134 protein-coding genes, 1 tRNA gene and 3 pseudogenes (1 of these 138 running past the window's edge) are annotated in these 113273 nt (G+C 38.9%); 78 read left to right on the forward strand and 60 right to left on the reverse strand.

Features of this window, described 5'->3' with window-relative positions; all coding sequences use genetic code 11:
• Positions 1–1134 precede the first annotated feature (1134 nt).
• From WIW72_RS06945 to WIW72_RS06965, 5 genes and pseudogenes are all read left to right on the forward strand, one after another.
• The gene (locus WIW72_RS06945; protein WP_337698981.1) at positions 1135–2202 is read left to right on the forward strand and encodes a glycosyltransferase family 4 protein; all 1068 of its coding nucleotides are present in this window, start codon (positions 1135–1137) and stop codon (positions 2200–2202) included.
• 676 nt (positions 2203–2878) lie between these two features.
• A pseudogene (locus WIW72_RS06950) lies at positions 2879–3565 on the forward strand (IS6 family transposase).
• A gap of 151 nt (positions 3566–3716) precedes the next feature.
• Positions 3717–3875, forward strand: coding sequence for a VapB-type antitoxin (locus WIW72_RS06955; RefSeq protein ID WP_337698983.1), 159 nt, complete (start codon positions 3717–3719; stop codon positions 3873–3875).
• Between the two features lie 7 nt (positions 3876–3882).
• Complete coding sequence (locus tag WIW72_RS06960; protein ID WP_337698985.1) at positions 3883–4173, forward strand: hypothetical protein; 291 nt, start codon at positions 3883–3885, stop codon at positions 4171–4173.
• Positions 4174–4402: 229 nt separating this feature from the next.
• Positions 4403–5608, forward strand: a complete 1206-nt coding sequence (locus tag WIW72_RS06965) for a zinc ribbon domain-containing protein (RefSeq protein ID WP_337721332.1) — start codon at positions 4403–4405, stop codon at positions 5606–5608.
• A 151-nt stretch (positions 5609–5759) separates the two neighbouring features.
• Here WIW72_RS06965 and WIW72_RS06970 read toward each other — a convergent pair whose 3' ends face one another.
• Positions 5760–5912, reverse strand: a complete 153-nt coding sequence (locus tag WIW72_RS06970) for a hypothetical protein (RefSeq protein ID WP_337721333.1) — start codon at positions 5910–5912, stop codon at positions 5760–5762.
• A gap of 244 nt (positions 5913–6156) precedes the next feature.
• Between WIW72_RS06970 and WIW72_RS06975 the strand changes: the two are divergent.
• The 8 genes and pseudogenes from WIW72_RS06975 to WIW72_RS07010 form a co-directional block, all read left to right on the forward strand.
• A pseudogene (locus tag WIW72_RS06975) lies at positions 6157–6594 on the forward strand (IS6 family transposase); the annotation flags it as partial.
• 80 nt (positions 6595–6674) lie between these two features.
• Complete coding sequence (locus tag WIW72_RS06980; RefSeq protein WP_337721334.1) at positions 6675–7784, forward strand: transposase; 1110 nt, start codon at positions 6675–6677, stop codon at positions 7782–7784.
• A gap of 89 nt (positions 7785–7873) precedes the next feature.
• A complete protein-coding gene (locus WIW72_RS06985; protein WP_337721341.1) occupies positions 7874–8041 on the forward strand; it encodes an SWIM zinc finger family protein in 168 nt (55 codons plus the stop codon).
• Between the two features lie 35 nt (positions 8042–8076).
• Positions 8077–8223, forward strand: coding sequence for a hypothetical protein (locus tag WIW72_RS06990; RefSeq protein ID WP_337700464.1), 147 nt, complete (start codon positions 8077–8079; stop codon positions 8221–8223).
• On the forward strand, positions 8213–8398 hold the full coding sequence (locus WIW72_RS06995) for a hypothetical protein (protein WP_337700462.1): 186 nt from the start codon (positions 8213–8215) through the stop codon (positions 8396–8398). Before WIW72_RS06990 ends, WIW72_RS06995 begins: the two co-directional genes overlap by 11 nt.
• Positions 8399–8711: 313 nt before the next feature.
• Complete coding sequence (locus tag WIW72_RS07000) at positions 8712–9914, forward strand: acyl-CoA dehydrogenase family protein (RefSeq protein WP_337700546.1); 1203 nt, start codon at positions 8712–8714, stop codon at positions 9912–9914.
• Positions 9907–10155: a hypothetical protein gene (locus tag WIW72_RS07005; protein WP_337700461.1), complete on the forward strand. Its 249-nt coding sequence runs from the start codon at positions 9907–9909 to the stop codon at positions 10153–10155. Before WIW72_RS07000 ends, WIW72_RS07005 begins: the two co-directional genes overlap by 8 nt.
• Positions 10139–10954 (forward strand): amidohydrolase family protein, encoded by an 816-nt coding sequence (locus WIW72_RS07010; protein WP_443294904.1) that lies wholly within the window; start codon positions 10139–10141, stop codon positions 10952–10954. Before WIW72_RS07005 ends, WIW72_RS07010 begins: the two co-directional genes overlap by 17 nt.
• A 265-nt stretch (positions 10955–11219) precedes the next feature.
• Here the strand turns inward: WIW72_RS07010 and sepP are convergent, their stop codons facing one another.
• The gene (gene sepP, locus WIW72_RS07015; RefSeq protein ID WP_337700459.1) at positions 11220–11834 is read right to left on the reverse strand and encodes an undecaprenyl-diphosphatase SepP; all 615 of its coding nucleotides are present in this window, start codon (positions 11832–11834) and stop codon (positions 11220–11222) included.
• A 326-nt stretch (positions 11835–12160) separates the two neighbouring features.
• Here sepP and WIW72_RS07020 point away from each other — a divergent pair, with 326 nt between their 5' ends.
• On the forward strand, positions 12161–12964 hold the full coding sequence (locus WIW72_RS07020; protein WP_337700457.1) for an undecaprenyl-diphosphate phosphatase: 804 nt from the start codon (positions 12161–12163) through the stop codon (positions 12962–12964).
• 51 nt (positions 12965–13015) lie between these two features.
• The gene (locus WIW72_RS07025; protein WP_337700455.1) at positions 13016–14029 is read left to right on the forward strand and encodes an arginine deiminase family protein; all 1014 of its coding nucleotides are present in this window, start codon (positions 13016–13018) and stop codon (positions 14027–14029) included.
• On the opposite strand, the gene WIW72_RS07030 is transcribed toward WIW72_RS07025, so the two are convergent.
• Complete coding sequence (locus tag WIW72_RS07030; protein WP_337700454.1) at positions 14021–14362, reverse strand: hypothetical protein; 342 nt, start codon at positions 14360–14362, stop codon at positions 14021–14023. The two genes, WIW72_RS07025 and WIW72_RS07030, sit on opposite strands and share 9 nt — an antisense overlap.
• 113 nt (positions 14363–14475) lie before the next feature.
• Here WIW72_RS07030 and WIW72_RS07035 point away from each other — a divergent pair, with 113 nt between their 5' ends.
• Positions 14476–15132, forward strand: a complete 657-nt coding sequence (locus WIW72_RS07035) for a hypothetical protein (RefSeq protein WP_337700451.1) — start codon at positions 14476–14478, stop codon at positions 15130–15132.
• Between the two features lie 14 nt (positions 15133–15146).
• Here the strand turns inward: WIW72_RS07035 and WIW72_RS07040 are convergent, their stop codons facing one another.
• Together WIW72_RS07040 and WIW72_RS07045 are read right to left on the reverse strand one after the other, a co-directional pair.
• Complete coding sequence (locus WIW72_RS07040; protein ID WP_337700449.1) at positions 15147–15344, reverse strand: hypothetical protein; 198 nt, start codon at positions 15342–15344, stop codon at positions 15147–15149.
• Positions 15345–15388: 44 nt separating this feature from the next.
• Positions 15389–15571, reverse strand: a complete 183-nt coding sequence (locus WIW72_RS07045; protein ID WP_337700447.1) for a hypothetical protein — start codon at positions 15569–15571, stop codon at positions 15389–15391.
• A 38-nt stretch (positions 15572–15609) separates the two neighbouring features.
• On the opposite strand from WIW72_RS07045, the gene WIW72_RS07050 reads away from it, so the two are divergent.
• From WIW72_RS07050 to WIW72_RS07060, 3 genes are all read left to right on the forward strand, one after another.
• Positions 15610–16899 (forward strand): APC family permease, encoded by a 1290-nt coding sequence (locus WIW72_RS07050; protein WP_337700445.1) that lies wholly within the window; start codon positions 15610–15612, stop codon positions 16897–16899.
• Entirely contained in the window at positions 16878–17135 is a 258-nt protein-coding gene (locus WIW72_RS07055; protein WP_337700443.1) for a hypothetical protein, read from the forward strand. Before WIW72_RS07050 ends, WIW72_RS07055 begins: the two co-directional genes overlap by 22 nt.
• Before the next feature lie 86 nt (positions 17136–17221).
• Positions 17222–18562, forward strand: a complete 1341-nt coding sequence (locus tag WIW72_RS07060) for an MFS transporter (RefSeq protein ID WP_337700441.1) — start codon at positions 17222–17224, stop codon at positions 18560–18562.
• Here WIW72_RS07060 and WIW72_RS07065 read toward each other — a convergent pair.
• A complete protein-coding gene (locus WIW72_RS07065) occupies positions 18534–18827 on the reverse strand; it encodes a hypothetical protein (protein ID WP_337700440.1) in 294 nt (97 codons plus the stop codon). The genes WIW72_RS07060 and WIW72_RS07065 overlap by 29 nt on opposite strands.
• Positions 18828–19117: 290 nt before the next feature.
• Here WIW72_RS07065 and WIW72_RS07070 point away from each other — a divergent pair, with 290 nt between their 5' ends.
• Entirely contained in the window at positions 19118–19282 is a 165-nt protein-coding gene (locus tag WIW72_RS07070) for a hypothetical protein (protein WP_337700438.1), read from the forward strand.
• Positions 19269–20360 carry a hypothetical protein gene (locus WIW72_RS07075; protein WP_337700542.1) on the forward strand — a complete coding sequence of 364 codons (1092 nt, stop codon included), beginning with the start codon at positions 19269–19271 and terminating at the stop codon, positions 20358–20360. Before WIW72_RS07070 ends, WIW72_RS07075 begins: the two co-directional genes overlap by 14 nt.
• 15 nt (positions 20361–20375) lie before the next feature.
• On the opposite strand, the gene WIW72_RS07080 is transcribed toward WIW72_RS07075, so the two are convergent.
• The 3 genes from WIW72_RS07080 to WIW72_RS07090 form a co-directional block, all read right to left on the reverse strand.
• Entirely contained in the window at positions 20376–21290 is a 915-nt protein-coding gene (locus WIW72_RS07080; protein ID WP_337700436.1) for a hypothetical protein, read from the reverse strand.
• A gap of 101 nt (positions 21291–21391) precedes the next feature.
• Positions 21392–22246 carry a hypothetical protein gene (locus tag WIW72_RS07085; RefSeq protein ID WP_337700434.1) on the reverse strand — a complete coding sequence of 285 codons (855 nt, stop codon included), beginning with the start codon at positions 22244–22246 and terminating at the stop codon, positions 21392–21394.
• Positions 22247–22297: 51 nt separating this feature from the next.
• Positions 22298–24598 (reverse strand): hypothetical protein, encoded by a 2301-nt coding sequence (locus WIW72_RS07090; RefSeq protein WP_337700432.1) that lies wholly within the window; start codon positions 24596–24598, stop codon positions 22298–22300.
• A gap of 59 nt (positions 24599–24657) precedes the next feature.
• On the opposite strand from WIW72_RS07090, the gene WIW72_RS07095 reads away from it, so the two are divergent.
• On the forward strand, positions 24658–25434 hold the full coding sequence (locus tag WIW72_RS07095; protein ID WP_443294907.1) for a GHMP family kinase ATP-binding protein: 777 nt from the start codon (positions 24658–24660) through the stop codon (positions 25432–25434).
• Positions 25389–26183: a 4-phosphopantoate--beta-alanine ligase gene (locus WIW72_RS07100; protein WP_337700431.1), complete on the forward strand. Its 795-nt coding sequence runs from the start codon at positions 25389–25391 to the stop codon at positions 26181–26183. The genes WIW72_RS07095 and WIW72_RS07100 overlap by 46 nt, the downstream gene beginning before the upstream one ends.
• Here WIW72_RS07100 and panB read toward each other — a convergent pair.
• Positions 26156–26965 (reverse strand): 3-methyl-2-oxobutanoate hydroxymethyltransferase, encoded by an 810-nt coding sequence (gene panB / locus WIW72_RS07105; protein WP_337700428.1) that lies wholly within the window; start codon positions 26963–26965, stop codon positions 26156–26158. The genes WIW72_RS07100 and panB overlap by 28 nt on opposite strands.
• Entirely contained in the window at positions 26862–27536 is a 675-nt protein-coding gene (locus WIW72_RS07110) for a hypothetical protein (protein ID WP_337700426.1), read from the reverse strand. The genes panB and WIW72_RS07110 overlap by 104 nt, the downstream gene beginning before the upstream one ends.
• Positions 27537–27590: 54 nt before the next feature.
• Between WIW72_RS07110 and WIW72_RS07115 the strand changes: the two genes are divergently transcribed.
• The 3 genes from WIW72_RS07115 to WIW72_RS07125 are packed head-to-tail and all read left to right on the forward strand — an operon-like array spanning position 27591 to position 29762.
• On the forward strand, positions 27591–28340 hold the full coding sequence (locus tag WIW72_RS07115; RefSeq protein ID WP_337700424.1) for an ABC transporter ATP-binding protein: 750 nt from the start codon (positions 27591–27593) through the stop codon (positions 28338–28340).
• Positions 28318–29499, forward strand: a complete 1182-nt coding sequence (locus WIW72_RS07120) for an ABC transporter permease (RefSeq protein ID WP_337700422.1) — start codon at positions 28318–28320, stop codon at positions 29497–29499. The genes WIW72_RS07115 and WIW72_RS07120 overlap by 23 nt, the downstream gene beginning before the upstream one ends.
• A 35-nt stretch (positions 29500–29534) precedes the next feature.
• Positions 29535–29762, forward strand: coding sequence for an Lrp/AsnC ligand binding domain-containing protein (locus WIW72_RS07125; RefSeq protein ID WP_156007152.1), 228 nt, complete (start codon positions 29535–29537; stop codon positions 29760–29762).
• Positions 29763–29931: 169 nt separating this feature from the next.
• Here WIW72_RS07125 and WIW72_RS07130 read toward each other — a convergent pair whose 3' ends face one another.
• Complete coding sequence (locus WIW72_RS07130) at positions 29932–30240, reverse strand: hypothetical protein (RefSeq protein WP_337700420.1); 309 nt, start codon at positions 30238–30240, stop codon at positions 29932–29934.
• A 145-nt stretch (positions 30241–30385) separates the two neighbouring features.
• Between WIW72_RS07130 and WIW72_RS07135 the strand changes: the two genes are divergently transcribed.
• On the forward strand, positions 30386–30562 hold the full coding sequence (locus WIW72_RS07135) for a ribbon-helix-helix protein, CopG family (protein WP_337700538.1): 177 nt from the start codon (positions 30386–30388) through the stop codon (positions 30560–30562).
• A 974-nt stretch (positions 30563–31536) separates the two neighbouring features.
• Here WIW72_RS07135 and WIW72_RS07140 read toward each other — a convergent pair.
• Genes WIW72_RS07140 through WIW72_RS07165 form a run of 6 tightly spaced genes read right to left on the reverse strand, consistent with a single transcriptional unit; the run spans position 31537 to position 35016 of the window.
• Positions 31537–32169: an MBL fold metallo-hydrolase gene (locus tag WIW72_RS07140; RefSeq protein ID WP_337700418.1), complete on the reverse strand. Its 633-nt coding sequence runs from the start codon at positions 32167–32169 to the stop codon at positions 31537–31539.
• Positions 32166–33326, reverse strand: coding sequence for an isopropylmalate synthase (locus WIW72_RS07145; protein ID WP_337700416.1), 1161 nt, complete (start codon positions 33324–33326; stop codon positions 32166–32168). Before WIW72_RS07145 ends, WIW72_RS07140 begins: the two co-directional genes overlap by 4 nt.
• 20 nt (positions 33327–33346) lie before the next feature.
• Positions 33347–33991 carry a 6-hydroxymethylpterin diphosphokinase MptE-like protein gene (locus WIW72_RS07150; RefSeq protein ID WP_337700414.1) on the reverse strand — a complete coding sequence of 215 codons (645 nt, stop codon included), beginning with the start codon at positions 33989–33991 and terminating at the stop codon, positions 33347–33349.
• Positions 33988–34188 (reverse strand): hypothetical protein, encoded by a 201-nt coding sequence (locus tag WIW72_RS07155; protein WP_337700412.1) that lies wholly within the window; start codon positions 34186–34188, stop codon positions 33988–33990. Before WIW72_RS07155 ends, WIW72_RS07150 begins: the two co-directional genes overlap by 4 nt.
• On the reverse strand, positions 34172–34582 hold the full coding sequence (locus WIW72_RS07160; RefSeq protein WP_337700410.1) for a hypothetical protein: 411 nt from the start codon (positions 34580–34582) through the stop codon (positions 34172–34174). The genes WIW72_RS07155 and WIW72_RS07160 overlap by 17 nt, the downstream gene beginning before the upstream one ends.
• A complete protein-coding gene (locus WIW72_RS07165) occupies positions 34579–35016 on the reverse strand; it encodes a hypothetical protein (RefSeq protein ID WP_337700407.1) in 438 nt (145 codons plus the stop codon). Before WIW72_RS07165 ends, WIW72_RS07160 begins: the two co-directional genes overlap by 4 nt.
• Before the next feature lie 31 nt (positions 35017–35047).
• Here WIW72_RS07165 and WIW72_RS07170 point away from each other — a divergent pair, with 31 nt between their 5' ends.
• Both WIW72_RS07170 and WIW72_RS07175 read left to right on the forward strand, forming a co-directional pair.
• Positions 35048–35554, forward strand: a complete 507-nt coding sequence (locus tag WIW72_RS07170) for a hypothetical protein (protein ID WP_337700405.1) — start codon at positions 35048–35050, stop codon at positions 35552–35554.
• Positions 35532–35951 carry a 6-pyruvoyl trahydropterin synthase family protein gene (locus tag WIW72_RS07175; RefSeq protein WP_337700403.1) on the forward strand — a complete coding sequence of 140 codons (420 nt, stop codon included), beginning with the start codon at positions 35532–35534 and terminating at the stop codon, positions 35949–35951. The genes WIW72_RS07170 and WIW72_RS07175 overlap by 23 nt, the downstream gene beginning before the upstream one ends.
• A gap of 4 nt (positions 35952–35955) precedes the next feature.
• On the opposite strand, the gene WIW72_RS07180 is transcribed toward WIW72_RS07175, so the two are convergent.
• Positions 35956–36360, reverse strand: coding sequence for a hypothetical protein (locus WIW72_RS07180; protein WP_337700401.1), 405 nt, complete (start codon positions 36358–36360; stop codon positions 35956–35958).
• Positions 36314–37837: a dihydropteroate synthase-like protein gene (locus tag WIW72_RS07185; RefSeq protein WP_337700399.1), complete on the reverse strand. Its 1524-nt coding sequence runs from the start codon at positions 37835–37837 to the stop codon at positions 36314–36316. The genes WIW72_RS07180 and WIW72_RS07185 overlap by 47 nt, the downstream gene beginning before the upstream one ends.
• A gap of 76 nt (positions 37838–37913) precedes the next feature.
• Here WIW72_RS07185 and trxB point away from each other — a divergent pair, with 76 nt between their 5' ends.
• Together trxB and WIW72_RS07195 are read left to right on the forward strand one after the other, a co-directional pair.
• Positions 37914–38885 (forward strand): thioredoxin-disulfide reductase, encoded by a 972-nt coding sequence (gene trxB / locus WIW72_RS07190; RefSeq protein ID WP_337700398.1) that lies wholly within the window; start codon positions 37914–37916, stop codon positions 38883–38885.
• The gene (locus WIW72_RS07195; RefSeq protein WP_337721335.1) at positions 38886–39680 is read left to right on the forward strand and encodes an inositol monophosphatase family protein; all 795 of its coding nucleotides are present in this window, start codon (positions 38886–38888) and stop codon (positions 39678–39680) included.
• Here WIW72_RS07195 and WIW72_RS07200 read toward each other — a convergent pair.
• Genes WIW72_RS07200 through WIW72_RS07210 form a run of 3 tightly spaced genes read right to left on the reverse strand, consistent with a single transcriptional unit; the run spans position 39619 to position 43177 of the window.
• Entirely contained in the window at positions 39619–41439 is a 1821-nt protein-coding gene (locus tag WIW72_RS07200; RefSeq protein ID WP_337700394.1) for an AAA family ATPase, read from the reverse strand. The genes WIW72_RS07195 and WIW72_RS07200 overlap by 62 nt on opposite strands.
• A 30-nt stretch (positions 41440–41469) precedes the next feature.
• Complete coding sequence (locus WIW72_RS07205) at positions 41470–43041, reverse strand: phytoene desaturase family protein (protein WP_337700392.1); 1572 nt, start codon at positions 43039–43041, stop codon at positions 41470–41472.
• 1 nt (position 43042) lies between these two features.
• Complete coding sequence (locus WIW72_RS07210; RefSeq protein ID WP_337700390.1) at positions 43043–43177, reverse strand: hypothetical protein; 135 nt, start codon at positions 43175–43177, stop codon at positions 43043–43045.
• Positions 43178–43217: 40 nt separating this feature from the next.
• Between WIW72_RS07210 and WIW72_RS07215 the strand changes: the two genes are divergently transcribed.
• Positions 43218–44306, forward strand: coding sequence for an alkaline phosphatase family protein (locus tag WIW72_RS07215; protein ID WP_337700389.1), 1089 nt, complete (start codon positions 43218–43220; stop codon positions 44304–44306).
• Positions 44299–44835 carry a phosphoribosyltransferase gene (locus WIW72_RS07220; protein ID WP_337700387.1) on the forward strand — a complete coding sequence of 179 codons (537 nt, stop codon included), beginning with the start codon at positions 44299–44301 and terminating at the stop codon, positions 44833–44835. The genes WIW72_RS07215 and WIW72_RS07220 overlap by 8 nt, the downstream gene beginning before the upstream one ends.
• Here WIW72_RS07220 and WIW72_RS07225 read toward each other — a convergent pair.
• Entirely contained in the window at positions 44832–46505 is a 1674-nt protein-coding gene (locus tag WIW72_RS07225) for an acyl-CoA mutase large subunit family protein (protein ID WP_337700385.1), read from the reverse strand. The genes WIW72_RS07220 and WIW72_RS07225 overlap by 4 nt on opposite strands.
• Positions 46506–46592: 87 nt before the next feature.
• Between WIW72_RS07225 and mce the strand changes: the two genes are divergently transcribed.
• Complete coding sequence (gene mce, locus WIW72_RS07230; RefSeq protein ID WP_337700383.1) at positions 46593–47015, forward strand: methylmalonyl-CoA epimerase; 423 nt, start codon at positions 46593–46595, stop codon at positions 47013–47015.
• Between the two features lie 64 nt (positions 47016–47079).
• A complete protein-coding gene (gene hsp20 / locus WIW72_RS07235) occupies positions 47080–47601 on the forward strand; it encodes an archaeal heat shock protein Hsp20 (protein WP_337700381.1) in 522 nt (173 codons plus the stop codon).
• Here hsp20 and WIW72_RS07240 read toward each other — a convergent pair.
• Positions 47588–48082, reverse strand: coding sequence for a ZPR1 zinc finger domain-containing protein (locus WIW72_RS07240; RefSeq protein WP_337700379.1), 495 nt, complete (start codon positions 48080–48082; stop codon positions 47588–47590). The two genes, hsp20 and WIW72_RS07240, sit on opposite strands and share 14 nt — an antisense overlap.
• Positions 48083–48142: 60 nt before the next feature.
• Between WIW72_RS07240 and WIW72_RS07245 the strand changes: the two genes are divergently transcribed.
• Positions 48143–49717, forward strand: a complete 1575-nt coding sequence (locus WIW72_RS07245) for a GTPBP1 family GTP-binding protein (RefSeq protein ID WP_337700376.1) — start codon at positions 48143–48145, stop codon at positions 49715–49717.
• Here the strand turns inward: WIW72_RS07245 and WIW72_RS07250 are convergent, their stop codons facing one another.
• Positions 49718–50119: an SRPBCC domain-containing protein gene (locus WIW72_RS07250; RefSeq protein WP_337700375.1), complete on the reverse strand. Its 402-nt coding sequence runs from the start codon at positions 50117–50119 to the stop codon at positions 49718–49720. It abuts the gene before it with no gap.
• Entirely contained in the window at positions 50120–50548 is a 429-nt protein-coding gene (locus WIW72_RS07255; protein ID WP_337700373.1) for a CoxG family protein, read from the reverse strand. It abuts the gene before it with no gap.
• 27 nt (positions 50549–50575) lie between these two features.
• Here WIW72_RS07255 and WIW72_RS07260 point away from each other — a divergent pair, with 27 nt between their 5' ends.
• Complete coding sequence (locus tag WIW72_RS07260; protein WP_337700371.1) at positions 50576–51133, forward strand: nucleotidyltransferase family protein; 558 nt, start codon at positions 50576–50578, stop codon at positions 51131–51133.
• Here the strand turns inward: WIW72_RS07260 and cutC are convergent.
• Complete coding sequence (gene cutC, locus WIW72_RS07265) at positions 51084–51590, reverse strand: glyceraldehyde dehydrogenase subunit gamma (RefSeq protein ID WP_337700369.1); 507 nt, start codon at positions 51588–51590, stop codon at positions 51084–51086. The two genes, WIW72_RS07260 and cutC, sit on opposite strands and share 50 nt — an antisense overlap.
• Positions 51587–52432, reverse strand: a complete 846-nt coding sequence (cutB, locus tag WIW72_RS07270; protein ID WP_337700367.1) for a glyceraldehyde dehydrogenase subunit beta — start codon at positions 52430–52432, stop codon at positions 51587–51589. The genes cutC and cutB overlap by 4 nt, the downstream gene beginning before the upstream one ends.
• A gap of 195 nt (positions 52433–52627) precedes the next feature.
• On the opposite strand from cutB, the gene WIW72_RS07275 reads away from it, so the two are divergent.
• A complete protein-coding gene (locus WIW72_RS07275; RefSeq protein ID WP_337721336.1) occupies positions 52628–53497 on the forward strand; it encodes a carbohydrate kinase family protein in 870 nt (289 codons plus the stop codon).
• Positions 53494–54546 (forward strand): DNA polymerase IV, encoded by a 1053-nt coding sequence (locus WIW72_RS07280; protein WP_337700364.1) that lies wholly within the window; start codon positions 53494–53496, stop codon positions 54544–54546. The genes WIW72_RS07275 and WIW72_RS07280 overlap by 4 nt, the downstream gene beginning before the upstream one ends.
• Here WIW72_RS07280 and WIW72_RS07285 read toward each other — a convergent pair.
• On the reverse strand, positions 54529–54969 hold the full coding sequence (locus tag WIW72_RS07285; RefSeq protein WP_337700361.1) for a hypothetical protein: 441 nt from the start codon (positions 54967–54969) through the stop codon (positions 54529–54531). The two genes, WIW72_RS07280 and WIW72_RS07285, sit on opposite strands and share 18 nt — an antisense overlap.
• Before the next feature lie 16 nt (positions 54970–54985).
• On the opposite strand from WIW72_RS07285, the gene rtcA reads away from it, so the two are divergent.
• A complete protein-coding gene (rtcA, locus tag WIW72_RS07290) occupies positions 54986–55993 on the forward strand; it encodes an RNA 3'-terminal phosphate cyclase (protein ID WP_337700359.1) in 1008 nt (335 codons plus the stop codon).
• On the opposite strand, the gene WIW72_RS07295 is transcribed toward rtcA, so the two are convergent.
• Genes WIW72_RS07295 through WIW72_RS07315 form a run of 5 tightly spaced genes read right to left on the reverse strand, consistent with a single transcriptional unit; the run spans position 55980 to position 60409 of the window.
• Positions 55980–56972, reverse strand: coding sequence for an alcohol dehydrogenase catalytic domain-containing protein (locus tag WIW72_RS07295; protein WP_337700357.1), 993 nt, complete (start codon positions 56970–56972; stop codon positions 55980–55982). The two genes, rtcA and WIW72_RS07295, sit on opposite strands and share 14 nt — an antisense overlap.
• Positions 56973–58256: a glutamine synthetase family protein gene (locus WIW72_RS07300; protein WP_337700535.1), complete on the reverse strand. Its 1284-nt coding sequence runs from the start codon at positions 58254–58256 to the stop codon at positions 56973–56975.
• A 41-nt stretch (positions 58257–58297) separates the two neighbouring features.
• Positions 58298–58528: a hypothetical protein gene (locus WIW72_RS07305; RefSeq protein WP_337700355.1), complete on the reverse strand. Its 231-nt coding sequence runs from the start codon at positions 58526–58528 to the stop codon at positions 58298–58300.
• Positions 58529–58539: 11 nt separating this feature from the next.
• Complete coding sequence (gene taw21 / locus WIW72_RS07310; RefSeq protein WP_337700353.1) at positions 58540–59310, reverse strand: tRNA 4-demethylwyosine(37)-methyltransferase Taw21; 771 nt, start codon at positions 59308–59310, stop codon at positions 58540–58542.
• Positions 59264–60409: an amidohydrolase family protein gene (locus WIW72_RS07315; RefSeq protein ID WP_337700351.1), complete on the reverse strand. Its 1146-nt coding sequence runs from the start codon at positions 60407–60409 to the stop codon at positions 59264–59266. The genes taw21 and WIW72_RS07315 overlap by 47 nt, the downstream gene beginning before the upstream one ends.
• 34 nt (positions 60410–60443) lie before the next feature.
• Between WIW72_RS07315 and WIW72_RS07320 the strand changes: the two genes are divergently transcribed.
• Genes WIW72_RS07320 through cobA form a run of 4 tightly spaced genes read left to right on the forward strand, consistent with a single transcriptional unit; the run spans position 60444 to position 62883 of the window.
• On the forward strand, positions 60444–61274 hold the full coding sequence (locus WIW72_RS07320; protein ID WP_337700350.1) for an SIS domain-containing protein: 831 nt from the start codon (positions 60444–60446) through the stop codon (positions 61272–61274).
• On the forward strand, positions 61275–61517 hold the full coding sequence (locus WIW72_RS07325) for a hypothetical protein (protein WP_337700348.1): 243 nt from the start codon (positions 61275–61277) through the stop codon (positions 61515–61517). It abuts the gene before it with no gap.
• A gap of 50 nt (positions 61518–61567) precedes the next feature.
• On the forward strand, positions 61568–62155 hold the full coding sequence (locus WIW72_RS07330) for a hypothetical protein (protein WP_337700346.1): 588 nt from the start codon (positions 61568–61570) through the stop codon (positions 62153–62155).
• Positions 62152–62883 carry a uroporphyrinogen-III C-methyltransferase gene (gene cobA, locus WIW72_RS07335; protein WP_337700344.1) on the forward strand — a complete coding sequence of 244 codons (732 nt, stop codon included), beginning with the start codon at positions 62152–62154 and terminating at the stop codon, positions 62881–62883. Before WIW72_RS07330 ends, cobA begins: the two co-directional genes overlap by 4 nt.
• A 14-nt stretch (positions 62884–62897) precedes the next feature.
• Here the strand turns inward: cobA and WIW72_RS07340 are convergent, their stop codons facing one another.
• The gene (locus tag WIW72_RS07340; RefSeq protein ID WP_337700342.1) at positions 62898–63884 is read right to left on the reverse strand and encodes a zinc ribbon domain-containing protein; all 987 of its coding nucleotides are present in this window, start codon (positions 63882–63884) and stop codon (positions 62898–62900) included.
• Positions 63885–64021: 137 nt separating this feature from the next.
• Here WIW72_RS07340 and WIW72_RS07345 point away from each other — a divergent pair, with 137 nt between their 5' ends.
• Positions 64022–64564 carry a hypothetical protein gene (locus WIW72_RS07345; RefSeq protein ID WP_337700340.1) on the forward strand — a complete coding sequence of 181 codons (543 nt, stop codon included), beginning with the start codon at positions 64022–64024 and terminating at the stop codon, positions 64562–64564.
• Positions 64565–64578: 14 nt separating this feature from the next.
• Here the strand turns inward: WIW72_RS07345 and WIW72_RS07350 are convergent, their stop codons facing one another.
• Positions 64579–65007, reverse strand: coding sequence for an NUDIX hydrolase (locus tag WIW72_RS07350; RefSeq protein WP_337700338.1), 429 nt, complete (start codon positions 65005–65007; stop codon positions 64579–64581).
• A gap of 60 nt (positions 65008–65067) precedes the next feature.
• Here WIW72_RS07350 and WIW72_RS07355 point away from each other — a divergent pair, with 60 nt between their 5' ends.
• Together WIW72_RS07355 and WIW72_RS07360 are read left to right on the forward strand one after the other, a co-directional pair.
• Positions 65068–66345, forward strand: coding sequence for a hypothetical protein (locus tag WIW72_RS07355; protein WP_337700336.1), 1278 nt, complete (start codon positions 65068–65070; stop codon positions 66343–66345).
• A 122-nt stretch (positions 66346–66467) separates the two neighbouring features.
• Positions 66468–67736, forward strand: coding sequence for a Glu/Leu/Phe/Val family dehydrogenase (locus WIW72_RS07360; protein WP_337700334.1), 1269 nt, complete (start codon positions 66468–66470; stop codon positions 67734–67736).
• Positions 67737–67772: 36 nt separating this feature from the next.
• Here the strand turns inward: WIW72_RS07360 and cysS are convergent, their stop codons facing one another.
• Genes cysS through WIW72_RS07375 form a run of 3 tightly spaced genes read right to left on the reverse strand, consistent with a single transcriptional unit; the run spans position 67773 to position 70532 of the window.
• Positions 67773–69176, reverse strand: a complete 1404-nt coding sequence (gene cysS, locus WIW72_RS07365) for a cysteine--tRNA ligase (protein ID WP_337700332.1) — start codon at positions 69174–69176, stop codon at positions 67773–67775.
• Entirely contained in the window at positions 69173–70099 is a 927-nt protein-coding gene (locus tag WIW72_RS07370; RefSeq protein WP_337700331.1) for a bifunctional phosphoglucose/phosphomannose isomerase, read from the reverse strand. The genes cysS and WIW72_RS07370 overlap by 4 nt, the downstream gene beginning before the upstream one ends.
• Positions 70092–70532, reverse strand: coding sequence for a hypothetical protein (locus tag WIW72_RS07375; RefSeq protein WP_337700329.1), 441 nt, complete (start codon positions 70530–70532; stop codon positions 70092–70094). The genes WIW72_RS07370 and WIW72_RS07375 overlap by 8 nt, the downstream gene beginning before the upstream one ends.
• 54 nt (positions 70533–70586) lie before the next feature.
• On the opposite strand from WIW72_RS07375, the gene WIW72_RS07380 reads away from it, so the two are divergent.
• The 5 genes from WIW72_RS07380 to WIW72_RS07400 all read left to right on the forward strand — a co-directional run bounded on the left by WIW72_RS07380 (position 70587) and on the right by WIW72_RS07400 (position 76186).
• A complete protein-coding gene (locus WIW72_RS07380) occupies positions 70587–71903 on the forward strand; it encodes an FAD-dependent oxidoreductase (RefSeq protein WP_337700328.1) in 1317 nt (438 codons plus the stop codon).
• Positions 71904–71968: 65 nt separating this feature from the next.
• Positions 71969–73057 carry a DNA double-strand break repair nuclease NurA gene (locus WIW72_RS07385; RefSeq protein ID WP_337700326.1) on the forward strand — a complete coding sequence of 363 codons (1089 nt, stop codon included), beginning with the start codon at positions 71969–71971 and terminating at the stop codon, positions 73055–73057.
• Positions 73050–74870: an ATP-binding protein gene (locus WIW72_RS07390; protein WP_337700323.1), complete on the forward strand. Its 1821-nt coding sequence runs from the start codon at positions 73050–73052 to the stop codon at positions 74868–74870. The genes WIW72_RS07385 and WIW72_RS07390 overlap by 8 nt, the downstream gene beginning before the upstream one ends.
• A gap of 1 nt (position 74871) precedes the next feature.
• Positions 74872–75264 carry a hypothetical protein gene (locus WIW72_RS07395; protein WP_337700321.1) on the forward strand — a complete coding sequence of 131 codons (393 nt, stop codon included), beginning with the start codon at positions 74872–74874 and terminating at the stop codon, positions 75262–75264.
• Positions 75242–76186: an acyl-CoA thioesterase gene (locus WIW72_RS07400; RefSeq protein ID WP_337700319.1), complete on the forward strand. Its 945-nt coding sequence runs from the start codon at positions 75242–75244 to the stop codon at positions 76184–76186. The genes WIW72_RS07395 and WIW72_RS07400 overlap by 23 nt, the downstream gene beginning before the upstream one ends.
• On the opposite strand, the gene WIW72_RS07405 is transcribed toward WIW72_RS07400, so the two are convergent.
• A complete protein-coding gene (locus WIW72_RS07405) occupies positions 76155–77264 on the reverse strand; it encodes an MFS transporter (RefSeq protein WP_337700317.1) in 1110 nt (369 codons plus the stop codon). The genes WIW72_RS07400 and WIW72_RS07405 overlap by 32 nt on opposite strands.
• A gap of 77 nt (positions 77265–77341) precedes the next feature.
• Here WIW72_RS07405 and WIW72_RS07410 point away from each other — a divergent pair, with 77 nt between their 5' ends.
• On the forward strand, positions 77342–78592 hold the full coding sequence (locus tag WIW72_RS07410) for an SLC13 family permease (RefSeq protein WP_337700315.1): 1251 nt from the start codon (positions 77342–77344) through the stop codon (positions 78590–78592).
• Here WIW72_RS07410 and WIW72_RS07415 read toward each other — a convergent pair.
• On the reverse strand, positions 78540–79676 hold the full coding sequence (locus tag WIW72_RS07415; RefSeq protein ID WP_337721337.1) for an acyl-CoA dehydrogenase family protein: 1137 nt from the start codon (positions 79674–79676) through the stop codon (positions 78540–78542). The genes WIW72_RS07410 and WIW72_RS07415 overlap by 53 nt on opposite strands.
• A 221-nt stretch (positions 79677–79897) precedes the next feature.
• Here WIW72_RS07415 and WIW72_RS07420 point away from each other — a divergent pair, with 221 nt between their 5' ends.
• A complete protein-coding gene (locus WIW72_RS07420) occupies positions 79898–80569 on the forward strand; it encodes an A24 family peptidase C-terminal domain-containing protein (protein ID WP_337700533.1) in 672 nt (223 codons plus the stop codon).
• A 24-nt stretch (positions 80570–80593) separates the two neighbouring features.
• Here the strand turns inward: WIW72_RS07420 and WIW72_RS07425 are convergent, their stop codons facing one another.
• Positions 80594–80878, reverse strand: a complete 285-nt coding sequence (locus tag WIW72_RS07425) for a hypothetical protein (protein ID WP_337700311.1) — start codon at positions 80876–80878, stop codon at positions 80594–80596.
• A gap of 254 nt (positions 80879–81132) precedes the next feature.
• Positions 81133–81222 (reverse strand) — tRNA-Arg (locus tag WIW72_RS07430).
• A gap of 188 nt (positions 81223–81410) precedes the next feature.
• Between WIW72_RS07430 and WIW72_RS07435 the strand changes: the two genes are divergently transcribed.
• The gene (locus tag WIW72_RS07435; RefSeq protein ID WP_337700309.1) at positions 81411–81689 is read left to right on the forward strand and encodes a hypothetical protein; all 279 of its coding nucleotides are present in this window, start codon (positions 81411–81413) and stop codon (positions 81687–81689) included.
• Between the two features lies 1 nt (position 81690).
• Here WIW72_RS07435 and WIW72_RS07440 read toward each other — a convergent pair whose 3' ends face one another.
• The 9 genes from WIW72_RS07440 to WIW72_RS07480 all read right to left on the reverse strand — a co-directional run bounded on the left by WIW72_RS07440 (position 81691) and on the right by WIW72_RS07480 (position 87745).
• Positions 81691–82026, reverse strand: coding sequence for a transcription factor S (locus tag WIW72_RS07440; protein ID WP_337700307.1), 336 nt, complete (start codon positions 82024–82026; stop codon positions 81691–81693).
• Positions 82027–82279: 253 nt separating this feature from the next.
• The gene (locus WIW72_RS07445) at positions 82280–82564 is read right to left on the reverse strand and encodes a DNA-directed RNA polymerase subunit L (protein ID WP_337700305.1); all 285 of its coding nucleotides are present in this window, start codon (positions 82562–82564) and stop codon (positions 82280–82282) included.
• Entirely contained in the window at positions 82554–83120 is a 567-nt protein-coding gene (locus WIW72_RS07450; RefSeq protein WP_337700531.1) for an exosome complex RNA-binding protein Csl4, read from the reverse strand. The genes WIW72_RS07445 and WIW72_RS07450 overlap by 11 nt, the downstream gene beginning before the upstream one ends.
• Before the next feature lie 8 nt (positions 83121–83128).
• A complete protein-coding gene (dph2, locus tag WIW72_RS07455; protein WP_337700303.1) occupies positions 83129–84130 on the reverse strand; it encodes a diphthamide biosynthesis enzyme Dph2 in 1002 nt (333 codons plus the stop codon).
• The gene (locus WIW72_RS07460) at positions 84127–84657 is read right to left on the reverse strand and encodes a 50S ribosomal protein L16 (RefSeq protein WP_337700301.1); all 531 of its coding nucleotides are present in this window, start codon (positions 84655–84657) and stop codon (positions 84127–84129) included. Before WIW72_RS07460 ends, dph2 begins: the two co-directional genes overlap by 4 nt.
• 45 nt (positions 84658–84702) lie before the next feature.
• Positions 84703–84951 (reverse strand): KEOPS complex subunit Pcc1, encoded by a 249-nt coding sequence (locus WIW72_RS07465; RefSeq protein WP_337700299.1) that lies wholly within the window; start codon positions 84949–84951, stop codon positions 84703–84705.
• The gene (locus WIW72_RS07470) at positions 84923–85963 is read right to left on the reverse strand and encodes a single-stranded DNA exonuclease (RefSeq protein ID WP_337700297.1); all 1041 of its coding nucleotides are present in this window, start codon (positions 85961–85963) and stop codon (positions 84923–84925) included. Before WIW72_RS07470 ends, WIW72_RS07465 begins: the two co-directional genes overlap by 29 nt.
• The gene (locus WIW72_RS07475) at positions 85948–86859 is read right to left on the reverse strand and encodes a lysylphosphatidylglycerol synthase domain-containing protein (RefSeq protein WP_337700295.1); all 912 of its coding nucleotides are present in this window, start codon (positions 86857–86859) and stop codon (positions 85948–85950) included. The genes WIW72_RS07470 and WIW72_RS07475 overlap by 16 nt, the downstream gene beginning before the upstream one ends.
• A gap of 7 nt (positions 86860–86866) precedes the next feature.
• Positions 86867–87745 carry a HesA/MoeB/ThiF family protein gene (locus tag WIW72_RS07480; RefSeq protein ID WP_337700293.1) on the reverse strand — a complete coding sequence of 293 codons (879 nt, stop codon included), beginning with the start codon at positions 87743–87745 and terminating at the stop codon, positions 86867–86869.
• A gap of 68 nt (positions 87746–87813) precedes the next feature.
• Between WIW72_RS07480 and WIW72_RS07485 the strand changes: the two genes are divergently transcribed.
• From WIW72_RS07485 to WIW72_RS07530, 10 genes are read left to right on the forward strand one after another with little or no spacing between them, the layout of a single operon-like run.
• A complete protein-coding gene (locus WIW72_RS07485) occupies positions 87814–88635 on the forward strand; it encodes a transketolase (protein ID WP_337700291.1) in 822 nt (273 codons plus the stop codon).
• Complete coding sequence (locus WIW72_RS07490; RefSeq protein ID WP_337700289.1) at positions 88604–89545, forward strand: transketolase family protein; 942 nt, start codon at positions 88604–88606, stop codon at positions 89543–89545. The genes WIW72_RS07485 and WIW72_RS07490 overlap by 32 nt, the downstream gene beginning before the upstream one ends.
• Positions 89546–90580 (forward strand): chorismate mutase, encoded by a 1035-nt coding sequence (locus WIW72_RS07495; protein ID WP_337700287.1) that lies wholly within the window; start codon positions 89546–89548, stop codon positions 90578–90580. It abuts the gene before it with no gap.
• 1 nt (position 90581) lies between these two features.
• Entirely contained in the window at positions 90582–91574 is a 993-nt protein-coding gene (gene aroF, locus WIW72_RS07500) for a 3-deoxy-7-phosphoheptulonate synthase (protein ID WP_337700286.1), read from the forward strand.
• A complete protein-coding gene (gene aroB / locus WIW72_RS07505) occupies positions 91571–92632 on the forward strand; it encodes a 3-dehydroquinate synthase (protein WP_337700284.1) in 1062 nt (353 codons plus the stop codon). Before aroF ends, aroB begins: the two co-directional genes overlap by 4 nt.
• Positions 92620–93411: a shikimate dehydrogenase family protein gene (locus WIW72_RS07510; RefSeq protein WP_337700281.1), complete on the forward strand. Its 792-nt coding sequence runs from the start codon at positions 92620–92622 to the stop codon at positions 93409–93411. Before aroB ends, WIW72_RS07510 begins: the two co-directional genes overlap by 13 nt.
• Positions 93389–94561 carry a chorismate synthase gene (gene aroC / locus WIW72_RS07515; RefSeq protein ID WP_337700279.1) on the forward strand — a complete coding sequence of 391 codons (1173 nt, stop codon included), beginning with the start codon at positions 93389–93391 and terminating at the stop codon, positions 94559–94561. The genes WIW72_RS07510 and aroC overlap by 23 nt, the downstream gene beginning before the upstream one ends.
• On the forward strand, positions 94534–95346 hold the full coding sequence (locus WIW72_RS07520; protein WP_337700277.1) for a shikimate kinase: 813 nt from the start codon (positions 94534–94536) through the stop codon (positions 95344–95346). The genes aroC and WIW72_RS07520 overlap by 28 nt, the downstream gene beginning before the upstream one ends.
• Positions 95319–96554 (forward strand): 3-phosphoshikimate 1-carboxyvinyltransferase, encoded by a 1236-nt coding sequence (gene aroA, locus WIW72_RS07525; protein ID WP_337700275.1) that lies wholly within the window; start codon positions 95319–95321, stop codon positions 96552–96554. The genes WIW72_RS07520 and aroA overlap by 28 nt, the downstream gene beginning before the upstream one ends.
• Positions 96551–97216, forward strand: coding sequence for a type I 3-dehydroquinate dehydratase (locus WIW72_RS07530; RefSeq protein WP_337700273.1), 666 nt, complete (start codon positions 96551–96553; stop codon positions 97214–97216). Before aroA ends, WIW72_RS07530 begins: the two co-directional genes overlap by 4 nt.
• On the opposite strand, the gene WIW72_RS07535 is transcribed toward WIW72_RS07530, so the two are convergent.
• Positions 97200–97502, reverse strand: coding sequence for a Rieske (2Fe-2S) protein (locus WIW72_RS07535; RefSeq protein WP_337700271.1), 303 nt, complete (start codon positions 97500–97502; stop codon positions 97200–97202). The two genes, WIW72_RS07530 and WIW72_RS07535, sit on opposite strands and share 17 nt — an antisense overlap.
• 158 nt (positions 97503–97660) lie before the next feature.
• On the opposite strand from WIW72_RS07535, the gene WIW72_RS07540 reads away from it, so the two are divergent.
• The 4 genes from WIW72_RS07540 to WIW72_RS07555 are packed head-to-tail and all read left to right on the forward strand — an operon-like array spanning position 97661 to position 100656.
• Positions 97661–97954 (forward strand): hypothetical protein, encoded by a 294-nt coding sequence (locus tag WIW72_RS07540; RefSeq protein WP_337700269.1) that lies wholly within the window; start codon positions 97661–97663, stop codon positions 97952–97954.
• The gene (locus tag WIW72_RS07545) at positions 97938–99611 is read left to right on the forward strand and encodes an ATP-dependent DNA helicase (RefSeq protein WP_337700267.1); all 1674 of its coding nucleotides are present in this window, start codon (positions 97938–97940) and stop codon (positions 99609–99611) included. Before WIW72_RS07540 ends, WIW72_RS07545 begins: the two co-directional genes overlap by 17 nt.
• A complete protein-coding gene (locus WIW72_RS07550; protein ID WP_337700264.1) occupies positions 99608–100405 on the forward strand; it encodes a thioredoxin family protein in 798 nt (265 codons plus the stop codon). The genes WIW72_RS07545 and WIW72_RS07550 overlap by 4 nt, the downstream gene beginning before the upstream one ends.
• Positions 100406–100428: 23 nt before the next feature.
• Positions 100429–100656, forward strand: a complete 228-nt coding sequence (locus tag WIW72_RS07555; RefSeq protein WP_337700262.1) for a sulfurtransferase TusA family protein — start codon at positions 100429–100431, stop codon at positions 100654–100656.
• A 20-nt stretch (positions 100657–100676) separates the two neighbouring features.
• On the opposite strand, the gene WIW72_RS07560 is transcribed toward WIW72_RS07555, so the two are convergent.
• Positions 100677–102518: a hypothetical protein gene (locus tag WIW72_RS07560; protein WP_337721338.1), complete on the reverse strand. Its 1842-nt coding sequence runs from the start codon at positions 102516–102518 to the stop codon at positions 100677–100679.
• Between the two features lie 229 nt (positions 102519–102747).
• Between WIW72_RS07560 and WIW72_RS07565 the strand changes: the two genes are divergently transcribed.
• Genes WIW72_RS07565 through WIW72_RS07590 form a run of 6 tightly spaced genes read left to right on the forward strand, consistent with a single transcriptional unit; the run spans position 102748 to position 108510 of the window.
• The gene (locus WIW72_RS07565) at positions 102748–103383 is read left to right on the forward strand and encodes a superoxide dismutase (protein ID WP_337700259.1); all 636 of its coding nucleotides are present in this window, start codon (positions 102748–102750) and stop codon (positions 103381–103383) included.
• A 30-nt stretch (positions 103384–103413) separates the two neighbouring features.
• A complete protein-coding gene (locus tag WIW72_RS07570) occupies positions 103414–104505 on the forward strand; it encodes an NDP-sugar synthase (RefSeq protein WP_337700258.1) in 1092 nt (363 codons plus the stop codon).
• Positions 104506–104548: 43 nt separating this feature from the next.
• Positions 104549–105211 carry a hypothetical protein gene (locus WIW72_RS07575; protein WP_337700257.1) on the forward strand — a complete coding sequence of 221 codons (663 nt, stop codon included), beginning with the start codon at positions 104549–104551 and terminating at the stop codon, positions 105209–105211.
• A gap of 32 nt (positions 105212–105243) precedes the next feature.
• The gene (locus tag WIW72_RS07580; protein WP_337700256.1) at positions 105244–107142 is read left to right on the forward strand and encodes a thioredoxin domain-containing protein; all 1899 of its coding nucleotides are present in this window, start codon (positions 105244–105246) and stop codon (positions 107140–107142) included.
• 13 nt (positions 107143–107155) lie between these two features.
• A complete protein-coding gene (locus WIW72_RS07585) occupies positions 107156–107857 on the forward strand; it encodes an SDR family NAD(P)-dependent oxidoreductase (RefSeq protein ID WP_337700255.1) in 702 nt (233 codons plus the stop codon).
• The gene (locus WIW72_RS07590; RefSeq protein ID WP_337700254.1) at positions 107854–108510 is read left to right on the forward strand and encodes a hypothetical protein; all 657 of its coding nucleotides are present in this window, start codon (positions 107854–107856) and stop codon (positions 108508–108510) included. The genes WIW72_RS07585 and WIW72_RS07590 overlap by 4 nt, the downstream gene beginning before the upstream one ends.
• 1 nt (position 108511) lies before the next feature.
• Here WIW72_RS07590 and WIW72_RS07595 read toward each other — a convergent pair.
• Positions 108512–108729 (reverse strand): annotated as a pseudogene (locus tag WIW72_RS07595) (hypothetical protein).
• A 167-nt stretch (positions 108730–108896) separates the two neighbouring features.
• On the opposite strand from WIW72_RS07595, the gene nucS reads away from it, so the two are divergent.
• From nucS to WIW72_RS07610, 3 genes are read left to right on the forward strand one after another with little or no spacing between them, the layout of a single operon-like run.
• The gene (gene nucS, locus WIW72_RS07600) at positions 108897–109682 is read left to right on the forward strand and encodes an endonuclease NucS (protein ID WP_337700252.1); all 786 of its coding nucleotides are present in this window, start codon (positions 108897–108899) and stop codon (positions 109680–109682) included.
• A complete protein-coding gene (locus WIW72_RS07605; RefSeq protein WP_337700250.1) occupies positions 109573–110610 on the forward strand; it encodes a glycosyltransferase in 1038 nt (345 codons plus the stop codon). The genes nucS and WIW72_RS07605 overlap by 110 nt, the downstream gene beginning before the upstream one ends.
• Entirely contained in the window at positions 110607–111011 is a 405-nt protein-coding gene (locus WIW72_RS07610; RefSeq protein ID WP_337700248.1) for a hypothetical protein, read from the forward strand. Before WIW72_RS07605 ends, WIW72_RS07610 begins: the two co-directional genes overlap by 4 nt.
• Before the next feature lie 47 nt (positions 111012–111058).
• On the opposite strand, the gene WIW72_RS07615 is transcribed toward WIW72_RS07610, so the two are convergent.
• From WIW72_RS07615 to WIW72_RS07630, 4 genes are all read right to left on the reverse strand, one after another.
• Positions 111059–111484 (reverse strand): hypothetical protein, encoded by a 426-nt coding sequence (locus WIW72_RS07615; RefSeq protein WP_337700246.1) that lies wholly within the window; start codon positions 111482–111484, stop codon positions 111059–111061.
• The gene (locus WIW72_RS07620) at positions 111484–112143 is read right to left on the reverse strand and encodes a ParA family protein (protein ID WP_337700244.1); all 660 of its coding nucleotides are present in this window, start codon (positions 112141–112143) and stop codon (positions 111484–111486) included. Before WIW72_RS07620 ends, WIW72_RS07615 begins: the two co-directional genes overlap by 1 nt.
• A gap of 95 nt (positions 112144–112238) precedes the next feature.
• The gene (locus WIW72_RS07625) at positions 112239–113204 is read right to left on the reverse strand and encodes a (Fe-S)-binding protein (RefSeq protein WP_337700243.1); all 966 of its coding nucleotides are present in this window, start codon (positions 113202–113204) and stop codon (positions 112239–112241) included.
• Positions 113195–113273, reverse strand: partial view of an FAD-binding oxidoreductase gene (locus tag WIW72_RS07630; protein WP_337700241.1) — the 3' end only. It continues 1298 nt past the right edge of the window; the window shows 79 of its 1377 coding nt (coding positions 1299–1377); its start codon lies off the right edge, out of view; the stop codon is at positions 113195–113197. The genes WIW72_RS07625 and WIW72_RS07630 overlap by 10 nt, the downstream gene beginning before the upstream one ends.

Genomic DNA, 113273 nt, shown 5'->3' on the forward strand with positions numbered 1-113273 from the left:
CTAACTCGATTTGTCCTTTTCCGTTTGACATCTTTTCAGTATGAAGACGTCTAAAATTAAAAACTTCTCGCTAATACCGACTTCTTGGTATTACCTCCCTAAGATTCCCATAACTGCTGATTTATAGCTGGAAATGTGCTCCAACCTCAGAGAGGAAACCCTGAACGCCAGCGGTAAGTAAACGTCTTAATTCTGGGCGGTTGTAAAATTGAAGTAAAAAACTATAGAACGAACAAGTTGTCCTTATGGGTGTAGGTTGTTGTATTCCCTCCCAAGGTTCATAGTTCCCACCATCGATTTATGATTACATTTGGTGGGCAGTCGTGTGGATCAGGGATCCGCTCTCCATTTGAAAAGGGGATTTCATGAATCACGTTTTAGCCCCTAAGAGGAAAGACATATTGTTTAGCCCAACTTGTAATTCCGTTAAACCCTCAATCGACCTGAAGACGAGCGTCGTTAGCATCACTAACAGAATCTCACAAAAGGAAGTATTTAAATACAGGGGAGTCTATCACTTTGGCGAGGCTTTCCGTCCCCTTACCCCCTGTGATAAAGAATTCGTACTACGAAAATGATTTGTTATTAGCCATTATGCATCAATAACTGATGATTTGATGTAGAATGATACTCGTCAATTATGGATAATAATGTTTTTCATTAAAAGATATCATAAATGAGCGATGATTGACTACTTGCTAAATGTATTCTATCTAAATCTAATATATTCTGCTCTTCTATGATTCCTTAAAAATTTTTCATCTCTAATGGGCTTAAATTGAATAGTTCAAATATATACCAGATCTTTACTTTCGGAAATATTAAAAATTTATAACTATAACAGTCTCAATTTTAAAAAATATTTAAGATTAATTATTAACCACTTATAAAATCTGGGAAATTTAAAGAATAGATAGGGAACAGAAATATAATATATACGCGTGAGATGTTAAAAAAAAAATAAAGACACAAGATATTAAATTTATAATCAGTGCTTACGTTCAGTATTTAGAAGTAGTATATAATAGGAAAATTATGGGTTAAGGGGGCCTAAAATCTCGCCAACTATGGCGAGGAGGATGTAGGAGCTTTTATCTTAAATGTTTTATTCACTACAAGTAAATTTATAATCGCATGAGTTTCTTCACCATTGTACTCAGGGTATTGTGGAACGGAGGAGTTGCAAGGATAGCTGTAGAGGAGAGTAGAGTAACCAAGGCTAAACTTTTGGTACTAAGAGAAAGTTTTAATGACTATAACCTAAGTGGTGTCAACATAACATATTTAAGGAGAAAGGGAGAGAAAGGCTTCTTAACTCCTCTTTTCAGGAAAATAACGAAGCTCTATGCTCCACAAAGGGGAGACGAGGCAACAGTAGATCTGGACCTTATCCTGAAATCTGCACGTTTAGTTAAGGGTAAAGCCCTATACCACGATCAATTTGCTGGAATTTCAGGCTACCTCAGAAAACTATTGTACGGTGAAGATTATGCTTTATACTTACATGAAACATCTTTACCTTTAAAGGGGTTGAAGTATTCCCTACCGAGGTCGATGGAGTGGAAGGTCTTAAGAAAGGCTAAAATTGTTATGACCAACTCCAAATGGAATGCAGAGACACTCAAAGAGTTCGGAATCGAATCTGAAGTTCTCTACCCAGGCTGTTATCCTGACGAGAATGTAAACCAAGAAAGGGAAGAGATTGTCCTTGCCGTATCAATGTGGGACGCTGGTAGAAAACCTGAACTTTACGGTGAATTAGCAAGGAAAATTAAGGGAAAAGTTGTAATGGCTGGATCTTGGACTAGAAAAGACACTATGGAAGAGTTTAAAAGAAAATACCCAGAGGTTTTAGTTACCGGTAAGATAAGTGAGAATGAACTGAACTCCCTTTACAAGAGAGCGTCACTATTTATACGCTTCGGTTTTAACGAGAGAGGACCGGGAATGGGGGTTTTAGAAGCATTGGCTCACGGGACACCAGTGATTGTAAATGATGGTTTAGGCGGGAAAGAGTTCGTGAGAAATTACGAAAACGGATTTGTTGTGAGAGATGTGGAGGAAGCCGTTGAAAGAGTAAATGAAGTTTTAAGCGACGAAATGTTAAGAAGGAAGATGATCTATTCAGCTTGGGAAACGGCAAAAGAGTATTCTTGGTATAAACATGGTGAGAGGTTATTAGAACTAATGGAGAAGGTGTAGCTAACTCCTAAAAACCCTATAAGGGCTCTCCCATCATTCTCACCATTGGTTCGGGTTTTTATTTTCAATAATGTGGTCTTACCGTAACCATTAGGAGCTGTGATACCGTAGATTAAATTTTCGTCTAAATTGAAGGTAAAGTCGTTGAAGACTTTAGTCCAGCGTAACTTTTTGAAATTTTCTCCTGATCGTTAACTTCCACTATAAGAACCTCTTATTACACTTTTAAAGTATTTTCTGTTTAACAATGTCAATTTCTATTAAAAATTCTTGTGACATTTGACATTATTTGTGATTCCTTAATATGAACGGTCTTTGCATTTAAACTTCAGAGTTAAAGGTATAGGTTACTATTTCTAATACGAAACATTTTTTCGTTTAAGAAAATTTTACGTACTATTTTCATATATTAAAGCATATATTAAAGTTCAAGGAGATAACTTGAATATTAAGCTTCTTCTTATATTAATTCCTTTTGTTCAAATAAACCAGGATCACCATAATTAACATAAGTAAGTATACTACCAGGGCGTAATAGTATTGGAGAAATAACGATAGGTTTCCTGAGTGTGGACAACAATTTTGTTAATTTAATATAATTTTATTCAACAATCTTTTCTCGTTCTGTAAGAAATAGTTTTCGCGTAATACTATTTAAGGATGAGCACGGGGTTTTATCTTGGTGAGCACATGGGAATCAAGCGGAGAGTTCTCGTGCTCACCGAAATTGTTATTTGAGTATATTAATGTTAAGCCAAGGTTTTACACTAGAGAGCAAGTAGCGCAGGCGTTGGCAGAATACTTGTGTGGTTTGTCCTCTTGGAGGGTTAGTTTACCACATTCTACACTCTTGTACTATTTTAGGAGGTTGGGTTATGTTAGGTATGTTTCTTTGAGTGGGGTTTACACTGTTGATGAGACTAAGGTTTTGAGTGTTAAGGGGGAGTATTACTTGTGTTAGGACTGTTAAGACTAGGGCTGTGCCTTTCTTCATGGTGAGGAGTGCTAGGAGTGGTGTTCACGTGCTAGTAATTTTCACTGCAATGAGGGGCATGGAGGAGTTAGCTAGTAAGCAAGAGGGTGGACGAGGTAGTATACTTGCACGATGGTGCTTCAATATACAATTTCACTTGGCTTAACGTGAATCACAAGAGGGTAACGTTCGGAAAAAGGGACTATGCGGAACAAGGTTTTAGGAGTGTCAAACATAGGCTTTCACTAATGGACAAACACTTCCAACTCTAACGCAAAGACGATCGAGAGGTGGTTCGCAACCTATTTCCTTATCTATAACATCCTTTACTGCCGGGTGTATTTGTTAGATAAGGGGGTGATAATAAATGTAAATATTTCAAATGAGTGAAAATGTAGTCCACACTCTTAACGTAATAAGTTAACAATAATATTCTCTTTTTAAGCGTTATTACTTTACCTCTTAGTGAATCATTTAAAACGCGTTAAGGTATGATTATTTTATGTAAATAAAAATACCTAAAGAACTAAAGGAGAGGATGATGAAGCTCAATGTTAACTGGGATTTTGTTGATTCGAGAGTTTATTGTAAAGATATTGGAGAGATAGAGAGGGAGGAGCACGCAAGGAGGGCTGTGGAGATTCTCAGATTTGTAAACGTCTCGACTGATGGTTTCGCTTTAAGGGAGGTGAGGAGATAAAGAGACAGTGATTGACGGGAGCATTTCATCAGTCTCAGTGCTCAAAGGTACTGGTTGGGAAAAGTTGGTTAATATAGTTCCTAATTCTTTGACCTTGGATATTGCCTACAGAGAAGCGTTGAATGTAATAACTCTTGCAGTAAAAAAGAGAGTTGTGAATGAAGAGGTTGAGCTAAAGCTTTATAAAGCGTTAAATGAACTCATAAATTCTACTAAACTCATTAATTCCTCGAGCTATATTAAGGAAGCCTTTAAGAACTCACTTAAATATAAGATTTCTTTTTATGATTCTCTTTAAATAACCATGTCCGCAGAGAAAAAAGCGAGGCTAGCAACTTAAGATCCTAAGTTAAAGAAGGTTGCGGAAAAAATTGGAATACTCACATTCCCTTAACATCTCCGTTTAAAATTTTGATATAATAGACAATAGAAGGTTATAAATACAATTAATCTTGGTAAACTGAAATTAAAGGTAGTAACAATTCAGTCAAGTTTATTAATGTCCTAAGCTACAAGTTTAGATTGAAATGACTAAGTATTGTCCAAGATGCGGTACGCCAAACCCTGATGATGCATTATTCTGTGCAAAGTGTGGATACCAGTTTCCTCAATCCACAACAACTCCTTCACCCACACCTATTCAGCCAGCACCACAATCACTACCTCCACAACCGATGCCACCAATAACTCAACAGCCAACTCCCTATTATCCTCTACCTCCTTATCCTCAAGGGCCTTCATCACTGGATAAGTTTACTAACTATAACAGAAAATATCTCTCATTAATTGCCGGGATATTCACTGGACTAGAAATACTACTATTCGCAATATTCTTTATGCTATTTTTCATATCACCATTTACTTTCCCAAGGGGAGCTGGACCCTATAGTGGGGTATTTGGAACGTTAGTGGGTGCATCGGCCATCTATTTAATAATTGCAATATTTGTACTTATTATAGGAATTAAAAGGAGCTTTTCTGGGTCTTTCTCCTTCGTTCTAGGGATTTTAGCATTCCTATATTTCCTATTAATTGCAGTGGCCTTATTTATAATACCTCATACATCCTTCGTTTCTGAAGGAGTTGAATTAATAATAGGTAGCGTATTCCTATTAATAGCCGTAATTATGGGGAGATCACAACCTCAAACTAGTACTGTGTATTATCAACCAACTCCTTACACTCCATATCCGGTACAAACCAGTACTCTACCAGTGAGCGGAATTATAGCTTACGTGTTTGGGATAGTTGCAGCAGTTCTCACTTACATAGGACTTGGCGGTGCTACCAGTATCTCTTCATTAAATGGAGTTCCACTAGCTCTAACGGGGGTCTTCTATTTCGGCACGAGTTTAGGGATTGTAGCTGGAATAATAGCACCTATAGGGTTAATGATAGGACTCTTCATGAGTAAATCAAAGTTCGGGAAAAGTATTAGAGACATTATATTGGCCGTAGCATTGTTAATTTTCGGCGTAGGCCAAATGATAGTAGGAGGAAATATATTAAGTAATGGTCTACCAAACACCTCTGGTTTACCGGGAATAATAGCCGGGGCAGTAGATACTGCATATGTTGGAGGAATTTTAGACCTAATAGCCGGGATCTTTGTATTACTAGTCTCTATATTCTTAATAGTGGAAGATACTATGGCAATAACTAGAGAAGCAAGAACAACATATTATCCACCACCTCCATCATCACCCGCTGGTGGTATGCCTCCCTCAACCTAAGTGAGATAAGATTTTTTCGTATAGTTCTTTATTCTTGATTCTTTATAACTTCCTCATTAATCCTCTTTATATTTTCTACAATCATACCCTAGTCTTTAAGTTCAGAAACTCCGAAAGGCGTTTGGACATACACAGTTCCTTTCTTTATGACCTACTTAATCTTACTTAATTGAGAACCTATAGGAACTTCATAAGAAATTTCTTCGGCAACTATTATACCTTCATCTGTGACAGTTAAATTAATCCAAGACTCTTCATAACAAAAACCAATTCCATCTTTTCTTATTTCAAATCTTTTTATCATTAAATAATATGGATTACTAAAAAATAAAAAATTATGGTAAATGAATAAAGGATCAACTTGTTGTAAGAGTTAGTAGTACTCAGAAATTTTCTGTTTTAATAGTTTTCTCACGAATAATTGAGTGTGGACAACAATTTTGTTAATCTAAAATGAATTATTTGAATTGTTTGTGCTTTATAAGGAGAACGTTGATGATAATACTTTTTTAGGGTGAGCACGGGAGGTATTACTTGGAGGTGAGCACATGGAAACTAGATGGAAGGTTCCCGTGCTCACCCAAATTATACTAATTTTAATGGAGTATATTAACCTTAGCCCTAGGTTTTACTCTAGGGAGACCGTAGCCTCTGCATTGGCTAACTACGTTTCCGGGTTATCCCCCTGGAGGACAGTTTTACCCCATTCCACTCTGCTTTACTATCATAGGAGGTTGAGTTATGTTAAGTACGCTGTGCCATTGAGTGGTGTTTACGCTATTGATGAGACTAAGGTGAGGCTAATTAATGGTCAGTACTATTACGTGTGGATTGTTAGGGATGTAAAAACTAAGGGAATACCCTTCTTCATGGTTACTAGCGTTAGGAGTGGAGTACATGTCTTGGCAGTTTTGGCAAGTATGAAGAGGGCTGAGGAAGTGGCAAGGGAAATATTTAAAGTGAGGGTGGATAAGGTAACAGCAGTTATGGGAATCTTAGGGAGGTAATACCAAGAAGTCGGTATTAGCGAGAAGTTTTTAATTTTAGACGTCTTCATACTGAAAAGATGTCAAACGGAAAAGGACAAATCGAGTTAGCTAAGGAGAAGTTGGTCAAGGCGGTCAACCAAGTTCTGGGCGTGATCAGGAGGAACGGGAGGAGCAGGAAGGTCAGGTTAGCACTCGTCTTGATGGTCCTGCTAGGTGGGAGGGCCAGCGTGAGGAATGCTGCTGAGACGTTCGGGTTGGACTACGCGAACCTGCTGGAGGCGTTGGGAGAGCTCCACGACGCGTGGAAGGACTACTTGAAGTTCCTGTCGGGACTGGTGAAGGGTGAGGTGGCAGTAATCATAGACGACACCGTGGACCACAAGGAGTACTCCAGAGGAAAGGACGTGAGCCCCCACGGGAACTACTGGATCTACTGCCACGCCCACCGGAGGTTCGAGAGGGGCGTTCAACTCCTCACGGTCGCCATAGTAGACCTCTCCACGGGCAGGACGTTCATGGTGGGAGCCTTCCCCTACGCCGTGAGGAAGATGTTGGATTTGGGGATGGTCACCGAGTTCAAGACCAAGATCGAGATGGCCAAGGAGATGTTGGACGTGCTCAAGGGGTACTTCCGCGTGTCCAAGGTAGTCTTCGACTCGTGGTACTGGTCAGAGAAGCTCGTGACGGACAACGTGGTGTCTGAGCTCAAGTCCAACCGGAGGCTCCTCAGGGTCGAGTCGGCCCGGGGGACCCTCGAGGAGGTGGAGGGACACCTCCGAGTGGGAGACCTACCCCCCGGCGTCTACTACGCCGACCTGACCCTGAGAGACCGAGTGACTACAGTAAAATTGTTAGTCCAAGAATATAAAGGTGACTCCGGGACACACGTGAAGTACCTCTACACGACCGATCTCTCGCTCAGCGAGGAGGAGATGGAGGAGGCATGGAGGATGAGGTGGGAGATCGAGAAGCTCCACAGGGACGTCAAGGCCCTTGGACTGGAGGACTCTTCGTTCTGGAGGAGAGAGAGGCTTCAGGGTTACCTCACGATCTTCACCATCATGGTCAACGTCGTCAGGGAGCTGATAGGGGAGCTGAACCTGAGGAGCGTGGAGGCGTTCCTCAGGTTCGTTGAACGTTATTTAGGTGGACCGTCGGGGCTGATGAAAATCTTTAAGTTACGTTAAAATCCCATAACTGCTGTTCCGTAGATGTTCGGTCTAGGACTAGAAGAGACGTAACCCATTATAGCTGAATTATTTTAGACCCGTTAAGCCTGAAAGTGGTCAAAGCTAATTGCAGTTGTGAAGCTGGGAGCTTCGGAAAGAAATGCTGGCATTTGAAGACTTTAGAGCAGATGATTAAGAAGGAGCTAAGGGAAAGGATAAAGAAGGCAAGGCATGAAATGATGCAAATAGAGGAAGACATTGCCTCGTGGGGTTGAGAATTATGCAAGTCCAGCTCTAAGGTGATAAGTTATTGGAGCTTTTGGAGGCTTTATACCACATCAACGAGGTTATGAAGATAGCTAAGAGTTACGACCCTAAGGCGTTTGAAATGCTCTCCGAAGCAAAAGAGTCCCTAGTGGACTGCTTGGTCAGTCAGGTGAGACAAAATGGAGAGTGAAACTTTACAGTATCAGAGAAACTTAGAATACTTAATTAAGTTGTTGAGGGTTTACTTTCAACTTGATGAGATTCTCAGTTTTGCAATGGAAGAGTTAGGAGGCGATGAAATAGTAATTGAAATATCAGCAGTTAAGGACAGAGTTAGAAAAGTGATTGAGAGAATGATAAGTTAGAATTTTTCTTATTAAACTGGGGAGTTTATTCTAATTCTCTAACAAGAGAATAAGAAAGGAGCGTTAGTGTTCCCGGAGATGCTACTAACTTGAGAAAGAAGAACGTTGAGATTAAGGAAACAAAGGCTCACGCGTTAGCTTGCAGAACCGCTGAGAACCTGAAGACAAGGTCAGTGATGACTGCAGAGAGATTCGGGCAGAAGATGGTGTAACCTAAATACTACTTTTAATTCAGTTCTCGGTATACATTACAATATAAAAATTTACATCATCTCAAATCAAAAGAGATTAATTTAACCTTGAGAAAAATAGTATTATGTTTCCTTTAAAGTCTTTAGACCAAATTCAAATAGGAATAACAGAAGACCATGAATTACTCAGACAGAGTGTAAGGGAGTTTTCTGAGAAGTTCTTGCTACCTAACGTAGATAAAGGAGAAAAAGAGAAAGATTTCCCAGAAGAAGCTAAAAAACAAGCGGCTGATATGGGACTTTTCGGACTCGACATACCATCAGAATATGGCGGACAAGGAGCTGATTATCTCTCATTACTTGTCACATCTGAGGAGATTTCAAGGATTTGGACTTCTTTCAGCACGTTATTACTAGTCCACTGGATGCTCGGTAGAGCAGTACTAAAATACGGTAGTGAGGAAGTCAAAAGGAAGTATCTGCCTGAGATAGCTAGCGGGAAGAAACTTGGAGGCTTCGCTAACACTGAGCCTGAGGCCGGTTCTGACGTAGCCGGTATAAAATCGGTAGCAAAAAAAGTGAACGACCATTACGTCTTAAACGGTAGGAAAATCTTCATAACTAATGGAGATTTAGCAGATTATCTAATTATCACTGCAAGGACGTCACCACCAGATCCTAAAGCTAGGTGGAAGGGGATTAGCATGTTCCTAGTGGAAAGAGATTGGGGAATAAAAACTATGAGTAGAATCGAAACAACGGGTCTCAGAGCATCCCATACCGCCGAAATCGTTCTTGAGGACGTCAGTGTACCTTCGGAGAACCTGTTAGGAGAAGAAGGAATGGGGTTTAAATATGCAGTAGAGTCCTTTGATTACGCTAGGACTATAGTCTCAGCTCAGGCTGTAGGGATAGCCCAGTCAGCGTTTGAAAAACTCGTCGAGTATTCCTTGCAAAGAAAAGCCTTTGAAAGACCTATAGCAGATTTTCAGATGGTTCAGCAAAAGGTTAGTGAATCGCTTTCAGACCTAATGACTTCAAGACTTCTAACATATTGGGCTGGTACCTTATACCAAAAGGAGATGATGGATGAATATATAGTTGCTGCGTCTTTAGCTAAGTTCCACTCTACAGAAGCTGCAGAGAGGGTAGTTTTAAGGGCGATGACCGCTTTTGGAGGTTACGGCGTAACGGTATCTACGGGTCTCGAAAGACTCCTTCGTGATTTACAAATTCTGAAGACGTATGAAGGGACTAACGATATACAAAGAATTAGTGCTGCCAGGCAATTGTTTTACAGATTTAAGGGTGTAAAGGTTGGTTGATCAACCTTTTTATAGAGACGCCCTAGTGAGGAACTTCATCAGATATTTAATTGAAGAAAACCCAGAACGAATTGAGATAAGTACTGAAATGATAGAAAATCTTTGTTCCATATCTGAAGAAGACTTAAAGAGACTTGTTGACGAGACTTCGGAGTTCATAGTAGCCAAAAACACAAATGAAGTTCAAAAAGATGCTGTAATCAAGAGGATAAGGGAGATGTGTATTGATCAAAGTCATTGACGTCCACGTTCACTATGCGATGTTGAAGTTAGGGACACCACATTACTGTAGAAGACTGACGGAAATGGCAAAAGGTGCGAGGTTTAATATAAGAAATGAGCGTATAGAGATAGAAAAAATAATACTAGTTCCTTCTTATCCTTGTCACACGGAAATATGCGGGGACGCTTTCTACGACGATATTAGGATTATTAAGGAAAACCCAGACCTTTTCGCAACGTGGGGAGAAGTAGACCCTAACTTTTGCGAAGACCCCATAAAGGAGTTAGGGAGACAGTATGATTTAGGTATAGTAGGGATAAAACTTCATCCTGTGCATAAATGGTTTAAGCTTAATGCTTATAGAGAAGAAGAGGGAGGCAATATAAAGTTATTAAGGATCTACGAATTTGCTGAGGATCATGATTTACCGATACTCGTCCACACCGGGACTAGTGTAGGAGAAGGGGCGAGGAACAAATATGGCGACCCGATACTATTGGATGACGTGCTGAAAGACTTTTCCAGAATTACCTTTATAATAGCACACGCGGGTAGACCTATATGGTATCAAACGGCTTTTTACCTAGCTAGAATGTTTAGCAATGCTTATCTAGAGATATCTTCAATACCACCTAAAAACCTTTTGAACGTGTTGCCTAGGTTAATGGAGATAGAAGATAAGGTAATCTACGGTAGCGATTTCCCATCTTATGTTGAACAAGACCTGGCTGAATATGCTGAAGAAGCTTATAGAGTGACAAAAAGCGAAAAAATAATGAGAGACAATGCTTTAAGGTTAATATTTAGAGAGAGATGAATGGAAGAGTAAAGAACGACTGTGTTGTATGAAAACTGATAGATTTATCTAGTTAATTTCAAGAATATTAATATAAAGTAGGGTCGCTTATTTAAAGAATTTGAAAATAATATTGTTGAAGAAACCTATATCACTTAAGGTAGGATTATCAAAATAGTTCCTAAAAAGAATTATTTTATCCGTTTTATTCAGAGTACTCGTCACGTTGTCAAGCTGAGAATTGGATACAAATTCATGAAAATTCAATGAAGCTTAAACCCCCTTATCATTCAACCTTTAGCGCCCTTTCAAAGGGCCTTAATACTCCTCTCTTCTCCATATCAATCGTGAATAGGGCTATCCATCCTCCTAATAGCCATCCTCCTAACACATCCAAGGGCCAATGGACACCTACGTAAACCCTCGAATAGGATACTAGTAAAGCTTCAATTAATAGAGGAACCCATACCCATTTAGGAGCTGTAAAAGCTAAGACTATCGCCCCATCTCCTACAATTAACGCATGGCCTGAGGGGTAGCTGAAATCGTGAGGCTTACTGACTAATAGATAATCGGGGGAAACATAATAAAATGGCCTCAGTTGTGATACTAAATATTTGCTCGCCTCACCGAGAATTATGGCGAGTATAAAGGATCCAGCTAAAGTTATTGCAATTTTTCTAGTCTTCTTGAAAACGAATAGTATTGCTGTTACAGGAATCCAAACGTATTCCCTTCCGTATTTAGATAATAAGACCATTATAGGGTTAAGAAATGAAATTTGGTGATAATTTATCAGTTTAAATACCTCGACGTTTAGAGGGATATTTTGTTCCCCGACTGCTTTTACGTACAATGTAAGGGCTATAAATAAAATAAATAGAGCCCAATATTTTTTCATACGACTATTGAAACTATATTTCCCTATAAAGTTATCCGTATCCTACTTTTTTATATATAAACTATGTACATGAACTTTATTAGATAAGTGAGACCTCTACAGCGTATGAGAAATTATTACATTGTAGTAACCTCAGTTTTACTACCAACTCTGAACTTTAACCACCCCTATTTTGTGTTATTTTTAATACCACTATTGATCTCTGAGACTAACCTAACGTTACCTAAAGTGGTAGGACCCCTATTACTATTATTATCTTTACCTTTTTTACGATATCAACATAACGACACTATCGTTAGAACTCGTTGTTCTAACTGGCGATTAAAATGATCGACGCGATCAAATCCGTAATTTTAGGTATAGTTCAAGGCATTTCCGAATGGTTACCCATAAGTAGTAAAACGCAAGAACTCCTAGCTTCTCACTTCCTCATTGGACTTGCAATAACCGTAGCTTACACCTTCGGTCTCTTCATGGAAATGGGATCTATAGGCTCTGCATCGATCTACTTCAGAAAAGACGTCATGGCTGTTTTTAGGGACAAATTCTTACTTAAATTCCTCGTAATAGTAACCCTAGTAACAGGTATTGTAGGCGTACCGCTTTATGTCATCTCCGATAAGTTATTACAGAATGCTTACAACCCGTCTATACCGATGCTTGTACTAGGGGTTATACTAATACTGGATGGCATCTACATCAAGTTTACGAGAGAGAATATAAAGCCCAGAGAGCTCAGAGAGATGTCTCTAAAACACATGGTAATTATAGGCTTTGCTCAAGGGTTAGCCGCCTTACCGGGGGTAAGCCGATCAGGAATGACGGTATCGACAATGCTTTTATTAGGGATAAAACCTGAGGAAGCGTTCAAGTACTCGTATTTAGCCTATATACCAGCTGCTTTAGGTGCTGTCTTCACCACACTCGTATTCACGAGGCATAACGTCAGTTACGCAGTTCATTACATCGGTATAGAGGGTCTGATATTAGCAGTTGTGACGGCTCTAATAACGGGTATATTGGTGATAGGGATATTAATGAAAGTAGCCAAGACTAGGAAAGTATATCTGATCAACTTCATGCTAGGAGCTATTGCGATTGTAGTAAGCTTAGTAACGTTATTTCTCTAAAATTTTTCGCGCAGTACAAAGTAATTAACCTATTTACGCAAAATAAATAGTATGAGAGCTTATGCGAGAGCCGAATGGGATCCTTTAAAAAAAGTGGCATTACATAAGCCGGGGCTGGAAGTCTTTTTCGGACTTTTAGAGCCTGAAAAGTCACTCTTCAAGAGGAGATTTGACTTCGTTAAGGCTAGAAAAGAGTACGAAGAGTTAATAGACGCGTTGAAATCTGAGGGCGTGGCTACTTTCAGAGTATTGAGAAGCATTATTAGGAGAGCGTTAAAAGACGAGAAATTTTATGAAAAGTTGAAGAGAGTAGTAGGGGTCAACGCAGATCCTTGGTTTTTAGCGAAATTGTTGGTGCTTAGGCCTAAGTTCATTTCGACTAATGGTGAGGTAAGAGTAGAGTTGGTAAACCCCTTATCTAATCTATACTTTATGAGGGATCAACAAATAACAACAAAGAACGGGGTTGTCATAGGTAGGATGGCTAAACCTCAGAGGAGTGCTGAGACGGAACTGGTGAAACTTTTCTGGGAGTCGATCTCTGTTAAGTACGGCGAAGTAAGGGAGGGATATTTAGAGGGAGGAGACTTCTACCCTATGGGGGACTTTTATTTAGTGGGAGTGGGGAACAGAAGCGATATGAACGGGGTTAAAGAACTAATAAATAGCGGTGAAGAAGTAGTAATAGTGAAAGAACCTATATCAACAGAGTTCTTCCATTTAGACACATATTTCAACGTAATATCACGTGAGTTGGTGGTCGGTGTAAAAGAACTACTGCAACATAGTACTGTTGAAGTTTATTCTGAAGGGAAATTAGTGAGGAGGGGATTAGATATGCTAACATACCTCAAGGAGAAGGAGTTTAATATACACTACGTAACTTTGGATGAGGCTAAAAAGTTCGCTACTAATTTCCTGACCCTGAATGCTGGGAAAATACTTACTCCTTATGACTTGAAAATTTCGGGTGTCGACTCCGTTGTATTTAACGTTGAAAACCTAACTGGAGGGTTCGGTGGGATACATTGCATGTCAGCAGTTATAGAAAGAGGGTTAGGGTAAGAAATGGTGTTTCTCGTCCTCAATTATCTTTCCTATCTCACCCGTGGGTTCAAAGTTCTTTAGATAAAAATCTAGTGCACCTGATTCTGCCTTATTCACAACGTAACGGATTGCCTTGTAGCCAAGCAAAGCAGCAATGACCCCTACCACGTATAAGAGGTAGAAAACCGGCTTTTCCAACATACTTCTTCTATACTTCTTGAAATACTCCCAGTGGTACATCTCATTCTCATAAGCACGTTTAAATCTCTCCTCCTTCCTGACATTATATATGCCTTTCGCGAGTCCCGTAGCACCCGCTTCTCCGAGGAGTGCAAGTAAGTATTTGTCCACGATAGTGAGATCTACTGGGAATTTTAAAATTACTGTGAGAAAAAAGAGAATTCAAATTTTTAAGCGAGCATCTACAAATTTAAGCCTTCCTAACCAAGATGTATATCGCAATTATGCCGATAAACGTAAGAATAGGAAAGATATCTAAAAACGAGGAAGAGTATTATTTCACTTATGACGGTGGAAAATGGAGGCAAGTTAAGCTCAAGGAAAAAGCATGGCACTCGCTTAAATCGCTGAAGTACGTTGAGGGGATTTTAGACGAGAAGGATGACGCGGTAATAAAAAGAGTTTACAAGAGGAGCGGGAAAGTCATATCTATAGATTATTTCGTCAAGAAAGGAGATTCGTTAGAAGACCTTAATTGCATAAAGGGTACTGAGTTCGAGGGAGAAACGATCGAAATCTGCAAAACTAATGACATGACAATTTACAGATACGCAGGGAATTATTTTGAAGATAAGACCTCTCTTGTGAAGTTCTTGACCCTACAAATCAGAAGGAGGGTAGAGGAGAGACTAGGAGGCGAGGTAATCTCACTAGATACAAAGCTCAAAGGGGAGACCGATAAAGCTTACCTTCTCGTAATTAAAGGGAAGGAAGTGTGGGTTCCCAAGAGCGTTGGTAAATATCTAGACGGTAAAGTAACTTTGCCCGTCTGGTTTGTGAAGAACAATAACCTTGCTGATGTTAAAGATTATGAAGAAAGGATTGATAACGAGGTTAAAAAGTATGAGGAAAAAATCGCCAGATTGGTATTTGAACTGTAGTAAAAATAAAAGTGTTATAGAACGAGAAAGGACAGAAGATATAACGCTATACTTAAGGATATCAAGGTCATGGATAAGTTTATAGCCCATTTTCCTTCAAATCCCGGTAAATTAAGTTTGTGGAAAACCAAGTGAATACCCCCAAACACGATTAACACCGTACCAATCGTTGTAAACACTATTCTTAAGAGGAATATCGGATCGATTATCATATATTTAATTTTACATTTTATGCTTTAAAGCTTAATTGGAATTTTCAACTTAATTCTCTTAAATCATCTCTTACATCTTCCAGCCTCTTCGATATATTGTCTAGGTCACGTTTGTCCAGATCCTCTCCGTTATAAGCTCTCTCTAATAAGTCCTCTATATCAGAAAGTATATCCTGAAGTTCTTCTTTAGCTTTCTCTAGAGTCTCAACCTCTTCTTTGTTAACCATAATTAAAAATTAATACGTCCCTTATTTAAAGCAAACGTATGGTTAATCTATCCAAGAAGTTGGAGCCTAGGGAGGAATCAGTTAGATCTTCGCTTATATACGCTCAGTCCCTCAGTTCAATCGCCCCACTTGGATCCGTTTCGGCTTACCTGACGTACGCATTACAGAGTTCCTTAGCCTCAACATTCTTAGCTGGTATAATGGGGGCATTAATCTACTTCCTTTGGGTTCTGATTGGTTACAATTACTCAAAGGTCATAGCGACTACTGGTGGTACTTACGATTTCGCTAGGAGTGGAGGAGGTGAACTCTTAGGGAGAATTGCCGGATGGCTCTATTGGTTGAGTTACGGTATATATCTCTCTTCAGCATCAACCTATCTAGCTGGGATAGTTATACCCTCAGAATTTGACGTAAGTCCGGCGATTTTTGAGATCGCGATTCCCCTGCTTTTAACACTTCTACTACTAACGGGTATAAGACCACCACTGATCTACGCACTAATAACTTCAAGCATTGAAGTAGCGTTAATTTTCATATTGGGTATAAAAGTCCTATTACTTACTGGGGTATCAACCCTTCCTCTATCACTAACCGTTCCTCCTGCTGACTTTTTCTCAGGGGCTTTAGCAGTTGGATTTACATTAGCTGGAGGAGGCGCCTCGTTCTTCTTGGGATATGAAGCTAAAGGTAGGGGAAAAACCGTAGGTAAGTCCTATATTATAGCCTACTGGGTTGCAGCTGTAACGGTGGTCTTCGCGTCTTATTTTGAAATAGCCGCCGTAGGATATAGTAACGTTGGTGTCTCTAATTTACTCCAAGTGACTCAATACCCAGGTTTTTACATAGCTCAAGAGTTTATGGGAAGTAAATTCGCATTAATATTCTTCATCCTCACGATTAATAGCTTAATAGGCTCGGTTACAGCCGCGTATGTAGCCCTTTCAAGGCTAACGTATACTTTAGTCAAAAGGGATATGGTAGTTTCAATAGCAATACTAGCTATCATGTTCACGTTAATAAACACGTATGCGGCTGTTTCACAGTCTTATGTTTCGGTGTATACTAACACTACTGAAGTCAGTTTGATAACATTATACTCGTCTCATGTTATAATCTCCTCTGTCTACCCGTTTTTCAAAAGGAAGGTAGTTAACAAGGTCACAGCGACTGATTTGCTCCTTTCAGTATTTTCTATCCTCCTTATGGGTTACGGTATTTTCAGTAATCTGATACCACTAACTTCGACCTCTTTATACGGGTTAATTTCATTAATCATAGGTGTTGTAATTGGATCTATACACTGGTGGTTCAAACGATCGACATAATTGAAAACTTACTTAGGATGGGTAAACCTCTAACTGCATTGCGTTTTCTTAAACAGTTCGTGAAAGACAACTCGAAACTCATGAGAAATAATGAAGAGTGCGAGACTGTCAAAAAAATTGTGATGGCTTTTCCCTCGCTTAATGACGAGAGCTGGAGGTATTTCGTACCCAAACCACAAAAAGAAGAAATAGAATATTTAATACAGAAAGTTAAGGAATGTTTCCCTATTTCGTGATATGCAAAGTTTTGAGGTATTTAATCAGCCTTTTATAATCATATTATAAGTAAGTTTATAACTTACTTAATTCAAATTTTTACATAATGACAACAGTAACAGAAAAAGTGGACGAGGCAAAGTGGGGTATTAATCATTGGAAGCTTTTCATCTCCCTCAGCTTAGGCTATTTAATGTGGGGACTTATTACTTCAATCGCACCTTTAACATATAGCCTAGCTAAGGGAAACCCGATATACATAGCATTACCAGCTCTATATCCGTTAATAGGAACGTTATTGCTACCTTATCTCTCAGACAAAGTACTTGGGAGAAAGAAGACGTTTTACATTACTTTAATACTCTATTTGGTTGGTGCGCTTATTGTCTCTGGTGCCGCTTATTATATATCCTCCAGTGTTGCGTTTTTACCTTTAGTGCTTGCGGGACTTCTGTTAGCAAATATAGGCGTTGAGGGAGAAGTACCTACTGGACTTTCTTACGCAGCTGAGAACTTCCCCTTAAAGTGGAGGGAAAAGCTGTTGATTCTAATACCTAATTTTGATAATATCGGAATAACTGTTGCTGCATCGTTATCATTGATAGCCTTCTCACAGATATCTTCTCCTACGTTTGTAATGGAAGTATTAGGATTTTCGGCGATACTGGTTAGTGTTGTCTTGACTTTCGTGAGATTTTCGTTACCAGAGTCCGTAAGATGGCTCGTAACTAAAGGTAAAGTGAATGAAGCCGAGAAAAATGCCGAATTGCTACTAACCAAAGGAGAGGACGCTGTAACTCCTATGACCAATAACAGAGTCTATAAAATACCTTTAAGAACAAGATATTTGTTCCTTGTTATTTTAGGAGTATCCCAGTACCTTACTTTCGGTCTGATGGCATATACAATCGCAGATTATTACTTCTCCAACAACCAATATTATCTATCCACGATAATATTTGTCGCTTCTCTAGCTACTGTATTAGCTGGTTTCTTAGCATCATATATCGTGGATAAGATAAGAACTAGATTTTATGTGATGTTATCTTATATGGGAGGTACTGTTACTATGTTACCGATACTCGCACTAGTTATGATAGCGAGTAATATTACTGGGGCTTACCTAGTAATGTTTTACATTCTATTAGCACTAAACATGTTATTCAGTGAGTTTGCATGGGGAGCAAGGACAATATTGGAACCTCTTTTATTCCCTACGGAAAATAGGGCTTTCCTGATAGGTCTTGTGAGGACTATACCAATAGTTTCTTATGCAATATCAGTTTATCTAACGAGCAGTATTCCGTTAGCTGATTACGTCTTACTTAACCTTGCACTTTGGGGAATGGGTGCCGTAGCTTCATTATGGTGGTTTTTCAGAGGCTATGACACAAATCTCGTCCCACTAGAGGAGATCACTACTGAAAACCTTTCTCAACAAGATTAAAGCTGATTTTTTCCCACATACTTTTTCTTATTGAAGCTACAATGAGGACAAAAACTGAAGTTAACAAGAACAAGACGCTAGTTAACAAGAATAGACCAGCTGTAATTGTCAGCGCTATAATTATATAATCAACCATTATAACCACTATCATACCGCTTCCAGCCTTGTAGTTGTAAACCTCACCTCTGAACTGTATCGGGTTTAGTTTACTCATAAGGATTGCTGTGACTAAGTACCCCGCCATTACGCCACCAAAAAGCGACATGCCTACTGTAAATCTCCCTAGTATAGTGTCTACAATTACAAAGGGAAGTGAGAGGAAGGGGTTGGACTTTCATTGAGGTTTCATGAATTTGTATTCAACCTCTCGTCCTCATTCCCCTTGTCCGGCTCCCCACGCCTAGGTTAGGGAGTATGGACTCCCAGCCACGACATGGGGAGCCTCATCGAACCCATCCTCCCCCTCACATTGATCCTCGGGTTCATTGTAGGGTTCTCTTCTACATGATAATGTTAACGACAAAATTTATAAACTTTGCGGTTACTTATAAGCATATGGAACAGATTGTTTTCCACGGTGTCATATCCTCAGCCGGTAGGGATAAGTACGGGGATCAGAGGTATACAATAAACGTGCCGAAAAGTGTGAGAGATAAGGTTAGTAAAATCGTTGGAAAGAAGGTGATAGTAATTGTTATCCTACCAGATGATGAAGAGTAAGCTAATTGGTTCTACGGAAGCTCTAGATAACTTCCAATTCGTCACAATAAACGGTAAAGTTGTTTTTGAAGACAAGGATAAAGTTGTTAGGATTGCTAGGGCCTACTCACAAGTTGTTAAGAGTGCTATTAAACCACTCTTTGACGGGAAGAGTGTTGACGAACTGACTAAGGAGTTTTACAACATCTTACCAAACTACGTTTACCTTGAAACCGCTTTAAAACAAGCTAAGACAATTACTGACGGTTTGTTAGAAAGGGAGGAAGAGAGGGGTGAGATAATTCATGCAAGGATAAGGAAGTTCTGGTTCGGTAGTAGGGGGAATAAAAGCGATAAAGGGAACAGAAATATTAAGTTCCACGTTTTGGAAGACCACGTGGAAGTTAGAGTTAAAGACCCTTGGGGTAAGTGGATTTATGCAAAAGCTTACTTCGGCAAGGAGTACTTGCCATTGCTTAAAGAATTAGAAGAATTATCTCGAAGGAAGGAGGAGGGTTATGGTGCTGTAGTAAGTTTCAAGCATTATCCAATGATTCACCTTCAAATCCCACTCTGGTTGTACTTAAAGCACTTCTCTTCACCAAAACCCAATGGTTACGGTTTAATTGCTGGTTTTGATTTGAATAGTGATAGACTAAACGTTGTTGTGATTAACAAGGATGGTAAAGTCGTTGCTAAAAAGACGTGGTGGTATTCTGAGGTTGTTTCCCACGGTTTTCCTAAGGAGAAAGCAAAGGCTTTACGTTTGAATGCTCTTTCAGAGTCTCTTAATTCCCTATCGAGGATTGGTGTTGATTACGTTGTTTTTGAGGACTTATTCTTAGTTAAGAAGAAGAAATTTACGAGGAGTAAGAGCGGTAATAGGAAGATGACGCGTTTTGCTAAGAAGCAGTTGTTAATTCACGGTGTTATTAAAGCGTTAAGGTTAGGTTTCGACGTTATTCTAGTTAATCCTAAGGGTACTACTAACTCAGAGGATCACGAAAGGGTAATGAGGGAAAAGGGTTTTGATAGGCATATAGCCTCAGCCTACTTAATAGCCTTAAAAGGATTAGGAATGTTGAATGATGCCAAATGATATAAATTTCACGGTTTATCGGAAACTGCTGATGACGGCAGTTTGCAGAGTCTTAATAATTATTTTTTCTGCTATTATTCTCCCCTGGTCTAAAGACGTAAAGGTTAGCCAAGGTCTCTCTTGTGAAAGTGCATAAAGACCGGTAGTAGACAGAAAGGACACGATCAGTACATTAGGTGCTATAATCCCCGTGTAAAACGGTGGACGAAAAGTTATTTCTACACACAAATATACTAAGGAGATAAGCACTGAAATCCCTATCGCCTTATAGTAAGGGATAATGTAGAAGAATATCCTTCTCCCGGAAAAAGTAGAACCATAACCCCAAACGAACTCATAATTATTCAAGATTATACGAAGAACAGATTGTTTACCGTCAATGAGACTGCTTCTTTTGGTTCTAACTTTAGACCCAGATAGTTGTAAATCAGCATACCTAACGGAGTAATAGAGTACGAGTGCAGAAAGGATTAGGGAGCTTAGAATTCCGCTTAATAAGTGTCCAAATATTAACGCTGTTGGTGTAAAGTAGAAGTGAAAATAAGGTAACCAACTTAGAAAAACTAACGCAAAGATTATATAGAACTTATTTTTTGCTAAGGTCAAAGAACTAACTGCTATTCCGAAAATTGAAAAAGAGGTGAAAGCGATATATGAGTACGGAGGGGGATAGAGCAAAATCATGTAAGTACTGAGAACTATAAAGTAAGCTCCCCCGGTAAACATGCTTCCTACTACATATAAAAGGGCTAATGTTGTAGTCTTTACTGGGGAGGTCAGTAAAAAGTCAAAGTCTGCCTTTTGGACTATTGAGGAAAATAAATTAAAGACTAAGAAGAACGTAACAAATTCTAGGGCGTTTATTTTTAGTTGGGGAAATAGATAAGTAACAAATATTATTTTTCCTATACTGAGGTAAAACAACACCATTAAACCGGAAAATACAATAGTTAATATGACAAAGCTTTTAGTAAATCTTGATAAAATGAAGAACTTAAGAATATAAAAAAGATAGGTTAAATTATCGTATTTCACAGATAGTTAAAGATTTCAGTGTAATTTATTTGTTTAGGAGAAATTATCATAGCGCCATAATCCACTCCATTAGTTCCTTTTTCAATACCTATTATGACGTATACAGACTGTCCGTTGTCTTTCTGTGCAGTCAATTCATAAACTACTGCCGTAGAGTTCTTTATTATAACATTTCCTTCAAAACTATAGTTATGGGTTTCGAATAGGAAGAAATGGAATAGATTTTCAAGCTTTGTGAAGTTTGCAGAGGTTGAATTAGCCTTTAGTATTATCATCTGGTCATTGGCAAACCCTTCAAAACTCGTGTTCTTTACATATCCTTGGAATATTAAACCGCTTATTGGGGAAGGTAGAACCTTAGGAGAGTTATACAGAGAAATTATCATATTTACGGCTTCAGACGCAGATATGTTATCGTGAGCAAAATACACGTAATGACCGTCGAAACCTATTGCAGTTTTGTTGGCGTAATAGTATATGAGGTTCTTATAAGAGCCTTGTTTGAACCCATGTTGTGTTAAAGTCGAGTTTATATAATAAAATATTAAGGAAGCTTCCGGTCCTTCCACTTGAATATAACCTAGTACTCCTCTTGTGTTGTTGTATTCAAGTACGTGAATTACTCCTTCTCCGAATATGTTAGTGAGATTACTCACATTGTAACCATAAGCCGAAACAAAGCTACTTAATGCGGAAAGGTTGTATATATAGATTGTACCTATGTAGTGTGGGTCTTCTAAAGTAGTTTGTTGTGAGCTAGACGCTAGGCTATGTGTTTCAAACATAAGGAAACCTAATACTGAGACTAAAACTACAATTGTTATTAAAACTCCTTTAAATAACGCCTTCATGATTTATGATGTAATCCGTAAAGATTAAAAACTTTTACCAAACAGCTTATTTCAAGAATATAATACGTCCTTAAATATCCTTTCTAACGTCCTAGTAGATATTGCTCTTCTAATTATCTCCCTTAAAGCCTTTTTCATCTCCTCCGACTTAGCTATATCTGCCATAGAGAACTCTAGCCTTAGTGAGGTAGCTATCTTGGACTGGGCTTCTGAAACCACATCTTCATAGTTCTGGCTCTTAAGGTAATCAACAACTAAAGTCAGCTTACTCTCTAACATTATGGGGTCGTTTATTATGGATTTTAGATACTTGACGATTAAATCCTTTTTGTCAGATGCCTTTAGGTTGCTCTTATAAGTGTCACTGAAGTGTTTTGACAATATAGGGAAGGTAATTGTTATGAAGTACTGCTCTCCTCCTAGGCTCCATAGCCCGACTTTTTCTGCAATTTCATCTACTGACTGGATTAACGCATCTTTTATCGAAACAAGTGCTAAATCTAAGATTTCTTTCTCAGCATCAGCAGCATTCTCGGCGACTTCGGTCTGCTGAATTACGTTCTCTTTATAAAGTTGACCGTATACCGATAAAGTTCCGAACTTCCACGTCGAGAAAGGACATATCGTCGCTACTTGCTTCTTGTTGTAAGGGAATGGAAAACCCTGATAAGTAGTAAAAGTCAAACCCGCACACTCATCATCATCACCTTTAATTCCTAATTTCTTAGCCCAACAACCGGTATGTATTTTTCCTTGGACTTTATCCTTAATTACCTCATAAGCTAAAATCCCCTTTTGGTTAGAAAACTTGTTGTAAACGTACAAACCCTCCGGACACATAAAGTATACGTTTATAGCCCCACTGTTGTTCTTTTCTTCAATAATTGATATAACTTTCTTCCTTGCTCCTTCGTCATCTCCTGCTAAATAATCATCGAAGCCACAGCACCTCCCAGAGATTAGTCTAACTCTAGGAGAGAATTGTGCTGGGAGCTTATCTCCATTATCTAATAAAAACTGTAAGAACCCTCTCAGACCAATAGGATCATATTTAGCAGCACACCCCACAAATAGGAAGAATAGAGGTCTATTCCTATACTTCTCATTTAACTTCTTCTCAAGTGCTCTTATGTCAGCCGTCACGTCAGATATCCCAATCGGAGGCTTAGTAGTTGGTGATACTTTGTTTACACCTTCAGTCATTAATTCACTAATAGGGATATTCACTGGACATATCTCCTCGTCTTTAGCACAACCGAAACATGTTTCGAAGCTAGTCTCTTCAAATATAAGACGACCTATTCTACCCATGGGAGAAAAGACTAAGTTACCCGTTATTTTATATGCTAAACAAACATCTAAACATAACCCACAATTTATGCACTTTAACGAGTCTACGTATAATTTGGATATTTTACTGTATTGCTTAGGTGTCTTTACTTTCTTTCCAATCTCTCTTAGAATTGCTAATTCTAATGTTGTATATTCCCTTGGGCTGGGAAAAGGTTTTACATCTTTGTTTTTCAGCAGGAATTCAGAGATCTTCTCCAGATCGTAAAATTTTGCGTTACCTATAGTTACGTAATACTTCTCAGGCGAGTTATAATTTATAATATAAGTCAAAACTTCCTCATAGTTCGGGATCGAAAAGATCTTATTTCTGGAAATCGGAGGATATAAAAGGATTAGAGGGAAATAATCCCTCTTAAAACTTCTTACTATCTGAGAACTAAAGTCACTAAGCAAAGTATAGGAATCCACGTTACCACCTCTACTTATACCCAAAAATTTAGCGTAAAATGAGGGCAAATAATACCTTTCCCTACCGTCTACAATTACGGCACTCCACGCATATTCTGTCTCCGTATCTACTTCTATGACCTCTGGATACTTAGCTGTCATTATAGTTGCTACGTTAGATCCAACAAGCTTGTGTACTTCCTTTTTACCCCTGACAAAACCGAACTTATAACTACCAAATCCTGAACCATTACTCGATATAAACCCTCCTACTGTTCCCTTCAGGTAGAAGGGTAAAAGAACGGGTACAAAGCCCGAAGGCTTTAACTCAGTTAATAATTCCTCAAATGTTAAACCAGGAGCCACATTATAGTATTTATAAACTGAAGAACCGTTCTGTTCTTTGCTCTCCTCTATCTTATTTCCATTACCTAAATGGTTAGGAGACGCGACATATTTGGCTCTAGCATATCTTATTAAGTCACCTGAGACGGACGTAGCCTTGCCCACGTAAACTACTTGCTCAGTTTTATCGAGATACTTCTCTATTTTCTTAATGTCTATTGTAGTCAAAGCTCTACTAAAGAGTGACGCGTCTGTAATTATCACCATATATTACTCTCTATAACGCTGATTAAAAGATTAAAATATATACTTGGGCCTATAAACTTTTGTACAAATTGCACTTAGAGGTATCAGTACCACTAAATGTTTCTGGAGTCTGGTACCCAGTTTATGATAACGACATCTCAAAAAGTGGTTCAATAGGTCTTTCTTTAACATTAGAACCAAAACTAGTTGTAACCGGAAAATTGAGCGACCGTGAAAAGATAACCGTCATCAGAAGTAACGGTGATAGATTGGAACTAGATAACTTCAAGAACTTACTTACATTGAAGAAGTTGGGTACGATATCCATAGATGTATACAGCGAAGTACCTTTGGGTTATGGTTACGGAATGAGTGGTGCAATAAGCTTAGGATACGCAATTATAGCTTATGAATTGGGATTAACGGATTTAAGGAAGGCATTGCTTACAGCTCACGAAAGCGAGGTCCTGTCAAAAAACGGTCTAGGCGACGTTATTTCGGAGTATTACGGAGGCGGAATAGTTTACAGAAAAAAACCTGGAGCACCTACTATAGGGGAAGTGGAAATATTTACAGTTACGGATGACGTACAAATCTGTAGTTTACCAGAGTCACGACTTTCAACGAGCCTTCTCCTTAAGACCAACGAACATGCATTAAACTACATAAACCAGTTCCTCCTTAATCCTACTATCCACAAATTCTTCGAAGTGGCGAAGAAGTTCACAGAGGAATTAGGTTTTATCTCTCCATATAAAGACTCATTTAGAAAGAAAGGCTTAATACTTAAACTAGGAGAGTGTGAAGAAGGATGGATAAAGCACAAGGTAGCAAGGAGTGGAGTGTCCGTTCACTGATCCCAGAAAACCACCCCAGAAAAGAATCCCTCATAATAAGGGAAAAAATCGTAGAAGGATTAGAGGAAGGGTATGTGGTCCCACAAGGGCTGATAGCTCACGGAAGGGGGGAATGCTTCGATTATCTAATAGGGGAAAAGACTCAACAATTTGCAATAGACGCGATCAAAGCCTCTGTAGCAACACTTTTACTAGCTAAACATCCAGTGATATCAGTTAACGGAAATATGGCGGCTCTTGTGCCTAAAGAGATCGTGGAGTTAGCAAAAGAAGTAAACGCAAAGATTGAGGTAAACTTGTTCTACAGAACTGTTGAAAGAGAAAAGGCTATTGAAAAAGTTCTAAGAGAAGCGGGGGCTGAAGAAGTTCTGGGAGTGGGTGAAGACGCCTCAGCCACAATACCTGAACTATTCAGTGAAAGGAGAAGGGTAAGTCCGAGAGGGATATTGATTGCCGACGTAGTCTTACTAGCTCTAGAGGACGGTGACAGAACTGAGGCTTTAACGAGGATGGGGAAAAAGGTAATAGCGATCGACTTAAATCCTCTGTCTAGGACTGCAAGAATGGCGTCAATAACTATTGTAGACAACGTGATAAGGGCTTTCCCACTCTTGATAAAATACGCGAGGACAATGAAGAGCTATAGCAGAGATACACTAGAGGAGATAGTTAAAAAATACGATAATAAAACAGTACTCACTACCTCCTTGAGGTTTATAGCTCAACGGTTATCTGAAATTTCCTTGTAGTTTTCTCTAGCTGGGAATTTACCGCTCTTTACATCGTTTATGTATTCGTTAACTGCCTTATCAATTATCTCTTTTAGATTTACATATGCCTTTGCGAAATAGGGTGAGAAGTCAGTAAAGCCCAACAGATCGTGAATAACAAGTATTTGTCCATCGCAATAAGGACCTGCACCAATACATATTGTAGGAACACTCACACTTTCTGTGATCTTTTTTGCAACTTCGGCGTAAGTGTTTTCAACGACAATTGAAAACACACCTGCATCTTCTAATGCTTTAGCATCCCTTATGAGTTGCTCGGCTTCCTTCTCTCTCTTTCCTAAAGTCCTAAAACCTCCTATTCTCAAAAAACGCTGGGGAGTCAAACCTATATGCCCCATGACCGGGATTCCTGCCCTAATTATCGCCTTTATTACGTCAACAACTTCTTCTCCTCCTTCTAACTTAACGGCGTCAGCTCCGTTTCTAGTCAATTTTCCCGCATTTCTTACCCCTTCATTAACCGAGACCTCGTAGGAGAGAAAAGGCATGTCTGCAACAATTAACTGTTTCGGCTTAGCTCTGGCAACAGCTGATACATGTCTTATCATATCCGACATTGTAACATTCAAAGTATTCTCTAATCCAAGAACTACCATCCCTAATGAGTCTCCTACAAGGATTCCATCCAAATCTGTATTAGATATCACTTTCGCTGTCGGGTAGTCGTAAGCTGTGAGCATGGTTATCTTTTCTTTCCTCTCCTTCTTCTTCAGAAAATCCCTGATCGAAACCTTTGCCATAAATCCTCTTCCCTACTTTATAAGCTAAGGTTAATAACTTGTTAATCTGCTTTACAATTCCTTGAGTCTCCTCATACTGAATAGCATCATCATATAATTGCGTTAATTGTTCTATTTCATCAAAGACTAACTTCCTGAAATTTTTCTTGTCCACCTCCGAAAGTACAGTTTTCCTAGAGTAGAATTCTAGCTTACGCTGAAGCTCCTTCGGATCAAGAGAGTAAAATTTTAAGAAGATAAGTCTAACCCTCGGGTCTTGTTGACCGGAATCGGAAAGCGCAAGAGAGACTTGTTCCTTGTCTAGGAACTTCCACCAGTGCTGATTGGAACTTTTGTATGTAGTTTCCGTTATACCGAAATCCTTTTCTAAGCTTCGTAAGAGCATTTTAGGGTCAAAGTTATAACCCATGTCTATGAGTTTGTCAACGACCCCTTTGTAACTGAAATCACCTAACTCTTTATTCTCGTTCTCTTCACTGTACTCCAATGCAGCTCTCAATACAGATTCTCCTCTCTCTCCAAACTTTAATAGGAACTCGGCAGTTCTGTCTCTGATACTCCCAGTAATCACAACTAATTTTTTTCTAACGATTTTAAATTTTAACAAAGTATATATTATGGTATAATGAATTCCGAGATAGCCGTAAGTGTTACCAACGTTTTTAAAAAGTTTAACAATTCCCTAATTCTCAAGGGCATTACCTTCAATGTATTTAAAGAAGACGTTTTTGGCCTCATTGGACCTAATGGCGCGGGAAAGACTACTACCCTGAGGATAATAGCTGGGATTATCAAAAGATATGAGGGAGAAGTAAGTGTCTTCTCTTACAAACCAGAAAAGGCTAAGGAGTTGGGACTCATCTCATACATGCCCGAAGACGCTTTTCCGTATGAAAGGCTCACTGGCTTAGAGAACCTGAACTTATTCGCGGAAATTTATGCTAGAGGTGACAAAAAACTCGCTGAAGAGTATGTAGAGATAGGCGTGAAAATTGCAGACTTAGGGAAAAAAATATACGAGAAGACTTCCACATACAGCAGAGGCATGAAAAGGAGATTAATTATAGCCAGAACGTTAATGACTAAGCCGAAACTAGCTATCCTCGACGAGCCTACCTCTGCATTAGACGTCGAATCTTCTGTGAGGATAAGGAATGTCATAAGCAATATGGCTAAAAAATTGGGAAGCACTATAATCCTTTCTTCACATAACATGCTCGAAGTGGAGTACATGTGTAACAAAGTAGCTATGATAAACGACGGAAAGATAATACAGATAGGTACCCCTACTGAGATAACAGAAAAACTGCGAGTCAGAAACTTGGAGGAAGCTTTTCTGAAGGTGGTTAGCCGTGATCAGAGTGTTCCTAGCTAAAGAGTTCACTGAAATAAAGAGGGATAAGAAGCTGTTACTTTCCACAATAATTTTACCATTTATTCTGCTCCCCATAGTAGGGATAGTCCTTTATGCCTCGGTTTCTGCCCAACCTCCGGTTATAGCCGTGATAAACCATAACCCGTTAAATGACTTCTACGTTAGTATTGTTACCAATTATATTCAGAGCAGAGGAGGAATAGTTGAGACCAATATATCCTCCTCAATGTATCCGGACGTAATCATAGAGTTTCCTAACGACTTTTATCAGAACGCTAGCAACATAAGTAGGCAGGCTTACATAATTTATCAAGTGGTTATCTCATCTAATCAGCAAGCATCAGATCTAGCTCAGGGTGCGTTATATCAGTTGTTACTTAATATATCCAACTCTAGAATTTATTACTTGGAACATGAGGCAAAAATAAACGTGTCGGTTGTAGATATAAGAGAACCTATATACCTACTCCTTGGTTACAGAACCGTAACTGGACACCCTACTTCAAGTAGCGCTGGACAATTAGCAGAGCTTACGAGAATAATAGCGTTAATAATATTCCCCAGTGCAACTCCGATAGTATTCTATTTGCTTGAGGGAATAACCGGAGAAAGGGAAAGGAGAACTCTCGAATCATTACTGGCTACACCACTTTCAGTAAGGTCGTTTCTCTTCTCTAAGTTAATAGTGGCTTCAGTCTTAGGGCTATTCTCTTCTCTCGGGGATATAATTGGTACCCTCTTATTCGTATTACTATCCAGTGTATCCCTCAGTCTTAATATTAGCCTGACATTACCCTTCTTAGGAATGATAGTTATCGTGTACCTTTTATCAGTGCTGTTAACCGGAGCGCTAAGTTTAATGTTTCTAGTAATATTAGGTGGATCAGTTAGAAATATTCAAGTGATTAACTTTATAGTAATAAGCTTTGGAATGATAGCCTCGTTTACTGCACTGTTTATAAATCCTGCCCAACTAAGTTTTCCCTTGTCTACTATATACATTATACCATACGTGCAAATTAGTCTTGGGTTACTCCTATATGTATTCGGATCAATACAAGAATCCATATTCTCTTTATTAGTAACGTTTCTAGTCTCTGTATTTTTAATATATTTATCATCCAGGGCATTTGACTCTGAGAGACTTCTCTTAAAATGAAAAATATTTTATTTTTATACACTAATGATTAGATCATGGGAGTAAAAGCCTACGTTTTAATCGTAACAACTGTTGGGAAAGAAACAGACGTAGCTAATGAAGTTAAAAAGATCAACGGGGTTAAGGAAGCAAACCCCGTATATGGAGAATACGATGTAGTAATTGAGATAAATGCAGAAAACTTGGACGAGTTAAATAAGGTAATTGCACAGATAAGGAAGAACTCGGCTATACTGAGAACCGTAACCCTAATTGTAATGTAATCAGTTCGAGGAATCAATTCATCATCTTTTTTAAGTATCTTTATCAGGACGTCCCTGTAACATCATTTTTAGAATGAGTTAGAATGATCCTATTCTAAGGATTGGGGGGACCCACCTACGTTCATAAGCCCTTGGGACACAAGGGCATTTCGCGTAGGCCCAATTATAATTATTTACTATCCTTATTTATAATTTCCACTTCCTCATCCTCAGCTTCCTTCTCATATAGTTTCTTGATAAGCTCATTGACCATACTCTCCAGCTGTGCTATTCTTGCTTCTAGGAACACCATATTTTCTTCTAGTCTAGAGTATTTATCGTCTTCTTTTTCATCGTTATCCTCCTCATCAAAGGAGTTCTTTAGCCCACTCCTTATGTAAAATTTCACTAAGTCTGTAATCTGCACTCCCATCTCATCGGCCTTTCTCTTCAATTCCTCGTAAAGTGATTCTGGCAAAGATAAGTGTATAGTGGGCAATGTGTATTCTCCTCTGAATAAAAGTATATGAAAACAAATATATTAATCTTCATCAAGTAATCTTCCTCTCGTAAGTGGAATATGGAAATACCGCTCCAGATAATATTTAAACCGAAGCAAGAGGAGTATTAATTTGGGTAGTAAGATGAGAGTTGTAACATTTAAGGTAGAAGAAGACTTATTAGAACTATTAGACAGATATGCAATAAGATATAATTTAAATAGATCAGAGGCAATCAGAAAAGCAATCGAAACGTTAGTAAAAGGAGAATTAGAAAAGGAGACTGTTCCGGTTGCTAAAGTAGAGAAAGTAAAGCTATAATCGTTTCTTTTATCCTTGTAAAAGGACGGCAAGCCATAGGTTTAATGGTTTGAAGCCCTTAAGGCATTGTCTTTTTATAATCCAACCTTTTACGCCCATCTCTTTGTATTTTTGTTAAATAGACTATATGCATAGGAGACAACTATAAGTTAGATTTTACTAGCAGTAGGCTAAGATTGATGGAAAGGGATTAATGAATCTGTTTGGATGTTTTTGGTCAATAAATTTAACTTCCTTTATATTACATTTTTTATTTATATTACACCTTGATAATTCCTCTTCTCTTCTGAGAACTGCTTTAGTCTAAGGAAACTTAACAGTTGTTAAGTAAAACAATCAGCTAAAGAAAGTAAAGTGCTCACATTTGTGTGGTGTAGAATTTCAGATTTAAACTCTCTACTACCTTAAAATAACCAGATTTTAACCAATCCTTTAATATTAATTTGCCTTTTTATGTTCAAGTTTCCTAATTTTATTTTTATTATAAAATTCTATGATTTTTCCCAAAAGTAATGAGAGAATAACTTCAGGGTCTAATACTACTTTGTTATCGTTTGTCTTCTTGTGACCCTCCAAGAGTTCCTTATCCAGATTATATCCTTTCGTAATTCCAAATAACTTTTCGGTGATTTCTTTGTTTTTAACTAACTTTCGATCAAATAACTTATAGCTTCATCGTATGAAACCCTTTTATCGGTATTTTTCTAGCATATCAAAGATCTCTGTAAGCTTCTTTTTTGTTTCAGATTTTAGTCCTATAATTTCTATACTTTTATCCATTAACGTAAGTTACATCACTTTTTCAGAAAACTAAGTAGAAAATCGTACTAATTATTGTTAATAAATTAAATATACCACGTCGTAATGGAAATCTAGATCTAGAGGAGTAGATCAAGGTTTACACGTTGCTTATGTGTGTCCTAAACTCTGTCATAATGTGTTCAAATGAAGGATGAATGTTGTTGAACTTCTACTTAGTATATATTGAAGTACACGACGCTTCCCTTTTCTATAGTTTCCTCGTTTACTTCGGGCTTATTTATTTGAAGTATCTTTAACCCCTCAGTGTTCGCAAGTTGTAAGAAAGGCTCTATAGGATCTAATGGCATGTAGTGTCCTTTAACCCAATAATGCATAGGAAAAACTACTTTAGGGTTTAACGCCTTGATAAGTTGAATAGCCTCTGACGGGTTTATAGTTATAACACCTCCAACGGGAATCATTAAGTAATCTGGATTTTTCAATTCATCAACTGACTTTTCATCTAATAAGTGCCCTAGATCACCTAAATGCACGTAGGTTTTTCCGTTGGGTGACGTTATTTTATATATAGCAGTCTCTCCCCTTCTTTTACCTTTCTCTTTATCGTGGTAAGCCTTTATCCCCTTTATTGTATAGTTTTTGTACGTAAATTCTCCATAATACTTAAGTTTCACGGTTTCATGAGGTATTATTTCATACGCGTTATGGTCGTAATGATTATGGGTGATTAGAATTAGTGAGGCTTTAACCTCAGGTCTCGGTAATCCAATACTTCCACCGTCATGGGGGTCAATTAATATTAAATTATCTAGAAAAAATGCCGAGTGTAATAAAAATCTTATCATGCATTTACTTTTTTAGTAGAAACTTTAATAGCTATCGCTTTTGCATCGTCTACTGTTACCTTGTGTCCGGTTTCAGCAAGTGCTTTTATCTCCTTCAAAACCTCTCTTAACTCATCGTCTGTAAGCTCAATACCTTGATCAGATAACAATTTCTTTAACCCGTGAATTCCGCTGTGCTTTCCTAATGCTATCCTCCTGAAGTTTCCGACTTCTTCAGGTGATATTGGCTCGTAAGTTAAGGGGTTTTCGATAACGCCATGAACGTGAATACCTGACTCGTGACCGAACGCATTCTCTCCTACGATTGCCTTAAAGTAAGGTACGGGTACTCCCGTTAATTCCGAAACCAACTTCGAAGTCTCATACAATTTATAAGTTTTTACTCCGACCTCATAACCGAGTAATTTCTTTAACGCCATAACCACCTCTTCCAGTGAAGCGTTTCCAGCCCTCTCACCTATACCGTTAACAGTCACATGTACTTGCCTGGCTCCTGCCATAACACCTGCTATCGAATTAGCCGTAGCTAAACCGAAATCGTTGTGACAATGTACGCTTATTATCTTCCCGTCAGCGACCTTTACTACCTTACTTATCAAATCGTAAAACTTGAAGGGGTGCATTACACCCACGGTATCTGGAATATTAACTCTATCAGCTCCCGCTTCTACAGCAGTTTTAACAGCCTTAAGTAGGAACTCTTCATCAGTTCTTGTCGCATCCTCAGGTGAATACTCCACAATCAAACCGTGGTCTTTCGCATACCTTACTGATTCATATATCCTATCTAGAACTTGCTCCCTCGTCATTTTCAGCTTGTACTTTAGGTGTATGTCTGATGTTGCAATGAATACGTGAATACTTGCTATACCAGTATCTATAGTTCTATCTATATCTTGCTTTACAGCCCTTGATAACCCTATTACCTCTACCATATCCCCTACTTCGTCTAATATCTTCTTAGTTGCCTCGAACTCTCCTTCAGATGCTGCTGGAAATCCTGCCTCTATTACGTCTACTCCTAGATCTGCTAGTTGTCTTGCTATTCTTACCTTTTGCTCTATAGTTAAGTCTATTCCGGGTGCTTGCTCTCCATCTCTCAGGGTCGTGTCAAATATCCTGACTTTTTTTGAATTAACAAAGAAAAGACATCCCAAATTTTTCTTTGCTTATACAATTATAAAGTTTTATTAAAAACCTCTTCAATTACGTGCTTAGCAATTTTTAACTTATTTTTCTTAATCCACGATGCAGGTAAATTATTTTCATAATAAGGCTTAGAATATTTACCTACAACCCCTGAATCGAAGTCCATTCCGTACAGTCTTATAGCCTTAGCTTGAAATAGAGAAGCTAAGACTACAGCCCTATCACCATCAGTAAATCCTCCGAATAACTTTAGCCTACCAAAAGGAAACACTTGACAAGTACCGATGAGTTTTCTGCCAGAAATAAATGGAAATTTGCTTACCAGATATTCCATGTTATTACCATGAGCTAAAACCACATATATTGAGTTTTTTGGATAGACTGAAATTCCGTCGAGATCCGTCACTATTACATCGGGCTTAATGCCCTTAGATACTAAATAATTTGTCGCACCATCAGACGATATTATTACATCTTCGTTCAAATATTCGACTTGTTCTAAATTCGGACCAGCACCCACTACTGCGACAGTCTTTCCGCGGATTAGGTTACGTAATTCCTCAGTATAGTCCTCATAGTTATTTGCTAATAGCTGATCAAGAAGCACTGCCGAGTAATAATCATCTTCTTCTCTAAACCCAAGTTGTTTTCTGGTCTGTGAATAAAAGTTCAACCAGAAGAAGATATCACGCGAAAATAAATCACATCACCTTCGTCTCTGATTATTTCAATTTTGTATTTGTTTATAATCTCTTCAAAATAAGCACTATTCTTATTTATTTTGTATATCACGTTACGAAAATAATTATTTAGGGCTTCAATTACGTCCGAGCTACAAGTATCCTTGTCTAAGTCAATGATGGAACTCATCAAATACAGTATTTGCTAGCTCGAATAAATCTTCAACTTCCTGAAGCAAGTTCTTCACTTCAACGTTCCTAGCCACTACTGAACCCTCTTTGAGCGAAGACTCGTCAACAAGGATAATCGGATAGAGTCTTTGTTCTAGGAGTTGTAATTTTCTTATTAGCGTGATTTCTTTCTCTCTAACCTTGTTCACAATCACGTTTAACATTTGTGCCTTGTGATCGTAAGGATAATAAAAGCCGTAAAGTCCTAGTATGCTTGCACTTATTTCTTCGACTACGTTATAAATATAACATAAGCTGTCAATCAGGTCACCTTCTTCGTAGGCCGATTTAGCGTTGCTCAAATTCCTCATAGCCTTAGTTAAATATTCCGAAGCAAAGGCGCTGTTGTTCATAGATCGACCACATCTCCCTTGTTAATTTCGCCCATTCTTATAACATTACCGAATGAAGGTAGTTTAGGAACTTCCATATTGCCGTAGACTAACACGCCTTTAGTCGATAAGTAGACTACTAAGGGAATATGATACTCCAGTTCTAAGGGGTCCACTAACAATGTGTAAATCAAAGGTCTGTGCCCCGTATAAATTACGTAATTGGAGTAAACCTTCTCGGCTTCAACTTTCTTCATGAAATATTCCACGATCTCTTGTCTGGCTAAGAAAGAGATCTTCTTTACGCCTTTAATGACAACGAGAACAAAGAGTGGTTTATTCATGTCCTCTTCTTCTATAGCGGGACCACCGATTATTATAGTGTCGACTTTGGTACCATAGTGTTGTATTACTCTGCCTAGGAAATCTTCTACGACGTCAAAAAGCTCTTTCATACTTTATTACTTACCTCTCAAACTGTTAAATATGAGTAATATAGTTGACGATTATTTAACAGCTCCGCCCACAGAGAAATTGAAAGTCCTAGAGATAGAAATACCATGTGGTACAGAGTGTATAAAGTCCTCCCGTTTTAAGGATTTGTTAAACGTGGAGGCTTTCAGACAACAGTTAGAGGTCATAGACTCCCTTAAATCTCTAATTGAAGACAGGATAGACGTTTTGATAAGGGAGTTAGAGTCTCGAATGCCTATTAGAGTTAACACCTATGAGCTTGCCTATTCTTTTTACAGAATAGTTGAGGTTGGAGGGGATTACACTATTGGCTCCGACACTCTTAGTTACGAAGACAGAGTAGTGTTTAAGGGTAGGTTCGAGGAGCTAATGAGTGTATACAAGACTATCGAGGAGATTAAGAAAGAAGAGCAGTTGGTCAACTTATGCCATGAAATAAGGTATTTAAGCGAGTCTTTATGGGAACATCTCGACAAAAACATCAGGAGGGCTCTAAATGAAAGTAAGGGTAGGAGTTGAAGGCTTATCATTCGATTCAGCCCACTACACGCTTTCTTCAGAGGGTAACGACCAGTTACATGGTCATACGTACAAAATATCAGCAGAAGTAGAGGGAGATGGAATAGACCCTAAGACAGGTTTCGTAATAGATTTCGGTCTGTTAAAGACTACGTTACTTGAAATTATTAAGGAGTGGGATCATAAGCTGTTGATCCCTAAAAAGGACCTAGAAAAGGTCTCAATAACAGGCCCCTTTAAGCTTGAAATAAAAGTTATAGAAGCTAATTATCCGACGGTTGAGTATATAGGATTTGAAATAGCTAAGGAAATTTTCGGAAAGCTAGGTGGTAAGTATAACGTGAAATTAAAGATATATGAAGGAGAAGGTAGTTACGCAATAATTGAATATCCTTGACTGACTATCTAACTATTAGCCTTAAGCCTATATTATCTATGAACTTTCCCCTTTTTTCCTTAGTGAAGCATAAAACACTACCGTCATCAAAAGCATAACACACATAAGGGTTTTCAGTGAAGGAACAAGGGGAAAATTGTTCTCCCTTATTTCCTTCATAAACGAAACCCTCCAGATGCACATGGATGAACGATTTGTCATTACTTATCACTACACCGCCGAACACTTTTGCGTAACAAAGCGCTTTATCATATCTGCAAGCATCCGAGATATTGAATCCGTTACGTTTTAACTCGTCCAAAAAATCGTCATGAGTAACTATAGGAGGAATTAATGCGATGTAAACTCTTAATTTTTTATTTTTAGCCGTTTTTTCTATTACGTTCGGTACTGACGCTGTTATATCCATACGGTTTGAAGAGTGGTTTATCTTGAATATATTCTTTACCCAAGTTAAGAGCTATCTCGGCTTTAGCTAACTCATAGCCTATGTATAGTGCGTGCTCCGCATTTACCCTAGTCTTCTCAAGAAGTCTTCTACCGATACTCAAACCATCAGCCCCTATTAACGTGAACTTCTGCTTTCCGTACCAGTTGAGGTAGATATATTTGTTATCCTTAACAATCTTTACGAAACCTTCGTCCATATCTTTAGGCTCTATGTGACCTTCAACCATCTCGGGCGAGTAAAGGTCAGTACTACTAGTATCCACTTTTCCTCTTTTTTTGTCTTTAAGGATAAGTAAATCGATTCCTAGGTCCTTAGGAACTTTATGTTCTTTCATAGCTATGCTAACCATTTGTGATGCTTTCTTGACTTCAAGTGCAGACCCCCTAGTCTTACCCTTATCCATAATTAGTAAGTTCCCCACACCTAGCTCTCCAGCTATTGTAGTCATTAACGCATTTACTCCAACACTGTCCGCGTCTATTAGCTCTGTAACGTTTAGTATTCCCATGAGCATTGGCTCATCCTTTATGGATTCCCTCACTTTCTTGAATTCAACTATACTTTCAACTACTCCGAAAAGTGGTGGAGATAATACAGGGTCTAGTACTACTTTTTCGAAACCTTTTTGTTTAGCCCTCTCGTACAACTTAAGCGTGATTTCAGCCCTATTCTCCGTTGAATAAGGTGCGATCACAAATGAGGCGTCCTTTTTAATTACCTCAAGTTTTTCGATGTTCTCCTCGTTTAGGTTGAACACGAAACCTGCTCCGGCTTTGACACCTTCAATCAGCTCCTCTGGAGATGCAGAATCTATAGCGACCGGTATTAACTCTCTTAGAGATGCTACCTTACTCCTAACATCATCTAAATCATTATGACCGTTGGGAAAACCTAGGACTAAAACATCTATAAAGTCTATTTTCTCTAATACCTCATCTTCGAGTTCCCTCCGCGGTCTGGTCGCATCGACCTCGAGAAAGATCCTAAAAGGGGGAGGTACAACAGGGATCTTTACGTTATCCACCTCGAATTTGTAATAGCCAGACTCCTCGACACTTCTCAAAGTGTCTTCCAGGTTCTTACCCCTCTCAATTTGGATAAATTTATCGGCAGGATATACAGTAGACAATTCATACCCCTTCTTTAATAGATCTAACGCAAATGGGAGATCGTGAATGTCCTCAGTACCTTTGTAGGCTCTTATCCCTACTTTTTCTTCAATGGTTTTTGCATCCCCACTTGACAACCCCGGAATTATAATAAGATCAAAGTTGTTCACTTTGTCTTTAAACTTCTTTAGACTCTCCGCTATATACTCCGTCGTCATCAGAGCTGCAACTGGATAATCCAAAACTAAAACATCAGCGTTGATCTTTTTAGCCACTTCCTCGACGGCTTTAAAAGCTAATTTACCAGTTACTAAAAGTATTTTCACAAAGTTTAAGTCCCAAAAGCACCTTATAAATGAAAGTTCAGAAAGCCTTAAATTCGAAGAGGAGTGAAATGTAAATATGAGTCTTATACCAAAATCGGCTGATGTTAAACCCGGTGAAACTTTTGATTTAATTATTGTAGGTCTCGGTCCGGCTGCGTACAGTGCTGCACTTTACGCCGCAAGATACATGCTCAAGACACTCGTTATCGGGGAGACACCTGGTGGACAACTCACTGAGGCAGGAGAAGTAGACGATTATCTCGGACTAATCGGAATCAATGCCCAAGACATGATAAAAGTGTTTAATAAGCACATAGAGAAATACAACGTCCCAGTAGTCTTAGACCATGTAGAAAGTATTAGGAAGGACGGGGATGAATTCGTAGTAAAGGCTAAGAGGAAAGGGGAATTTAAAGCAAAGAGCGTTATACTAGCTATAGGAGTAAAGAGGAGAAAACTTAATGTACCGGGTGAGGCTGAGTTTACAGGGAGGGGTGTGTCTTACTGCTCGATCTGTGACGCGCCCTTATTTAAGAATAAGGTTGTAGCTGTTATAGGTGGTGGTGATTCGGCCTTAGAAGGTGCTGAAATTCTATCAAGGTATGCGACTAAAGTATACCTTATTCATAGAAGGGACGAGTTCAGGGGACAACCGATCTATCTAGAGAACATAAAAGCAAAGCCTAATGTCGAGATAATCCTCAATACCGTTGTCACTGAAATTAAGGGAGATAAATTAGTGAAGTCTATACTGACTAAGAACGTGAAGACTGGAGAAACTAAAGAACTAAACGTTAATGGAGTATTCGTGGAGATAGGGTTTGAACCACCGACGGATTTCGCAAGAGCTAACGGACTTGAAACTGACGCCATGGGATATATAAAAGTGGATGAGTGGATGAGGACTAATATACAAGGAGTATTTGCCGCTGGGGATTGTACGGGAATGTGGTTAGGTTTCAGACAAGTCATAACTTCAGCCGCTCAAGGTGCTGTAGCTGCTCACTCGGCTTTTAGGTATCTTAATGAATTGAAGAGGAAAAAATAAATGAAGAGAGATGAAATAACTAAAATAGGGATAGAGGTAGCTAAGTTCTTAAGAGAGAAAAAAGATTCATCAGATATTGCGAAAGTTATAGCTACACACGAAGATGACGTGACTAGGAAGATTGACAAAGAGAGCGAAGAATACATATTTGAGCTTATGAGAAAAACAGGTTATAAATTCAAATTTATTTCAGAGGAAGCGGGAACTGTAGAAGACTCAGGTTACGAATACAAAGCCATAATTGATCCCATTGACGGGAGTACTAATTTTGTTTCTGGTATTCCGTGGTCTACAGTGTCAATAGCTGTTTACAGAAGTGATGAAAATAACTTGTTACAATCAGTTACTGGAGTCATAACGAATATATTCACAATGGACACTTTTTCTTATGACGAAAAGTACTCTTACATTAATGACAAGGTAGTACAAAATATTAGAAAACCGGAAAAGATACTTATCTTAGCTTACTTTTCGAGGAATAAATTCGAAACGGTAAAAGAGTTTTTAAGCCAAGTCAGGGACTATAAGCTCAGAAGTTTAGGTAGTGCATCCCTCGACATGGTTCTTGTTTGTATGGGAAAAGCTACTATGTTCTTCGATATTAGGGGAAAACTAAGAAACGTAGATATTGCAGCTTCAAGTAACTTCTGTAATAGACTAGGAATAAATCCTCATGATAAAAAGTTAGAAAGTATAAATTCAAGTTTGGATAAAGTAAGTACGCTAAGTGAAGTCATTGTATCTCTTGATCAGAATTTGAGTTCTTATCTTTCCTCTGCTTTAAAGAAGGTTTAACCATTTCTACTGCTTCTACTAAGTCTTCATAAGTCAGTTTTCTCTGGACGTTCCCTTTAATTATCTCCCTCAAAACTTTAAGTTTAGCTTCTCTAGCTACAGCAGCGAGATCAGCACCACTGAATCCGTCTGTAATTTCAGCTATCTTAACACAGTTAACTTGTTCGCACTCCTCTTTTCCTATATACTTCCTAAGGATGTCCTCCCTTTCTTCTCTATTGGGTAAAGGCATGTAAATTATTCTATCAAACCTACCTGGTCTCTTTAAGGCTGGATCAATATCCTCAATCCTATTTGTCGTTCCTATAACTACTACCTCTTTAAGACTTCTTATTCCATCCATTTCTGTCAATAACTGGTTCACTATCTTAGCCAACTCAGCCTTCTGTCCTTCCCTTCTAGGAGCTATAGCATCTAACTCGTCGAGTAGTATGATTGACGGTTTGTTCTCCCTAGCTCTGTTGAAGACCTCTTTTACAGTACTAACTGCTCCTTCATAACCTTTATATAATATTTCTGCACCGCTCAACATTATCAGTTTCACCTTTAACGTTCTAGCAAGGGCTTTAGCCATCATAGTTTTACCTACTCCGGGCGGTCCGTATAGTAATATTCCCCTTATAGGGGGGATTTTCATCTGTTCCATCAAGTTAGAATACTTTAACTGAACTTCAAGTAGGTCGTAGAGCTCCTTTTTTACGTTAAAATATCCGCCTATATCATCTAAAGTGATCCTTTCGGAATTTTCGTCTTCTACTATTTCAGGTCCTTTAAACTTCCTTTCATAATCCATGCGGAATTTCTCATAGTCATCGAGCATTTGTAACGTTACGCTAGGCTTATACCTCTTTATTACTTCAACAAAATCCTCCATTGTTATCTGCCTTTCCCGTCCGGTCTCAAGGCTCTCAATGGCAACTTTTCTGGCTACCTCTTGACATACGTTTGCCAGATCAGCTCCGGTAAACCTCTCGGTCATCTCAGCAATCTTGTCTAAGTCTACATTTTCGGCTAGCGGTTTACCCACACAGTGAATCTTCAAAATCTCTTTTCTAGATTTTTTATCCGGAACTCCTACATAGATAAGTTTGTCAAATCTCCCAGCCCTAAGTAGAGCCTTATCAAGAAGTTGAGGTACATTAGTAGAACCTACAATTATTACACCATCCTCACTATGAATCCCGTCTATCTCAGACAACATTAAGGAAAGTAGTCTTGGTGTTACAGAATCACCAGTGTGGCTTTCCCTTTTTACTCCAATAGTATCGATCTCATCGAAGAAGAGAATACAAGGTGCATTTTTCCTCGCATTTGCGAAAAGTTCCCTTAATCTCGCCTCACTTTCACCGTACCACTTGCTCATTATATCGCTAATATTAACGTAAATGAAGTTGATCTTAGCTTCATTAGCTAAAGCCCTCATCATTAAAGATTTACCACACCCAGGTGGGCCGAACAAGAGAATACCCTTAGGGGGTCTCAAACCGTATTTTTTAGCCAAGTCTTTGTGTTTTAGGGGAAGTTCAATATATTCCTTGATCTCCTTTTTTACATCTTCATAACCGCCTATCATGTCCCACGTTATTTTCTCTCCTGCGTCATCCTTTTTCTTAGTACTTTTCTGCTGTAATTGTACTGCCTTATCTGAAAGCATAAACTTTTGAGTATTCTTTTTAAATAACATATAAAGTAGAGTCATCATGACTGCAAGTACCCCTACCAATGATATAACAGTTTCTACATCTTGCGAAAAGACCATAATCAAACATCATTATGGAATTACAAATATTTAAGTCATAGTTAGGTTTTTCAAGTCTCGAAGAATTTCCACAGCAGCGTTGTACCCGGGTGCACCGGTTACACCACCACCCGGATGAGTTCCAGAACCACATAAGTATAAGTTCCTTATAGGAGTTCTGTAATCCGAATAACCTAACAACGGCCTGAAAACATACAGTTGATCAGGGGTCATGTCTAGGTGAAATATATTACCTCCCCACATCCCGAACCTCCTTTCGATATCCAAAGGGGTTAGGAACTCCATTTTCACGGGCTTGAAATTAGGAGCATACTCCCTTACTGTCTCGAGAACGATCTCTGTCATTTTATCTTTTAGGTCATCAAGCTTAGGGGAGTAGGGCAAGTATTGACCGAATATATTAAACACGAATTTCCCTTGCGGAGCTAACGTAGGGTCTATCGTAGATGGGATGTTAATAGAAAGCCATGGCTTCTTAGAATAACCGAAAAGCTTGGAGTCTAAGTAAGCATTCTCTATATAGTCTATTGAGGGCATTATAAGAATTGAAGCCTTATGTTCGTCTGTTAGTGACTTACCTTTACCGAAATCCGGCAACTCTTCCAAGTAACCGTTAATTTTGAAAGACACACCCGTGGTTTTCAGTGCATCTACTCTTCTCAAAAAATAGTCGTCCAGTTCCGAGTTTCTTGCCAGCTTAAGAAACGTCGTTTTAGGATCCGCATTTGACACTACTATCCTACTCTCCACGACTTTTCCGTCTTTCAGTTTTACGCCAACTACCCTCTCCTTTCCGTCAGAGTCCTTTTTGGTGAGTATTTCGTCTACTTCTGATGAAGTGAAGACCTCTACTCCCAGATTCTTCGCCGCATCAGCTATTGCCTTACTTACGGTCCCCATACCTCCCTCTACATACCCCCATGCACCTTTTATCCCGTTCACCTCACCTATGTTGTGGTGCAGAAAAACATAAGCAGTACCGGGAGTCGAGGGAGAGGCGTAAGTACCAACAACTGCGTCCTCAATTAAAGCCGCTTTTACCTCTTCAGACTCAAAGAACTCGTCCAAAAACGACTTCCCGTCTTGGAAGAACATCCTAGCCAGACTTAAGGCTTTATCCTCGTCTATGCTCAGACCCTTAAAGAACGAAAAGAGCTCTTCTACCTCAGAAAATTTAGGAGGACGGTTTAGCATGAAAAAGTCAGCAACGGAGGAGAAAGTATCCAGAAGTTGGACAAATTTCTCGTAGCTCTTTGCGTCGTTCTTGGAATACTTCTCAATTTCCTTTATTGTCTTTCTTGTGTCCGTCCATATAGAAATCCCCTTACCGTTTCCAAAAGGTACGTAAAGCCCTGGGTCTTTAAGATAAACCTTAAGACCGTATTTCTCTAGATGTAGATCTTCAATTATTTTTCTCCTTAACAAACTTAAGACATAGGAGCCTGTTGATACTTTAATTCCAGGCCATAACTCTTCAGTTGCAGCGGCCCCGCCGATCATCCCTCTTCTTTCGAATACCGCAACTTTCAGGCCTTCCTTTGCAAGATACGCAGCAGTCACAAGTCCATTATGGCCTCCTCCTATTATTATTGCGTCGTACATCTTACGCAGTACCCCGCCTTATTCTAAAAAAAGCCGCAATGGCTGCACCTGCAACTGATAAACCTATAGCGAGGTAAGCAAAAATTGTTATCATGTTCTGAACAGCTAACTCATCAGGAGGTATCGTAGTAGCCATGATCATATAACTTCATTAACTCGGATAAAACTTTAGTGGTATGGAGTTCGTATACCCTGATTATTCTTCGAGAAGCATTTATAATCTAGCCTGTGGGATAGCTGAATTTCTCGGGGTAAATAGGCAATGCAAAGGCAATAAGATTGGTATAACCGGTAAAAGATTAGTCTTAGCGTTGATTGATGGCATGGGCTATAAAATGATGGAGAAGGCGGGAATAAATGTAGACACTTACATTACTACTGCTTTCCCTTCAACTACAGCAACAGTCATTACGACACTATTTACGGCCCAACTACCTGGAGAGCACGGGATTTTAGGCTATACAACATATTCCAAGAAACTCGGTTCTGTGATTAACACGTTGAAGTATACTTACCCCTTAATAGACTCAAGGGACTCGATTTCTTCACAAGTTAAGTATTCTACACTATTCCCAGAGGTAAAGAGCTATTTAGCCGAGGTGACGGATAAGAACACTGCAGGGGTAATACCCAAGGGTTTAAACGATACTGAATTTACTAACATGACTCACGGTAAGGTGAAAGTAACAAAGACATATAGCACTTATTTTGACGCATTCTACGAACTGAATAACGCTTTGAATGAGAACTATGATTTTGTGTACTTTTATATACCGGACGTCGACACATTAGCTCATAAACACGGCCCTAACACTGAAGTGGTCAAGGAGGCGATAAAAGATATCTATGAAAGGTTGAGTAAACTAGCCGCGTTGAGAAGAGAATACGAATTCGTTATTATCGCAGATCATGGTCATGTACAAACAAGAGATCATGTAATTTTCAATAACGACACTGAATTCCTTAACATTTTGGATTTACCCCCTTATGGCGACTCAAGGGCTATTTTCCTCCACAGTAAGTACGATCTGAAGACTTACCTTTACTCAAGGTATCCTTCATTAAAGGTATTCCCTAGGAATGAATTTGAAAAGTTGTTAGGTAAGGAAGGCTCTTACGCAGATTTCATAGCAGTCCCAGATGATGATAAGGCTTACGTTTATTTATTTAAGCAACAACAAGATGACTATACAAAGTTAATAGGTCATCACGGGGGACTGAGTGAGGACGAGATGAAAATACCTTTGGTGATCATGAATGGTTGAGTATTATATCCCTAAGTGGGAGGAAATAGAAGAAGGGATTTTAACAATAACAGAAAGAATGCTGAGTGATGATTTTGTCCCTGACGTAATTGTGGCTATTCTTACTGGCGGAGTAATCCCAGCCAAACTAATGTCGGATGTGCTGGGAATAAAGAGCATGAGATATATTGACGTCAAGTTCTATAGGGGAGTAAATACTAAGGAAAATAAGCCTATAGTGAGAGCGGTATACGTAGATAGTCTTGAGAACAAAAAAGTTCTCGTCATAGACGACGTGTCGGATACTGGGGAAACATTAGACTTTATCGGGAACGTCATAGCAATGTTTAACCCTTCTTTAGTAAGGACAGCAACAATATTCGTTAAGCCGTGGTCTAGAAAGTATCCGGACTATTACTACAAAGTAGTTGATAAATGGATCATCTTCCCTTGGGACAAGTGGGAGGTAGTTAGAGAAAACATTGAAGCACCGGTTGATAAGAAAGAGAGGTTCTTAGAAATACTCAAAAAATTGAGGAAAAACAGTTAGAATATAGCGGGTTCTCTGTATTCTCCCCAAACTTCTCTCAAGGTAGAGCTTATCTCTCCTACTGTAGCTCCAACCTTAATTGCGTTCAGTATGTGTGGGAATAAGTTCTCCCTTTCCTTCTCAGCTGCTTTCCTAACAGCGTTTAATGAGTCCCTCCACTTGATTTCGTCTCTCTCACTTCTATACTTCTTCAGCCTCTCCATTATTCTGTCCCTAACTTGAGAGTTTACCCTAAACACTTCAGTAGTACCTATCCAGTCGGGCTCGTAGAACATGTTTACTCCTACTTTCACCATGTCACCAGTCTCAATCATCTTCTGTATTCTATAAGCACTGTTAGCGATCTCGGCTTGTGGATATCCTTTCTCAATAGCCTTCATCATGCCCCCCATCTTCTCTATTTGATCAATTATCTTCCACGCCCTTTCCTCAATCTCATCAGTTAACCATTCAATATAATAAGACCCAGCTAAAGGGTCAATAGTATCAGTTGCACCGCTTTCATACGCAACTATCTGCTGAACTCTAATTGCGATTTTAGCAGACTTCTCGCTTGGCAAAGCTAAAGCCTCGTCATAAGAGTTAACGTGGAGGCTCTGTGTACCCCCGAGAACAGCTGCTAGGGCTTGTAAGGTAGTCCTTATTATGTTGATCTCTGGTTGTTGTGCTGTAAGTTCGGCTCCTCCGGTTTGTGTATGGAACCTTAACATCATAGAGTCTGGTTTCTTAGCATTGAACCACTCTTTCATTATCTTAGCCCACATCCTCCTAGCAGCCCTAAACTTTGCTACTTCCTCGAATATGTTTGTATAACCTGCAAAGAAAAATGACAACTTGGGAGCGAAATCATCTACCGGAATACCCCTTTCGGCTGTCTTTCTCACGTATTCAATACCATCAGCTAATGTAAATGCTACCTCAAGAACAGCGTCAGCTCCTGCTTCTCTTATGTGATAACCACTAATGCTTATAGGGTACCACTTAGGTATGTTCTTTGCTGAGTATTCGATTAGGTCTATCGCATAACGTAAGGAAGGCTCGGGGGGATATATGAAGTTCTTCCTAGCTATGTACTCTTTTAGAATATCGTTTTGTACAGTACCGTCTAACACATTCATGCTTATTCCTCTGGACTCAGCAGTTGCTACGTACATAGACAACACCTCAATTGCCGTAGCATTAATCGTCATTGATGTCGTTACCTTGTCCATTGGAATCCCTGACATTACTAAGTCCATTTCCTTCCAGTGGAACATTGATACTCCTACTACACCTACTTCAGTAAACGCTAAAACGTGGTCTGGGTCTAGACCCAACTGGGTAGGTAGATCAAAAGCCATACTCAAACCGGTCTGGCCGGCTTGAAGTAGTTTTCTGAACCTAGCGTTTGTGTCTTCAGCCGAGCCGAAACCTGCGTACTGCCTAATTGTCCACAGCCTCCCCCTATACATTGTGGGGTAAATTCCTCTGGTGAACGGGTAATCTCCGGGAAAACCTATCTTCTCGTCATACGTACCTTTGAGGTCAAGGGGAGTATAAAGCCTCCTTACCTCTATGCCTGAAGGTGTTGTAAAAGCCTTTTTCCTCTCAGGTCTCTTGGCTAGCCACGGATTCAGCATCCTTTCTTCCCACTTCTGTAAACTTTCCTTGATTTTTTCATCTGTATCCATAAGGTATCATGATTATACTTGTTTAAACACTATATAATCTTTGCTTTTTAAACAAACTTATAAGTCAAAAATGAATTAATTCTAGCCATGGAGACACAAAATATCGACCATATCGGTGTCGTAGTGGAAAATATAGATAAAGCGATTGAATTCTACACCACTACGCTCGGGATGAAACTTGTTCATAGAGAGGACTTACTAGATAGAGGTATAAAAGTGGCTTTTCTTACCGGAACTGATGGTGAAACTGCTGTAGAACTTTTAGAGCCCATTAACCACGAGGACATGAATAACACCGTTGCCAAGTTCCTGAAAACAAAGGGGCCCGGGCTTCATCATTTAGCGGTTAAGGTGGAAAACATAGAAAAGAGTCTGAAAGAGCTAGAATCAAATGGTTTACAACTTGTCGACAAGGTCCCTAGACCTGGCGCTAGAGGACATCTAGTAGCATTTATACACCCAAAGAGCGTTATGGGTGTGTTATTGGAGCTTGTTCAGCCTCGTGAATGATCAAGGTAATTTCACGCGTTGATTTTTTTAGCTCTAATTCGTAATTCTCTTTTGGGATAAAAAGATGTCAAGAAGGTATAAGGATCCATTTGAACTATTTGATGAAATGATAAGAGAGATAGAAGAAGAATTCGAGAGGTTCGAGAGGGAATTCATGAGACTTGGAGGAGAAGGCGAAGTAAAAACATTCGGTCCTTATGTTTACGGATTCAGAGTAACAATCGGACCTGACGGGAAGCCAATTGTAGAGGAGTTCGGAAACATTAAGAACTATAAAGGAAAGCCAATGATAACTGAAGAGAGAGAACCTTTAGCAGACGTAATAGAGAAAGGCGATGAGATTAGGGTTATAGCAGAAGTACCTGGTGTTGATAAGAATAGCGTAAAAGTGAAGATAACGGACGGAGGGAAGACATTAATAATTAGGGCTGAAGGTGGGGATAGGAAATATTACAAAGAGATAGAACTACCGACTCAAGTAGATGAGAACAGTGCCAAGGCTACTTATAACAACGGAGTATTGCAGATAATACTGAAAAAAGTGAAAAGCAAGGAAGAGGAAGGCAAAGAAATCAAAGTTGAGTAATTTTTACTTTTTCCGATTGAATGAAGCTCAGACCACTTTCATCATTTATTATTAAGGTAAACGGGATTTTCCCATTTTTTGCATCCTCAAGCTTCTTACATTTCTCTTCTTTACAATTATCCCCCAACTGATCAAGAATTATTTCTAAAATTCCCTCAATAGTCGTCAAGACTCCTTGATATGCTTCACCCGCAGTAACTTCAATTTCTAACTCGGGGATTATAATGTCCGCAGAAGCTGATCTGTAAACTATTGTTCCTAGGTCCTCTTCCTTTTCAACTTTAAGCTCTAATTTAATTGGTGTCAAGAATTCTAGTGGTTTTACATCTCTCAATCTGTAACCGCAACTTTGACATTCCCAAACCGACAGTTCTAGTTTACCTACATTGGGTGCTTCATATAGATACTCTCTGATGATCATTTGATCCGCATGGCATATGGGACATTTGTGTTTTCCTTCATAGAGTAATTGAGGTTCCATTTTAATCTTATTAAAGTTTATCTATTCGGATACAAATTATTATTTGTAAAAAGTGGTGGGATGAAGTATCCTAAGGAGAACGAGATCGGTAAGATAGAGTATAAACTTTTAATAAATAGTAAAGACGAAAATAGGTTACAATCTCTCGCTACACAAATGAAATACAGACTTGAAGAAGGAGGAGGAGAAGCGTTTTACGTAATCGGAGTAAGCGATGATGGAGACGTTTTGGGGTTAAGTATAGAGGACTTAGAAAGTAGCATTGAAATTCTAGACAAAATTGCTTCGGCAGTTAATGCTAAAGTAGTACACAAGAGAATTGTCGAAGTAAAAAAAGGACGATATATAGGAGAAGTGCTCATAAGGTTATTCAAGGATAAGATCCCCGTCCAAGTTAATGTAGCTGTAATGGGTCATGTAAATGCTGGGAAGAGTACTTTGACCGGTGCACTAGTATTAGGAAAACTTGATGATGGAAACGGTACACTGAGGGCTATGGTAGCCCGACATGTACACGAGGTTTTGACTGGGAGGACTTCCTCAATTACTTTAAGGCTTCTCGGATTTAACGATAAGGGAACAATTGTTAACTGGAACTTGAGAGATCCTCTGGACGAAGCCGAAATAACGTTAAAAAGTACGAAGATAGTGAGACTTATAGACCTAGGCGGTCACGAGAGGTACCTCAGAACGACTCTGAAGGGATTATTAGGATACGAAGTAGATTATGTAATGCTCGTAGTGGGGACGGACGACGGATTATCCGCCATGGGAAAAGAGCATTTAGCTATTGCATCAATACTTAAGTTCCCAGTGTTCATAGTCATAACAAAAATCGACAAATACGACGAAAAGAGAGTACAAGATATAGTAAATGACATAAGGAACGTGCTTAAGATTCCAGGGATTAACAGGCTTATTATGGAGGTAGAATCCGACGAGGACTTATTAAACGTTATCCTAGCCATGAGGAGTAAGAGAGTAGTACCGATCTTTAAAGTGTCAAACGTAACCGGGAAGGGACTCGACATACTGAGTAGGTTCTTGAACATGCTACCACCTAAGCCCAAGGTCACAAGTGATGATAACCAGCCTCCTCTAGTTTATATAGACGAAATATATAACGTGAGCGGAGTAGGAACTGTTGTACTAGGTTCAGTAATAAGGGGGAACGTAAAGACAAATGATAGTTGTTATATAGGTCCTACTAAACTGGGAGAGTTTAAGCTAGTTAAAATCAAGTCGATTCAGTTGAACAGAGTATTTGTTGACTCTGTAAACGCAGGAAGTATAGCGACTTTTGCAGTTCAAGGAGTGGATAAGGAGAACCTGAGAAAAGGAATGGTACTAACAGTGGAAAAACCCAAAAGCTATAAGAGGTTCAGGGCTAGAATAGTAGTACTCCATCACCCGACTACAATTAAGGAGGGATATGTAGCTACCTTGCATCTATACACAATTAGACAAGCAGTGAAATTCCGTGAAATTTCCTCGAGATATCTTAGGACCGGTGACACAACAGAAGTGGTGATGGAGTTCCTATATAGGCCAGAATATATAGAGAAGGGGCAGATATTCGTTTTTAGAGAAGGTAGGACTAGAGGTCTCGGGATAATAACTGAGTTACTAGAGTGATTATTCATCTATTCTTTGTTTAGTACATGTTATTATGTCCTCTGCGATTTTATGTGCTTGCTTCTCTACAAGTTTCTCCAAGCCTTTAATAGTAACTTGCACCTCATATTCTACTTTATATATTAGTTTGTCATTGTCAACCTTGACTCGACTGGTAATCGTAGAGGTTACTCCAACTCCTTTAACTTCGATAACAGACACAGACTCATTATCCCTAAACTCAAAGGACTTCACTCGAGCCTCAGCCTCTACTGTCAAAAAACCAACCTTAGATCTGACGGTAAATTCTTTTCCTTTTATTTCAGTTACGCCTGGAATACAATTAATTAAGTTCTGATAAGAACTGAGGAACTCTTTTGCTTTATCCACATTCTTTATTTCTACCTCTCCGCTTATCTCCAATTACTTCACCTTAGTTTTCACGCACTCAAACAAGTCGTTAACTATCTTACCTACAGCTGAATCCATTAATCTCGCTCCTATCGAGGCAAGAACACCTCCGACTTTTACGTCAGCAGAATACTTTAGCCTAACTGGATTATCTAAAACTTGTAAGATTGCATTAATATCTACGTTACTGTTTAACCCATTTCCTTTTGCGATTAAGCTAAGGGTTTTCTTAGCATTGTCTATGTTAACAAAACGAACTAACGCCTTATACTCTCCTTTTATGAAACCTATTCCAACTGTTCCTACTACTCTATACTCGTCACCTTCCTTGGTTAAACTCTTTATCCCGGGGAAGCAAGAAGCCATGCTTTCTGGTTTTGTCACGAAATTCCAAAGCTCTTCAGCACTTACCTGAACCGGAACTTCTCCTTCATATTTCATAAATAGGTATTTCGAGTAGAAGTATTTATGAGAATCGGGGCTGTAATTCTAGCTGCAGGTGAGGCTAATAGGTTCGGTTCTAATAAACTAATTAAGGAAGTTTACGGAGTGCCTATTATTAGAAGGGTAGTAAGTGCTGTTGAAGGCATAGAGAAAGTAATTGTAGTGGGGAAATACTACCAAGAGTTGATGAGAATATTGGAAGACCAAGTAGTATTGTACAACCCTTATTGGAATAAGGGAATGTCTACTTCATTAAAACTCGGGATAAGGTTCTTTCAAGACTATGATGGAGTTATTATACTCCTTGGGGATATGCCGTTTATTACTAGGGATACCGTAAATAAGATAATCCAATCATTCACTGTGGACTGTGACATGGTAGTACCTACATACAAAGGAGTTAGAGGGAACCCGGTACTATTACACAAAAGGACTTTTCCCCTGATCATGAATCTGGAGGGAGATATAGGAGCTAGGGCTATAATGGATAAGGTTAAAAAAATCTGTTACGTTGAGAGTGGTGAAGAAGTCCTCATTGACGTGGATACTCCTTCTGATTTAACCTCAAAGAAGCATCCTTAATAGCTTTTACTATGTTTTGGTAACCTGTACACCTGCATAAGTTACCCGATATACCTTCTCTAATATCCTCCTCTGACGGGTTGGGATTCTCTTTGAGTAACCAGTAAGCCTCCATTATCATACCCGGAGTACAGTAACCGCACTGTAAACCGTGATTGTCCCAGAAAGCCTCTTGTATCGGATGTAGCTTCCCGTCTTTGCTAAGACCTTCGACAGTTAGTATATCAGCACCTTCAGCCTCTACCGCCAGAACTGTGCATGACTTAACGGATCTTCCGTTCATTATTACAGTACATGCCCCGCAATTAGAAGTATCACATCCGACATGAACGCTTGTATATCCTAAGTCTCTTAAAACGTGTACCAATAGTCTTCTGGGCTCTACCTCCACCTCGTGAACTTCTCCGTTTACCTTCAAAGTTATCTTAGCCTTTTGGTCTTTCTCTATTATCTTCATTTACGAACACCTCCTAAAGCTTGATTTATACCCCTCTTAACTAATACCTTAACCATCTTCTTCTTATACTCAGCTGATCCCCTTATGTCCGAAGTTGGGTTTGTGCTCTCCATAGCCCTTGTCGATGCTTTCTCGACTACTTCTTCAGTGAGTTCCTTCCCTATTAACTCTTCTTCTGCACCCTTTGCTCTAACTGCTACATTGTTTACAGCAGTTAAGCCTATTCTTGCATCTTCGACTCTACTACCGTTTACCTTCAGAAGGAGCGCAACACCTACTATTGCGTAATCACCAGCCCTTCTTTCTAGCTTTTGATATGAAAACTTGTAACCATCAAAAGCTGGAACTTGTATTTCTGTCACAAGTTCTCCAGAGTTTAAATCTGGTGTAAACATGTCTTTTGCGAAGTCCTTAAAATCAACTAATCTCTGACCTTTCTTGCTTCTTATCAAGACCTTAGCGTCCATTGCTATCAAAGAAGCAGGGTAATCTGCCGCTGGGTCTAGGTGTGATATAACACCACCTATTGTTCCTATATTCCTAACTTGGGGGTCTCCGATCGTTTTTGCCACATCACTTAGTAGCGGTACATTGGATTTTATCATGTCGTAATGGGTCGTTAATGCACCTATTTTATAGATATTTCCTTCTCTTTTCACGTAGTTAAGTTGTTGAAATCTCCTTATTTCCACTATATAAGAAGGTCTTATAATCCTGAGCTTTAAAGCGGGTATCAAACTATGTCCGCCAGCTAAAGGTCTTGCATCTTCATGTTGTTCTAAGAACTCTATCGCTTCCTCTATACTATCGGGGATTACATAACCTATCTTGGGAGGATACACAAATAATGAATTACCATATCTATTTAAAATCTTGCTATAGTTAATATGCCAAACTATACTAATTTATATGTCCCCAAACGGTTTACCTTTTAAGCGAGATAGCTAGTAGATTTATTTAAGGAATACTCTTTACTACTGGTGATGAAGACTTTTGGGTCAGAGTAGTGAAGACGTGGCGGCTAACTGAGGTGTTATATGTTGAAACCCATACATCTTTCAGTTGGTAGAATTAACATAGATGTAATAGTAAAGTTAGATCGATTTCCTCAGCCTGACGAACCTCTTAGCACCGACATTCTTGAAATACAGCCCGGCGGTGCGGCTGTAAATTACGCTACAGCGGTTAATAAACTAGGTCATAGCGTTAAGATTTTAGCCAAAGTAGGGAAGGACTCACTTGTCATAAGACCTATACTCGAAAAACTAGCGGAAACCGGTGTGGGCTTGGACTATGTAGAAGAGGTAAATGCACCCCAAAGTATGGCTTTAATTCTTCTGAGGAGTGATGGAAAAGTCTCAATTGTTAGGAAGTTAGGCTCTTCGTTACTTCTATCAGATGAAGACGTAAGAAAGTACTTCGGGATGTTTGATGTGATTCACTTCGCCTCCGTACCTCCTGAAATCGTGATCAGAGACCCTAGCTCGAAGTTAATCAGCTATGACCCAGGGCCAAACAGTGGAAAACTTAATTCTGAACTGGACGTAGATATACTCTACCTAAACGAGAAGGAGAGCAACTCCGTGAACATAAACAATTTGCGGAAAGTGAACTTAATCATAATAAAAATGGGTGAAAAAGGTGCTAGGGTAATATCCCAAGATAAGGAGTGTGAGGTAGAGGCTTATAAAGTGGATCATGTAATTGATACTACCGGTGCAGGAGACGTATTTGATGCAACATTTAATTATGCGTATATGGAGGGTTATAGTCTAGAGGAGTCGTTAAGGCTCGCAGCAGCTTCTTCAGCTTTAAAAATAACCAAATTAGGAGGAACATCCTCTCCCACTCTAAGCGAGATCCTAAATGCATTAAAATCTTACACTCCGAGTGTATATTGTAAATGATTGTGCTCTTCGTGGACTTTGACTACTTTTTCGCCCAAGTAGAAGAGGTACTGAACCCCCAGTATAAGGGCAAGCCGGTAATTGTCTGTGTTTACTCTGGGAGGACTAAGACCAGTGGTGCTGTGGCTACAGCTAATTACGAAGCTAGAAAACTGGGAGTAAAGGCTGGGATACCAATAATTAAGGCGATGGAGTTAGCTCCTTCCGCTGTATTTTTACCCATGAGAAGGGAGGTCTACCAAGAAGTTTCTAATAGGATTATGGACGGAATACTCAGGAAATACACCTCAAAGCTCGAAATAGCGAGTATTGACGAAGCATACTTAGATATAACAGATAAAGTAAAGGACTTTGATGAAGCTTACGCCCTAGGTAAGAAAATAAAAGAGGAGATATTTGAGAAGGAAAAACTGACAGTGACGATAGGAATTGCCCCTAATAAGGTATTGGCTAAAATAATAGCTGATAAGAATAAACCGAACGGGTTAGCCGTGCTAAAGCCAGAGGATGTTCAGTCTTTCCTCCAAAGCTTGGACATTGACGAAATACCGGGGATAGGAAAGATTTTGGCTGACAAACTGAAAGAAATGGGGGTTAATAAGTTAGTGGATGTCTTGAACTTTGACTTCATGAAGTTAGAAAGGGAAATAGGTAGGTCTAAGGCAACTTATTTGGTCAAATTGGCTCAGAACAGATACAACGAACCGGTAGAGGACAAGACCAAAAAGCCTCACGGTAGGATTTTAACATTACCGTATAATACGAGAAAGCCCGAAGTAATACTACCTCACCTTAAGAGAGCTGTAGACGAGGCTTATAGCAAAGTTCAAGGCGTACCTATGAAGATAACGGTTGTGGCAATAATGGAGGACTTAGAAATCGTAAGTAAAGGAAAGAAGTTCAAACATGGGATCAATAAGGAAAACGCATATGAAAGAGCATTCGAACTACTCAAACAGATCCTCGAGGAGGATGATAGAAAAATACGTAGAATAGGAGTTAGGTTGGATGACGTGATTAAGACCAGAGGGTTAGACCAGTTCTTCTAAGGAAACAATACCCTTTAATACACTGAAATTTACGTTACCATACTTCAATAGGTAGTTCACAAACCCTCTAACCCCCCTACTGTTAGTATCTACTTCTTTAAGTACTTGAATGTTTACGTAAAAAGGCACCACATTACCCTTTACGACCTTTTCTAGAGGGATTACCCTCCTGATCTTATCAAAATCTTCTTCTATGTTCTTAGCCTCTAAGTAAGCTTTCTCGCCTCTTATCGCTATGACTACGGGCTCGTCACTTATTTCACCGTACTTATCGTGAATAACTACCAACCTTCCTACCCTACCCCCAGGAACGTCTTCGTAAAAGTTCAAAGCCTCTACGAAGTCACCGTTACGGGACATAGGTATAACTATTAACTCCTCTATGCTTACGATTTTAACGACAGATTTTATTCTCACTTTCATATTTATCACCATAGCAATGATCGAGATAGACGGCTCTTACGGTGAAGGTGGGGGTCAAATACTCAGAACATCATTGACACTTTCGGCTCTAACAAAAAAACCTTTTAGGATCTACAACATTAGAGCTAAAAGACAGAAACCTGGGTTACAGAGACAACACTTGACAGCTGTAGAAGCTGTTAAGGCTTTGACCAGCGCTAAGACCAAGGGAGACTTCGTGGGTTCAACTGAACTCATTTTTGAGCCTAGGGATATTGTTGAATCAGGACACTTCACATTCAATATGGGCACTGCTGGAAGCGTTACCCTAGTGCTTCAAACAGTCTTGCCAATCATCCTTAATAGAAAAATAGAGATAAGGCTAATCGGAGGGACAGATGTACCTAAGTCTCCTACCATCGACTATATAAGGCTTGTGTTCCTGCCATTACTTACCAAAATAGGAATAAGAGGAGACATTGACGTTGTCAAAAGAGGTCATTACCCAGAGGGGGGTGGTGAGGTTATAATAAAGAACTTTAAGGATAATCCTACATCTTTTTCTATAAATACTTTCGGAAAACTGATAAGGATAATAGGAATTTCACATGTGTCCTCACTCCCATCTCATATAGCTGAAAGGCAGAAAACTTCAGCAATATCAATTCTTGCCAAACTGGGAGTTGAGGTCTCGATCGACTTAGACATAAGAGAGAATGAAACTAGTAAGGGGAGTGGGATAACCCTCAGTGCGATAGGAGAGAATAGTATTATTGGTACAGACTCTTTAGGGGAAAGAGGAAAGAGAGCAGAGGTTGTAGGAGAGGAAGCTGCAGAGCTCCTAGTTAAAGAGTTGAAGACTGGTGCTGCAACCGACAGTCATATGGGAGATATGTTAATGCTTTACGCATCACTATACGGTGGAGAGTATACATCATCATACTTAACTCAACATGCAAGGACTAATGCCGAAATAATAAAGAAGTTTCTAAACGTAAGTGTTGAAATAATAGGTGAATCACCATACTTATTTAAGGCAAAATAACAGCCCTTCCAACTACTCTCTCCTCTAAAAGATCGTTTATTGCCTCATTAATTTCCTCAAGCTTATAGGGAACCGATAAAGTTTTGAGCTTTCCAGCTTCAAATAGCTTAATTACCTCAACCATATCATCCATATTACCATATAATATTCCCCTTATCCTTGACCCCCTTAAGACTATTAGTTGTTCAGGGATTTGTAAATGACCACCGTATTCACCGATTATTCTTAATTCCCCTTCTCTACTTAATAACCAAGGGGCATCTTCGAGCGTTTGATCGTTTCCTACGAAATCCAGTACATAGTCGAATTTCTTTCCGGCTACTGGAGAGAATGGAGGGTCTTTCTTTTTCATCGCTAGTACCTCGTCGGCTCCTAAACTCTCCGCCTTACTCAACCTTATCAAATTCCTCCCTATTACGGTGACCTCAGCGTTTTTCATCTTAAGTAGTTGGATAGCCAGTAAAGCTACGGATCCTACCCCTATCACCAATACTCTATCTCCTTCCCCTATCCCTTTCGTGGCATTATAGGCAGTTATTCCAGCATCGGCTAAAGGTGCTGCGGATATGTAATTCCCGCTTACTTTGAATAGGTACTCCTCAGAGGGAACTTTTACATATTCTGCAAACCCTCCGTCCGTATGAACACCTATGACTCTCACGGACTCACAAAACTGCCTATCCCCCCTTCTACAGTATTTACACCTACCGCAGCCTATCGAGCTGTATACGAGAACTTGATCCCCTTTCTTGAACTTGTTACCTCCTTCCACAACCTCACCTACTATTTCATGCCCCAAAATAAGGGGAGTCCTCACGGCTATGTCGTTCTCCCATTCACCGAAAATTAAGTGAATATCGCCGTGGCAGAGCCCAGAAGCCTTAACTCTTAAAAGGACTTCACCAGGGTTCAATTTCGGCTCAGGCACGTCCATTATTTGAAGGGGCCTACCTTTTTCTAAAAAAACAGCCGCCTTCATTTACCATCCCGACTTAAGATATGCTGCTATCTCCCAATCTGTTATCTCGTTCTCGTAATCATCTAACTCCTTCCTTTTAATCTCTATAAACGTGTTAATGAGGTCTTGACCCAATGCATATTTTAACTTGGTGTCACGATCTAGGCTGTTAATAGCCCCCCTTAAACTCGTCGGTAAGGTTACTACGCTGTAATTAACATCTATATCCAAACCTCTTTCTATTCCATCTAGGCCCGCATGAATGATCGCGGATAGAAGTAAATATGGATTTGCTAGGGGATCTGCCAATCTGAACTCGATTACCCCATAATCCTTATACGTTGACGGGATCCTTATTATGTAGTGCCTCTCGTTTCCTATGCCTGCGATTGTCGGTGTAACTATCTCTTTAAATCTCTTATACGAGTTGACAGTGGGGGCTGCAATAGCCATTATTGAGCCTATATGATCAAGTATACCTGCCAAAAAGTTATAGAAAGTCTTGCTCAATCCCAATCCTTTCGGGTCGTTAACGTCGATACCAATGGGCCTCCCAGTTAAATCCAAGAGCTTAATGTAAACGTCCATACTGCTACTCGGGTAATTCCTAAAGGGCTTTGGCATGAAGGTGGAGTACAACTTATAGTACCTTGCGGTGTCGCGTATTATTTCTCTAGCAGTAACTAAAGAGTCAGAAGCTGTTAATGTATTTGACATCGCGAAGGTAATTTCGTATTGACCCGGTCCATAGTGTTTATTGATGTATTGAACCTGAGTATTGACACTCTCAAGATTTTTAATTAAATCCCTTAAGAAACTCTGTTGTTCCATAAGCCCTTCAAGAGAGAACGCTCTTGCTTCATCTGCCGGTAAAGGCTTTCCGTCCTTGAAGTTTATAAGGTAAAAGGTAGGTTCAAAGGCTACTTCCAGCTTTATTCCACTGTCCATCAACTTCTCCATGGAACGATTAAGGAGAGACCTTGTGCAAAGGTTATGAGGAGAGCCGTCACTTTCAGTTAAATAGCTCATTACTCTAGCCGTCCTTTCTAAGTAGGGAATAATAGCAAAGGTTGAGATGTCGGGCTGCGCGAACATATCACCATATATGTGTTTTATCGGTGTATCCCTATAGTCGAGAAACAGTAATGACTCAGAATACTCGACCCCCTTTCCTTCTAATACCTTTTCGAACTCTGCCCTCCTTAAAGATCTTCCTCTTACATTTCCTAAAATATCAACGAAGACTACCCTTACATAATCTACTTTTCCGGATTTTAGTATTTCCAGTACTTCATCCCTGATCAATTTGCTCAAACTATCCTAACTATTACTTTATATAAAAGCATTCAACGAAAACGCATGAAGATCTGACCGGCATAAATAACGGCGTTTTGGTAATCACCGAAAATACCCGACTCGACCACTTTTCCCTCTTTCAACAAGGTTACTATATATAGATAATCTTCGGGTGTCTTTCCCTTCTTACGATGAAATTTTAGCGTGTAGACTCCCAGATTAACGCGCTTCCTTTGGGATACTTCATATCCTAATAACATTATGGTATAGATGTCTACCATAGAGTCCTTAATTACTTTTTAATGTCAACAACTACATGATAAACTTTTGGTTTCACACTCCTTACAATCCTAGCAAAGACTACGTTTGGGTATTCACTCTTTGCCAGACTAACTGGGTCGTTGCCCTCTATTTCAGTGTATAAGTGCAATATCCCACCTGCCTTCAAATGAGGCATAGCTACCTCGTAAGCTTCTTCAGCCTTCTCTGGGAGAGGAGCCAATATTCTATCGACATTATACGGGAGATAGTCCATTTTCTTAAAAGCGTCTCCGTAAATAGGAATAACCCCGAAAGCCTTGTTCAGATCCACGTTAGCCATCATATAATAATAAGCAAAGGGATTAATGTCAATAGAATAGACAGTTGAGGCACCACCCATAACGTAAGAAAGTATTGAAAACGGTCCATACCCTGAGAACATATTGATGATGACTTCCCCTCTCCTTACAAGTCTAGCGACCCTTATGTGCTCGTAGGAAAGTTTAGATGAGTAAAAAACCTTGCTTATGTCTAGGAAGAACTTACACCCGTACTCTTTGTAAATCGTCTCACTCTTTTTTTCACCGGCTAAGTGAACTGTAGTTGAAAGCCTGAAGTCCCCGCTTATATCCCTATACTTACCCCACACTGACTTAACGTAAGGGATTTTTTCGAGAATTATTTCCGCTAACTTTCTTACTTCTTCTACGTCTTTGTCGAAAGGGATTCCGATTATGGCGATGTCTCCTACTATCTCAACCTTTTTCCAGAGACCTAGTTCTTTCGCCAGTTTTTCTATCAATTTCCTCTAACCTCCTGACGCCCTCTTCGACGTCCTTTAATCCCACGTTCAATGGTAAACCCCCGTCTAACACGGGTTCACCGTTCACTATCACGGTCTCTAATGAATAACTCGAGTACATCAGGGTCTCATAAGGAGATACTATGTCCAAAGGAAATGCCGGAGGCTCAGAGTATTGGAATATAACTAAATCGGCAGTATAACCTGAGTTCAGGACTCCCGAGTTCATTTTGAGTTGAGAATAACCCCAATCAGTCATAGAATGGAAAGCCTCTTCAGCTGTAAGTAAAAGCCTGGTAGACGTATAAGCCAACTCGTGGCGAATGTCAAATGAGGGTACAAGGTCTAGTGATACAGATGGTTTATACTCGCTTAAGGGAAACTTAGATACCTCATAAGAGGGTGTAAATGACAACTTAAAGCGCTTCTTTCTTATTACGTCTAGATCTAACCTTGATCCGCCGCCCAACCCTATTATTTGGTCGTAATCTATGTCCTCTGTGAGATACACCTTGTTATCAACAAGAACGGCAATTTCGTTTTCCTTAGCCAGTTCAACTGCGTCCCTCAGTAAGGACTGATCACAAACTTTCAGAATTACATTATTGGCTCCTTTATGAGACCATCTATTGAACAATGTCCTGAACTCTTTTTCCCAGTCGCTAGGCGAATTACTACAACCAACGGAAACTATTATAATCGGTCTTAAACCCACCTCCGATACTGCTCTAGCTACTATATCTAGATGATTTCCGCTAAATCCTACTGTAGTGACACCTTGTTTTAGGAGATGATAAGCCCCTAACAAGGCGAAATAATAAGAATCGTTAGATGAGAAAGTAGAGAGAAGCAGATTAGCGTTTTCCCTACCGGTGAAGATCCTAAATCTGAATGGATAAAGAGACAAGTAAGTGTGAATTGTTATAAAACCCGGTGATACAATTCTATCCCATCCCCCTATGTCGAGTTCTGCATCCTCATAACCAGTGAGTTCATCATGAGATACTACATCTATTTTAGAGTCTTGCAAACCAACGTAAACTTTTCTGAGTGGTTTACCAGCACCTAAGGCGATCCCAGCCCTTATTACGGTTTTCATGGTATTAAATACTGGAGGGTAAAATATAAGACTGATGAATTACATTGAGCTAATAGAAGACGAGGTAAAGAAATTCCACCCTATAGAAGTTGAACAAAAAATTACCTCTGGAATTATAGTAGGAGCCGGAGACTCCTATGCGGTAGCTCTCGCTTTGGAGGGAAAGACAAGTAAGAAAGTTATTGCCGTGGACCCATACGAAGCCCTACACATAAACTCGGATAGACCTTACGTTATAGTCTCGATATCTGGAAGGACTAAGACTAACATTGAGTTAGCTAAGATCAAGAGAAAAGAAGGTAGAAAAGTTATAGCCGTCACAGCTAACCCTACTTCGCCCCTCGCAGAAAACTCTACTGAGACCATTCTTATACCCTATAATAGTAATATTACATTACCCGGTACCTTATCCTTCCTTCTTGCCTTATCAGCTGTTTACTCACTTTTCGGTATTGAAATACCTAAAGATTACATCAAGGCTAAGAGTTTTGAACTACGGGAAAAACCATTCTTTGTCGGTCAAGGAGAAAACTACGGTATAGCTTACTTCTCAGCTTTAAAATTAAATGAAATTTTCTGCGAGAATGCAAACTACGAGAGATTCGAACTATTTCTTCACTCTCCTATATTCTCTACAAGAGGTAGGCAAATAGTACTCTTGAATAGCGGAAGTGAAAGAGAAAGAAGACTCAAAAAACTCATAGACTTTACCTACGTCTACTTAACTGAGTGTACTGATGCTTTTTGTAACGCACTTACTGCCATTCTTGCAATAATTGAAAGGATGAAAAGGGAAAACTGGAATAGAATTTGTTTTATTGATGATAAAAAGATCCTAAATATTAGTTCAGAGATGATATACTAGATGGCGAAAACTTTAGATCTAAGGCAAAGCGATACTAAGTGTGGTTCTAGTTCTCCTGCTCTTACCATAATGAGGTTTTGGCTTTCGGAGGGTGGTAATCAAGAAGTAGAGATAATTGCTGTTAAAGGCGTTCAGGCAGACCAAGTGGAAATGTGGGCTGAAGCCATGAAAGATAAGGGAGTTAAAATCCTTTCAAAACAAGACGAAGGAGATAAAGTGATATATAAAGTATATCTACCATAAATCCTAATAATGAATTTTAGGTTGGAGGACAAAATATATTATGATACGAAATGGATTATTTGAGATTCTCAAAATATCTTTCAATATCGATACTGATAGTCTCGCTGTTAATATACATTATCGGAGATCCTATTGAGAAATTATTAGCTTATCAAGGTCCGGTGATAGGTGGAGGTATATTAGGATGGTATGTCCTGAACTCAGTTAGTAGAGATAAAATAATTGAAGAAGAGAACGGTGATAGAGCCCCGGTTACAGCTATTCTCTTGAGGAAATACGCTCTATTGGGGGTAATTATAGGTGTATTAATGATTATCCCTTGGTTAACACCCACGCTGTTCGTATTGGAAGAAACGGTTCAACTTCTTTACATTCTCTCTTTTACGAGCATGGCAATAGGAGGTTTCCTTATCGGATATGTAATCTCGTCTTTTAAATTCATAGAAAAGGTTATACTTTATTCCTTAGGTTTTGTAGGAGACATTTTATATTTCTTTGTAATTTATGTAGCATCGCAATTATTCGGAATCCCTCAACTAGAAGTAGTGAATTACGTCCTACTAATGGTTTACGGCGTAAAGTTCCCTGAAGGTGCAATATTCGGCTTTTATATCATTAAAAGAGTAAACGCAATATGAACGGCATAGTTTACATAGTCGGTGCAGGACCTGGAGACCCTGAATTAATTACGGTCAAAGCATTGAAAATCTTAAAGATTGCTGATGTAATAATATACGATAGATTAGTTCCACAAGAGTTATTAGAAGGTCTGAACGCGGAATTAATATACGCCGGGAAAGAGTTAGGAGACGCAAAACTTCAAGATTATATAAACGAGCTGTTGGTTCGAAAAGCTAAAGAGGGAAAAAAAGTCGTAAGGTTGAAAGGCGGAGATCCATTTGTCTTTGGACGAGGAGAGGAGGAATGTATCTATGTCTTAAGGCACGGAATAAAGTGTGAGATAGTACCTGGAGTAACAAGCGCGATAGCTGTTCCTACATATGCAAGAATCCCAGTCACCAGCAGACTAGTGGAAAGTTCTTCAGGTTTCACGGTAATTACGGGGACGACAAAAGACGGCGGATTAATTTCAGAGGAATATATACCAAGAAAAGGAACTGTAATTATACTTATGGGTATTCACGTAATAGACGAGTTAACTAAAGTGTTAATGAAGGTCAGAAGCGGAAAAGAGAAAGTAGCTGTAATTGAAAAAGGCACAACTAAACAGCAAAGAGTTTTTACTGGTACATTAAATGAGCTACCAGAAATTATAAAAAGGGAAGGAGTAAAGTCACCTGCTGTCATAGTTATCGGTGAGACAGTATCACTGATGGATTTACTTACTCTTAAAAAGGAGATGTGAAAATTCTGTAGTTACTACTGTAAGGGGGAGCCACAGTTACTACAGAATTTGGCTCCAGGTGAATTTACGTAACCACATTTAGGACATTTTATTGGAGTCAACGATGCACCACAGTTAGGACAGAACTTCGCGTTAGAATCCACTTCGGCACCACATTTCCAACACTTTGTAACTACTTTTTGTAGCTGGACTTGTGAGGCCGACGTAGAAGGTTGAGTCACTGATGAGGTGCTTGATGGTTGGTTCATCGCGGACGTGCTGACGGATTGCTGAGATGTAGGAGATTGAGTTGGTTTGGGAGGATTTTGTTGATAAGGAGGTTGTGGTGGTTGCTGAGGATAAGGCTGAGGATTTTGTTGATAAAGAGGTTGCTGATAAGGGGGCTGAGGGGGTGCTGAAGACTGAGCCATCATTATAGCCATCATAATAGTATTCATAATCTGGTCTTCTTGCATGAAGTCCTTTATTAAATTGTAGGCGTCTACAGCTGTAAGCCCGCCACTAGCTAAAGTCAGTAGAGAGTTATGCAAATCCATGTCTGAAACTGTTGCGACTCCCGCACTTCCTATTAAAGGTATTAAATCTTGCAATAGGTTAGTCATACCCGTTTCTACCATAATCATGTTAGGACCTTCACAAATTCTAATTGTATATGCTTTATTCGAGTCAGTGATCATCCCTAAGAAGCTAGAGTGTTGTGCTTGAATGACAGCCATATACTGCCCTACCATTGGAAAAACTTGAAAACCCTGCCCCATTAAGTACATTACAACTTGTTGAACAACCGGTTCTAAATCAATAGGTCTCTGTATAGGTATCATCTGTTGCTTACCGCCTAACCCTATGGGCTGCATGCACATCATCATATTGAACATAGCATTGGATTGAGGATTTCCACCGTATGGATAGCCAGAAGGTTGAGGATAACTAGATGGGTACCCAGTAGGCGGATTACCGCCCGAACCGTAAGGAGGATAGCCTGAAGGAGGAGGATAGCTCATTGTAATTATTATATCAAATATAGATAATAAACATTTAGGAAACTTACTTATAACATCCCGTTTCTTACTAGAAAGGGGAATTTGTCTCACCAACTCTTAAATAATTTGAACTATATGGGGTTCTTAGGTTAAGAAAAATGCCTCTAAGCTTTCTCATTATGGGTTTGGTCATAACTCTCGCTGTAACTCACTCATTAGAGCCTGACCACATAGTTACCATGAGGATGATGAACAGTCCCAAGGATTATCTAGCTTTTGGTGCTTCTCACGGTGTTGGTTTCGCAATAATTGCCATACCGTTAATCTTACTTTTTAATCATTTCCAGTTTTACGGAATACTAGCCGGTGATATAATAGCTATTATCTTTGCAATTGTCCTAATATACGGAGAGCTCATAGGAAAGGAATTTGAAATATCACCCAAAGGCTCGGGAGTCCTGCAGGGAGCATTTGCAATAACTCCTTCAAAGGTAGTTGTGGCTGTATTAGCTTCAGAGACTACACTTCTGATAGGATTTGTTTATGTAGCATTATTTATACTAGTATCAACGATTGCAATGTTTGTTGTGGGTGTCTCGTTACACTACGTTCCAGAAAAGCTCGAGAGGGTCATTAATATAGGAATTGCCCTTGTTACTATCGCCTATGTAATCTATACAACGATAAACGGAGAATTGTAGAAGATAAAAAGTCCTCATTTTTCTCGCTCTACAATCCACAACGGGGTCTTCTCCCCCTTTAAATACTTCTCTATCATTTCTAATGTAGTTGGACTTATAGAAATTTTTTTCATTTCGTCTATAGAGAAAAACCTTGCATCCTCAGCATCAGAACCAGCCTTTACCTCACCGTTAGTGATTTCACAAACGAAGTCCAATATCACATAATGGAACCCCTCCTTAATAATTTCCACGATAGCCATCAATTCTTTGGGTCTCACTTCTACAGATATTTCTTCCCTCATCTCTCTTTTCAACGCTCCCTCAATTAACTCGCCAAAATTTACCTTACCCCCTGGAACAGCCCAAGAGCCTTGATTAGGCGGGTGTTTCCTCTTTACTAGTAATACTTTCCTATCTGAGTCAAATATCACGCATCCGACAGCTATCTTAGGAAAATTCATAGAGATTAAAAGTTCTACCTTGGATAAAAGTTAATATATACTGTATACTCGTGTAATGTGATGAAAGGTTATTTAGTACTTCTACTCGCGTTAATTCTTCTTGCCCCCATAGGTATCATAAGCAATGCTACTACAGCTGAACCTTACCAAACAGTCCAGATTCCTTCATTAACAATATATAAAGACTTGACTTATCATGTAGTAGCTCAAAAGACTCTGAACAAAACCAAGGTTACTACAATTTTTAGTGTTAATTACGAAGTCACGTCAATAGAGAATACTACTTTATCTGTAAGTGTGAGCGGTAATTTCACTAAGAATATGAGCTATATGATTGGTGGTTCAGGTAGCTTTAGCGTTAATATATTTAGCGAATTGTTCTCCCTTCATTACCCTTTCATTCCACCTTTCTTAGAATTTAACAACACATACGGACTCAACACCACTGAAGGGAGATGGGATCTCCAGTATGTGGGGCCTAAAAACGTTACTATAATGAATAAGAATGTGACAGCGTCAGCGTATATAGTCTATTTCAACCAGACTTATTCACAATATTACGTAATTTTGAAAAACGGTCTTATTGCGAATACAAGTTATTCAAGTGAAAACGGTTCGCAAATCACAATGTGGCTAGCGTCCTACTCTAATCCCGTTAATATAACGTTTAATGCTCCTTCTCTAAAAGGAATCGGGAAACCTTACCTTTATATTCAATACGTTAACAACTTTGAAACTGACAGCTTAACGCCTGAATACTTTTTAGAGATATATTACCCCTATCAAGTTGGTGACTACTTAGTCCAGATAAACTACTTGCTATATCCTCAGCAAGGAAGTTTGATAGTTCCGGCCAACTTAGGAAACATACCTCAGCCAATTAACTTCGTCGCCGTTTTTGCACCATACTATAAGGAGCAACTGACTTTCGTAAATAATGTAGGTAATAGTACGATAATATGGAAGGGAGTGAACTTAACGCTCATAAACACTACTTATATCAAAACCATTAATGGTACAGACGTAAAAGCTTATCTGTATAAATATTATCAAAATTCTTCGGTTCCGCAAGGATCAGTAATACTTTACGTCTACTTCTCTAGCTACGGAACGTTATTACAACAAAGCGTGTACTCCGTAGGTCTTAAGAACATTACAGTAATGTTCAGTTTAGCATCGAATGAATACGTAAGTTTAGATTCTCAATATCCCACTCTAACTAAGCCCTTATATACTACATTACCGTATGAGCCTGTAAACCTGCCAACCGCTATACTAATCACCGTGATTATATCGGTAGTTATTTCAGCGTTAATAGTTGTGTTAAGACAAAGATAAAGTATTAATCTTTTTTAAAACCAAATGATTTATCACTTATGTTTTACATTAATAATCAAAAGCTTATATGCCTCTATTGCAAAGAAATAAATTTTCTAATAGAGAAAGAATCATGAAGTGTTATGACAGAAGCTGTTCAAACCACTCTTACTTCTAACCTTTATGACCAACAAGTAAAAAAACTATACAGAGTAGGCGAAATTTTAGGACTTCCACAAGATGTTTTAGAAACATTATCTCAACCAGAGAGGGTTATTCAAGTCAAGATAGAGATCAAGGGAAAGGACGGCAAAGTTAAGACTTTTATAGGTTGGAGATCCCAGCACAATAGTGCGTTAGGTCCATATAAAGGAGGAATTAGATACCATCCTAACGTGACTCAGGATGAAGTTATAGCGTTATCGATGATGATGACATGGAAGAACTCCCTTCTCTTATTACCTTACGGCGGAGGAAAAGGAGGAATAAGGGTCGATCCAGGTAAACTTTCATTAGAAGAATTGGAAATGTTATCTAGAAGATATATTGATACATTGTATAAGTATATCGGTAGTGACATAGATATTCCAGCCCCAGATGTTAATACAAATCCTCAAACAATGGCGTGGTTCATAGATGAATACATAAAAATAACTGGAAAAGCTGACTATGCTACCTTTACTGGAAAGCCAGTGGAGTTAGGAGGACTAGCGACCAGAAACTACAGTACTGGATTAGGTGTAGCAACCGTGGCTAAAGAAGCTGCATCAAAGTTTATAGGTGGTATAGAAGGTGCAAGAGTAATAATACAAGGATTCGGGAATGTCGGTACTTTTACTGCTAAATTCCTGCAAGACATGGGAGCTAAAATTATAGGAGTAAGTGACTCTAAGGGAGGGGTAATAGACCCTAACGGAATTGATATTAATAAAATCATAGAAACCAAGGAGAAGACTGGCTCTGTAATCAACTATCCTACTGGGAAAAAGGTAACAAACGATGAGCTTCTTACTTCAGAGTGTGACATCCTAATACCTGCTGCACTGGAAAACGTAATTCATAAATTCAATGCTGATAAAATAAAGGCTAAAATGATAGTTGAAGGTGCTAACGGACCTCTGACAGCTGATGCGGATCTAGTTATGAAAAATAGAGGAATACCAGTAGTCCCCGATATTTTAGCTAACGCAGGAGGAGTAGTAGGTAGTTACGTGGAATGGGCAAACAACAAGATGGGAGAAATTATGGAAGAAGAAGAGGCTAAGAGACTCATAGTATCTAGAATGGAAAAAGCGTTTAACAGTGTTTATGGAATGTATAACAAACTCGGAGACCAAGACCTCAGAATGGCTGCAATGGCCTTAGCTGTTGAAAGAGTAGTAAATGCTATGAAGGTAAGAGGAATGATTTAGATAATAAGGTAACGACGTAACAACTTTAAATTCTTTTTATTCGAACCTCCACGTGGTCTTATCTTTCGAATCCAATAATTTTATCCCAGCTTTACTTAATACATCTCTGATCTGGTCGCTAAGATCATACATCTTCTTTGCCCTGAGTATATTCCTGACCTCGACCACAGCGTCAATAACCTTGTTCAAATTGTCGTAAGCTAGATTAAACTCTTCATCCATAACACCATAAACATAGTTAAACTGCCTAAACGCGTCTAAGGCCAACATAGCCCCCATGAAATCTTCTGAGGTTTGTAACTCGTTAAACACTATGGTAGCTATTTCATGGATATAGGATAGTGCTGTTGCAGTATCAAAGTCTTCGCTAAGAGCTTCGTGGAACTTTTGTATAAGGCTGATGATTTTTCTCTGGGTTTTAACTTGCTCGTCATTCGAGTAATATTTTGGTCCATCCTTTATGATCCCCCTTAATACACTCATTGCGTCTTTTAACCTCCTCAGGGATGTGGATGCTTGGGAAAGTGAGTCCTCACTAAAATCTATTGTATTCCTATACTTGGCTGTCAAAAACCAATACCTGAGAGTATTAGTTCCCCATTTCTTGATTGCCTCGTTCAAGGGAATAATGTTCTTTAAAGACTTACTCATCTTCTCCTTATTGATGGTGAGGTAAGATACATGAACCCAATACTTTACCCATGTTTTGCCCAATAATGCTTCAGACTGTGCCCTCTCGTTTTCATGGTGGGGGAAAACTAGATCTACCCCACCACCGTGAATATCAAACTGCTCTCCCAAATACCTCGTAGACATTGTAGAGCACTCTATGTGCCATCCCGGTCTACCCTTCCCCCACGGAGACTCCCAATAAGGCTCACCGGGTTTCCAAGCTTTCCACACAGCGAAGTCGTACGGGTGTCTCTTCTCTTTCACGAATTCTTCTCCCTGATTCCACTCCTCCTTTTTCGTCCCCGATAAAAGACCGTAACTGGGAAAAGTATCAACATCGAAATACACGCTACCACTGGGAGCTACGTATGCATGACCCTTATCAATAAGCCCTTGGATGAACTCGATTATCTCCTTAATATGAGTTGAAACCCTAGGATGTTGATCTATTTCTACTTTAAGCTGACTCATAGCGTCAATATAGTCCTTTAGGTAAAAGTCTACTATTTCAGTCCAATCTTTACCCGTGTCTTGAGCTCTCTTAATTATCTTATCGTCAATGTCAGTTATGTTTTGGACTCTTATTACGTTATACCCCCTTAGCTTTAAGTATCTTATCATCGCATCGAAAGCTACAAAAGTCCTACCGTGACCTATATGAACGTAGTCATAAACTGTGGGACCACATACGTACATCTTAACTGTATTCGGTTCTACTGTTTGAAGTTCCTCTAGTTTTTTTCCCATAGTGTTGAAAATCTTAATCATGATAACTCCCTTTCAAATGCCTTATATGTTATCTCCCTTATTTTAGGAATTAACCTTAACTCCTCCGGCTTTAATCCCATAAGTTCTGCCAATTTCACTGATGTAAAACCAGCTAATAGAAACATACTTGAGATAATTTTTAAAGGTGAAGAATAAAGTGGTCTTATAATAATTGCATTGATTAGCTCAGCCGTCTTCTCGTCAATTATATCTGAAGGGAAAACTACTGGCTGAAACTGAAATGGATAGTTCTCAGAATAAAGTTCTATTTCATTATGGTTCGCTTCGGGTAGTTGAGAGAAGAAAGCTGGATATTTCGCGTTCTCATTTGCCTCTTGCTTAAACCTTTCAGCTATCGGTAGTAAATCAGAAGCGTAAAACACTGGGATCTTACCTTTAATTTTTGAAGCAAGGTCAGTTGCAATCTCTTTTACCTTGGCTTGACTCTCCGTAACTCCCTCTAAAAGCTCCCTTTCTTTATACCCCACACCTAAAGTGTTGTTTATCAGTTTAATAAGATAAGTGAAAATGTAAGGGAATACGTACCTGGTCTGAAGACCTCCAGGAAGGATTAAAAAAGGATATCCTTTTGCTTTCGCATATTCTAACATTTTTCCTCCGCTAGTTATAATCACTAACTTTCTTACTCCTTGTCTTTCTGCCTCCTTCAATGCAACGAGCGTCTCCGTAGTATTTCCGGAATAACTCACAACAAAGACTGTAGTCTTCTCATCTACTTTCACCTTATATCCCCTAAATACCTCGTAAGGGACAGGTAAGGGAAGAAGTTTCAGTACTTCTCCAGGTATTCCGCTTCCTCCTATACCGAAATAGGCTAACTTTTCGGAGTTTCCTAATTCAGGAACTTGAGTGTTTAGAGCATCGGAGAAAAAGTCAGCCCATCTTTCATAAAAGTTATTCACTTTTTACCACCATACTAAGACTTATTGATGGTGGGTTTGCAGTTATAGAGGCATTTATACTTTCGACTCCTATCTTCTTAAGATTTGGTCTCAGTTCTAAAATTCCTGAGGATATTACTAAGGAAGCTAATGAGATATACTCTTCTATGTAAGGGGATACTTTACTCTCTGTTGTTAATAACGAGATGTTAGCCGGCTGAAATATGTAAATAAATATTATGTTGATCCTTTGGGTTAAAAGTATAAAACTAGCAAGGGCTTCGTCCCATTTCTGTGAAGATATAGAATCCTCAAACTTCTTTAGCAAGTCCCTTTGTTTCTTCGTTTCAGCCTTTAGGAATTTAACTACCTCGTTCTCGTTAAACGACAAGGATGTTGCACTTAATTCATCTAACTTCTTAATCAAATTATCGAAGAGTAGAGCTTTCTCCATAAATGATATTACAAGATACAGTATAAAAAGGTCTTTCTTCATCTAATAGATAATATGGAGAAATTAGTCGTAATAGGTGGCGGAGCAGCTGGGATGAGTGCTTCAAGTAGGGCTAGAAGATTAAAGCCACAAATAGAGATAGAAGTCTTCGAAGCTACGAAAATGGTAAGCCATGCCCCTTGCGGAATTCCTTATTTCGTTGAAGGATTATTTGATGACGAGAACTTGTTTATGACGTACACCCCCCAGTTTTTTATTGAAAACAGGAGAATCAACGTGAGAATCAATACAAAAGTGGCAGAGATAGACCTGAGTTCCAGAGTCGTGTATGCCGAAGGAAAAGACGGTAAGATGAAAAGTGAATACGATTATTTAGTTATAAGCACTGGGTCTAAGCCGAAAAGGCTGCCGAGTGAAGGGAACGACAGAGTGTTCTATATTCACCACCCGGCCGAAGCTGTGAGCTTAAGGCAAAAGCTGTGGTCTCTTAACACTATCGCAATAATAGGGGGAGGAATATTGGGTGTCGAAGCTGCAGAGGCTTTAACACAGAGGGGTAAAAAAATACTCCTCATACATCGTGGCGAGTATTTGTTAAATAAGAGTCTAGACCAAGAGTTAGGAAAACTCATCACGGAAAGAATTTCAAGGGACGTTGAGTTGAGACTTGGAGAGGGAGTTACTGAGATCAAACAAGGGGGAAGATTGATTATTACAGATAAGGGAAAATACGAGGTGGACGGTACTATCATAGCAATAGGAGTAGAACCTAACGTAGATCTGGTAAAAGGCAAAATCCAACTTGGAACAACAGGGGCAATAAAAGTAGACGAGTACATGAGAACGAATTATAGAGAAGTTTACTCTGCAGGTGATAACACAGAAAGCGTTAACATAGTAACGGGAAAGCCTCACTGGGTTCCTTTTGCTCCGGTTGCGAACAAGATGGGTTACGTAGCTGGTAGTAATATTGGGGGGGAGCCGATGAAATTTCCCGGTGTCGTTAACACACAAATTACGAAGTACAAGGAGTATTACATAGGTAGGGTAGGACTTCAGGAAGAAGAAGCTAAAAAGTACGGGTTTCACCCAGTTTCTGCTACAATAACCGGAAAGACAAGAGCTAGGTATTATCCCGGTGCAAAAGACATTCATGTGAAAGTCATAGCCGACGAGGAAACCAAGAGGATTCTAGGGGCTCAAATCGTGGGCGAAGAAGAAGTGCTAGGGAGGATCGACATGATGGCAGCTGCAATCATGAAAGGGTTTACCATCGAAGATACGTTCTTCATAGAAATGGGTTACCTACCGGCAATATCAAGAGTATGGGATCCAGTCATCGTAGCAATAAGGAAGATAATGAAAGATTGAGAAGAGGTAATACCCATGGGTAATACGCCATATTTAAATATTTCGTCAATCAAGTTAATCAAAGCATGAGTAATACTTATGAACTTACTGTAATACTCGACGAGGTAATACAAAAATACATTAGGGAGTACTTTAATGTATACAGCGTAAACCCCTCCTTAGTTGAGGGCCCAGCTACTTTAGCTTCTAATGATATCCTGACGGAGATAACACCTAGGAAATTAAACGGAGAAGTCTTTGCTGTTGACAGCAGTAGCAGGAGTTTAACTTCCGCCGGAGGAATAATCAGCATAGTAACACTCGGGGTTTCTTCGTTATCCAAACCCTTATACGGCGCTTATCCCGGACTCTTCGGAATAAGTAACCTCGATTTAAACAAGCCTTTTATAGCCCTTGCGTCTTCTTCTTTCTCCAAGGGTATAAACGCATATTTATATTCATCAAAATACGTAACTACTGTCTCCCTTGACGGAACACCCTTTCAGTCAACAACTGAGCCAGAGAGAGTAGAAACAGAGTTGAGAGCGATCCTTGAAACTGAAGCTTTGAAGAAGTTGAAAAACAAAGGATTAATTATCGTAGACGGACCTCTTTTTCCCTCTTATACGTTCCTACCGGAAAAAGTTAGAAATAATATTATAAAAGAACGTGTTAAAGTCATAGATCAAAACTACATAGGAGTAGTGAAGAGGCTCGATAAATCCGACTTGTTGGTTAGATCTTTGTCCTCCAAAGCCAAGGAAATATCAGTGAAATATAAGGTTGATCCTAGAGGGTTCATCTCAGATGAGGCTTTCTTATTTCAACTTGTAAGGTTTAACTACACCCCTCCCTATCCTACATTAAGTGTAGGTCCTCTGATTAAGGAGGTAACTGAAGGAGTTAAAATATACGTAAATTATTTAATTTACCCGATACACAAATACGTTCCCAAATTCTCTTTCTTAAGAATCGAGTCATTCACTAGAGATGCGGTAGAGGGAATCTCGTCACTAAAATTTACACTAGACGGTATACCCATCGTCTTAGCGTTAGCCGACAAAACAGCAAAAGAGCTTTCTTCGGGAATATTACGTTACATAGCATTCTCACTTGAACGTATGGGACTACAAGAGAGCTTCAGAGGAAAGTTCGAGGTGCTAAACGTTGTCTGAGGACATTTCCAACACTATCAAAGACAAGATAGAAAAGGCTAAAGCCCTAGCTATAACCCTAGGAGTCATAGTCGGAAGAGTAGCGAGAAGTATCCCGAATAAAGTTGATGAAGAGAATTACATTACTAATGTAATAATAGACGCCCCGACTTATTATAAATACCCATTCCTCGGCAAAATAGGGGTGTTATTAGGTGCTGTTGACATTAAGTCCTTGTATTTCGTATTACTTAGGGTCGTTGGTTATGAGAGGAGCGATGTTTCGTCCCTGCTTTTTTCAGAATCTCCAATAATCTCATCGAATGATACTGGTGAAGAAGAGCCTGGCTCACTGATCTCAAACGTAGTTGTAAAGTGCGAAATGTTAACCAAGGTAAACGTATTAGAATCTACAGAACCTGAGGCTGCAGACATAGTAATAGAACCGCAATCCCCCGTCATAATCCCTCAACCAGAAATAATAGAAAGATCTCTGGACACTAACAGAGGTCTATTGAAACTCGGCTACTTAGATAACCCGTCTAGTCAAGTTAAAGTAGCAATAAGCTTAGACGATCTAAATTATCACATGCTACTTTTGGGAACTACCGGAGCTGGGAAAACCTCATTTGTTAAGGACTTAATAGCCGGGATTTACAAGGCTGCCGATGATACTAGAGCGTTAATATTCGATGCTACCGGTGATTATTACCACATTTTTCTTCCTCCAGATAGAACAAATAAGACTGTGAAACAGAGCGTGAGCATGTTCGAGTCACTCTACTCACGAATGACTGGTATAGACCTCGGGATAATTTACCCTATAACAAAAAGGTGGTTGAAAAAATACACTAACGGTAAAAAAGACCTCTTATCTATCACCACGGCCTACTATAAGTTATATGTGGAACCCATAGTGAGATACTTAGAGAGAAAAGGATATACGTTCTACGTTTCTGTAGATAAGGGGAGAATAGTAATATCAAATAGCGAGTGGAAAGCTGAGACCGAGATCTATCCTTTTTACTTCAGGTTTAAGGAAGCTAGGCGTATACTACCTAGGCTTAATCCATACTTCTCAGAGCAAGCAACGCAGTTCCTTAAGATCTTGATGAAGAGGGAAGGAAGAAAGTACGAATCGCTCTCAGACCTCATTGAAGGTTTCGAAAAAGAGGATCTTGAACATATAAGCATTCATAAGAGCACGAAGGAAAACATCTTGAGGGGGCTTTACTTACTTAAGGAGACTGGCCTTTTCGATGTAGGTGCCGAGAGGGTGCCCTTATCGAACATCCTCCTAAACAATAGTAAGAAAATTCTAGTATTTGATTTGTATAATAGCGAAATAGACGATTTCTCTCAGAAAATTCTTACTTACTACATGCTCGACAAGATATTCGATGTTAGAGAAAAACAAATGAAAAGCGGACTCTTGAAGGATAGAATAATACTCATCGTTGATGAGGCTCATAAGTTCTTTCCTTCCGTAAAGGGAGGAGAAGAAGACTCAAACTACGTCAGGAGAGTAGCAGGAAAAATAGCAATGATGATGAGACTAGGGAGGAGGAGAAAGATAGGGTTTATATTTTCAACACATAATCCTGCGGATTTATCTGATATTATTGTCCAATTGGCAAACACAAAAGTTATATTCAGGATAAAAGCTGAAGTAGCTGAGGCAATGGGATTATCAAGAAGTGAAGCTAAGACTCTTAGCTGGGAGAAAAACGGGGTAGCCTATTTAATCTCCCCTTGGCTTAGGGAGGGAAAGGTGAAGATAAAAGTCCCAGTTCCACCACCACTTGGGCATTACGACTTGTCAAAGGCGACGTGAGATGGGAGAGCTGGAATTAGTCATAAAGAAAATGAAAACTAAAGGAGACAAAGAATCTGTTATAGAATTCCTTAAAACTCTGATGAAATTAATACCACCAACGGACGATATCGGGATTTCTTTGGCCAGAAAAGGGACTCACGAGTATATCTTAGATAGAAAAGGGCTTGCTATAATAAGCTTATCCGAAGACGAGTATCTACCCTTCTTCTCAGCATCTGAAAAGAGAGTTGAACTGGAGAGCTTACCTGATGATGTTGCTAAAAATATAAAGAATAATTGGAGGAACATACTAGATCAGCTAAGAGACTATGTGTTAGATTACAGTAAAATTGATAAGAAGTATTTGAAAGTAGTAGATGAGATAACAGATGCAGTTTTTAAAAATCTCTGACACCAAAGTAACGGCTATTAAAGTCATTCATTACGAAAACACAAATTACATGGGCAGATTACACGGGGGTGATATGCTGAACTTTCTCGTCGACATAGGGATGTTATCGGCGATGAAAGTAGCTAAAGGATTAGCCGTACTGGCTTCTCTCGACGATGTCATCTTTAAGAAACCTATCCTCTTAGGCGACATAATAACAGTTGAAGCTGAAACGGATTATGTAGGGAATACATCAATGGAAGTAAGTATGAGAGCGGTAAAGGGGGACGAAACGTTAGTGGAAGCTACTGGAGTTTACGTTAAAGTGGACGACCTACTCAGACCAACAGTTGTTGATAAGAAAATACAACCTGATAATGAGGAAGAGAAGAAAAAGTACGAAATTGCATTGGAGAGAAGGAAAAACAGAAAAGTTGACACGTCTTCAAGGTATAACGTGAGCGACCCAACAGAGGGACTGACTTATAGACTTGTATCAACAATCTACGTGACCCCGGATATGACTTATAACGGTAAGATAATATCCGCCGGAAAGATGCTTAAAGTAATGGACGACTTAGGCGGAGCCTTAGGTCTAAACTACATAGGTTATGAGGGATATGGAAAGGGTGATACAGTAGTCACTGTTTCTGCTAATAGTATGAGTTTTTACACTCCAGTCAGATTGGGAGACATTCTGGAAATGAGGGCTGGGATTAGTTACGTGGGAAACACCTCCCTCGAGACTACTATAAACGTGATTAGGGTGGACCCCGAAAACATGAGTAAAGAACACGTAACTACCGCCTACTTCAACTACGTCATGATAGACAACTCTGGAAAACCGGTAAAGCTGAAACCCCATACGCCACAAAACGATAAGGAAAAAAGGATCTTCGAAGAGGCTTTACTCAGGCGGAAGAAGCTACTTTCACACTATTGACGTAATCATAAAACATAAAGAAAGATATTACAAAACCGAAGAAAGATATGAAATATGCTTGTGAAATAGAATGAGGGTTTACGATGGCTGAAAGTATACTACCAGCAGCACTAGCTAAGTTTTCCCCTGCATTAAACAATCCTATTATAGCACCTCTGTTTTTACTTAAGTTCTTGAACATAAGTGAGAAGAAAGCTGTACTGTAAAGAGGGTAGCTAGAACCAAATACTAGAAACACTGGCATTATCCCGTAGGATAAGTTTATAGAGAAAAACACTAAGAATCCCAGCACTAGAACTATCGATGACCTTAATGATATCACTGAGAAAGCATAATACAACTCGTTATCCTTTACCATCTGAGGTGATCTGTAATAAACGTACTCGTCCACAATGTACAATGCAGTATATGAGAGAAAGTAAGTCCAAGAAGGTACTTTATAGATCGTAAGGAGAGGAATGAACATAACGTAGAAAATCTCAGCAGAAAGATTGAACATGGAGAATGATATTAAGGGCTTTAGCAGTATCTTAAACTCTCTTATTCTCTCGTTTTTATCCTCCCTTATTTCACCCTTATAACGCGGGATGACTATCGCATTTATCGCAGTACCAAGTGCAAATAAGACTAAGGGAATTTCGAAATGAGGTAAAACCGCACCAAGGATACTACCTGCTATATTCCCAACTAATGATAGTTGGGAAAGTCTAGAATTGCCTACAACAATCATTTCAGGCATTAGTTGCTCTAAGAGAATAATTGAGTATAAAGGAGAATCAAGTGCCGAGATAAACCCTACTAAAGAGTAGCCTAGGAGGCCGAATGGTGTCCTAAATATTATAAATGAAATCAACAAACCACTTAGTGGAAGTAATATAGTGTAAAAGTATCTCTCCTTACTCTTGTCTAAAAGAAGTCCCCATACATAGGAACCTGTTGCAACAGCTAAGTTATTCAGTGTAATACTAAGACCGAGTAAAGCTGTTGAATGTGTCTCGTTATATAGAGAGATAGGGTAAAGAAGGGAGAGCATTGTAATCCCAGCAACAATAAACGCTTGACCTATGAATAATTTCACGATATTTTTAGCTAGGAGTGATAAACCTAAAAGATGTAGGGCTTAATTTCATTATCCTTTCGCCCTTCATATTTCATATGGAGTTTATAGCCCTCTTTATAGCAATTTTTACATATTTGATGATAGCACTAAGGAGTATTACGAAAATACCCCCTTGGGCGTCAATGTTCTTTGGTGGGGTATTAATGATTGTAACGGGAGCTATAAGTGTAGATCAAGCTTATTCTAGTATTAATCTAGATGTTATAATATTCCTTATAACTATTTTCACCTTTTCTTCAGCTCTTGAAATCTCGGGTTTCCTGAGATATTTAGCATATAAATTAGTGATGAAATATAGACAACCAAGGAAGATAATATTTTTTATACTTCTCTACTCAGGTCTCCTTTCTAACCTTGTGACCAATGACGGAGTTGCCTCAAGTTGGACTCCAGTCATGTTAGAAGCCTCTAAGGCTATGAATATGGACGAACTCCCTTTCTTATATACTCTGGCTTTCGGAGTAACAATTGGAAGCGTTATGATGCCAACGGGAAACCCTCAGAACTTACTTATCCTACTTGAGGCACATGTACCTTTCTTAATATTTATAGGAATACTAATCGTCCCGACATTCGTTAACCTAATCTTATCTTATCTTGTTATCGTTTTCTTATTTAAGGATAAGTTAAAGAACGTCGTAATTGACGATATAGAACCGGTAGAAATTAAGGACAGAAGACTGGCATACCAGTCATTAATATTGCTCATAATAACTGTACTACTCTTCCTCGCCTTAAGCGCACTGCGAATAGATATAGTTTTAGGCTCATTAGTTACCTCCTTCATTCTTCTCTTTATGAGCGAAGAGAGGAGAAACATAATCCAAAGAATAGATTGGAGTACTATTCTCTTCTTTATTGGACTCTTTATATTCACAGAGGGGCTCTTCCAAGGCGGAATAATCAATCTACTTTACCGCTTCATTCCCCCTCCAACAGATGTGCTGACTATAATGGTATCAAGCATAGCCTTGAGTCAGGTACTAAGCAACGTACCATTAGTAGCTATATACATACCAGAAATGCAACAACTAGGAGTTGCTAGTATAATAAACTGGTTAGCTTTAGCGGCAGGTAGTACTATAGCCGGAAATTTTACAATATTAGGAGCTGCTAGTAACGTGATTATATCAGAAGCGTCAGAAATTAGAGGAGGAAAAAGTTTCAATTTCTTTGAATTTATGAAATACGCGACTCCGGTGCTCTTGGTTAATTTCACAGTCCTCTACTTGTTTATTTCTTTGGCTGGAACAGCCTTGATACAGCTACCAGCTGCATCTCATTAGTACCTTCTGCGATCTCCATAATTTTAGCATCTCTATATAATCTCTCCACTTTAGACCCTCTATTAAGACCGTGACCGCCAAATATATGAAGGGCTAGTCTCGTCACCTCCGTGGCAGTTACTGCAGCGTAATACTTAGCCATTGAAGCCTCTGTAAGTGCCTCTAATCCTTTATCAAACATTGAGGCAGCTCTCCAGGTTAGAAGCCTTGCAGCCTCAACTTTTATGTAAGCATCGGCTAGGTTAAAGCCTATCCACTCCTGCTCTATTATTGGCTTTCCGAACTGCTTTCTGGTCTGAGCCCTCTGGATTGCCTCATCTAAAGCTCCTCTTGCAATTCCCACAGCAATTCCTGCATATCCATTTCTTCCGATCATCAAAGCCTTTAAGGCTCCTCTATACGCATCGCCTTCTTTTCCTATTATACTGTCTTTCAGAATCCTAACGTTGTTGAACTTGACATATGACACACCAGCGCCTCTGATACCCATTAGGTCGAGCTTATGAATTTCAACACCGGGCAATTTGGAGTCTACAAGAAGTAAGGATATTCCTTGTCTATCTCCAGGGTTTCCGCTAGTCCTAGCTAATACTACCATCTTTGTAGAGAACGATGCGGCACTAGTGAATATTTTCTCGCCGTTAAGGACAAGCTCATCTCCATCAGGCTTCGCCGTTGTTTGTAATGCACCTAGATCAGAACCGGCTTGTGGTTCTGTTAATGCTACGGCGTATATCTCCTTTGCCTTTATTCCTTTCTCTATCCATTCTTGAGCTGAATCCCCTCCTACTGAAATCAAGAGTTGTAAAGCGTTGTGTTGTGTATGTAGAGAGTGGGAAGCACCTCCGCTCTCAGCTCCTAATTCCTCTGTAGCTATTGCGAATGCCACTTCGCCAAGACCGAGACCACCATACTTTGTGGGCTCCTTCATGCCTAGTAAGTTCATTTCAGCTAAATCTTTCAGTATTTTATCTCCGCCTTCGTTGGTATCGTCCATATATTTAGCATATTCTCTAACGGTTTTCTGAGCATATTCTCTAATTTTATACCTATACTCTTCTAATTCCTTACTTAATTCAAACATGGCTATTTAGGTATAAAGAGTTTAAGTGATATAAAATTTTAGAGTGAATAAAATTAACGATATCTGACGTCTGTGCATTCGGATTAGAGTTAAATAGAGGGGATTATTATATGTAATCAGATGGGGTATCTAGCCCTCTGACTGCCTCGCAGAGGGCTGTGTGAGGAGGGCTTCCTGCCGTGAATATAATATACTTAATACAGGTAGTGTCAACGCTGGTAATGCTAATTCATACATCGATTCTAGACATCAAGACCAGGGAGGTAGACCTCAAGGTTTGGCTAATTTACTCGCCGTTAATACTATTCTTATATTTCGATTATAAGTTAGTTATACCCTTTCTCTACTTATACTCTGTCATAACCACTAACGTTATGATTTACGTGTTTTACAGACTGGCATTAATGGGAGGAGCTGATCTTTTCTTATCAGTTATACTTTCCTTAAGTAACGCCGTAGTCTATCCCTTTTTCTTTCCGAAACTCTCAGAAGAGGGAATAGAACCTTTAGTAATCCTTCTCTACGCCTCACTCTTGATAGGAATAACAGCCTTAGGTAATGTGATCAGAAATCTCGGTCATATAAATGGAGACCTACCATTTACCACCAAACTTAGCTTGATGATATCTGGAAAGAGGATTAAAGTTAGGGATTTTCTCAATTCTAAGTTTCTTTTCCCCCTAACACAGATCGATGAAAAAGGTAATGTCTCATTGAGGACAACTTTTTCTGTAGATGAAGACGATGCAGAGTGGAGGAAGAAATTTCAGGAATATGTGAATAAGGGAATAATTAAAGAAGATGACGAAATTTGGGTAATTTGGGGAGTCCCAGTCATTCCTTTCATATTAGCCGGGTATGTAATTAGTTTAATAATAGGTTTGCCGATTTAGGAGAAAAAGAGTTTAAAGAAAAAATCATATTTTTACTATGATATATATCATAATTAGACCTATTAAGCTCAGAATTGCTATCCCAAGTGAAGGGTAAACGTAAATAGGATTTGAATCCGAAGACCACATCATGAACGAGCCTAAAAGTAAGATTTGCTGAATAACCAGAATAATGCCTAATCCTAAAAGAACTGCTGTAAGTCTGCTCCTTACAGCACTTCTAGTAGATACTAACTCATACGATACCAGTAATGCTAAAATCAGCGATATAATTACAATACCAATGTTAACTATCCAAATGTGAAACATTACGTAAGTATTCTGATAGAGTTTCCTTTTAAGTTTTTACCAAAATTCAATTCTTTTGACCATATTATTAATTGATTATAGTGAAAATAATTCTTTTAAGAATTTTGTAAACTATATGTCTATTCTTAAATAGAAAATAATGGGTATGTATTTATATTCCTAAAATTAATTTAACTCTATTAAACGTTTACATTTACGCAATACTTAGTCGGTAAAAACGTTCATATTATGCGGTTTAAAATAGAGAGATATAGCGGACCCGCCGGGATTTGAACCCGGGACCACCGGCTCTCTTACCGGCCCCATAGAAGGCCGGCGCTCTATCCTGGCTGAGCTACGGGTCCAAGTTCATAATTCATGAGTCTCACATAACTTAAAGGTTTTTCGGTATATTATATGGTACAAATCAAAAACGTCCATCACTAGTTAACGAAAACAAGTTGAACTCTCCCGATTTAAGCCTTTAGTGATAATTAGTATCAGTAATATTCTTACCGTTCATTTATTATTCTTTTTATCGAATATTTATCACATGCCATGGATTTCAGCAAAATCAGCAGATAAATTGGTTTTCGGTCAAGTCATTAAACTAGAAATAGGGAAAGTAATGAGAATCGAAAGCTTTAAGGGAGACCGTTGGGTAGAAATCACAAAGATCAGAGAAGACTCGTTCAATATAGTAGAAAGCGGATTTAAGAAGACGACTTACGAGAATGTATCGAAGGAAGACCTGAAAAACTTGTTGAAGAGAATTTTCGATGAGGAATTCCCTAGAAGTCATCAACTTAGAGTGTCAATTCACAGTAGTTAATTCACTCGTATTCACGCCATACTTTTCCACACTTGGTACACTTGTAAAATCTCGTAGGAGGCTCGTCAGCCCTTCTCGTCTGTAAAATCCAGAAATAAGCCTCGTCATTACCACAAGCAGGGCAAGAAATACCCTTAGTTATTTGTGCACCAGTAGGAGGAACGTCGCTCTCCAAGACCAACGTTTTCTCCTTGATAGAGTGCTTAACCGTCGTGGTTATCTTAACTGATTGTTGCCCTGCCACTTCCTCATAACCACACTTAGGACATCTGTAAAGTGTTTTTCCTCCATCTTTCTTAGGAACCATAATGGAGCCACATTTGGGACAGAACTTCATAATTCACCAATAGAAATACCTACTTACACCATAGTTTATTTAATTTTCTTCCAATTTGCTCAGCCAAAGAGTTACAAATTTCGACTTCTTCTCCGCTGTCGACAAAGGTTTTAACTTCCTCCTTAACACTTGATGAATTAAAGGAGCTAATAACCTCTTCTTTACTTTCTCCGAAAAATATTTTTTCTAGAAAAAACCTCTAAATACACATACAATATACAACTTGTCATGATAAGACGAGACAACCGCTTTTCTAGTTTCCTTTTTCAATACTCTTAACCTCTTCAATGAACTTGTCAGCATAACTCTCGGCGAGTTCAATAGCCTTCTTCAAAGCCTCCCTTGGCTTTATAGTTCCGTCTGTCATTGTCTTTATTATTATACTGTCTATCAGAGGGTGAGGTTGTGTATAAGAGGCGAACTTTACTCCCGGTACCATTAAGAGCATACCCTTTAGTAGGTTGCCCAAAGTGTGATCCTCACCGTCTATTTGTACTTCTAAATACTCATCCGTTTCCTTAAGGATCTTAACTTCCACCTTTCTTCACCTGAAGTAGAGCTATTTTCCTAGACTCAATATTACCACAGTTGGGGCACCTTAAATGTTCTTCGTCATGTTTAGTCATTTTAGTACCGCATATCGAGCATTTAGCGTAAACAACACCCAGTTCCCTCTGTTTTAGAGTTAACGCTATAGGGATCGTGGAGTTCAAAGGCTTAGCCCTTATTATATCTCCGACCTTAACAGCTTCGGATATCGAGTTTAAGTACTTGTTAGTTATCTGAGAAATATGTAGGTAACCTGTAATAGACTCTGTCTGTTTGTCCTCAATACTGTAAATGTTTACTAGGGCTGAGTCTTCCTTAAGCCCAACTACAATTCCCAGCACATACTTAGCCTTTTTTATCATTACAATTCCAGGTCTCTTAAAGGTAATCGAATTTACCTTTCTATTTATCATATCGTAAAACGCTTTCCCAACAACACTGGAGTAGACCTTTCCGTCCTTGTCGTAAGTCCCCTCGCCTGGGACGAATTCTTCCAATACATTTAACTCGTCTCCCGGTAACAATAATTCTCCTTGCTTTCTCAACACTCACATCACCAAGGGAATATATATTTATCTAAATTACCAGATATAATCATTTTCGCTTCCCCCGGAGTTAAAACCGGTTTCTCGTAATCGTACAAATCGTCGATAGGAAGTCTAGGACAAGAAGTTACGACAAACGTATCGACCTCATTATTGTCTATGTTTCTCAGGGTGTCCTTACTCAAAGACCTATTTGTGATTACGAATACCTTATATCCTCTTTCTTTTAGTTTCTTTTCAAGGTACTTAACCATCAGAGGTCTGTTCTGACCGGTTTTCACTCCCTGAATTATAACCCACGTCTTTGCATCTAATGCTTTCATTATCTTTCCGTATCTGACCTTAAGGATTTTATAAACTTCACTAGTTAAGTCCTCATTTCTTCCGGTATAAGGATCAACCTTAATTACAGGCTTTCCAGTAGCAAGACCTACGCCTAAAGCGTGAAATAGTCCTCCTGAGATGTTGAGATATACGTCAGCCTCTACATTTAAAGCCGATTTATAATCACAGCCCAGTATTTGCCCGTCATACATAAAAGGAGAAGAGGGTTTTCCTACAAGCACATCAAATCCCTGAAGTTTTGTAGCCAGTTGCTTGATCAAGTGTACATGTTGTATGGTCGAAGTTATAGAGACTCTTCTCGCTTTATATTTTTCTTCAAGAAGGGACTTTAAGTTCGCTATTTGTTGGTCACTTATATAAAGATTACTTCTGACTTCGATGAACACGGTAGGGAACTTAGGGTAATACCAAGTATATGGTGTATGACCATAGTGAATTATTAGATCTACTTTAAGCGTAGTAGCCTCGTCTTCGGCTATATCACATGCTCCCCAACTGGGTTCAGTAGATATGAGAAATTCTATATTCGGTAATTTTTCTTTTAGCTGTTCAACCACTTGTAATGAAAAAGGTTTTAAGCCCTCCGGAAACTGAAGAAGAACTCTTTTTGCTCCTCTATTCTTTATTTCGTTTACGGTTTTCTCTATCTCAAAGTTATAATTCACTGTACTGGTGCCTCTTTCTTTAACGGCACGATCTCGATCTTAGTCCTAATGGATATTTTGGACTGTGCCATCTTTAATGCTTGTTTTGCTATCTCTACGTGTTCCTTCTTAACTTTTACGAACATTATGAGGTCTCCTAACCTTTCTATTCTAGCTGCTGTACCTATGGGCTTTCCGAATGAAAGCCTCATACCGTCCTGCAATCTGTCCGCTCCTGCAAAGGCCATCATTTTGTTTTCCCTTAAAACATGGTGGGGATACTTAGTAACAACTAAATAGAAGTTCGTTTCTGAGGCTAATTTCTTCGTTAAATACTTTAACGCTAATACACGTGCAGCTTCTAAAGCGTTATGCCTTATTTGACCTATCTCACTACTGACTAGTCTTAGTTCGTAATCGTAATCATTATTGGGATTACCCATAGTGAATTTTGTTATTTTAGGCATTGGTACTCCAGGTATGTACTCCTTTCTCGTATAAGCTGGGCCGGAGAAGTGCCTGTAACATCTTCCAGGTCTTAGTGGCATAATTACACACTGTCTACTACTAATTTAAAACTTTCCCTTGAATGTTTACCTTACCTTATTTAGGGTCTTCTCTACCAAGTTTATCTGCTGTATAATTTCGTCAGCCGTGTTCTTTAACGTCAAGATGTCACTAGGTTTCTCTATATTCATTGACACAATAACGATTAAGTCATCATCAGTTGGCTCCACTTTTATTTCCATCCCTCTGGGAATATTTATGTTGTCCACATTAACTATTTTTGCCACATTATTAGGCTGCGAAGTCCTAATCCTTAGAGTTATACTTATCTTCAACTCTTATCAACCCTTCTTTTCCGGAATTAACGTAGAAATATCTGCTTGTAAATAAGCCCTCTTGAGTCTTTATAAGTATTGGTTTATCTCTTCTGACACGGCCTTGTTGTATGAATATTAGTTGAAGTAGTATCGGCGACCTCAGTGTTGAATCCACAACGTAATACTGTGTGGTCTCGGTTAATCCGTTTATTTTAAAACCCTTGGCCATGTCGTCCCTGAACTTAGTTATTAAAGTCTCGGCATAGTTCGGTGTATAAACGAGTTGAAATAGGTCTCCAATCCCTCTAACGTCTAAAAAGTACAAGGTCGTAAAGGCCAATTCTAAAGTATCGTACTCCATATAGTAAACTCTATCGGTTATCAGGTCTGTTCTATCGAATTTTGGATTAACCTTCATAACACTCGAAGCTATTCTCATCATAAGTGTGTTCAGTTTCGCCTCATCTAGATCCTCCAGTTTATCCGTAGCTTCGATTCCAAGTTCGTCTAACGCCTTTATTGTATCTTCTCTATTCCCAGTCATATCCGGTATATACGGATCTATGGACATTGTTAAAGATGAAAATAATGGCAAGTGTTTATAGTTAGGTATCTTAATATTTTTCTCTACTGAAACTCCTAAATTTTCCATTTGTGATAATACGTTACGTTCATATTCCGTCAAAGGTCTTCTTTCTAAGACTAATGACGAGAACATACCAGCAAGTATTGGAATTAAGTCATCTACTGATATGGGAAACAATGACGAAAATGAAGTTTGTCCTATGTTATACTGCTTGTCGAAAATAGTAATAACTCTACCAGAAGGGACAATTTCTAATTTTATAGGGCATTCTCCCCTGATGCTTAGAGCAAACTCATCACCTTCGCTATTTGCATACTTACTAATTAAAAACGAGAATATTATGGCGTCTGGGTTATAAGGAGCTTTAATACACCTTACCTTTGACGCTATGATTTCACTCGTTATTTGTTTGTCTGGACTAGGCTCTTTTAGATAGTTTTCCAAACTTCCTTCACCTCTTTTCTGATCTCATCAATACTAATTTCCCTAACATAAACAAAGCCTAAAGAATATGATAGTAGCTCAAGAACTCTTATCTGGAGAACTAAGAGAGGAGGAACTATTGCGGTTAATGCAAGCTCAGATATCCCTGCCGCAGAAGGTATCGGTACTAATAAGGCGACTTGATAAGTAGTATTAATCAATAGTGATTCTATTAATGACCTTGAAACTAGATAAAAAGGCAAGGATTGTACTACATAGCTAAGAACTGTGAGAAACACCGACGATATAGTTAGGAAAGGGTTGCTTAACCTTTCTTTTATCTCACCCTTAGCGTTCAAGTAAGCGTCTTGTAAGGGCTTAAGATATTTAATAGAAAATATCTTTTGTTCTATTCTATTTAAGTTATAGTTCGATGTACCGTAAATATATCCTATCCCAAAGATCCAAAGTAAAACGTTTCCCAATGCTGTAAGAACTAAAATTATCTCGAAAGCTGAGAACTTAAACCAAATAAATACTAAGAACATTACCGCTATTACATTCACGTCATAAAATGATTCTAAAAGAGAGAGGGAAAACGCTATATCGATACTTACCCCTTTCCTGATATAAATTACAGCTCTGGCTAGATCAGGACCCATTGCTCCTGGAATTATAAGACTTACACTGTTTGCAAATATTCTTGCTTTAAACGCGGTATAGAAATCTATTCCTATTATCCTCGAGTCCCTTAAAGAGACTATTAAAATTTGGGTGAGATAAGCCACAAAGAAGAATATCACGAAATAAGGATCCAACTTCAAGAATATATTTAGAATATCAATCTTAAATATTTCAGAATATACTCCTATGATTATGATTGGAAGAAGTATGACTAATACTAATTTTTTATCCACGCCTTCATTAGCGAGAAACTTTTTTAAAACATTTTCCGTCAGGATAACAAATAATAAATCCATCCTTCACTTTCTCAGTTTTTACACCCTGATTTTTAGATATATATCCTTCGGAAGTTCTTAGTCTCTTTATACCACAGCTCACTTCAAGCCTTGAGTTAAGATACACATATTGGCCCTTTGAACAAGCTTCACATTGGCTGCTCCTTTCGATACGTATTCTATCTAGTCTAAGGCTCTTCATGTCCAGATAGTACAAATTTCCATCAATTTCACCCATTAGATGTTTCAGCATTAATTGAACTTGCAGACTTGCGGTCACATCGATAACAGTATTTAAAGTACCTATTGTCTCACAAGCGTTCGTATCCGCCTCATTTGCGTAGTTCATAAAGCAAGACAAACAAGATGTGACTTTGGGAACTATTAATTTTACTGACGAGTATTCTCCAATTACTCCACCGTAAATTAAGGGGATCCCAAGCTTTACGCATGCGTCATTTAAGACAAGTCTGTAGAATAAACTGTCCAGAGCATCAAATACATAGTCACTACCCTTTATTAACTCCTCTACGTTGGTTTGATCGACAACATCAATTACTGCATCTATCTTTATACCTGAATTTATTTTAGTTAATCTATCCTTGCATACAAGAGCCTTAGGTTTTCCTACATCCTCTTCCGTGAAAAGTCTGGTTCTATGAAGATTACTGATTTCTACTATATCTGCATCAATTATTTTAATATAACCTACTCCCAGCCTTGTTAGGAGTTCAGCTAAGGCTGTGCCTAATGCTCCACAACCAACAATAGTAACCTTTAATCCAGCTAGCTTTTGCTGCACTTCAAAGCCTAATACTAGTATCTGCCTTGAGTATCTTTCCACATAATCTTGTATAACAAAGCTTATAATTAAGTGTTTGGAAGATGTGATGGGGGCTTGGTTTTGCACCAATGGAAAAAGGTGGAAGTGATGGAACTCCAATATCATTAGAGGAATTAAATAAGCTCAAGTCAATAGCCGAAATAGCTAGAAGGAATGTAATAAGGATGCTATTTTACGACCAGACAATCCATGTTGGTTCTTCACTGAGTAGTATAGAAATACTAACAACCTTGTTCTTCAGGTATCTAAGGGAAGGGAAAGATCCAATTAACCGAGACTGGTTAATATTAAGTAAAGGACATGCCGCTCCCGCATTATATGCAGTATTAGCTGAAAAGGGCTACATAAGCGAAGATGAGTTATGGAAAATTCAAGATATCTCAGGACTACTTCAAGGACACCCAGAAATCTTCATACCAGGTGTGGACATGGCTACCGGTAGCTTAGGTCAAGGCTTAAGCTTCGGAATAGGAGTTGCCCAAGGAATTAAAATGAAGGGAGGTACTGGGAGAGTTTTCGTAATAATGGGCGATGGTGAGCAAGACGAAGGTGAAATATGGGAAGCCATGACACATGCCGTTACGAGAAAGCTAGACAACTTAATTGCCTTCATAGAGATAAACGGGTTCCAGCTGGACGATTCAACGGGTAATGTAAAGCCTAAGGACTTCTTACCCGATGTCTGGAAAGCTGTCGGTTGGAAGACATTAAGCTGTGACGGACATGACTTCGTAAGTATAATAAACACAATAGATGAGGCACTTAAAGTAAGAGCACCAGTAGTTATATTTGCAAAGACAGTAAGAGGAAAAGGTTTCCCAGTCATCGAAAACTCTAAGAGGCAGAGGTCGAGCCCGGATGATGCAAGGAAGTTCCTACTCAATGCGTGATACTTTTGGTAAGTTATTAGCGGAGCTAGGAGAGAAGAACAAGGATATAGTAGTAATAACTGCCGACGTAGGTGACTCTACAAGGGCAATGTACTTCAGGGAGAAATTCCCTGATAGATATTTCAACGTAGGTATTTCAGAGCAAGACATGATTAACTTTGCTGCGGGTCTATCTGCAGTAGGATTTAAACCGTTAATAGTAAACTTTTCCATGTTCGTGATGAGGGCGTGGGAACAAATTAGGAACTCAGTAGCCAGAATGAACTTAGACGTAAAGATACTTGTAACTCACGCAGGTTATAGCGACAGCGGTGACGGATCGAGCCACCAGAGTTTAGAGGACATAGCATTGATGAGAGTTCTACCGAACATGAAGGTGATAGTACCCGCAGATCCGGAGGATATAAAGAGAAGTTTGCCCGTAGTCGTTCAGGAACTGAGGGGACCACTTTACTACCGTGTGGGCAGAGAATACTCGCCATCAATAACGACAGGGGTGGATTACGACTTCAAACTCGGTAAAGCATACGTGCTTAGAGACGGAGATGATGTAGCTATAATGGGTGCTGGAGTCGTACTATGGGACGCATTAAAGGCTGCAGAAGAATTAGAAAAGATGGGTATAAGTGCTGCTGTAATTAACTTATTCTCTATAAAGCCGATAGACGAAGATACGATAGAATATTATGCGAGAAAAACCGGAAGAGTGGTAACAATAGAGGAACATAGCATATATGGTGGTATAGGTTCTGCTGTAGCTGAAGTGTTAGCAAAAAGATATCCGACTAAGATGAGGTTTATAGGAGCCACCACTTTCGGCAGGAGTGCGAGAAGTCAAAGGGATCTCCTAGATTACTACGGAATCAATTACAAATCCGTCATAAGCGCTGCGCTGGAGCTAGTGAAATGAATGAGCACAGAGCTGGAAAAGCTGAGAAAGGAGATAGAGGATATTGACAATCAGATATTAGAGTTATTATACAGAAGGCTTAAGGTCTCTGCGAAGATAGGAGAAATTAAGAGGAGGACAGGGAAACAAGTTACAGACGCAAAAAGAGAGGAATATGTTAAGACTTATTGGCTCGAAAAGGCAAGGTATTTGGGAATACCAGAGTCAATGGTAAATCTTATTTTACCTATTTTATTCTCTTATTCTAAACTTTATCAAATTTCCCCCGGGAAAAAGAAGAAAGTCGTAATAGTGGGATACGGGGGGATGTCACGCTCACTTACTTCACTTCTCACCCTCGCCGGTCACAATGTTGTTATAACAGGGAGGAATTCAAAAAAAGCTGAATCGTTGTCAAAACAATTCAACGCAGTATTCATGGAACCAGAACAAGCACTTAATTGGGGAGAATACATAATTCTAGCCCTCTCTCCTTCCGCAGTAGATTACATTTCATCCCTCCTTAGTAAAATACCTCAAGGAAAGGTCGTCATGGATATATTTTCCTCTAAAGTGAGTACTTTCAAACAGCTCGAAGAAATGTCCGTAAAGAACGGCTTTAAGTTCGTGTCAACCCACCCACTATTCGGACCCATATTATACCCTATTGGTGAGAGGATTGCGATCATACCCTCAGCTACTTCAGGAGACATAACTGAAATAGTAGAATTCTGGAGGGACGTAGGACTTCAACCCGTAGTCACTACAGTTGAAGAACACGAGAAGGCTATGGCTATAATTCAAGTCCTCACCCACTTTTTCATTTTGGGTTTAAATAAGGCTATTCCGAGCCTTCAAAAGGAGCTTGAGATAAGTGATAACCTTCTGAAAGAATTACAAACAACTAATTTTAGGGAAGTATCAAAGATACTCGCTAGGATGAGCGAGTTATACCCAGTGATTATAGAAATACAAAAGAGTAACCCTTATGCTTATAAGGCTAGAGAAATAGGGATTATGAAGCTAAAACAAGTTAAAGACGAGATAGGTGAGTAGATTGTTATTTATCCTAAAACAAGGAGTAGATTATTCTACACTAAACGAGAAGTTAAAGGAGTCATCAGCTTCTTATAAATTCCTTGATCTATACGGGAAAAAAATAGTAATAGCGTGGCCCGACGCGTATGTTGAAAATATCAAAGATCCGTCTATAGAAGTATCCGTAAAGCCCAAGAGACCTTTCCAATTAGCCAGTAATGAGTGGAAAAAAGAACCAACGGAAGTTGATATCAATGGAGTAAAGATAGGAGGAAATAAGGTTGTAGTAGCTGCAGGTCCTTGTGCTGTAGAAGATGAAGAACAAGTACTAACCGTAGCCAAAGCTGTGAAGAGAGCCGGAGCCTCAATACTTAGGGGAGGAGCCTTTAAACCGAGGACTAGCCCTTACTCCTTCCAAGGTCTCGGTGAAAAGGGTCTTCAGATATTAAGAAAAGCAGGAGACGAGGTAGGTTTACCCGTAGTATCTGAAATAATGGACACCAGACAAATAGATATGTTCAAGAAATACGTCGACATGCTCCAAATCGGGGCAAGAAACGCCCAAAACTTTGACTTACTAAAGGTAGCTGGACAATCTGGGATGCCAGTTCTTCTTAAGAGAGGGATGGGTAACACAGTCGAAGAGTGGATATTGACTTCAGAATACATACTTTCGGAAGGAAATGGGAACGTCGTTCTTTGTGAGAGGGGGATCAGAACTTTTGAAAAAGCCACAAGATTTACTATGGACATAGGTGGAATGGTAGCAGCTAAATTACAGACCCATCTACCTATATGTGCTGACCCCAGCCATCCTGCTGGGAAGAGAGAACTGGTTCACTCCCTTGCATTAGCGGCAGTTGCAGCTGGGGCAGACATGTTATTAATAGAAGTCCATCCTCATCCCGAGAAAGCTTTGAGTGACTCAGAGCAACAGTTAACCCCTGAATCCTTTGAGGTCTTAATGAATAGAATTAAGGCGTTAACTAACGCTCTGGGTAGAACTGCATGATTAAAATAAGTGAAGATTTTTGCAACACGACTACCCATGTCATAATCGGTAAGGGTTCAGTTTCATCTCTTTCCGAAATAATAGGAGACAAGAAAGTTGCGTTATATTACTCGAGAAAGCTAAACGTTGACAAGATCAAACAAAGTTTGAAGAGTTATTACGAATTCCCCATGGAGGACGGTGAGGAAGTTAAGGATATATTATACTCATTAAAATTAATAAGAGAACTATTCGAGAAGGGATTCGACAGAGGAGATTATGTAATTGCAGTAGGAGGAGGGACAGTAACAGACGTAGTAGGCTTCATAGCATCTATATACATGAGGGGATTAAACCTAATTAATATACCAACCACGTTGCTGGGAATGGTAGATGCTGCAATAGGAGGTAAAACCGGTGTTAATTTCGAGAACGTTAAGAACGTATTGGGAACGTTTTACCAACCATCCTTTATAATCTCCGACATAGACTTTCTTGAGACACTTCCTCTAGAGGAAATAAAGAAGGGTATAGCTGAAGTAATCAAATACGGCTTGGTGCTAGACAAGGAGCTTTACGATTATTTAGCTATGCATAAGGATGAAATATACAGAAAAAAACCCGAAGCTTTGGAGACTGTGGTATATAAATCCGCATTAAATAAACTAGCAGTAGTAAAGGAGGACGAAAAAGAGACTAAAGGCATTAGGATAGTCCTGAACTTCGGTCATACAATTGGTCACGCTATTGAAGCCGGATCCAACTTCAGGATTTCTCACGGTTATGCCATATCAGTAGGAATGGTATGTGAGGCGAAGATAGCTGAGGAAATGGGATATGCAGAGGAAGGAGTTGTAGAAGACACTACATGGATATTATCCCATTACGAATTACCTATAACAGTAGACTCGTTGAAGGAAAATATAGACCTCAGGATAGCACTGGAAGCTTTGACCAAAGACAAAAAAGTCAGGGGAGACAAAGTCCTTATGCCTTTTCCGACTAGAATAGGCGACTGGAAAAGAATAGAAGTACCGGTAGAAACTCTGAAGGGGTTTGCGGAACAATGCTTGAAATAAATTATTATACTAAACTTCTAGGTGTAGTAGGAGAAAGTATACCTTACACCTTATCACCCTCAATACATAATTACGTGTTTCAAAAACTTGAGATAAATGCTGTTTACCTCGTGTTTGATATTAAGAAAGAGAAGTTTCACGCTACTTTCCCCGGTTTACTTAACATAAGCTATGGGTTAAATATAACAATTCCCTATAAAGAGGAGGCGTTAAGATACGTAAGACCAGAAAAAGAGGCGGAAATGATAGGAGCTGTAAACACAATTTTTGAGGGAAAAGGGTACAACACGGATTATATAGCCTTGAACACGTTAATAAGAGAGAAAGTAGACGTAAACGAGATTAAAGTATGCACTGTATTCGGTGCTGGTGGAGCGGCTAGGGCAGTAATATACTCCTTACTTAATGCAGGTTGTGAGGTATTCGTGATCAACAGAAGCACAGAGAGGGCTGAGAGATTGAGGGAAGAGGTATCTCAGAAGGGATTCAGTATTAAGATCGCAGGGGAATGTCCTAAAAGCGACGTGGTTGTAAATACAACTCCCGACCCTAACTTCGTATCTGATGAGTGTGTTCAGGGAAAGTTAGTGATAGATTTCGTATACAAACCTGTAAAGACCTCGTTGATAATCAGGGCTGAAAAAAGAGGTATAAATACAATAAACGGGATCGAAATTCTTGTAGAGCAAGCTTTAGAGGCTGATAAAATTTGGTTCGGCAAAAGGTTAGATAAAAATGAAGTAATGGGGTATTTATATGCCAGGCAGCTCTTTCGGTGAAATGTTCAGAATAACTACATTTGGAGAGAGCCACGGTCCTGAAGTAGGAGTGGTTATTGACGGAGTCCCTGCAGGGCTATACTTGAGTAAAGATGACATACAGTTTGAACTCCTCTTCAGGAGACCAGGCAGACAATATGTAACCGGTAGACGTGAGAAAGACGAACCTGAGATCGTAAGTGGAATATATAACGGGAGGACTACGGGGGCACCGATAGCAATAATAGTAAAGAACTCAGACGTTATCTCGTCACTATACGAGGAAATAAAATATAAACCGAGACCGGGACACGCGGATTTACCTTACATTATGAAATACGGTTATGAAAACTGGGATTATAGAGGGGGCGGGAGGGCAAGTGCGAGAGAGACTGTTAGTAGAGTAGCCGCCGGTGCTATAGCTAAAAAGTTGTTAATGCTTACTGACACGGTAATTGCTGGACACTTAAAGGGTCTGGGACCTATAGAGCTAAACGAAGACGTTACCTTCGAGGAGATCCTTTGCTCAAAGTACAGCCCCGTAAGGGCCAGTAAAAAGTGGTTGGAGGAAAAGTTCGAAGAACTCATCAAACAAGCTACAGTAGAGGGAGATAGTTGGGGAGGAATTGCCGAAATTGTGGTCAAAAACCCACCATCGGGCTTAGGTGAACCCGTTTTCGACAAACTAAAAGCCGACTTAGCTAAAGCCATACTCTCAATTCCTGCTGTTACAGGTTTTGAATACGGACTTGGCTTTAAAGCAGGAAGAATGAGAGGTAGTGAAGCCAATGACGAAATTATCGTTAAGGACGGAAGACTCAGGTGGAAAAACAATACTTCAGGAGGGATCCTAGGCGGACTGTCTAACGGAGAAGACATAATATTACGTTGTGCTTTTAAGCCTACAAGCTCTATAAGAAAACCCCAGAAAACGGTAGATCTGAGGACTTACGAAGAGACTACGATATCTGTAATAGGTAGACATGACCCTGCAGTAGCAATTAGGGGGGTCTCAGTAGCTGAGGCGATGGTAGCCCTAGTCTTAGTAGACCATGCGATGAGAGCTGAATATATACCTACTGTAAAACTAACTGAGGAGCAAGCGAAAGTTATAGAGGAAAGGTGGAGGAGGTACGTTGAGTCATGCAAGCCTATGCAGGGGTCTCAGTAGTTAACGCACTTCCAAGTTGGTACGGCTCATCAATGGCTATAAACGTTAAGGTTGACGTTAAAATAAGAGAGAGCAAGGAGTGTGCTACTCATCCTTCTCAGCTGGTAAACGAGATTGTGTTGTATTTCAGAGAGAACTATAATATACCATGCATTGAAGTGGAGATTAATTCCGAGATACCCCCGAAGAGCGGACTAAAAAGTAGTAGTGCTGTATCCTCTGCGTTAATAGGGGAAATCGCAAAAAAATTTCAGTTACCTGTAAAAGCTTGGGATGTACCCGTTCTCTCCGCAATTCTGTCTCTGAAGTCCCGTGTTTCGTATACTGGCGCGTTGGATGACGCTTCAGCTTCGTACTTTGGTGGAGTATCTTATACGTACAATAAGGAATTTAAAATAATCGACATGAAAGAGCCTCCTTCAGAGATCTCGATCATAGTCATACCCAGAGGAAAGAGATCTGTGTCAGTTGATATGACTAAGCTTAGAAAATTCGAGCCCCTCTTTAAGGAGATCTTTACCCTAGCCAGACATGATGTAATTACGGCTATGAAACTTAACGGGCTGGCTGTGGGAATAATTATGGGGTACGACCTTACTTTAGCGAATGAAGCCCTGAAAAAAGGCGCATTGGCAGCCGGAATTTCAGGAAACGGACCTTCCATGTTTGCTGTAACTAAGATAGGTAATGAAGGAGTTATTTTAGACCTTTTCGAAAAACAAGCCGAGAAACCTATTGTAGTCCAACCGGTGGGACTATGCGAGCAGAGATTAAGAAATCGATAATAAGAGGGAAAGTAAAAGCCCCAACGTCAAAGAGTTTCGGCATCAGACTAATTCTTTATTCATTATTAGCAAATGTCAAGTTAAAAAACGTCTCAGAACCTTCGGACGACATTCAAATTGCAATAGAAGTGGTTAAAGAGCTAGGTATAAGTGAGAAAGGAGAGTTTCAGTTCATATCAAACAAATCAGAATTGAAAGTACCATCGTCATTATACTTCGGAGGTTCAGCGACGACACTGAGAATGATAATACCAATACTGGCAATATTAGGAGGGAAAGCCCTCTTAGACGGTGACACAAGTTTAAGAAGGAGACCCCTCAACGCTATTATCGAAGCATTAAAACCTTACGTCACTTTCTCCTCCACTAACTTACCTACGGTAATAGAGGGAAAGCTTAACACTGATCACGTTACAATTAGCGGAAGTGAAAGTAGCCAGTACATATCTGGGTTCATATACGCTTTTTCTCTAAAGGGTGGGGGAGAGATAGAAATTATCCCGCCGGTCTCGTCTAAGAGTTACATAAACATGACAATCGACCTCATTAACTCCTTAGGTGGCAGAGTTACGATGAAGGGGAACAAAATAATAGTTGAGGAGGGAGAGTTTATGGAATACGAAGGCGAAATACCCGGGGATTACGCCCTTTCCTCTTTTTACGCCATCGCTTCAGTCGTTACCGGGGGAGAGATAGATATAAACAACCTTTATCCGATACCCTACTACGAGGGTGATCACAGCATAGTAAAGATACTAAGAGACATGGGGGTGAGGACTGTAGTTGAGGATGGTTCGTGGAGTGTGAGAGGAGCAGAAAAGTTAAGAGGGATAAGAATTAACGTTGACGATTTCCCGGACCTAGCACCCTCAATAGCGTCTATAGCCCCCTTCGCTGGGAGTGAAACCGTGATAGAGGGAATTAAGAGGTTGAAGACGAAAGAGAGTGATAGGATCCAGACTATCACTTCAACTCTGAAAAGTTTCTCCGTTAACGTTGAAAGTGACGACCAGAAAATGGTGATTTACCCCTCTGACGTTAAGGAGGGTCATATAGAATGTCCAAACGACCATAGAATTGCAATGTTAGCTGGAGTTCTTTCACTAACTTCAGGAGGAACGGTCTCCAAGGCTGAGTGTGTAAGTAAAAGTAACCCCTATTTCTGGAAAGACTTAATTTACTTAGGAGCTAATATTAGACTAGAATGACATGTGTAGTAGCGTCTTTACCGGTTAGAAGTATAGCGGAGTTAAACGAGAGGATGAAGAGGTTAAGGGACACAGACCTGATAGAGTTAAGGTTGGATTATATGCACGAATTACCACCAGTTGACGAATTCATTAAAAAAGTGGAGGACTTCAGAGATAAAATTATAGTTACCGTAAGAGATGTAAACGAGGGAGGAGTCAATAAAATATCCGAATCTTCGAAAGCAGATTTTCTAAAAGTGCTTTACAAAGAGGGCATTATTTACGACGTAGAGGTCAGGTTCCTAAAAAGAAATATCGTACCTTACGAGAATGTGATAGTATCGATCCACTATTTTGACTATCTTCCCACCTTTGAAGAAGTGAGAAATAACTTGTCACCTTATGCAAATAGAGCCCTAGTGAAACTAGCTGTAATTGGGACTGGAAAATATAAGCAACTCTTAGCCAAGGTCTTGGAGGAGTTTCCAAATTCAGCTGTAATGCCAATGGGTGTTAACCCGTTAGAGAGGATAGCCTTCAGTATTCTGGGTTCAAAACTTATATATGCCCATACAGGAGAGGAAACAGCTAAAGGCCAAATGTATTACAAGGATGTTAAAAACATCCTTTCTTATTTCAACGTTGAATGTGAGAAACTGTTCCCTAATCCTCGACGATAATGTCTTCCTTTTCCACTGTCACCTTATAAGTCTTTATAGGTTTTTTGGTAGCTCCCTTAATTGCCTTTCCGTCTACAAGGGAAAAATGAGTAAAGTGACACTGGCACACTAGTTCTTCCCTTATCACTACACCGACCTTACTTAGGTCGCATCCTAGATGAGGACACTTACTGTCAACAACGTAAAATCTATCTGCACCTAAGTATACGATAAGTAGCTCTTTATCGTTAACCTTTATTTTTCTTCTGTCTCCCGGTCTAAAATCAGACTTAGGGATCCTGATCATCAAATCCAATAATTTTTAAAAGATTTAAGACTAATCATACACAATCTCTAAGTCTACGGCCCAATTTGTGATATTTTTATATAGTTTGTCATATTTTATATACGATTAGTTTATAATGTTAAAATGCTATATACATGATAACAAAGAGGTGTGAAGAAATGAATACAACTACTGAGGAAAGAATTGCTAACAAAGTAGATTATAGGCTAATAGAGATAAATAATATTTCCCCGTCAGCTGAAGTACAAGCTATAATAATAACGTCGAGACCGCCATCCTCTGATGTAGTTGAGGACGTTAAAAGGGTAGTTCACGTTATAGCCGTGTTTCCGTTCTTATCTACCATAAAAGTCAAGGGCAAGGTGAGAGACATATTATCACTTACCGAGAAGGATTACGTTAAATATATAATGCTAGAGGAGATATTAGCTAAAATTGAGGAATTTTTCTAACATAGAGCTGAGAGAGTGGCAAAAGAAACTAAAAGAAAAAATTAAGAGTGCTATTAACACCAGTAAGTTGGTATTTTTAAACTCTCCCACAGGGAGTGGAAAGACATTATTTTCTCTTTTAGTGGGGCTTGAAACCAAAGGTAAGGTTCTTTTCTTAGTAAGAACGCACAACGAATATAACCCCGTTTTCAGGGATTTCCTGAAAATTAACACTGATAAAGCTCTGAAATTCTCATTCCTCATGGGGAAACCTACTGCTTGTTTATTTTCCGAAGGGGATGCAAGCACAGATGATATAAACTGTAACTTATGCAGTTTTAAAACGTCTATTATAGATCTAGAGGTGGAAAAATATCCCAATGAATTTGTTAAGGAGTTAAAAGAGCAAGGTATTGAAAAAGGGTTTTGCCCTTATTTCTCTCTTTTTAACGACATAGGTAAAGCCGACGTAATAGTCCTTACATACCCTTACTTTTTCATAGACAGGTTCAGGGAATCCCTAGGTATAGAATTTGAGGATTATCTGATAGTAGTGGATGAAGCTCATAATGTCGAAAAAATAGGGGATTTTGAGGAGAGAACACTCTCAAGCCATTTACTCGATATGGCCATAAAACAAGCCAAAAATGAGTTTGTTAAGTTCATATTGCAGAGAGTAAAGGACGAGTTGGTTAGAATAGCTTCTAATGTAGAGAGTTATATTAGAGCGAATGAGATTCCTGAAATCTCAGAGGATGAAATAGAAGTTCTCAAGGAAGAGTATGAGGAACTGAGAGAGCAAATGATAAAGGAGAGGAAAATAAAAAGGATATATTTGGGTTCTGTAATTAAATTCTACGAAAGCTACAAAGATGGTGAAGGACTAGTACCTTTTATTCATAAAAATAAAATAGTTTTGAAGAGCATTGATATATCAAATTTCTTGCAAATACTAAACGATAATGACCTAGCATTTCTATTAATGTCTGGAACTCTTCCACCTGAAGATTACATCAAAAAGATCTGGAATATAACGAGAAGTTTAATTTATATTAACGTCGAGAGAGAAATTAAGGAAAAAGTGTCTGGTGATTATGAATGTATTTTAGCAATCGATGTAACTTCTAAATACGATAGTAGAGGAGACTTAATGTGGAAAAAATATGGAGATTACTTGCTAAAAGTGTATTATCAAGCGAAGACTCACGTGTTATCTGTGTTTCCCTCGTATGAGATAATGAATAGGGTAATGGAGTTTATACAAGTGCCAAAATACTTAGAAGATGAGGACTCCGAAATAGAGACATTATACTCGTTTGTAAAAAAATTCAACAAGGTTATAATAGGGGCAGTAGGTAGGGGGAAACTGACGGAAGGGGTAGAACTGGTGAAAGACGGGAGGAGTTTGATCAGCGACGTTGTGATAGTGGGAATTCCATATCCGCCTCCAGACGATTATACGAAGTTAGTTGCTCAAAAAATATCGGAAAGGCTAGGAAGAAAAAGTGATGAGTATCTCTATAAAATTCCCGCATTAATAACTGTGAGACAATCCATAGGAAGGGGGATTAGAGGAATTAATGATCATGTAAAAGTATGGCTCTTAGACAGAAGGTTCGATAGCTTATGGTGGAAGAAAAACCTAAATTGCTTCAATCCAAAGAAGACTCGACTATGAAAGTAGAAATCTTTACGCACAAGACCTGCACTGAATGTAACTTACTGTTAGAATATCTAGAGAAAGAAGGACTATTGGGCAAAGTATTAGTAATTGATACACAACTTTATCCCTTCATAGCTTTGGAAAGGGGAGTGATATCTACTCCTTCGGTTTTCATAGACGGGAAATTAGTATATGCAGGTGTAGTGGATTTTGAGGAACTGGCTAAGATGATAAGAGAAGGTAAAGTAGTTACTCAACAAATCGATAAAGACAAGCTCGTGGACAAACTGATGACCGGTATAGTCAACTCTTTTGCTGCAACTGCATGGCTATTTGTGAATAGAGATTTCGACGCTTTTATGGCTCAAAAAGACTTCGTGTATGCCGTTACAGGCCTCTCGCTCACTGATGAAAACACTGCCTCTGAAATGTATAATTACTTACGTAACGTAATGGTAAAGGAAGGGGAGTATTATGTGGATAAATGGAAAGAACAGTTCTTTAGAGTTATATCTGCTAATTTTATCCGTGAACTGTACTATTTATACAGAAGGAAATTGACTTCTGAAGAGATAACTAAAAAATATCCAGTAGAAGTATTCGCCCACTGGCTGATGGTTAGGGGAGGGACTGTAGGAAGAGTAGGACTGAGGATTCATCCCTTGAATGAGGAAGATACCACGAAGAGGATCAGTGAGGCTTATACTTATATGCTATTGAATGCGGAAAAGTTATGGTCCAAGGTTATGAGTGAGGATGAACTTTTATCAAAATCTAGCAGAGAAGAAGTTAGATTCATAAGTTTTTAAACTATAATTATTTAATGTTATTTATGACACAAGAAATAAAATTGGATTTAAGAGGAAAATCTTGTGAAGAATTTATATTGGAGATCTCTAAAATTTTAGTTTCTATGAAACCAGGTGATGTATTAAATATAGTCGCTGATCAAGACAGAGTACTTTGTACACACCAGTTGTTAAGAAACGCTAGAAATTTTCTATATAAAGGTGATATAGTTGGTGATCATGCTGAAATAAGCATAAGAAGATTGAGATAAAAGAGTAATGAGTTTAAAAATTATTCCCCGTGGATTCCGTTTCTTAATATAATTTTGTTACCTTCAAGTTTAGCGGCAATTCCTCTATTATTTAGAGCTTTCAGTAAGAAGTCTGCATATTTGTCATTTATTCCTAATTCTTCCAATTCTATAACATCTTTCTGCTTAATTTGAGGAAGTAATGCATCTATTATTTCTTCTAATTGCAGGATTGCATCTCTTTCTCTCACGTATTCCATTATCTCTTCTATATTGGTTAAAGAGCCGTAAAGCCTATTTACTTTTTCACAATAAGGAGTGCATGGTGACTGGAAAGTTATAACCAATTCATTCATTATTTCTTCAAGACTCTTCAGTTCAGGGGTAGAGAACCTAATAGATATATCCTTAAACATGCTATAAGACATTGATAACTCCGATAAGATCACATTTGTGAATCTTTCTAAAACTTTCGACGACTGTACTAGCTTATTTATCGTAAACTGTTGCAAAGGCAGAGCAGCGATATCTTTCTTTAGCTCAAACGTATCCGGTGTTGTTAGTAAAATTCCACTTATTTCGGTAGCTTTACTGAGACAAAGGTTTAGCTTAGTGTTTATGTCTTTTATATCTATGCTCTCGACTTTTTCTATTATACTATCCTTATTGATGACTTTAACCTTTTGCATATAGATTCCAAGAGTCCTAGACAAGTTATCTATTAAGTTATTTACTATATTAACAGATGTTAAGATGTTTTTATCAACTACATTCTTTAGATTACGATAAAAATCTAAGAACTTCCTTATCTCTATTTCTTCCTTAGGATACTCCAGTTCAGGAATGTTTATACCTAAGAATTTTAATCTCTCAGAGAAGTCATTATATGACTTTATTTTATCAAATATTAAGTTATTCAATTCCATTGTTATCATTCTCCTCACATTACCTAGCTCACTCTTTTTCTCTTCTATACATTTAACGTTCTTACATCGTAAAACTTCATCTTGAAGCTTAGTTATTTGAGTTATATATCCGATAATTATATTACTTATATCCGAGTTTTCTTGCGCCACTTCGGCCTTCAGACTATAGAGTATAGAGTTAATATTTTTTAGATCTTCTAGTAAGCTACTCTTTAACGTCTCATAAGCTTTCTTATTTTCAAACTGAGAACTTACTATTGAGACCATCAAATTAGAAGAGTATATAGCTAGACTTACTACTACTGACAGAATAGATATAGTATAGCCTAATTTTGTTAACAATATATATGCCAACGCAACAAAGACTACACCAGCTAATCCGTAGTACGATTTTATAGCATAAGTAACTGCAGCTATTATTATCATTGCCACTATTACGATTCCTAAGAAATTACCGTAAAAGTACAAAGGAAATATTATGGCTATAGGGATAGCCGAAAGCACATTAATAATGTAATTATCCGATTGAGATATTCCACTAAATAACAGTAGTGACCAAATAGGGTTAAACTGGGATAACAGTATGGATCCACTGGTGATAAAAGATCTAGAACTTCTGAATCTAACTAAGGATATTAGGGGTATTACAAATAAAAATACCAAAGATAGTAAAAATGCTTCGAAATTAGAATTAAAGTAGAATTTCCCTGTCGAAATTGTAGAAGTGAGATAATTTTGGTATTTAGTTAAAATCCCTCCTATTACTGTAAATGGAATTAGTATATCTCCTATCAAAATCGACAATGCAAAGATTATTGCTGATAAAATTTCTGCTGAACCAGTATTTTTAATTAGTGAAAGTGAAATCTCATATGTAAGCAATCCATTGGTGATCATTGTCAGAGCTTTCCTGATCAAAGTGTTAGGTTCACCTAGCCCACGTATACTATCCAACATTGATTGTAATTATATTTAAAAACTTATAAAGACATATTGTATTTAGGATGATTTACTTTCTATGAGGAAAACATAAATAGAATTAGAACTGTTACATTATAATTTTAATGACATGAATTGTTAAGAAAATCACACAACTCGCTTTACCAAAAACAACTTACATTAGAATGCCTTCATTGCCTAAATCATTTAAACAAAATATTTAACCTATCTCTAACACTCTCTCTGTATGACTCAAACAATTCAATTTAAAAAATACGAACTGCCACCGTTACCCTATAAAATAGATGCATTAGAACCATACATAAGCAAAGACATAATAGATATACACTACAACGGGCACCATAAAGGGTATGTAAATGGTGCAAATACATTCTTAGAAAGAATGGAAAAAATCCTTAACGGACAATTGACCTCAGGACAATATGATATTCAAGGTTTACTTAGAGGACTAGTATTCAATATAAACGGGCACAAGTTACACGCTCTATATTGGAAAAATATGGCTCCTGCTGGTAAAGGAGGAGGGAAACCCGGAGGAGTATTAGGAGACTTAATTGAAAAACAATACGGAAGCTTTGAGAAATTCAAACTAGTATTCACAGAAGCTGCTAATAGCTTACCTGGTACAGGTTGGACAGTATTATATTACGATACTGAATCAGGTAATCTAGAGATAATGACGTTTGAGAACCACTTCCAGAACCACATAGCCGAGCTACCGATAATCTTAATCCTTGATGAGTTTGAACATGCTTACTACTTACAATACAAGAACAAGAGAGCCGATTATATAAACGCTTGGTGGAACGTAGTTAACTGGGACGATGCGGACAAAAAGCTTCAGAAGTACCTAAACAAGTAAATTTTTTATTATATTTTCTAAATTTTATATATGGTCTCCGCAATAGTACTGGCTGGTGGTTATGCCACAAGGCTTAGACCGTTGAGCATGACTAAGCCAAAAGCACTTCTTCCAATACTAGATAAACCACTTATAGACTATATACTAGATGCTCTAGAGTCTTCACAAGTCGATAATGTATACCTATCTCTACGTGTGATGGCGGATAAGATGCTAGAGCACATAAAGGTTACTAATAGGAACGTAATACCAGTAGTTGAAAAGGAAAGGTTGGGCGATGCAGGACCCCTTAAGATGATAAGTAGCCAGTACGAATTATCTGAGGACGTTATAGTCGTGAATGGTGATATTTATAATGAGATCGACTATAAAACGCTTATAGATTTCCACCAAAGTAAAGGGTGTGACGCAACAATCGTAGGAACTCAAGTTGAAGATCCTAAAAGATATGGTGTTTTAGTAGTAGATGACTACAGATTGGTTCAGATAATAGAGAAGCCCAAAATACCGGTAAGTAATTTAATTAATGCCGGAGTGTATGTATTTAAGAAAAAATTATTCGATAAAATTGACGGATTAGGAAACGGGAATAGTGTCTCAATAGCAAGAGATTTTTTACCAAGACTCATATCTTCAGGAACGTGTATTTCAGTTTATCCTTATAAAGGTCTATGGATGGATATAGGAATTCCTTCAGATTATATGAGAATTAACCTAGAGCTTTTAGCCCTTAAGTTTCCTAAAGGTTACGTTAGTGAAAACGCTAAGGTTAGTGAGAAAGCTGAGCTTAGACCACCTTTCTACATAGGCTATGAGGTTACGATAAATGACGACTCGGTAATTAGGAATTCCATAATAGGTAAAAGAGGGAAGATCGGAAAGGGAGACTATATAGAGGAGAGCATATTAATGCAGGGAGCTAATATAGGAGATTTTACGACCATAGCCGAGAGTATTCTAGGTGATAGCGTCACTGTAGGTAAGTGGAACAGGATAGAGAGTTCGATATTAGGTGACGAAGTTTTAACATATGACAATGTTTTGATCAATAAGGACACTATAATACTGCCCTATAAAGAAGTCTCTGAATCCATATACGAAAGAGGTAAAATAATACTTTAACTTTCGTATACGTCCCTCTCTTTTTATGAGCTGTTGAAGTTATATGAAAATATTATCCTTTATCACGTTATTCTCACTCATCATCATATCAGCATTGTATCCCTACGTTTTAACCGCCCTTAGTGAAACATCTTATCCAGTGAAGTTTTTATTAGAAGGACCAGTAATTGTGAACGTAATCTACAATAACTCAGATATTTTAATAGACCGTAATACTACGTTAACCCTATCAGGTGAAGTGACACTTAAGGCATTACCTATATCACTAGGATACGTCGTGCTTATAGACGGGAGAAAAGTTAGTAACACATCATTAAATATTAATGGACCTACAACAATTAACGTTACAGCTATAACGATCTATGTAAATTTATCTATCCATATTTTCGGGAAAGGCATAGTGACCGTACAGCTGAGTAACGGAAGTTCATACTATATCTCAGAAAACAAAACGTTTACAGTCGAAAATTACAGCTTCATATATATAAATGTCCCTTTCGATCAGAATGTGGTTTTTAATCACGATATAAAGAGTAACTTTTACGTTATGCTAGTAAACGGCTCAACCAGTGTAAACGTAACTTTTCTACCAAACAAAAATATCTCATCGCATGCTAAAATGTCGTTAAACATGACTGGTATTGCACTTGGTATATTAGCTCTGGCTTTTTACTTATTTTTCAAGAGAAAAAGTTCTTCTAACTAACTGTTATTAACGTGGAATATATATAATACTGTATGAACAGATTAAAAGACGCTGAAAGCTCATTTCTTAGACTATCAGCCGATAGTGAGATAGACTGGTATCCGTGGAGTGACGATGCCTTTAAAAAGGCTAGGGAAGAGGATAAACTAATCTTAGTAGACGTAGGCGCTTCATGGTGCCATTGGTGTCACGTAATGGACGAAACTACTTATAAAGACAGAGAAGTAATAGAACTGATCAACAAGTACTACGTCGCTATAAAAGTGGATAGGGACGAGATGCCAGACTTAGATAAACAGCTTCAGCTTGCCGTAAGTTCACTGACCGGGGAATCTGGTTGGCCCTTAACTGTTTTCATGACCCCTGACGGTAAAGTCTTCTACGGGGGAACTTATTTCCCTCCTGAGGACGCTTATGGGAGAATAGGTTTCAAAAGGCTTTTACAAGAACTTAATAGAATCTGGAGGGAAGAAAGAGATAAAATACTACAGGTACCTTCGACCCTTCACTCTTCTTTGAAGAATATAGAGTATTTAGTAGACAACCCCGATTGGGATAAGGTAGAAGAAGTCGTGTCAGCAATAATCTCTAATTATGACTTTGATCACGGTGGTCTTCAAGGAACAATGAAGTTCCCGCACCCAACAATAGATGAGCTACTAATGGCATATTCCTACTACACAAAGGATGATACCGAGCTGAAACTTTCAACTTACACTCTAAAGAAGATGTACTACGGAGGGATCTTTGATCAGGTAGGAGGAGGATTCCACAGATATACTGTAGATGATGAATGGTATGTACCGCATTTCGAAAAGCTACTCATAGACAATGCCGAGTTATTATTAGACTACATACATGCATACCAATTGACGCAAGATCCAGAAATCTTAGACGCTTTAAACTTGACTTCACAGTTTATATTGAGGGAGCTGTTTATCGGTGAAGGATTTGCTAATAGCTTAGATGCAGATTCTGAGGGAAAAGAAGGGTATTACTATACTTGGACGGAAGATGAATTTAAAGAGGCATTACAAGGTGAAGACTACAGATTATGGATAAGGGTTTTTAACGTCGATAGGGGTGAAGAGATTGAAGGAAAAAAAGTATTGAGGAGGGTAATGGACGTCAAGGATCTATCAAAATTCGTCAACAACCCTTTAGGCAAACTTAGCGAGATCAGGATGAAACTTCTAGAGTATAGAGTGAAGAATAGGAAACCACCTTTTAGAGACGATAACGTTTACACTTATCCTAATGCCCGTGTCATACAAGCACTCTTAGAGTCGAGCGTGATAACTGGTAAAGGATTAAACGAAGCGTTGAGAGTAGTAGATAAATTCTCTCGTAAAATAACTAGAAGAATAGGAGGAGGAAAAGACGGACTGCCGGAGGACTATGCTGCAGCCTTGTTAGCCGTAATTTCAGCATATGAAGTAACCGGAAACGTAAAGTACAAGGATTTGATCTTCGCGTTAGAAGGACAACTAAAGAGTCTAGACTGTAGCTATCCTATTGATTCTCCAAATGAGTCAGTAGCCTCATTGGCCCTTAAAGGATTTTTGAAGACCAGCGTCATGAAAGGAGAGATAGCGAACGTAAAGGTTCCTTTCGCTCCAAACCCATTATTCGTTGCAGGGATAGCTCACGTTACTGCGTCATTAGTTAAAGGAACGGCTCATATAGTAATTGTAGATGAAAAAGACGGAAAGGCTGATGAACTTCATAAAACCGCACTACTCGCGTATCACCCCATGAAAATGGTTGAGAAAGTTAGCCCCGATAACGCAGATTTCCTTCCATCATTTATCAAAGCGATGATAAAGTTTAACCAAGGAAATAGTAGGGCTTACGTATGTAAGGGGACTTCGTGTAGTATGCCTATAACATCACCTGAAAAAATTAAATTATTACTTAAATTAAACGGTTAACTATAGTTTTATAATGGGAAGGCTGGAAGGAAAGAAAGTTTTTGTTGTAGGGACAAGCAAAGGACTAGGGTACGCTATAGCCTATTTTTCCTCAAGTGAAGGAGCTGAGGTTATAATAAATTCAAGGAATGAAAAGAAGCTCAAAGAGATATGCGAAAATTTACGAAACTGCAAATATGTTGTAGGAGACGTATCAACTCCGCAAAAAGCTGAAGAGACAGTGAACAAAGCGGGAGACTTCACTGATCTGGTGATAACAGTGGGCGGTTATGTAGAAGACAAAATAGATGACCTCAAGGGGTTAGACGAAATGTTGACCAATCACGTTAAGGTCCCTCTCTACGTAGTGAAGAGTTCCCTCTCTAGACTAAGGAAAGGATCTACGATAGTATTAATTTCAGCAATAAGGGGAATATATACACCTCTACCTTTCCAACTATCTTACAGTATAGCAAAAGCTGGAATAGCAAAGGCAGTAGAGACTTTAGCCTCTGAGTTAATAGACCAAGGAATAAGAGTTGTGGGTATTGCACCAAGTGTAATAGATGGGGAATTTGTCCCAGGTAGGGATTGGAAGAAGATGAGAAGATTGGGAGACTTTAAGGCTCCGCCAGAAGACTTTGCGAAAGTTGTAGTATGGTTATTAACCGATGAGGCCGAATGGATAAATGGTGTAGTTATACCCGTAGATGGAGGGGCTAGGTTGAGAACATGAGCGAGGTTAGCTTCACATTTCGTTGCTCGGAGAGTTCGGTTGAATTCGTGTACAACTATAAGCTGATAAATCTAGAGTCTTCCCTTAGAAATAACATCAAAATAATAAAACTCCACACTAGTAGCTCTAGAGTCAGTTTTGAAAACGGTAGATTCTTCGACCCCCATAATTTGGTAGTTAAAAAAGGGAACGAGGGTGAAGAGTCCATTAAGGCAGAGCTAAAGAACGTAAGAGAAATTATCATAGATGGTTTAACTAAAGCTTCCATAGAGTTCGACTTACCAATATCTCTAATCAAACGTTATGTAGAAGACTTAGTGGAAAAACCTACTGCTATTAAACCTACTAGCTATTTAGACTTTGAGGTTTCAGAGCTGGAAATAGAACTTAACAAGATCTTCTTTGATAGAAACTTAAACATGCCAGGCGATGTAATACCTCAAAGGATCCTTAGACTGTCTATAAAAACTAATAAAGGATGTGCCAAGCTTAAGTTAAAGGAGAAATCTAACGTGACTCTGGAGTATGCTGAAGACTGCGAAACGTGGAGTGAAGACTCACTAAAGGTTCTCTCTGTACTCTCATCTCTACACCCTACTATCCTGGAAGTTAAGGAGGTAATAGATTATCTGAAAAAGATGTGCAGAGTGTGAGTTAGAGACTCTTCACTCTTCGCTGACTTCCTCCCCGCCAGCGAGGGTTCCCTCCCAAGGAGCTCATCGTTCGCACCATCGATTCGGGTTTACATCTCTCATCTGGTGGGCAGTCGAGTGGCTCAGAGAACCGCTGTCATTTGAAGGGGGACTTTCATTGCCGAGCTCTAGTCCCTTGAAGGAAAAGGAAGATTACGATTGCTCCTCCTACAGTCCCATTAAGCCCTCAATCGAGCTGGAGAGCAGCGTCATTAGCGTCACTAAGAGAAATTCTGGCAAAGAAATATTTAAACACGGGCTATCCATCCCCGCTGGCGAGGCTTTCCGCCCCCTTAACCCCTTTCTTTGTAACTTATTTAAATATTTCATTGTACGTAGGTAATACTGTGTATGAGGTATTACTAAATCCTAATTTTGAGGAGGCGAAGGATTTTGTTGAGAGAAATCTTAGCAAGTCACTAATTACGATTCTAGCAGAATGTGAAATATTATACGAGGGTAGAGCTTTTTCCAAAGCTTCCTCATCGAGAAGGCTTATTATAGTCAAGGCTGATGGAAGTGTTATTGTTCACGAGGGTACTAAAAGAGAACCAATTAATTGGCAACCGCCTGGCTCAATAATAGAGGTGAGTATAGAGAGCGGAGTCTTTAGGATTAAGGCTGTAAGAAAGAGACCGAAGGAAAAACTCGAGATTTTAGCGTCTAGAGTATTTTTTATAACCTCTTCAGTAGTAGAAGAAGGGAACTTCATCCTAATGGGAAGTGAGAAAGATGAAGTAGACTTGGTAATTTCAAAACCTGAGCTGATTGAGGAGGGATTTAAACCTTTACAAAGAGAATATAATACACCTTACGGTAAGATAGACTTGTTGGGTAAAGATAATAAAGGCAATTATATTGTCCTAGAGTTTAAACGCGCTAAGGCAACTTTGCAGGCCGTGTCGCAGCTTTATCGATATGTGATGTATTTTCGAGAAAGAGATCAATTAGTAAGGGGAATTCTTGTAGCTCCAGGGATTAGTGAAAACGCTTTAAACTTACTTAGCCGTCTTGGATTAGAATATGTTGATCTACGTAATATTATTGACTTTACCAATTGTGGCAGACATATTGTTACTTTACCAAATAGTACAAGAAATCAAGCTCAAGAGATCAGTCAGAGGGGACTTTAGAGGAAAAGCCTCGGTAATAGTTCCCGTAAGAGGTCTTGATATAAACGCTGATAATAATGTTAAGTCCTTACTTAGTCAGGATTATGAGGATTATGAGGTTATTTATGTTGTGGATGACCTAAGAGACCCGATCGTAGACGTATTGAAGGAGCACAACGTTAAGATTGTAGTTTCCGAGGAAACTTGTTCTCAGTGTAGTGGTAAAATTAGGGCACAACTGACCGGTTTAAAATACGCTAAAGGAGATATAATCGTCTTCGCGGACTCGGATACATATTACCCTAAAAACTGGTTAAGAGAGTTGGTTTCACCCTTATCAAACTACGTAGCGACTACAGTTTTCTCGTGGCCTAAGCCATATAGACTCACTATAAAAAACCTAATAAGGGCGGGATTTTGGACTTTTGGCTTTGAGTCACAAGCGATTGGTGGAACTTTTCTCTGGGGAGGTTCTATGGCTTTCAGGCAGGATTTCTTTACTAGAGATGTTATCGAAGAACTTAAGACACAGTGGTGCGACGATTGTACACTATCAAGGTTAGCAAAGGAAAGAGGTAAAATAGGTTTCGTATTTAATGCTATGCCTTTAAACGTTTTCGATGAAAAAGACTTACTCAGATGGACCAAAAGGCAGATACTAACGGTTAGGATATATTCTAATAAAGGATACAAAGGGTTCTTATTGGTAGCTTTCTTCTTCTCACTTTTTATCCTCTCGTTCTTTCTAACTCATAACGTTTTTTTCCTTACACCAATGTTAATATGGATAATAAAGAATTTAATAAGAGGAAGTTTTACGATAGGTATCACTAGTTCTATTATACCGTCAATTATGTCGGTCCCGGCAATTTTCTTCACTTTGGCGATAGCAATATTAGCTTACAAGGAAAAGTATATATTTTGGCGAGGCAAAGTTTACAAATTATGATTAAGTGGAAAATTATATTACTGATATCAATTCTCTTGCTGATAATTGGTATCGGAGTTGGTGACTATCTTATTTATCATTATGAAGAAAAAATTACAGTACCTCCTAACTCCTCAGTAGTAGTGACAAGTGCTGATATGCTAGTCCAAGGACAGCCTCCTGCTCTTGCTCCTGCTAACCTTCAAGAAGTAGGTAAGGTTCAAAACAACAATCAAGTAGACAATATTTATAGCGTATCACAAGCTACAATAACTAATACACATACAACGTCATTTACAGTATTACTAATTCATACTTCCGTGTTATTAGAGGCGGATTTTATCATACTAGGAGTTGGGTTACTACTTTTCATAATCTCTGCATTAGGTCTATTTTACGTTAAGTTTGTGAAAAAGACATAGCTCTAACAATTTTAAGTTATGAATAAGTGTTGAGGCACGAAATACCCTTAAATTTTCTTTTCTTCTTTAGCTAATTCCGTTGCGATTTTAAATAGTTCAGGATACATTTCACTTAGACCTTTCTCTAGGGCTTCTTTAGCTACTTTGCTCATTTTAAAGCTAGGTACCGTGTGATAGAGATACTGAAGCACTAAAAATGCCTGATAGCTCCATACACCAATCTTAGGATCCTTTTGAATAAACTCTTTCATTTTCTCCTTTATTACAAGCGATTTATCCTTCTCGGATTTTACATCTGGAGACTTGTCTTCCTTGTTGGAACTATTTAATTCTTTTGTAGAGTTTCCTTCTATTTTACTTACATCTTTTGTCTCAACAAGTTGTTTAACCTCGGTTTCAGAATTTTCCTTTTTTACCTCATTGCTCTCAACGTCACTTTTTTTTCTTTTTATTATGAGATCTAACTCACTCATCACTCGATCACCATCTTAGCTAACTTTTCGTAAAGACTTCCTAACTTAGGTTTCTTGACTCTGAACTCTTCATACCTGACTGCCGGAACGCCAAGTCTAGTGGCTTCAGAGAATAGTTTAGATTGAGGTATTGTGATATCTATACTCTTCACTGCAGAATAATCAACGTTTACAGCCTTTTTACTCATGTTAGTAACAGCGAAGGCTTTCTTGTTAAGACTTACGAGTCTAGAGTCAAGATTTTTTGCCGCCTCGAGCACTAATGGCTGCGGAGTTATCGGCGTAACGATCTTATCTGCCGCCATCATAGCTGATACTGACAACGTACCTAAGTTGGGAGGTGTATCTATAACTAGGTAGTCGAAAGATTCGGCTATCTTACGTAGAGTAGAGACTGTAGACTCGATATCTCCGTTAAGTTCCACCTTCAATAGCCCAATGTGGGCAGGGAACATCTCAACGTTAAAAATATTTACGCTTTTACCTCCTAAGGGATAATCTTTCTTTTCCCTTTTTATTCCGAAGGATACAGTGGCTCCTCCCTCGGGATCCAAATCTATTAACGCTGTGTTTTTTGTTTTAGCTAAAGAATAAGCGAGATTTACGGAGGTAGTAGTCTTACCGACCCCACCCTTTTGGTTAATGACTGTTATTATCATGTCTAGACTCTTATCTTCACAGTCTTTAATTCCGATTCTTCTCATAATACTTCTTAGTCTAAACAGATAAGAGAAGAGTAAGGTAAAAAGACTCATTATTTAAAAATCAAATCAGCAATATGTATTGGGTTTAAGCCCATTTTAATGAAAGCAATAGAACAAGAAGGGTTTGTAGAGACTACTGTATTCACTCCGCTCTTCAGAGTCTTCTCCTTCTTAATTTGCATAACTTGACTAGCCATATTCTTATTAAAGATAAAGTAATCACCTCCAGCACCGCATTCGAAGGACGGTTCCTCAGCTTCTCTAATCCTAATCCCCATCATTTCTAAAACTTGACTGTCATACTTATCGATCCCTGATAAGTGAGCGTGGCATGGTTGATGTAAAGTGACTTCCATATCCTTTTTAGGTAATTCCTTAACGAACTTGATTAAAAACTCTGAGAAGTCATATACGTTTAAACCCTTCTCCTTCATATGAGCCGAACAGTTAGATGAAAGAGAAACTATCGGCTTCTTAATTTCCTTCAGCTTACTTATTAGCTCTTCAGCCCTCGTGGTCTCTCCTACATGAGTGTGAGCCAATCCACAACAACCGTTCAGAATCTTCACTCTATACCCACGATTCTTCAAAAACCTCAACGCATTCTCTACAGTACTCCTAAAGACTACGGACATTATACATCCCGGGAACAATACCAGATCGTAATCCTCTTCCTCATAACTCAGCGGGGTAAAGCCGTTCAACCTGAGCACAGGTTTTATAAAGGGAGTGAGTGTCTCGGGTCTCTCTAGCATTCTTACCAAAACTTTCTCTATTACATTGGGTTTACGGACTGAAGTTATTATATCTGAGTATTTCACCCCGCTGGGGCATGCAAGTTCGCATCTCCTGCAGAACATACAAGTGTTAAGACCTACACTGCTAATACCTAATTTCACGGCTGTAATTCTACCGCGTGGTGAATGAGTTTCAGACCTAGTTATTACGTAAGTAGGACAAGCCTCAAGACAGAACCCACAATGCACACATTTAGAAAGCTCTTCTTTTAATCCCATTCCCATAACACCTTTAACTCTCTCGAATTTACTTTACAATTACCGAACATCTTACACGGATTGAACAAA

This window comes from Stygiolobus sp. CP859M, from assembly GCF_037389975.1.
Classification (GTDB): Archaea; Thermoproteota; Thermoprotei_A; order Sulfolobales; family Sulfolobaceae; genus Stygiolobus.

Coding starts and splice junctions, on each gene's coding strand:
- WIW72_RS07330 (WP_337700346.1), top strand. CDS start 61,568: ATGGATTATTTGAGATTCTCAAAATATCTTTCAATATCGATACTGATA.
- WIW72_RS07165 (WP_337700407.1), bottom strand. CDS start 35,016: ATGAAAGAGCTTTTTGACGTCGTAGAAGATTTCCTAGGCAGAGTAATA.
- aroB (WP_337700284.1), top strand. CDS start 91,571: ATGATTAAAATAAGTGAAGATTTTTGCAACACGACTACCCATGTCATA.
- WIW72_RS07435 (WP_337700309.1), top strand. CDS start 81,411: ATGCCATGGATTTCAGCAAAATCAGCAGATAAATTGGTTTTCGGTCAA.
- hsp20 (WP_337700381.1), top strand. CDS start 47,080: ATGTCAAGAAGGTATAAGGATCCATTTGAACTATTTGATGAAATGATA.
- WIW72_RS07530 (WP_337700273.1), top strand. CDS start 96,551: ATGACATGTGTAGTAGCGTCTTTACCGGTTAGAAGTATAGCGGAGTTA.
- WIW72_RS07085 (WP_337700434.1), bottom strand. CDS start 22,246: ATGAAGGCGTTATTTAAAGGAGTTTTAATAACAATTGTAGTTTTAGTC.
- WIW72_RS07195 (WP_337721335.1), top strand. CDS start 38,886: ATGAAGAGAGATGAAATAACTAAAATAGGGATAGAGGTAGCTAAGTTC.
- WIW72_RS07215 (WP_337700389.1), top strand. CDS start 43,218: ATGGAGTTCGTATACCCTGATTATTCTTCGAGAAGCATTTATAATCTA.
- WIW72_RS07325 (WP_337700348.1), top strand. CDS start 61,275: ATGGCGAAAACTTTAGATCTAAGGCAAAGCGATACTAAGTGTGGTTCT.
- WIW72_RS07585 (WP_337700255.1), top strand. CDS start 107,156: ATGGGAAGGCTGGAAGGAAAGAAAGTTTTTGTTGTAGGGACAAGCAAA.
- WIW72_RS07420 (WP_337700533.1), top strand. CDS start 79,898: ATGCTAATTCATACATCGATTCTAGACATCAAGACCAGGGAGGTAGAC.
- WIW72_RS07050 (WP_337700445.1), top strand. CDS start 15,610: ATGGTTAATCTATCCAAGAAGTTGGAGCCTAGGGAGGAATCAGTTAGA.
- WIW72_RS07375 (WP_337700329.1), bottom strand. CDS start 70,532: ATGGAGAAAGCTCTACTCTTCGATAATTTGATTAAGAAGTTAGATGAA.
- WIW72_RS07115 (WP_337700424.1), top strand. CDS start 27,591: ATGAATTCCGAGATAGCCGTAAGTGTTACCAACGTTTTTAAAAAGTTT.
- WIW72_RS07245 (WP_337700376.1), top strand. CDS start 48,143: ATGAAGTATCCTAAGGAGAACGAGATCGGTAAGATAGAGTATAAACTT.
- WIW72_RS07320 (WP_337700350.1), top strand. CDS start 60,444: ATGAATTACATTGAGCTAATAGAAGACGAGGTAAAGAAATTCCACCCT.
- WIW72_RS07495 (WP_337700287.1), top strand. CDS start 89,546: ATGAGCACAGAGCTGGAAAAGCTGAGAAAGGAGATAGAGGATATTGAC.
- WIW72_RS07075 (WP_337700542.1), top strand. CDS start 19,269: ATGATGAAGAGTAAGCTAATTGGTTCTACGGAAGCTCTAGATAACTTC.
- WIW72_RS07025 (WP_337700455.1), top strand. CDS start 13,016: ATGAGAGCTTATGCGAGAGCCGAATGGGATCCTTTAAAAAAAGTGGCA.
- aroA (WP_337700275.1), top strand. CDS start 95,319: ATGCGAGCAGAGATTAAGAAATCGATAATAAGAGGGAAAGTAAAAGCC.
- WIW72_RS07510 (WP_337700281.1), top strand. CDS start 92,620: ATGCTTGAAATAAATTATTATACTAAACTTCTAGGTGTAGTAGGAGAA.
- WIW72_RS07210 (WP_337700390.1), bottom strand. CDS start 43,177: ATGGCTACTACGATACCTCCTGATGAGTTAGCTGTTCAGAACATGATA.
- WIW72_RS06970 (WP_337721333.1), bottom strand. CDS start 5,912: ATGATAAAAAGATTTGAAATAAGAAAAGATGGAATTGGTTTTTGTTAT.
- WIW72_RS07520 (WP_337700277.1), top strand. CDS start 94,534: ATGCAAGCCTATGCAGGGGTCTCAGTAGTTAACGCACTTCCAAGTTGG.
- WIW72_RS07020 (WP_337700457.1), top strand. CDS start 12,161: ATGATCGACGCGATCAAATCCGTAATTTTAGGTATAGTTCAAGGCATT.
- WIW72_RS07590 (WP_337700254.1), top strand. CDS start 107,854: ATGAGCGAGGTTAGCTTCACATTTCGTTGCTCGGAGAGTTCGGTTGAA.
- WIW72_RS07040 (WP_337700449.1), bottom strand. CDS start 15,344: ATGATAATCGATCCGATATTCCTCTTAAGAATAGTGTTTACAACGATT.
- WIW72_RS07400 (WP_337700319.1), top strand. CDS start 75,242: ATGCAGTTTTTAAAAATCTCTGACACCAAAGTAACGGCTATTAAAGTC.
- WIW72_RS07070 (WP_337700438.1), top strand. CDS start 19,118: ATGGAACAGATTGTTTTCCACGGTGTCATATCCTCAGCCGGTAGGGAT.
- mce (WP_337700383.1), top strand. CDS start 46,593: ATGGAGACACAAAATATCGACCATATCGGTGTCGTAGTGGAAAATATA.
- WIW72_RS06965 (WP_337721332.1), top strand. CDS start 4,403: ATGACTAAGTATTGTCCAAGATGCGGTACGCCAAACCCTGATGATGCA.
- WIW72_RS07155 (WP_337700412.1), bottom strand. CDS start 34,188: ATGAGTTCCATCATTGACTTAGACAAGGATACTTGTAGCTCGGACGTA.
- sepP (WP_337700459.1), bottom strand. CDS start 11,834: ATGAAAAAATATTGGGCTCTATTTATTTTATTTATAGCCCTTACATTG.
- WIW72_RS07460 (WP_337700301.1), bottom strand. CDS start 84,657: ATGCCACTAAGACCTGGAAGATGTTACAGGCACTTCTCCGGCCCAGCT.
- WIW72_RS07045 (WP_337700447.1), bottom strand. CDS start 15,571: ATGGTTAACAAAGAAGAGGTTGAGACTCTAGAGAAAGCTAAAGAAGAA.
- cutC (WP_337700369.1), bottom strand. CDS start 51,590: ATGAAGATAATAGAGAAAGACCAAAAGGCTAAGATAACTTTGAAGGTA.
- WIW72_RS07360 (WP_337700334.1), top strand. CDS start 66,468: ATGACAGAAGCTGTTCAAACCACTCTTACTTCTAACCTTTATGACCAA.
- WIW72_RS07535 (WP_337700271.1), bottom strand. CDS start 97,502: ATGATCAGGATCCCTAAGTCTGATTTTAGACCGGGAGACAGAAGAAAA.
- WIW72_RS07575 (WP_337700257.1), top strand. CDS start 104,549: ATGAAAATATTATCCTTTATCACGTTATTCTCACTCATCATCATATCA.
- WIW72_RS07295 (WP_337700357.1), bottom strand. CDS start 56,972: ATGAAGGCGGCTGTTTTTTTAGAAAAAGGTAGGCCCCTTCAAATAATG.
- WIW72_RS06955 (WP_337698983.1), top strand. CDS start 3,717: ATGAAGCTCAATGTTAACTGGGATTTTGTTGATTCGAGAGTTTATTGT.
- cobA (WP_337700344.1), top strand. CDS start 62,152: ATGAACGGCATAGTTTACATAGTCGGTGCAGGACCTGGAGACCCTGAA.
- WIW72_RS06995 (WP_337700462.1), top strand. CDS start 8,213: ATGGAGAGTGAAACTTTACAGTATCAGAGAAACTTAGAATACTTAATT.
- WIW72_RS07605 (WP_337700250.1), top strand. CDS start 109,573: ATGTTGATCTACGTAATATTATTGACTTTACCAATTGTGGCAGACATA.
- WIW72_RS07160 (WP_337700410.1), bottom strand. CDS start 34,582: ATGAACAACAGCGCCTTTGCTTCGGAATATTTAACTAAGGCTATGAGG.
- WIW72_RS07305 (WP_337700355.1), bottom strand. CDS start 58,528: ATGGTAGACATCTATACCATAATGTTATTAGGATATGAAGTATCCCAA.
- WIW72_RS07140 (WP_337700418.1), bottom strand. CDS start 32,169: ATGATAAGATTTTTATTACACTCGGCATTTTTTCTAGATAATTTAATA.
- WIW72_RS07100 (WP_337700431.1), top strand. CDS start 25,389: ATGGATAAAGCACAAGGTAGCAAGGAGTGGAGTGTCCGTTCACTGATC.
- aroC (WP_337700279.1), top strand. CDS start 93,389: ATGCCAGGCAGCTCTTTCGGTGAAATGTTCAGAATAACTACATTTGGA.
- WIW72_RS07220 (WP_337700387.1), top strand. CDS start 44,299: ATGGTTGAGTATTATATCCCTAAGTGGGAGGAAATAGAAGAAGGGATT.
- WIW72_RS07125 (WP_156007152.1), top strand. CDS start 29,535: ATGGGAGTAAAAGCCTACGTTTTAATCGTAACAACTGTTGGGAAAGAA.
- WIW72_RS07350 (WP_337700338.1), bottom strand. CDS start 65,007: ATGAATTTTCCTAAGATAGCTGTCGGATGCGTGATATTTGACTCAGAT.
- panB (WP_337700428.1), bottom strand. CDS start 26,965: ATGGCAAAGGTTTCGATCAGGGATTTTCTGAAGAAGAAGGAGAGGAAA.
- rtcA (WP_337700359.1), top strand. CDS start 54,986: ATGATCGAGATAGACGGCTCTTACGGTGAAGGTGGGGGTCAAATACTC.
- WIW72_RS07255 (WP_337700373.1), bottom strand. CDS start 50,548: ATGAAATATGAAGGAGAAGTTCCGGTTCAGGTAAGTGCTGAAGAGCTT.
- WIW72_RS07570 (WP_337700258.1), top strand. CDS start 103,414: ATGGTCTCCGCAATAGTACTGGCTGGTGGTTATGCCACAAGGCTTAGA.
- WIW72_RS06945 (WP_337698981.1), top strand. CDS start 1,135: ATGAGTTTCTTCACCATTGTACTCAGGGTATTGTGGAACGGAGGAGTT.
- WIW72_RS07550 (WP_337700264.1), top strand. CDS start 99,608: ATGAAAGTAGAAATCTTTACGCACAAGACCTGCACTGAATGTAACTTA.
- WIW72_RS07260 (WP_337700371.1), top strand. CDS start 50,576: ATGAGAATCGGGGCTGTAATTCTAGCTGCAGGTGAGGCTAATAGGTTC.
- WIW72_RS07355 (WP_337700336.1), top strand. CDS start 65,068: ATGAAAGGTTATTTAGTACTTCTACTCGCGTTAATTCTTCTTGCCCCC.
- WIW72_RS07620 (WP_337700244.1), bottom strand. CDS start 112,143: ATGATAATAACAGTCATTAACCAAAAGGGTGGGGTCGGTAAGACTACT.
- WIW72_RS07080 (WP_337700436.1), bottom strand. CDS start 21,290: ATGGTGTTGTTTTACCTCAGTATAGGAAAAATAATATTTGTTACTTAT.
- WIW72_RS07395 (WP_337700321.1), top strand. CDS start 74,872: ATGGGAGAGCTGGAATTAGTCATAAAGAAAATGAAAACTAAAGGAGAC.
- WIW72_RS07490 (WP_337700289.1), top strand. CDS start 88,604: ATGATGCAAGGAAGTTCCTACTCAATGCGTGATACTTTTGGTAAGTTA.
- WIW72_RS07170 (WP_337700405.1), top strand. CDS start 35,048: ATGAGTAATATAGTTGACGATTATTTAACAGCTCCGCCCACAGAGAAA.
- WIW72_RS07200 (WP_337700394.1), bottom strand. CDS start 41,439: ATGGTCTTTTCGCAAGATGTAGAAACTGTTATATCATTGGTAGGGGTA.
- WIW72_RS07615 (WP_337700246.1), bottom strand. CDS start 111,484: ATGAGTGAGTTAGATCTCATAATAAAAAGAAAAAAAAGTGACGTTGAG.
- WIW72_RS07340 (WP_337700342.1), bottom strand. CDS start 63,884: ATGAGCTATCCTCCTCCTTCAGGCTATCCTCCTTACGGTTCGGGCGGT.
- WIW72_RS07065 (WP_337700440.1), bottom strand. CDS start 18,827: ATGTCGCTTTTTGGTGGCGTAATGGCGGGGTACTTAGTCACAGCAATC.
- trxB (WP_337700398.1), top strand. CDS start 37,914: ATGAGTCTTATACCAAAATCGGCTGATGTTAAACCCGGTGAAACTTTT.
- WIW72_RS07440 (WP_337700307.1), bottom strand. CDS start 82,026: ATGAAGTTCTGTCCCAAATGTGGCTCCATTATGGTTCCTAAGAAAGAT.
- cysS (WP_337700332.1), bottom strand. CDS start 69,176: ATGATTAAGATTTTCAACACTATGGGAAAAAAACTAGAGGAACTTCAA.
- WIW72_RS07345 (WP_337700340.1), top strand. CDS start 64,022: ATGCCTCTAAGCTTTCTCATTATGGGTTTGGTCATAACTCTCGCTGTA.
- WIW72_RS07205 (WP_337700392.1), bottom strand. CDS start 43,041: ATGTACGACGCAATAATAATAGGAGGAGGCCATAATGGACTTGTGACT.
- WIW72_RS06980 (WP_337721334.1), top strand. CDS start 6,675: ATGTCAAACGGAAAAGGACAAATCGAGTTAGCTAAGGAGAAGTTGGTC.
- WIW72_RS07385 (WP_337700326.1), top strand. CDS start 71,969: ATGAGTAATACTTATGAACTTACTGTAATACTCGACGAGGTAATACAA.
- WIW72_RS07315 (WP_337700351.1), bottom strand. CDS start 60,409: ATGAAAACCGTAATAAGGGCTGGGATCGCCTTAGGTGCTGGTAAACCA.
- WIW72_RS07060 (WP_337700441.1), top strand. CDS start 17,222: ATGACAACAGTAACAGAAAAAGTGGACGAGGCAAAGTGGGGTATTAAT.
- WIW72_RS07180 (WP_337700401.1), bottom strand. CDS start 36,360: ATGGATATAACAGCGTCAGTACCGAACGTAATAGAAAAAACGGCTAAA.
- WIW72_RS07280 (WP_337700364.1), top strand. CDS start 53,494: ATGATTGTGCTCTTCGTGGACTTTGACTACTTTTTCGCCCAAGTAGAA.
- WIW72_RS07135 (WP_337700538.1), top strand. CDS start 30,386: ATGAGAGTTGTAACATTTAAGGTAGAAGAAGACTTATTAGAACTATTA.
- WIW72_RS07560 (WP_337721338.1), bottom strand. CDS start 102,518: ATGTTGGATAGTATACGTGGGCTAGGTGAACCTAACACTTTGATCAGG.
- WIW72_RS07410 (WP_337700315.1), top strand. CDS start 77,342: ATGGAGTTTATAGCCCTCTTTATAGCAATTTTTACATATTTGATGATA.
- WIW72_RS07175 (WP_337700403.1), top strand. CDS start 35,532: ATGAAAGTAAGGGTAGGAGTTGAAGGCTTATCATTCGATTCAGCCCAC.
- WIW72_RS07275 (WP_337721336.1), top strand. CDS start 52,628: ATGTTGAAACCCATACATCTTTCAGTTGGTAGAATTAACATAGATGTA.
- WIW72_RS07555 (WP_337700262.1), top strand. CDS start 100,429: ATGACACAAGAAATAAAATTGGATTTAAGAGGAAAATCTTGTGAAGAA.
- WIW72_RS07425 (WP_337700311.1), bottom strand. CDS start 80,878: ATGTTTCACATTTGGATAGTTAACATTGGTATTGTAATTATATCGCTG.
- WIW72_RS07625 (WP_337700243.1), bottom strand. CDS start 113,204: ATGGGATTAAAAGAAGAGCTTTCTAAATGTGTGCATTGTGGGTTCTGT.
- WIW72_RS07565 (WP_337700259.1), top strand. CDS start 102,748: ATGACTCAAACAATTCAATTTAAAAAATACGAACTGCCACCGTTACCC.
- WIW72_RS07485 (WP_337700291.1), top strand. CDS start 87,814: ATGGAAAAAGGTGGAAGTGATGGAACTCCAATATCATTAGAGGAATTA.
- WIW72_RS07415 (WP_337721337.1), bottom strand. CDS start 79,676: ATGTTTGAATTAAGTAAGGAATTAGAAGAGTATAGGTATAAAATTAGA.
- WIW72_RS07225 (WP_337700385.1), bottom strand. CDS start 46,505: ATGGATACAGATGAAAAAATCAAGGAAAGTTTACAGAAGTGGGAAGAA.
- WIW72_RS07610 (WP_337700248.1), top strand. CDS start 110,607: ATGATTAAGTGGAAAATTATATTACTGATATCAATTCTCTTGCTGATA.
- WIW72_RS07090 (WP_337700432.1), bottom strand. CDS start 24,598: ATGGTGATAATTACAGACGCGTCACTCTTTAGTAGAGCTTTGACTACA.
- WIW72_RS07540 (WP_337700269.1), top strand. CDS start 97,661: ATGAATACAACTACTGAGGAAAGAATTGCTAACAAAGTAGATTATAGG.
- WIW72_RS07240 (WP_337700379.1), bottom strand. CDS start 48,082: ATGGAACCTCAATTACTCTATGAAGGAAAACACAAATGTCCCATATGC.
- WIW72_RS07035 (WP_337700451.1), top strand. CDS start 14,476: ATGCCGATAAACGTAAGAATAGGAAAGATATCTAAAAACGAGGAAGAG.
- WIW72_RS07380 (WP_337700328.1), top strand. CDS start 70,587: ATGGAGAAATTAGTCGTAATAGGTGGCGGAGCAGCTGGGATGAGTGCT.
- WIW72_RS07285 (WP_337700361.1), bottom strand. CDS start 54,969: ATGAAAGTGAGAATAAAATCTGTCGTTAAAATCGTAAGCATAGAGGAG.
- WIW72_RS07580 (WP_337700256.1), top strand. CDS start 105,244: ATGAACAGATTAAAAGACGCTGAAAGCTCATTTCTTAGACTATCAGCC.